The organism is Amycolatopsis sp. N2S4-7 (genome assembly GCF_058119595.1).
The window spans coordinates 1,757,764-1,869,977 of record NZ_CP172299.1 but is presented as its reverse complement, the minus strand read 5'-3'; the positions used below and the strand labels follow the sequence as shown (position 1 = coordinate 1,869,977).

Here is a 112,214-nt window from a genome sequence, read left to right as displayed (position 1 = left end):
CGCTCGGCGACCTGGGCCGCGGTGACTTCGGGTGTGGCCGGCTCGAACAACGACAGGATCTGGCTGACCCGGCTCACCGCCTGGATGTCCGCCTGGTCGCCGCGGGCGTCCGGGGACCGCGTCGGTTTGGTCACGGGAGCCTCCGCCGGGACGTCTGGTACCGCTGTTCACTTCGTGAACACGTCCGTCAGGCTACCGGACCGTCAATCCATCGGATCAATGTCGGCGGCCTCCGAAAGGGAATGCGCCGTGAGGACCGAGCAAAGTCGCTGTCCAACAGTCAGCCGTGACATCTCCACGACATTCCTTGTCAACTGGTCAGGTCTAGACATCCGATGGATCGCCGACCTAGTCTGGCCAGCGTCCACCCCGCCTCGCCGCCGCCGGGTTCGTGGCCGCGGTCCGTCACGAGGAGCGTCATGCCGATCCGCGGTCTGGTCCTCGCCGTCACCCTCGTCGCCGGTGCCCTGACGGTGGTTTCCCCGGCTGCCGCGGACGACGGCTGCGGCGGGCCGATCCGCCCCGCGAGCATCATGACCGTCCAGGCGTGCGACAGCCCCGCCCGGATCGTGGCCAAGGCCGCGGCGGTCGTCCCGCGGGCGGGGCAGCTCGCCTGGCAGCAGCGGCCCGTCACCGCCTTCACCCACTTCGGGATGAACACCTTCACCGACCGCGAATGGGGTTCCGGTGCCGAGCGGGAGTCCGCCTTCGCGCCACCGGTTGTCGACACGGACCAGTGGATGCGGTCCCTGAAGGCCGCCGGGGTCACGCAGGTGATGCTGACGGCCAAGCACCACGACGGCTTCGTCCTCTACCCGACCCGCTACACCAACCACTCGGTGGTCGCGAGCCCGTGGTGGGTGACCCCGGGCTGCACCGACGCTGCCCGCGACGCGGCGGAGGCGGCGCGCGCGACGGACCCGGCCGCGTACTGGCGGACGCGGAACACCCCGTGCGCCAACCCGCGTGGCGACGTCCTGCGCGACTACGTCGACTCCGCGCGGGCGGCCGGGCTCAAGGTCGGTGTCTACCTCTCACCCGCCGACGGGGCCGAGCTGCCGAAGCAGTTCTTCGCCGACGAGGTGCGGCGGATCGAGGCCGAGGTCGCCGCCGGGCAGCCGCTGAGCATCGAAGAACAGGCCACCTACGAAGACCGGGCGAGCGCGCCCCAGGGGCAGGGCCGCTACGGCACGAACAGCCCGGTCACCCGCCGCACGATCCCGACGCTGGTGCCCGGCGACGACCGCGCGGGCGCCCTCGCGGCCGGGAAGCTGCCGCGCTTCACTGTCGACGAAGACGACTACAACACCTACTACCTCAACCAGCTCTACGAGCTGTTCACCCAGTACGGCCCGATCGACGAGCTGTGGCTGGACGGCGCGAACCCCTGGCGCGACCGCGGGATCGGCGAGACCTACGACTTCACCACGTGGTTCCGGCTGATCCACGCGCTGTCCCCGGACACCGTCACCTTCGCCGGGCCCGCGGGCGTGCGCTGGGTCGGCACCGAGGCCGGGCAGGCGCGGGAGACGGAGTGGAGCCCGCTGCCGACGACCGGCGACCCGAACACCGCGCACAACGAAGAGCTGTTCCTCGGCGGTGCGACCGCGACCGACCTCGGCTCGCGCCAGGTGCTCGCCGACCCGTCGGTGCGGTACCTGCAGTGGGCGCCCGCCGAGTCCGACGTCTCGATCCGGCCCGGCTGGTTCTACCACCCCGACGAGCAGCCGAAGTCCCCGGCGCAGCTGGTCGAGATCCACCGCCGCACGGTCGGGCGGAACTCGTCGCTGCTGCTCAACGTCCCGCCCGGCCCGGACGGCCGGATCGCCGTCGCCGACACGGCGGCGCTGGCCGGCTTCGGCGAGGCGATCGCCCGGACGCAGGCGCGCAACCTCGCGGCCGGAGCCCTCGGCGCCGTCACCGATTCCTCGCTCACGACCGCGTGGTCGCCCCCGCACCGGGCGCTCACCGGCACCCTCGACCTCCGGCTGCCGCGGCCCGCGACGTTCGACCAGGTCCGCCTCGGCGAGGACATCACGCGCGGCCAGCACGTCGAAGGCGCGCTGGTGCAGGCGGAGGTCGGCGGGGCCTGGCAGACCCTGGCCTCCGTGACGACCATCGGCTACACCCGGCTGGTCACCCTGCCCGCGCCGGTCACCGCCGCCCACCTGCGTGTCGTCGTCACGCAGTCCCGCGCGACCCCGCACCTCGCCACCTTCGCGCTCTACCGCACCGTGCCCGCCGCCTGAGAGGGAGCCATGACCGCCCGCCGCAGAGCCCTGTTCGCCGCCGTCGTGGTGGCCGCCACCCTCACCGCCGCCGGACCCGCCACCGCGAGCGGCCCGTTGCCGCCGGTTTCGCCGACCCCGCAGCAGATCACCCGGTCCGCCCCGGACCTGGCCGTGCCGTCGTCGGTCGTGCTCGTCACCGACGGCAGCACCGACGCCGCGGCGAAAGACCTGCTCACGTCGTTGTTGCGCGAGCACGGCGTCCGGCGGATCACCGGCAGCGGCCACGGGCTCGCCGTCCGCCTCGGCGGCGCCGGCCAGGACGTCCCGGAGCAGGCCGAGGGCTACGCGCTCGACGTGTCCCGCTCCGGGATCACGATCGCCGGGCGCGACGGCGCCGGGCAGTACTACGGCGTGCAGACGCTGCGGCAGCTGTTCGTCCGGTCGGGACCCGGCTGGGCGGTGCGCGGCGCGGCCGTGCGCGACTGGCCGAACATGGCGCTGCGCGGGTCGATCGAAGGCTTCTACGGTCCACCGTGGACGACCGCGGACCGGCTGCGGCAGCTCGCGTTCCTCGGCGAGGTGAAGGCGAACACCTACATCTACAGCGCGAAGGACGACACCTACCTGCGTGCGCGGTGGCGTGATCCGTACCCGCGGGAGGAACTCGGCACGCTCGGCGAGCTCGTGCGGTCGGCGGACGCCCACCACGTCGACTTCACCTACGCGCTCTCGCCCGGCGTGTCGATCTGCTTCTCCTCGCCGGCCGACCTGGCCGCGGTCGAGGCGAAGTTCCAGGCGGTGTACGACCTCGGCGTCCGGTCGTTCTCGATGCCGTTCGACGACATCTCCTACACGAAGTGGAACTGCGACGCCGACCAGGCGGCCTTCGGCGCGCCGGGGCAGGGCGCGGCGGGCCGGGCCCAGGTCTCGCTGCTGAACACGATCACCGGGGAGTTCGTCAAGACCCACGACGGCGTCCGGCCGCTGCAGACCGTGCCGACCGAGTACAGCGACCTGAAGGACTCGCCGTACAAGACCGAGCTGCGGGAGCACCTCGACCCGTCGGTGGTCGTGCAGTGGACCGGGACCGACGTCGTCCCGCCCAGCGTGACCACGGACGAGGCCGCCCAGGTGTCCGCCGTGTACGGCCGCAAGGTGTTCCTCTGGGACAACTACCCGGTCAACGACTACGAGCAGTCGGCGGGCCGGCTGCTCCTCGCGCCCTACGCCCAGCGGGAGGCCGGGCTTTCCCGCTACCTCAACGGGATCGTCGCCAATCCGATGAACCAGGAGGCGGCCAGCGAGGTCGCCGAGTTCGGGGCCGCGGACTTCGCCTGGAACGACGCGGGGTACGCGCCGGAGAGGTCCTGGCCGCGGGCCCTCGCCCGGCTCGCGGGCGGTGACCCGCGCGCGACGGCGGCGTTGACGGTGTTCGCCGACCTCGAACACCTGGCGCCGACGTTCGGCCCGGTGCCGTGGCAGCCCCAGGCGCCGGTCCTCGCCGCGAAGACCGCCGCGTTCTGGGCCCGCTGGAACGCGGGGGACCACCGGGCGCTGACCGACCTGCGCGCGTACGCGGTCCGGATCCGCGACGCGGCCGGCGTGATCCGCGGCGGTGCGGTGCAGAGCGCGTTCGTCGCCGATGCCGGCCCGTGGCTCGACGCCACGGCGTTGTGGGGCGAGGCGATGGTGACCCGGCTCGACGCGCTGTCCGCCGCGGCGAGGGGCGACCGCGCCCGCGCCGAGCGGCTGACCGCGGCCGCCGACACCCTCGTGACGCGGGCGGAGGCGGTCAAGACCGGCGACACCAACCGGTGGGGCGTCCGGCAGGCCCTCGTCGGCGACGGCGTCCTCGACACCTTCCTCGACCGGCTGCGGGAGCGGTCATGACCTCGGTGAGCAGGCGGAGTTTCCTCGGGGGAGCGGCGGCGATCACGGCGAGCGCGGTGCTCGCCGCCCCGGCCGGTGCCGCGGGCCGGCGCGGGCTGAGCGTGTCCGGCGACCGGTTCCTCCTCGACGGCAAGCCGTTCCGGATCGTCTCCGGTGCGATCCACTACTTCCGGATCCACCCCGATCAGTGGCGTGACCGCCTGGAACGGCTGAAGGCGCTGGGGCTCAACACGATCGAGACGTACGTGGCGTGGAACTTCCACCAGCCGAAGCCCGGGCGCGCCGACTTCGGCGGGTGGCGCGACCTGCCCGCGTTCGTCCGCCTGGCCGGCGACCTCGGGTTCCAGGTCATCGTGCGGCCGAGCCCGTACATCTGCGCCGAATGGGAGTTCGGCGGGCTGCCGTCGTGGCTGCTGGCCGACCGCGACCTGGAACTGCGCTGCGCCGATCCGGCGTACCTGAAGGCCGTGGACGCCTGGTACGACCAGCTGATCCCGCGGCTGGTGCCGCTGGAAGCCGCGCACGGCGGGCCGATCGTCGCCGTGCAGATCGAGAACGAGTACGGCAGCTACGGCAACGACACGAGCTACCTCGCGCACCTGCGGGACGGCCTGCGCGCCCGCGGCCTGACCAGCCTGCTGTTCGCGGCCGACGGCGCATCCGAGTTCTTCATGCGCTTCGGCTCCCTGCCGGGCACCCTGGAGGCCGGGACCGGCGACGGCGATCCGCGCTCCGGCATCGAGGCGGTCCGGCGGTTCCAGCCGGGCCGGCCGGTGCTGATGGCCGAGTACTGGGACGGCTGGTTCGACCACTGGGGCGAGGAGCACCACACGCGCGACGCTGCGCAGATGGCGTCCTATGTGGACACGCTGCTCGCCACCGGCGCGTCGGTGAACCTCTACATGGCCTGTGGCGGCACGAACTTCGGGTTCACCAGCGGGGCCAACACCTCGGGCACGACGTACCAGCCGACGGTCACCAGCTACGACTACGACTCCCCGGTCGGCGAGGCCGGCGACACGAGCGCGAAGTTCACCGCCCTGCGTCCGGTCCTGGCGAAGTACACTCGGACGCCCGTGGGGCCGGTGCCCGGCCGCTCCGCGCGGCTGCCCGCGCAGACGGTGACCCCCACCGGTGCCGCGTCGCTGCTCGAAGCCCTTCCGGTGCTGTCGAAGCCGGTCCGATCCGCGCAACCGCTGCCGATGGAACGCGTCGGGCAGGCCACCGGCCTCATCCACTACCGCACCACGGTGCCGGGACCGCACTCGGGAACGCTCGGCATCCACGGGCTCGCCGACCGCGCCCTGGTCTTCGCCGACGGGCAGGAGATCGGCGTGCTGGACCGCAACCAGCCGGCCGCGACGCTGGACCTGAAGCTGGAGAAGGCCGCCACGCGGCTGGACATCCTGGTCGACGCGATGGGCCGGGTGAACTACGGCCCCTACCTGGCCGACCGCAAGGGCATCGACGGCTGGGTCGCGATGAACACCCAGCAGAAGCTCTTCGGCTGGGAGACCCGCCCGCTCCCGCTCGACGACCTGTCCCGGCTCCGGTTTTCGCCGGGGACGCCGGCGGGACCGGCGTTCCACCGCGCGACGGCCGTGATCGCCGACCCCGCCGACGGCTTCCTCGCCCTGCCCGGCTGGGAGAAGGGGGTCGTCTGGCTCAACGGCTTCAACCTGGGCCGCTACTGGAAGGTCGGCCCGCAACGGACGTTGTACGCGCCGAAGCCGTTGTGGCGCAGGGGAGAGAACGAGATCGTGGTGCTCGAGCTGCACCGGCCGGGCCCGGCGATCGAGATCCGCCCGGAAGCCGATCTGGGCTGACGCCGGGGGTTATCGTCTCGGCTCGTACCGCATCGCCACCGCGCCCGAGCCGAACTCCTGGCGGCTCACCAGCTTCAGGTCGACGTGCTTCGACAGGCCCGCGAACAACGTCGGCCCGTGGCCCGCCAGCCTGGGCTGCACGACGAACTCGTACTCGTCGATCAAGCCGAGCTCCGCCAACGCCAGCGGGAGCCGCAGCCCGCCCACGAACAGTCCCCGGCCCGGCTGCCGCTTGAGCTGCCGGACGGCCTCGCCCAGATCCCCGCGCACGAGCTCCGCGTTCCAGCCGACCTGCTCGAGGGTGCTCGACACGACGTACTTCTTCGCCGCGTCGATCATCCGGGCGAAGGGTTCCATCCAGCCGGGTCTCGTCCCGGCCGGCGCCGGCGGCCGCCACGCCGATTCCATCATTTCGTACGTCACCCGGCCGAAGAGGAGTGCATCGGCCCGGCCGAGGTTCTCGGTGTGGTGGCGGTGCAGCTCTTCGTCCGGGGTGATCGCGCGGTGGTCGCAGCACCCGTCCAGCGTGACGTTGATGGAGTATCGGAGGGGACGCACCGGGTTGTCGCGGGTGGTCATCGGCGTGCTCTCCTCCCGGCTCCGGGTGTTCCCCCGTCCGAAGCGGCCAGACTACCTCAACCGGCGTAGGTGGCCTGCCGCACCGCGAAGACGTTGCGGTTGCCCGCGCCTTCCTGCAGCGTCCACAGCAGATCGGCGGTGGTGTCGTCCTCCCAGTACGAGATGCTCTCTCCGCTGCCCACCCACGCGTACGTGGCCGGGCCGGTGGCGGGGGCCCAGTAGTAGAGCGTCTTCTGGCCGGAGGAGTTGAACCACCAGCGCCCGTTGTGCGAGGCCACGCCGTTGAGGTTGTACCAGGGCAGCTGCAGGGCCTGGCTCGCCGTCGTCGAGGCGGCGAACGTCGTCGCGCCGGGCGCGAACGGGTAGCGGATCGCCCGCGGCGCGCGATCGGGGTAGGCCGAGCAGCCGGACTGGCAGGTGTACTCCGCCATGACGATCGACTTGCTGACCCGGTCGAGGGAGATCGACGACCACGCCAGGTTCGTCCCCGAAGTCGTGTTCGACGTGATCGTGCCGACCTGCGGCAGGACGTAGGCGTAGTTGTGGGCGTAGTAGACACCGGAGGACTGGCGGCCGATCTGGTCTGCGGTGCCGCCGGTGTTCGTCTTGAGGATCTTGCGCATGTCGAAGACCCGCATGCCGTGCCCGGTGTCGGCGACGTAGAGGTAGTCGCCGTACCACGACACGCCGCCGGCGTGGATCGGGATGTCCTTGAAGTCCGGCGCCGCCGCCGTCCCGGTGGGCTCGACGAGCAGGACCTTGCGGTACTGGTTCGGGTAGGTGGCGTCCCAGTCGACGAGGGTGATGCGGCTGCGCTGCTGGGCGCCGTCACAGCCGTCCTTGGTGTACCAGCTGACCAGGACGAGCTGGTGGCCGTCGTAGGTGCCGCCGTTCGCCGTCCCGGCCGCGTCCCGGCTGGTCGTGATGCCCTGCGGGTAGTTCGCGCAGTCGGCGTTGTCGCCGCTGTCGAACCGGAACCCGCCGGAGAGCCCGGGGACCGAGAACGACGACGGCAGTGCCGTGCGGTCGTGGTTCGCGTTGTCCATCACGGTGTGGACGGCCGCTGTACCCAGCGTCGAGACGAGAGCGGTGTCGACCGTGTCGAACCGGTGGTAGTCGGCGCTCAAGGTGTACTGCCCGGCGGGCAGGGTGACCGGCCCGGCGGCGGCGACGGCCGCGCCCGGCGCGACGAGCGACCCCGCGAGCAGCCCGGCGGCGAGCGCGGTGCCGGTGAGACGGCGGCGCAGTGACATGAGACCCCCAGTAGTCCGATCAATGCCCGGACCCACGCTAGGCTCGGCCCCGGTGAATCCGCAACACCTTCGCCGTGCGGGCCGGTGAACTTCCGGCGTCTCACATTGAGACGTGCGCGAAACGGACGGCGTGCTGTGATCCAGACGTCGAAAGGGGACTGGTCCGATGGCCGAGCACACCGAGCACGAAGCCGGGCCCGAGCCCGAGCCGACGGGCGACGAGCACCAGGCGTGCCTCGAGCGCGCCCGCCGCACCCTGGTCCTCGCCGGCTGGCAGGTCGAGACCGAGCGCGTCGGCGGCCTGCCGCCGGGGTGATCCGGCGGTCAGGTCTTCGTCCAGGCCGATCGACGGTGGAGGGGGAATCCCGCCCGGTGGAGGTTGGCCGCGCTGACCGAGCCGGGACGGGCCGTCGCGACGGCCAGGACGCAGCCCGCGGCACCGGCCACCCGGAGGCGGTGCCGCAGCAACCGCGACTGCGCGCCCCGGCCTCGGTGCGCGGGGAGCGTCGAGGCGCCCCCGAGCACGGCGACGTCACCGTGGATCGTCATGGCCGCGGCGGCGATGGGCACCCCTCGCTCGACGACCAGGAACCCCCGCACCGCCGGCTGCCGGTGTTCCGCGGCGAGGAAGGCGGCGACCGCCCCCTCCGCCTCGTATCCGGCCAGCAGGACCGGCAGGAAGGTGTCACCGGCGTCGATCACGGACGGCTCGGTCTCGGCGGGCGGCGGGTCCGCGTCGAGTCGTTTGACCGCCAGGACGCGCTCCCCGGTCCGCGTCCACCCCGCCGGTGCCAGCGTTTCCCCGAGGTCCGCCCCGATCACGGCGGGCTTCGCCCCGTTCCAGACCGGCGCGGTCACGAGGTCGATCACCGAGCCCACGGTCTCCCGGCTCACCCCGGTCACCGTCGACAGGAAGCCCAGCGCCGGGTCGGTGGCCAGCACGGCCAGCAGCCCGGCGTGGACCCACGCCTCGAAGCGACCCGGCAGTCCCGCTTCCGTGGCCGCCTGGCAGGCCGACGCCGTTCTGCGGTGCACGGCCTGCTCCGCCCGGTACCCGTACGACACGACCCCCAGCATGCTCGGGCCCTGGGCGAGCGGCTCGCCCAGGGCCCGGCACACTCAGGTCACCGGGTTCTCCACCAGGTACACCTCCGGTGACGGCGCACCGCAGGTGATCGGCAGCTCGCCGGCGTCGCCGTTGAACCTGATCGTCGCCGCGGCCGAACCCAGCGACACCGCCACGCTGGTCGCGCCGGGGTCGGGGCGGAAGGGGCCGGCGGCGAGGGTGCCCGTCGCGGGGAGCGGCAGCACGATGTCGTGGTCGCGGACGAGCGGCGTCGGCGGGATGTCCAGGCCGCCGGCGACGTTCTGGACCGCCGGGGAGCCGCCGCGCACCACCAGGTCGAGTTCCGTGACCCGGCCCGAGAAGCTGCCCGAGAAACCCTTGTCCAGCAGCTTGTTCACCGTCTCCTTGGGAATGGTCAGCGCGCCGGAGGCGTTCGTGAACGACATCGATCCGGTGCGGGACACCGTGAGCGGGATCGTGCCGCCGACCGCGATTCCCGCGTCGAGGTTCTCGCCGCCGAACGAACACCGGTAGGGCGCGTTGATGATGCCGTCGAGGTAGCCGGGGGCGACCGCCGGGAAGTTCAGCGGGGCGCCGTGGATGCGGGACACCGGTTGCCCCGCCGGGCCGCCGACCGCGATGGTGAGCAGCGCGTTGCCCGCGGTGGGCACGCAGGTGGCGTCCACCTTGAGCTGCAGGCCCCACGACGCCCGGAGCGTGACGTGCGCGACCGCCTGCTCGAACTTCAGCGTCACGGTCCCGCTCTGCGGTGCGGTGAACGGGCCGACGTCGAAGGTGCCCTGCAGCGGCAGGCCCACGGTGAGCGGCTCACCGGGCTTGATGACGATGTCCTTGATGGTCTGCGGGGGTTCGGTGACGTTGATGCTCGGCGGGTTCGCATGCGTGGCGCCGATGCTCAGCTGCGACACCGTGGCGTCGGCGCGGTCGATGCCGACCGTCCCGGCGAGCCCGGTCAGCCAGGTCGGGAACGTGATCGCGCCCGATCCCTGGGAAAGGGAGAACTGCTGGCCCGGTCCGAGGCTGGTGGCGACCACGCCCTGGACGTCGACGTTGGTCGCGAGGTCGAAAACCTTGGTGCCGCCCAGGTCCGGCAGCGTGATCGCGCAGCTGATCGGCAGGTTGAAGCGGCCGGTGTCGACGCCGACGGCGGGGACGTCCGCCGGGGCCAGCGCCTCGGCCGGGGGCGCCGCGACCACGGAGAGCAGGACCGCCGAAGCCGCGGCCAGTACGCCGATCCGCCGGGGGAGCGGATTTCCGAACATGGCTTTGCCTCCCTGGAAAAGGGGAACAGGACGACCCATGGGAGACCCGAAGGTGCTGGCGGTTCCCGTCGATTTCCAGGGTTCGGCAGGACATTTCCTTGCGTCACAACGCTTTTCATCACGGCCGGACGAGCGTTGAACGCCGTTCTGCTCACGGCGGAGAGCTCACCGCGGCGGCCACCCGGGCCGCCGCGGTGACCGGGTTCACCAGCCGGACGGGACGTATGCCCAGCCGAGGTAGTCGGAGCGCTGCGCGTAGGTGCTGGTCTGGTAGACCGACGGGCCGGTGCTGATCGCGACCCCGCCGCCGAGCGCGAGCATGATGTGCCCGTTGCTGGTGGTGCTGGTGAAGAACACCGCGGTGCCGGCCGGCGCGACCGACCCGGTGTGGATGCGGCCGTTGTTCTTCTGCCACTGGTAGTGCGTGGTGGCGCTGGCGAACCGGCCGCTGGTGCCGAAGGCGCGTTCGACGAACAGCTCGCACTGGTTGTTCCAGTCCGTGTGGCCCAGCCGCGCCTTGGCGAACGCGATCGCGCTGTCGGCGCGCGGGTCCGCGGGGTAGGCCGTGCCGCCCGCCTTGAGGCCGTCGGTGTCGCAGTGCGGGATGCCGCCGACGAAGCCCTCGGTCCCGGTCTTGACGAACTCGTCGGGCACCCACAGGTTGTCGGCGGTGAAGTCCCAGATCTCGTCCGACGCGGTGGCCTGGCAGACCACCGGCACCGAGGCGCCGGTCAGGTACTTGTTCGCCACGCTGCCGGCCGCGTCCGCCGCGTCACCCTTGTGCGCGCGGCCGTTGAGGTCCGCCTTCGCCGGGTACGCGTGCGGCGTCGTGCACTGCGGCGCGACCATCGAGGTCGAGCCCGTCTTGACGTAGGCGTCCGGGATCCAGACGCCGTCGGTGGTCAGGTCCCAGATGCTGCTGCCGCCGTAGGCCGGGCCGCTGTCCTGGCAAGCCAGCGCGACCGACGTGCCCGCGGGGTACATGTTCGCGAGGCGCTGCTTGCCCACCGCGACGTCCGGGTCCTTGACGGTGCGACCGTCCACTGTGGTCGTGACCGGATAGGTCGACGCGGCCTGGGCCGCGGGAGCGGCGGCCAGCCCGGTGACCGCGACGGCCAGCCCGATCGTGGCGGCCGCCGTCTTGAGTGTGGTTTTCACGTGTCCTCCAGAAACGATGCGTGCCGCCGATGGTCGGCCGGGGCCGTACAAGAGGCGTACAAGCCGGGCGCGAGCCAACCGCGCGACAGTGATGTCGCTCGCATTGTTGACAATCCATCCGACACGAGGGTTAACCTCGACGTCAGCGCCGATCGAAGGGGTCTCATGAACAGCGAAGAGGTCGAGCTCCACCTGCGGGAGCGGCTGTTGCGCGGGGACTTCACGCCCGGGTCCCGGCTGCCCGAGGTCAAGCTGGCCACCGAACTGGGCGTCACCCGCAACGCCGTCCGGTCCGCCCTGCTCGCGCTGGAGGCGCGGAAGCTCGTGGAGCGCATCCCGAACGTCGGGACCGTCGTGGCGCGGGTGGACCCCGACCGGCTGGAAGAGATCTACGACGTCCTCGAGGTCCTCGAAGGACTCGCCGCCCGGCTGGCCGCGCAGAACGCGGCCGACGGCGACTGGGCCGGGCTGGGGGAGCTGTTCGCCCCCGGGCCGCTCGACGAAGCCGCCGCGAACGGCGATCTCGAGACCTTCCTCCGGGCCATCGACACCTATCGCGACACCGTGATCCGCTTGGCCGGGCAGGATTTCCTCGCCGAAACCCTCGCCGGCATCCAGGACCAGGCGCACCTGCTCAGGCGCCGCATCCTCATGACGCCGGGCCGGATGGAAGAGAGCCTGGCCGAGCACCGGGCGGTGATCGACGCGCTGGTCGAGGGCGACGCCGAGCGGGCGGAACACCTCAAGCGCCTCAACATGCAGACCGCTCGCAAACGGCTTCGCCGCTACCGCGACTTCCTCGTCTGAACCGAACCACCGCAAAGGAAATTCATGTCCCACCACGAACGCAGAAGGGCGTTGAAGTCCCTTCTCGCCGGTTCCCGGTCCCTGGTCCTGCCCGGCGCCTACGACGCCTTCAGTGCCAAGCTGGTCGAACAGGCCGGCTATCCCGCCACCTACCTCGGCAGCTTCGCCGCGGCCGCGTCCGCCTTCGGCCTGCCCGACGTCGGGCTGGTCACCCTCACCGAGCTGGCCGAGCAGGCCCGCCGGGTCGTCGACGCCGTCTCGATCCCGGTACTGGCGGACGCGGAGAACGGCTTCTACGACGCACCCAACCTCTGGCGCGCGGTGAAGGCGTTCGAAGACGCCGGGGTCGCCGGGGTGCACCTCGAGGACAACCTCGGCGGCAAGCACACCGCCGTCCCGGCCGGGCTGCTGCCGGTCGAGGAGATGGCGGCCAAGGTCCGCGCGGCGGTCGACGCCCGGACCGATCCCGACTTCCTGGTCATCGCCCGCTCCGACGCGGCGTGGGTCGAGCACGACGTCGAAGCCTGCGTCCGCCGGCTGGAGGCGTACGCGGCGGCGGGGGCCGACATGGTCTTCGCGCCCGCCGTCCCGGCGGCCGAACTGGCCCGCGTGCGTCACCGGCTCACCGTGCCGGTGATGGTGCCCGGCGATCTGCTGGACGGGCCGGGCTCGGACGAGCCGTCGAGCACGCTCGCCGAGTACGAAGCGGCCGGCGCCGACGTGATCCTCCTGTGGTACACGGTGATCGGCGCCGCCTCGAAGAACGTCACCGCGGTGCTGGAGGCGCTGCGCGGCGGGAGCGACGTCTCCGGGGTGAAGGAGCTCGTCACCGATCAGCACGTCTTCGAAGCCTCGATGGGCTACGACGCCTACGAAGAGCGCAGCGCGCGGTACGCCGGTTCGGCGGCGGGGCGGGAGGTCCGGTCATGAGCGTCGTCTACGAAGGGGCGCGCGTGATCACCGGCTCGTCGGTGCTCGACGACGCGGCCATCGAGGTCCGGGACGGCGTGGTGACCCGGATCGGCGCGGGCCTCGCTCCGGCCCCCGGCTCGACCACGGTTCCGCTGCGCGGAAAGACCGTCATCCCCGCGCTGGTGAACCCGCACGGCCACATCGGTTACATGCGCGGGACGACGGCCCACGCGGAGCACTATTCGCGCGAAAACGTCGTGGACCACCTGCGCCGGCTGGCCTACTACGGCGTCAGCGTGTTCCAGTCGCTGGGGACCGACCGCGACGACACCGAAATCCGCGTGCGTGACGACCAGCGCGCGGGCCGGCTCGGGGAGCTCGACGTCGCGACCCTGTTCACCGCCGGGGCGGGGATCGTCGCGCCGACGCCGGGCGGGACGAACGGCGGGCCGTTCTTCGCCGCCGACGTCGTCCACGAGGCGACGAGCCCGGCGGGCGTCCGGGCTCACGTCCGCGAGCTGGCCGCGAAGAAGGCCGACGCGGTGAAGTTCTGGCTCGACGACCGGCACGGCACCAAGGCGAAGCTGGCTCCGGAGATCTACGAAGCCGTCATCGACGAGGCCCACGCCCACGGCCTGAAGGTGGCGGCCCACATCTACACGCTCGACGAGGCGAAGGCGGTCGTGCGGGCGGGGGCGGACATCATCGCGCACCTGCCGCGGACCCCGGGCGCCGACGGCGAACTGATCGAACTGCTGCTGGAGCGGAACGTCGCGGTGTTCACGTCGCTCGCCATCCAGCGCCCGCCCGGTGAGGCGTGGCTCGACGACCCGGCGCTGGCCGAGACCGTCCCGCCGGAGGCGATCGAGAGCCTGCGCGCGACGATCCGGGAGCACGCGCCGGAACCGCTGTTCGACACGGCGGAGTCCTACGGGCGCATGGAGAAGACGCTCGGCGTGCTCGCCGCCGCCGGCGTGCGGCTGGTGTTCTCCGCCGACACGGGGCTGCTCGCCCAGGTGCCGGGGTTCGCGGAGCACCGCGAGCTGGAAGCGCTCGTGGCGGCGGGGCTGTCCCCGCTGGCGGCGTTGCGGCTCGCGACGGAGGTGTCGGCCGAGCTGCTGGACCTGGCCGACCGGGGCAGCCTCGCGGTGGGGAAGCGGGCCGATTTCGTGGTTCTCGACGGTGATCCCCTGGACGACATCACGAACACCCGCCGGATCGACTCGGTGTACCTCGCCGGGCGGCGGGTGGACCGCGAAAGGCTGCGGGAAGGCTGGCGGAAGAACGCCGGCTGAGTCCGGCCGGGGCGGGCACCTCCGAGGTGCCCGCCCCGGCCGGAGGCGGAAGCCGGGCCGGTGCGCGAAGGCACCGGCCCGGCTTCCGTCGTCCCTTGTGGACGGTGTCAGCCGCCGACCTTCCGGTCGCGGCCCGTCCAGTACCGCTCCCGGAGCCGCCGCCGCACGATCTTGCCCGACCCCGTCTTCGGCAGCTCCGCCACGAACTCGACCGAGCGGGGCTTCTTGTAGCCGGCCAGGTGCCGCGCGCAGACGCCGATGATCTCCTCCGCCGTCACCGCATGACCTTCGCGCACCACGACGACCGCTTTCAGCGCTTCGCCCCACGTCTCGTCGGGGACGCCCACCACCGCGACCTCCGACACCGCGGGCAGCGTCGAGACCACGTTCTCGATCTCCGTCGGGTACACGTTGAACCCGCCCGTGACCACCATGTCCTTCTTGCGGTCCACGATGTACAGGTAGCCGTCTTCGTCGAAGCGCCCGAGATCGCCCGTGCCCGTCCAGCCGTCCGGGTCGATCATCGCCGCCGTCGCCTCGGGGAGGTTCCAGTAACCCATCATCGTCTGGTCACCGCGCACGGTGATCTCGCCGATCTCGCCCGGCGGCACCTCCGTGCCTCGCTCGTCGACGAGTTTCACCTCGACGAACGGGCTGACCCGCCCCGCGGACGCCAGCCGGCGGGGTACGCCGTCCGCCGGGTCGAACGCGTGGTCGCGGGCGGAGAGGCACGCGATCGGGATCGGCAGCTCGCTGAGCCCGTAGAACTGGATGAACACGTCGCCGAACACGGCGCGCGCCCGGGCGAGCCGGTCGGGGGCGATCGGCGAACCCGCGTACACGACGGTGTGCAGGGACCCGTAGCCGCCCGGGCGCTGTTCGGCCGCCAGCACCAGCAGGTTCAGCATCGTCGGAACCATCGGCAGGACGGACACCCGCTGCCGCTCGATCAGCTCGAGGGTCTCGGCGGCGTCGAACCGGGCGCGGGTGAGGTGGGTCGCGCCGCGGACGAAGTACGACGGCGCGACGTAGCCGCTCAGGTGGCTCAGCGGGGCGACGTGGAGGACGAGGTCGCCGTCCGCGGCCGGCGGGAGCTCCAGGAGTTCGTTGCGCACCATCGCCGCCCAGTTCGCGTGGCTCAGTGTCGCGCCCTTGGGCAGGCCGGTGGTGCCGCTGGTGTAGAGGATCGCGGCCGGGTCGTCCGCGCCGGGGCGGGCCGGTGGCGCGGGATCGGCGGCGCGCAGCTCGGCCAGGGTGGTGTCCCCGGGGCCGCCGGCGACGGTGACGACGGACCGCAGCGCCGGCAGCTGGTCACGCACCCCGGCCAGCCGCTCGGCCCAGTCCGGACCGGCGAACACCACCGAGGCGGCGCAGTCGGCGAGGATGTGGACGACCTCGCGCAGGTGCAGCCGGACGCTGAGGGCGGTCCGCACGAACCCGCCGGTGAACAGCGCGTGCTCGGCCTCGAAGAACTCGGGGCAGTTGGCCAGCAGGAGGACCCCCCGGTCGCCGCGCCGCAGGCCCAGCCGGGTGAGCCCGCCGGCGATGCGGTGCACCCGGTCGCCGAGCTCCCGGTAGGTGAGGGCGTGCTCGCCGTCCCGGACGGCGACCCGGGAGCCGAACTCCCGGTAGGCCCGCTCGTAGAGGTCCGCGATGGTGACCTCGGCGCCGCGGCGCCGGTGGTCCAGCCCGTCGGGCCCGATCGTCCCGCCGGCGGTTTCCCGGTCTGGCGCAGCCGTCTCGCTGAGCATCGTCGTCCCACCTCCCCGATCCCGGCGCGTCTTTGTACCGGTCGGTCTAGATACGTCTGTTATCAGCTGATTATGCGTGGACCGATCGGTATAAACAAGGGTCGCGTTCCCGAGTAGGCTGACACCATGGCCGATGCTGATCTGCACTTCTACTTCGATCCCGTCTGCCCCTTCGCCTGGATGGCGAGCAAGTGGGTCCGCACCGTCGCGCGCCAGAAGCGGTACGACGTCGAATGGCGCTTCATCTCGTTGCGGCTCCTCAACGCCCACCTCGACTACGCGGCGCACTTCCCGCCGGAATACGAGGCTTCGCACACGGCGGGTTTGAAGCTGCTTCGCGTGGCCGCGAGCGTCCGCCGGGAGCACGGCCCGGCGCCGATCGGGGCGTTCTACGAGGTGCTGGGGGAGGAGACGTTCGAGCGCGAGACCGTGCCGGGTGGCACGGCGGCCGCCGTCCACCGGGGCACCCGCGCGCTGGCGACCGAGGCGCTGGCACGCAGCGGCCTGCCGGCCGAGCACGCCGACGCGCTGGAGGATGCGAAGTGGGACGCGGTGATCCAGGCGGAGACGGACGTCGCGCTGACCCTGACCGGCAAGGACGTCGGCACGCCGATCCTGCACTTCGAGCCGCCGACGGGAACGGCCCTGTTCGGCCCGGTGATCAGCCGTCTCCCGGACGACGACCAGGCGGTCGAGCTGTGGGAGCACGTGGTGGCGTTGTCCCGGTTCCCCGGATTCGCCGAGCTGAAGCGCAGCCTGCGGGAACAACCGCAGCTGCCGTCGTTCGGCGTCGGCGCGGGCGAAGCGGGGAAGCAGGAGGACTGGCACGGCGGAAGCCGCCGCCAGAAGAAATGACGGCGGCGCCGGTCGATGACCCCCGCTCCCGCCGGCGCACCGTCCTGCCGGTCGGCAGGGTCCCGCTCTCCGCCGCCCGAAGCCACAGCCGGACGGGAGGGGCCGGTGTGTTGCCCGTCAGCCCTGCCAAGGTTGACCGGCTCATACGCCGACTGATCGGTACAACCTATCGCGCGCCCGAGTGACGCCACCGGGCTCCCCGGCCGATACCCTGTGGATCGTTCGGTCCACGAGGAAGGGGGCTCCGGCAGATGACGGCAACGGGTTTCGAGGCCAACCGGGCGCGCGTGATCGGCATCGCGGCCGAGCTGTTCGCGCGGAACGGCTACCACGGCACCGGGATCGCCGAGCTCGGCGCCGCCGCCGGCCTCGGCCGCGGGGCGCTCTACCACTACATCGGCAGCAAGGAGGCCGTGCTCTACGCGATCAGCAAGGAGCAGGTCGACAAGATGAACGGCTACGCCGAGGACCTGCTGGACCAGGGGCTCCCGGCCGAGGAGCTGCTCCGCCGGATGGCGCGGGGGCTGCTGCGCAACATCGCGGAGCACCGCGCGGAGTGGGCGGTGTTCTTCCGCGAGTACACGGCGCTCACCGGCGAGTGGCGCGACCACGTGATCACGGCTCGCGAGCGGTACGAGGGGTACTGGCGGCAGGCGCTGGACCACGGCGTCCGCAGCAAGGTGCTGAAGCAGACCCCGCGACTGCTGGTGAAGGGCATCCTGGGGATGCTCAACTACACGTACCTGTGGTTCGAGCCCGGCGGTGAGCTGACGCCCGACCAGGTGGCGGACCTGTTCCTCGACGCCCTGATCGAGGGTATCCGCGCCTGACCCGGCCGGCCCGACTCTTCCCGCTCCTTCCGCGAAACGGCGTGAAGCACTGCACATACTCTTGTACCGATCGGTCCGTACACATATTGTCGAGGGGTATTCGCCGGTCGCTGTGACCCCTCGGAGGAGCCATGACCCCACCGCGTGACGCGGTCATCGTCGACGTGCTGCGCACGCCGGCCGGCAAAGGCAAGCCGGGCGGCGCCCTCTCCCACGTCCACCCGGTGCACCTGCTCGCCGACGTCCTCGCCGCGCTCGTCCGCCGCACCGGGATCGACCCCGCGCTCGTCGACGACGTCATCGGCGGCTGCGTCACCAAGGCCGGCGAACAGGCGGTCAACCCGACGCGCAGCGCGGTGCTGGCCGCCGGGTTCCCGCTCACGGTCCCGGCCACCACCGTCGACCGCCAGTGCGGCTCGAGCCAGCAGGCGGTGCACTTCGCCGCGCACGCGATCCAAGCCGGCGCGGCCGACGTCGTCATCGCCTGCGGCGTGGAGTCGATGTCGCGCGTGCCGATGCACTCCGACACCCAGGGTGCCGACCACCTGGGCACCCGGATCTCCGGCCGCTTCCCCGGCGGCCTGATCGGCCAGGGCCTGTCCGCCGAGCTGATCTGCGCCCGGTGGGGGCTCGGCCGCGAGGAGCTGGACGAGTTCTCCGCGGCGTCCCACGCGCGGGCCGCCGCCGCGCGACCGGCCTTCACGCCGGACCTGGTCACCGTGACCGACGCGCCCGGCGTGCTCGCCGACGAAACGATCCGGCCGTCGACCACGCCCGACGGGCTCGCCGCGCTCCGGCCGTCCTTTGTGGATGAAGAAGCCGCGCGGCGGTTCCCGGAGATCGACTGGAAGATCACGCCGGGCAACTCGTCGCCGCTGTCCGACGGCGCGGCCGGCGTCCTGCTGATGAGCGCGGAGAAGGCCGGACGGCTCGGGCTGACGCCGCGCGCCCGCGTCCACGCGACCGCCGTCGTCGGGGACGACCCGGTGGTCATGCTGATGGGCGTCGTCCCGGCCACCCGCGCGGTGCTGGACCGCGCCGGGCTCACGCTCGACGACATCGACCTGTTCGAGGTCAACGAGGCGTTCGCCCCGGTGCCGCTGGCCTGGCAGCGCGACCTGAAGGTCGAGCACGAGCGGCTCAACGTGCACGGCGGCGCGATCGCGCTCGGTCACCCGCTGGGCGCCAGCGGCGCCCGGATCATGACGACGCTCGTGGGCGCGCTGGAGCACCGGGGCGCGCGTTTCGGGCTGCAGACCATGTGCGAATGGGGCGGGATGGCCAACGCCACGATCGTCGAGCGGGTCTGAGTATGTCGCACATTTCCGTACAGAACGATCGGTACAGGTATGCCATGGATGCAGACCACGCCACGGACCGGGTCGCGCTCGTTACGGGCGCGTCCCGGGGTATCGGCGCGGGCATCGCGCAGCAACTGCTCAGCCGGGGCGTTCGCGTCGCCGGCACCTACCGGTCCGGCGGCGAGCTCGTCGGGAAGCTCGCGGCGGACCACCCCGGCCGCGTCCTGCCGGTGGCGTTCGACCTCGCCGCGCCGGAAACGGCCGAAGCGGTGGTCGAACGGGTCACCGGGCAGTGGGGACGGCTCGACACGCTCGTGCTCAACGCCGCCGTGTGGCAGGGCGGCAAGCTCGCCCGGATCGACCTCGGCGACTGGTGGCGCGTGATCGAAGAGAACCTGCGCAGCACGGCGGCGCTGGTCCGGGCCGCGATCCCGTGGCTGGCCCGGGGCGAGGACGCGGGCGTCGTGATCATCGGCTCCGCGGTCGGCTCGGTGGGCTTCCCGGGTGACACCGCGTACGCGAGCGTCAAGGCGGCGGCGGTGGGATTCGCGCGGTCGCTGGCGAAGGAACTGGCCCCGCACGGCGTCCGCGTCAACGTGCTCGCGCCCGGGTTCGTCGACACCGACATGACCTCGGCCATCCCGGAGGCGGCCCGCCGGAAGATCGCCGACGCCACCCTGCTCGGCCGGTTCGGCACGGTCGAGGAGATCGCCAAGGCGGCCGTCTTCCTCGCCGAGGACGCCACGTTCTGCACCGGCGCCGTACTCGCCGCCGACGGCGGCTGGACGCTGTGAACCCAAGGAGGAAACCATGACCGCAGGCCTGCCCGCCGACGAGTACCGGAAGGTGCGCGACAGCGTCTTCGCGACCATCTGGGACGAGCTCGATCCGCTCGAGCACCGGATCGAAGACACCGAGAAAATCCCCTACGACGTCGTCCTGCCCGCGCTGCGCGCGTGCGGCGCGTTCGGGCTGATCGTGCCGCGGGAGTACGGCGGCGCCGGGTTGTCGATCGCGCAGTACCTGCCGATCCTCGCGGAGTTCGCCAAGATCCAGGGCGGCATCCGGGCGCTCGTGCACGTCCACAACTCGTTCGCGCACGCGCTGTCGGAGATCGGGAACGCCGAGCAGAAGCGGGAGATCCTGCCCGGTGCCGCGGCCGGCGAGAAGTCGCTCGCCTTCGCGCTCACCGAGCCCGGCAACGGGACCGGCGCGGACTTGTCGACCACGGCGCGCCGCGACGGAGACGGCTACGTCATCGACGGCCACAAGTGGCTGATCACCAACTCGGACATCGCCTCGCACTTCCTCGTGTTCGCCAAGACGTCGGCGACGGAGGTCTCGGCGCTCATCGTCCCGCGCGACACGCCGGGCTTCACCATCGCGCCGCTGCCCGAGACGATGGGCTGCAAGGGCGCCGAACACGGCGAGCTGAGGTTCACCGGCGTCCGCGTGCCCGCGTCGGCGCTGGTCGGTGCCGAAGGTGAGGGCGGCGCGCACCTGGAGCGGGCGCTGGAGATCAGCCGGGTGTTCATCGCCGCGTCGTCGCTCGGCACGGCGTCGCGCGCGCTCGAGCTTTCCCTGAAGTACTCCCAGGAACGCGTCACCTTCGGCAAGCCGATCGGGCAGCGGCAGGCGATCCAGCGGTACCTGGCCGAGATGGCGGCGGATGTGTACGCGTTGCGCGGCATGCTCGCCGACACCGCGGCCAAGTGGGACGGCGGAAAGCGCATTCCGGCGGAGTCGTCGATGCTCAAGCAGTTCGGGCTGGAAGCCGTCGGCCGCGTCACCGACCGGGCCCTGCTGGTGCACGGCGGGATCGGCTACACGCGGAAGTATCCGATCGAGCGGCTCTACCGCGACGCGCGGCTCAACTGGCTGGAAGAGGGCACGCCGACCATCCAGTACATGGTGGCGGCGCGGGAACTGCTGGACGGTTACGAGTTCGACGACGCGTTCAGCGTCGCGTAGCCCGCTTCGCACCCCACGGCCGGGTGCCCGGCCGCCTGTGGCGCTGCTCGCAATCCTTGGGTGCCGCGGCGGTCCGGGCTTATGTTTGACATAAGTGTCAAACATGGATCGGTGGAGGTAGCGATGCCGTCGGCAAGCTCGGCTGAGATCGTCGAAGCGTTCTGGGACGCGGTGTGGAACGGGCACAACCCGGACGCGGTCGACGATTACGTCGTCGAAGACTTCGTCATCACCAACGCGGGGGAGCGGATCGAGGGGCGGGAGAGTTTCAAGGCCTGGATCCGCGCGTTCCTCCGGCAGGTCCACGACCTCGAGCTGGAGGTTGTCGAGACGTTCCAGAACCACGACGGCAGCCGGGTCGCCTCGCGGTGGAAGGTGCACGGGCGCAACAACGGCGTGCTCGGCACCGAGCCGGACGGGCAGCCGATCTCCTTCAGCGGCACGGCCGTGTGGGAGGTGCGCGACGACGGCAAGCTGCTGCACAACCACGTCGAGCGCGCGTCCTGGGAGCTGTACCGGCGCTTGAACGCGGCCTGAGCCGTGCGGGCGCGGACCCCGGAGTCGGTGGCGCTCGCGGCCGTGGCGCCGGTTCGCCGCCCGGCTGTGGCGCGCCTGGGCTCGGTCTGCCTGGCCGCCGCCCGGCGGGTGCCGGCCACCTCGGTCGCGCTCGCCGTGGGGGTGAGCGGGGCGGTCTGCCTGGCCGCCGCTGGGCGGGTGCCGGCCACCTCGGTCGCGCTCGCCGTGAGGTGAGCGGGCAGGGCTGCTGCCGTCGATCCAGCCCGCGGTTCGCCGGGGACTCCGTCTTCGGTGCGCGGGCCAGGTCGGCTCGCGGGTGAAGGGAGCTCCATGGCGGGCGTACGGCAGTTCGACGAGCGGGTCGCCCTCGGCCGCGCGCTGGACGTCTTCGAGGCGCGCGGCTGCCGGGCGACGTCGATGCTCGGCCTCGCCGCCGGCACCGGCGTCCAGCGCGGCTCCCTCCACCACGCCTACGGCGGCAAGGAGGAGATCTTCCTGCGCGCGTTCCGCGAGTACACGGGCCGGTTCCTGGCCGGCGCGGCCGAGGCGCCCGCCGTCCCGGGAAGCGCGCGGCGCTGGTGGCGTTCTTCGGCTTCTGCATCGAGACCTTCGCGGCCGGCTCACCGGCACGCGGCTGCCTGTCGACGCGCACGGCCGTCGAGGCGGCGACCGGGTCCCCCCCCCGCGGAAGCGGGCGATGCTCGAGGAGCTGGAGACCGTCGTCCACGACGGACTCGCCGCGATCGGCGACGGCGTGGAGCCGGTGATCGGGCTGCGCAGGGCGGCCCGCCTGGTCGTCACGACCACGCGGGGCCTCGCGGTGCTGGAGCGCGTCGGGCACGGGCCCGCACAGCTGCGGGAGATCGCGGAAGACCTGGTGACGTCGCTGCTCGGTGCCGAGGATCGCCCGGGCGGGTGAAGGAAGGCCCGGGCGACCCGCCGGTCAGCGCCGGCGCGGAGCCAGCAGCAAGGCCGTGAACGTGATCGCGCACGCGAGGACGATGTACAGCGAGATCACCCACGACCCGCCGAAGCCCGCGAACAGCGCCGCCGCCAGGAAGGGCGCCGGGCCGCTCGTGATCAGGCTGCCCACCTGGTACGCGACCGACACGCCCGTGTAGCGGTGGTCGGCGTCGAACAGGTCCGCGAGGAAGCCGGCGATCGCGCCGTAGGTTGTCGCGTGGCCGAACGTCGCCAGGAGGACCATCGCGATCAGCACCGCCCCGGTGGATCCGGTGTCGATGAGCCAGAAGAAGGGGAACGCGACGAGGGCGGAGTAGACCGCTCCGCCGAGCAGGACCTTCCGCCTGCCGATGCGGTCGGCGAGCATCGCCACCAGCGGCACCGCGGCGATGTCCACCAGGGACGCGATGATCAGGCACAGCAGCACCGTGCCGCGAGAGACGCCGGCCGCCCCGGGCCCGTACGACAGCACGAAGACGCTCGCGACGTAGAACGGGATGTTCGTCCCGGCCTGCGCGAAGATCCCGACCAGGACGGCGCGCAGCGAGCGTCGCAATGTCTCCTTCAGCGGGAACGGGGAAACCCCCTCCACCCGTGCCACCCGCTCGAACTCCGGGGACTCCTCGAGCCGGCTCCGGACGTACAGGCCGACGACGATCAGCACCGCGCTCGCCAGGAACGGCAGCCGCCAGCCCCAGCCGAGCAGCTGGTCCTGGGGGAGCTGCTGGACCGCGAGGAAGGCCGACGCCGACAGCACCAGCCCCGCCGGGACGCCGGCCTGCGGCCAGCTGCCGTAGAAGGCACGGCGGTGCGGAGGCGCGTGCTCGACGGCCATCAGCACGGCGCCACCCCATTCGCCGCCGACCGCGAAGCCCTGCAGCAGCCGCACGACCACCAGCAGGACCGGGGCGGCGACGCCGATGGCGGCGTAGGTCGGCAGCAGGCCGATGGCGACCGTCCCGCCGCCCATCAGGAGCAGGGACAGCATCAGCATCCGCTTGCGGCCCAGCCGGTCACCGAAGTGCCCGAACACGATGCCGCCCAGCGGCCGCGCGACGAACGCGACGCCGAAGGTCGCGAACGCCGCGAGCGTCCCGGCGAGGGGGCTGAGGGTGGGGAAGAACCGGGAATTGAACACCAGGGTCGCGGCCGACCCGAAGAGGAAGAAGTCGTACCACTCGATCGCCGTGCCGACGAAGCTCGCGAACGCCACGCGGGCGGGCTTGACCCGCACGCTTTGTTGTTGCTCGACAACCACAACTACCTCCAACGGCATCGGGGGAGACGGCCCGGGCGGGTCTCGAAGGGGCACCGCCGGGGTGGACGCCGCCGGGCCCGGACGGGGGAACCGGGCCCGGCGGCGGACGGCCAGGCCGCCGGTGCGCCGACCGTGACCTGGGACGTTGCGAGGACTATAACCGGCCGGACCGATCGGTACAAGACTGCGATGGGCTGCTGGCGAAAAGGTGAAGTGCGCGAGGAAAGGGGACAGTCAACCTGATCTATGGCTGAGTGTCGGGGGTGGGAGGCATCCGAATCCGGCCTGCTATGACTTGCGCGACGCCGTTGGACTGATCGTTCCAAAGGTGCTCCGTGCCGACCCGCCCCACGTCCGGGGTCCTTAGTACTTTCCGCCTATCCCGGAGTCTCCGAAGATCGGATGTGCGCGCACACCCCCGGCGGCGATGCTCGACTCACCGCCCGCGGCACGCGGGCCCGAAGTCCGAAGAGGAGATGTCATGCGTTCGGTCGATGTCGTGCAGGGACACGAGACGGCGTGGTCGTGGCTGGCGCTCGGTCTGGCCGGCGCGGCCGTGCTGGCCTTCGTCGTGCTGTTCCTGTCCGCTCTGGTCAGCATCCTCGGCTCCCGGCTGACCGGGGGGATGAAGCTGGTGTGGGTCGTGTTCGCCTTCTGCGCGCCGTTCCTGGGCAGCCTGCTGTGGTTCGCGTTCGGCCGCCGCGACGCCTACCTCCCCGCGCGGCGATGATCGTCGCGGAGGGGCTGGCGAAGACCTACCGCGGCGGCGCCGGCGTCGAGGACCTGTCCTTCACGGTCCGGCCCGGCGTCGTGACCGGCTTCCTCGGCCCGAACGGGGCCGGCAAGTCGACGACCATCCGGCTCATGCTCGGCCTGACCCGCGGCCGTGGCCGCACCACCTTCGGCGGCCGGACCTACGCCCACGTGCCGGGTCCACTGCGGACGGTGGGCGTGCTCACCGACGCCGCGGCGGTGCACCCGGGCCGGACGGCCGCCGCGCACCTGCGGATGGTCGCCGCAGGCGGTGGTCTGCCCGCGCGGCGCGTCCGGGAGGTTCTCGCGACCGTCGGCCTGGAGTCCGTGGCGGGCCGGCCCGCCGGCCGGTTCAGCCTCGGCATGAAGCAGCGGCTCGGCCTGGCCACGGCGTTGCTCGGCGACCCGGAGTACCTGATCCTCGACGAACCGGCCACCGGCCTCGACCCCGAAGGGGTGCGGTGGATCCGCGCCCTGCTGCGCCGGCTGGCCGGCGAGGGCCGCACGGTCCTCGCCTCCTCGCACCTGCTGGCCGAGATGTCGCTGCTCGCCGAGGACCTCATCGTCATCGGCGCCGGCCGGCTCGTCTCGGCCGGGCCGCTGGCGGAGTTCGTCCGGCGGCACGCGCGCGCCGACGTCGTGGTCCGCGTCGAGAGCCCCGGCGCGCTGATGGTCGCGCTGGCGCGCGACGGCCTGCACGTGCGCCAGGAGGCGGCGGGGGAGCTGGTCGTCGACACCGCCGACACCGGCCGGGTCGCCGCGGTCGCCGCCCGGGCCGGGATCGCCGTGCGGGAGCTGTTCGTGCGGCAGAGCGGCCTGGAGGACGCCTTCCTCGCCGCCACCGCGGCCGCCGTCCGGCACCGGGGGGAGCTGCCGTGAGGAACGCGCTGGCCTACGAATGGGTCCGGGTCCGCTCGCTGCGCTCGACGTGGCTGCTCCTGGCGGGCGCCGGGGTGCTGCAGTTCGCCTCGGGCCTGTACTGGGGTCTCAAACGCGACCTCGGGACGCTCGACGCGTTCGGCTCGGCGTTCGGTCTCACCGACCGGCTCGGCGCGCTGCTCGTCGCCGCCGCCGGCGTCGCCGCGTTCGGGCTCGACCACCAGCACGGCACCCTCGCGACCACGCGGCTCGTGCTGCGCTCGCCGGCCCGGATCGTCGCCGCGCGAGCCCTGGTCACCGCCGCGCTCGGGCTGCTCGCCGGGGTCCTGATGGTGGTGCTGACCGCCGCCGGCGTGCTGGCCGGCGGGGGCGCCCTGCCCGCCGGCGCGGGGGCGGCGGGCAGGGCGGCGGGCGCGGTGCTCCTGCTGACCGTCCTTTCCGGACTCGCCGGGGTGGCGCTCGGCGGGCTGCTGCGGCACCCCGGGCTCGCCGTCGGCGTGTTCGCGGTGTGGACGTTCGTCGCGGAGACGACGCTGGCCGCGCTCGCCGCCGTGCCGGTGACCGCGCTGCCGTTCAGCGGCACGGCGCTCTTCGCGCTGCCGGGGACGGCGGAGTTCGCCGTCCTGGTCGTCCTCGCGCTGGGCGCGACGGCGTTCACCCTGGTTCGCCGTGACGGCTGATCCGGCGCACCCTAACCTGTACGCGATGAAGCGATGGCTGAGCTGGTGGGACGGGCGCGTCGTCCTGCTCGCGCTCGACGTCGCGGTGGCCGCGGCCGTGGTCGTGGTGACCCTGACCGGCGGCGACCCGCGTGACCCGCACCCGGCGCTCTACGTGCCCGCGGTGGTCGTCTCGGCGCTGGCTCTGCTGGCCCGCCGCCGGTGGCCGTTCCTGGTGCTGCTGGTCGCGGTGGCGTGCATGCCGGCCGGGGTGACGCTGCTGCCGCTGATGGTGGCGCAGTACTCGGTCGCGGCCCGGCACGGCGTGAGCGTCGTGACCGGGGCCGCCGTGGTCGTCGCCGGGATCGCCGGGAACGTGCTGCAGGTGCTGCGGGACCCGGGGAGCTTCACCCTCGTCGTGGTCGTGCTGGGCTCCTTCGTGCTCGGCCCGGCGCTGGCCGGGTTGTGGATGCACCAGCGGGCCGCGCTGCTGGCCGTGCTGCGGGACCGGGCGGACGAAGCCGAGCGCACCCGCACGCTGCTGGCCGACCAGGCGGTGTTCGCCGAGCGGCGGCGGATCGCGCGCGAGATGCACGACGTCGTCGCCCACCGCGTGACGGCGGTCGCGCTGCAGGCCGGCGCGTTGTCGCTGCGGGCCCCGGACGAGCGGACCGAGCAGGCCGCCGAGACGATCCGGGCCACCAGCGCGACCGCGCTGGACGAGCTGCGGGACATCCTGCGGGTGCTGCGCGACGACGCCCCGGACGCCGCGAACCCGGGCGCCGGTGTCCTCGCGTCGCTGGAGGACCTGGTGGAGGAGGTCGCCGCGACCGGGGCGCGGGTCGAGCTGCGGCTGCCGGACCCGCTGCCCGCGGTGCCGGACCAGGTCGGCCGGGCCGTCTACCGGGTCGTGCAGGAGTCCCTCACCAACGCGGGCAAGCACGCCCCGCACGCGGCCGTCGACGTCCGGCTGGCCGTCTCCGGCGACCGGCTGGCGGTCGAGGTGACCAACCGGCTGACCCCGCACGGCAGCGCCGTCCCGGGGTCCGGTTACGGCCTGGTGGGGATGCGGGAACGGGTCGAGCTGGCGGGCGGCGACCTGCGGACCGGCCCGACCGGTGACGGCCGGTTCCGGGTGCTGGCCCGGTTCCCGGTGGGCGAGGAGGCGAAGTGACGGTCAAGGTCGTGCTGCTGGAGGACGAGGAGCTGGTCCGCAGCGGCATCCGGATGATCCTCGAGTCGGCGGACGACGTCGAGGTGGTCGCCGAGGACGGGACCGGCGAGCGGGCGGTGGAGCTCACCGACCGCTACCGGCCCGACGTCGTGCTGACCGACGTCCAGATGCCGAAGGTCGACGGGCTCGAGGTGGTCCGGCGGCTGGCCGGCCACCCGGCGGCCCCGGCGGTCGTGGTCCTGACGACGTTCGACGTCGACGAGTACGTCTACACCGCGCTCCGCCACGGCGCGGCCGGGTTCCTGCTGAAGGACACCCCGCCCCGCGAGCTGGTCACGGCGGTCCGGGTGGCGGCCCGCGGCGAGGCGATGCTGTCGCCGAAGATCACGAAGCGCCTGCTGGCGGAATTCGCGGCCGGTGGCGGAACTTCGCGGGCGCGCGAGCGGCTTTCGGTGCTGACGCCGCGCGAGCACGACGTGGCGGTCCACATCGGACAGGGGCTGAGCAACGCGGAGATCGCCAGGGCCCTGGTCGTCAGCGAGTCGACCGTGAAGGTCCACATCGGACACATCATGGCGAAGCTGGCGGCCGCGAACCGGACCCAGGTGGCGATCCTCGTCCACGACGCCGGCCTGAGCTGACGGGGTCAGCGCCCCGCCCGCCGGGCGAGGACCTTCAGCGACCGCTCGCACCAGCGCAGGTTCTCCCGCTCGAACGACAGGCCCCGCATCAGCGTCAGGTACGGCCCGACCCGCTCGGCCTCCGCGAGGTAGTCGTCCTCGAACCGGCCGTCCAGCAGGCGGGCCCGCAGCTTTTCGTACCGGGCGATCTTCGCCTCCGCCCGGGTCATCCGCTCCTCGAGCGCGCGCCGCACCGCCGCCTCGTCGCCCGCGTCCACCGCCTGGACCTGCACCAGCAGCTCGTCGCGGATCACCCCCGGCCGGGGCGGGCGCGCGGTGAACCCGTGCAGGGACCGGCGGCCGGCTTCGGACAGCGAGAACAGCCGCTTGTCCGGCCGCCGCTCCTGGTGGACGACGCGGGCGTGCACCAGGCCCTCCGCCGCCATGCGGTCGAGCTCCCGGTAGAGCTGCTGCGGGGTCGCCGCCCAGAAGTTCGCCACCGAGGCGTCGAACCCCTTCGCCAGGTCGTAGCCGGACGCCTCGCCCTCGAGCAGCGCCGCCATCAGCGCGTGGCGCAGTGCCATGCTCAACTAGTTGACTGCTTCGCGCTGGATCTGCTCGAACTGCGCGGCCATCGCCCCGGACAGCGCCTGCGCGGCCGACAGCGGGCGGACCATCACCGTGAACTCGTCGATCAGGCCGTCGTCGTCCAGGTGCAGGAAGTCGCAGCCCTCGACGCGCACGTCCCCGATCCGGGCCTCGAAGACGAGGGCGTGGTCCCGGCCTTCGCCGCCGGTCAGCTCCCGCACGTAACGGAAGTCTTCGAAGACCCGCAGCACGCCGCGCAGGATCGCGGCCGTGATCGCCTTCCCCGGGTACGGCCGGAACGCGACCGGGCTCCGGAACACCACGTTCTCCGCCAGCGCCGCGGCCATGGCGTCGGGATCGCGCGCCTCGACCGCCTTGCGGAAACCGCTCATCGCCCACCTCGCACCTAGTCAATTAGTTGAGTACCCGGGCAGCCTACGTCCCACCGCCTCGGCTTGGCTAGTCCGGCAAAGGGCGCTTTGCCGGAATGAGGTCCGACGAGTGAGCTGTCTAGGGCTGGCACCAGTGGAAATCCGGTAAAAGCCCGATAGCCGGTTTACCACCTCCGCGCCCGGGTAGCCGGACGACATGAGTGCGACGACACCGCTCGAGCACGAGACCCGGACGACCGGGGCGTGGCGGATCGGCCTCCCCGGCCTGGCCACCCTCGCCGTCTGCTTCGGCTTCGCCCGCTACGGCTACGGCCTGTTCCTGCCGCGGTTCCAGGCCGAGTTCGGCGGCTCCGCCGGGGTGCTCGGCGCCGTCACCAGCGCCGGCTACCTCGGCGGCCTGGCCGCCCTCGGCGTGGTCGCCTGGACGTCCGGCCGGCTCGGCGCCCGCTGGCCGGTCGCGGCCGGGGTCGGCGCGGCGGCGGCCGGGATGCTGATGATCGCGCTGGCCCGCGGCCCGGCCCTGTTCGCCGCCGGGGTCGTCGTCGCCGGGATGTCGCCGTGCTGGGTGTGGGCGCCGTACTCCGACGTCGTCGAGGACGAAGTCCGCCCGGCGGGCCGGCGGCACGCGCTGGCGATGATCAGCACCGGGACGACGTTCGGCGCCGCCGTCGCCGGGGTGGCGGCGCTGCTGGTGCCCGGGCCGGGCTGGCGGGCCGTCTGGATCGCCTTCGCGGCCGTGGCGGTGGCCGTGACGGCGTGGAACCTGCGGGTGCTCCCCGCCGCGGCCCGGGCGGTCGCCGGCGGGCCCGCGAAGCTGTTCTCCCGGCCCGGCGTCGGACGGCTGCTCGTCGCGTCCGTCTCCTCCGGCCTGGTCGGGGCGGCCTGCTGGTCGTTCGCCGGGCTGGCCGCCGGCGGCCGGGGGAGCGCCCCGCTGCTGTGGACGCTCATCGGCGTCGCCGGGGCCGCCGGGCTGGCCACGGGCGCGTTAGTCCGGCGGGCGGGGCTGCGCCGCGTGTACGTGGCCGCCCAGCTGGTGCTCGCCGGCGCGAGTGCGCTGTTCGGCGTGTCCGGCTGGGGCTTCGCCGTCGTCGCCGGTGTGCTCTACGGTGCCGGGTTCATGGTCGGGGGCGCGCTGCTGCCGCTGTGGAGTTCCGCCCTCTTCGCCGACCACCCGACGCGGGGCTTCAGCGTGGTGATCGTGTTCAACACCCTCGGCGCGGCGCTCGGGCCGGCGGCGTTCGGCTTCGTCGCCGACCGGGCCGGCCTGCCGGTGGCGTTCGCGCTCACCGCGGTGCTCGCGCTCGTGAGCATCGCGGCACGACCGCGAGAGGAGTGACCGTGGACCTCATCGGCGGGCTGGTCTGCCTCGACTTCGCCAACACCGTCGGGCCCCGCCGGTCGCGGCCGGGCAAGGCGGCCCACGACCACCTCGGCGAGCCCGCGGACCTCGTCGATTGGTGCGAACGGGCGGGGACGATCGGCGGCAACCGCGCCCGGCTGCTCCGGCGGCGCGTCGAACGGCACCCGGCCGCGGCCGCCGAAACGCTCGCCCGCGCCGTCGCCCTGCGCGAAGCGATCCACGCGGTGTTCGCCGCGATCGCCGACGGCGAGGACCCGCCCGCGGCGGCGCTCGCCGACGTCCAGCACGCGTACGCCGAAGCGATGGCCCACGCCGAGCTCGTCCCGACCCCCGGCGGCCTCGACTGGAGCTGGGCCGCGAGCACCGGCCTCGACGCCCTGCTCTGGCCGATCGCCCGCTCCGCGGCGGAAGCGGCGCTCACGGCGGACTTCGGCCGCATCCGGAAGTGCCCGGGCCACGAAGGCAGCTGTGGCTGGCTCTTCTACGACACCAGCAAGAACGGGCTGCGCCGCTGGTGCAGCATGCGGGCCTGCGGCAGCTGGGAGAAGGCCCGCCGCCACGGCGACCGCCCGTGACCGCTCGACGACGCACAGCTCTGCCACAGGCCTGGCACAGCCGCGGTCGCCACGCTGGCCCACGGCCGGGTCAAGCGGAAGTCAACCGGCCCTTACCGAACTGCGGAAGGACTGGCATGGGACACGATCACGAGGGGCAGCGCGTCAGCAGGCGCAGGGTGCTCGCCGGGGTGAGCTCGGTCGGCTTGGGCGCGCTCGTCACCGCGTGCGCGGGCCGAAGGGCGGTGACGACGTCCACCGGGGAAACCGTGGCGCTGCAAGCGGTCACCGACGCCGATCTCACGGCCCTGTTCGCCGGCGCGCGCACCTGCACCCTCACCGCCACCACCACGCAGGGGCCGTACTACTTCGACGCCGACAAGATCCGGAGCGACATCCGCGAGGACAAGCCGGGGACGAAGCTGCGGCTCGCGCTGCAGGTGCAGGACAGCGAGACGTGCAAGCCGATCCCGCACGCGGTCGTCGAGATCTGGCACTGCGACGCGGGCGGCCTGTACTCGGGCGCGGAAGCGGCGTCCGGCGGCGGCGGCGGGACGCCACCCACGGGCGAACCGCCGACGGGGACCCCGCCCACCGGCGGCCCGCCGCCCGGCGGCGACAGCGACCTGATCCCCACCGACGACCAGCGGTACCTGCGCGGCGCCCAGGTCACCAACCAGCGCGGGATCGTCGAGTTCACCACGATCTGGCCGGGCTGGTACCGCGGCCGCACCATCCACGTCCACGTGATGGTGCACGTGGGCAACGAAAAAACGCTGACCACGCAGCTGATGTTCGACGAGCAGCTCAACGCGGCGGTGCTGGCCACCGAGCCGTACGCGCAGCGCACCGGCCGCGACACCTTCAACGACGACGACTCGATCTACGAGCCGGGCATGCTGCTGAAGGTCACCAGGTCCCGCGACGGGTACGTCGGCTGCATCGTGCTGAACGCCGACCCCGACCACGACGGGGTCTGAGGGTGAAGGCCTCCGGTTGTGAGGTGTCCGGGAACCACGTCACCGACCGGGGGCCTTCGCGTCCCGCCCTGACCCCGCGGGCCCGGATCACCCTCCGCCGACCAGTTTCGTGTACGGGCACAGGGTTTTCGCCTTCTCGGTCAGCCGTGGCGCCTCGTCGACACCCGGCCACGTCACGGTGACGCCGGCGCGCAGCAGGTGGCCGGGACCGGCCGGGTCGCGGCCGACCGCCACCGTCGCCGAGACCGTCAACCCGGCCGGGTCGAGGCCGGCGTCGCGGGCGAGCACGCTCAGCGTCGCGTGGAAGGACGCGGCGTACCCGGCCGCGAACAGCTGCTCGGGGTTGGTGCCGGCCCCGGTTCCGCCGAGGTCGCCGGGGAGCCGGAGGTCCAGCCGCAGGTCGCCGTCGGCGGCTCGCGCACGGCCGGACACCCGGCCGTGCGCGAGCGGACCGCCGGCCACTGTCACCGTGGTGGTGTAGAGGGCGGTGAACTCCCGCACGGAGCCGCCTTTCCCCGCGCGCACGGGTGGCGCCGGGCGCCGGTCACGACCGGGTGTCGCGGGCCAGCCAGGCGGACAGGGTGGTCTCCGCCAGGTGCGCGCCCGGCCCGGGCAGGAGGTCCTCCGGCCCGGGCACCGCGCCGAAGTACGGCGCCTCGGGGTCGGTGACGACCTGGCGCGGGTCGGAGCGCGCGGTCAGCACGGTGCGCACCCACTCGTCGAGGCCGAACACCTCCGGGCCGGCGACTTCGGTGATGCCGCCGACCGGCCGGCCGGCCGCGGTCCGGCCGACGGCCGCGGACACCTCGGCGGCCGCCATCGGCTGCACGCCGGCGCCCGGCAGCCGCACGACGCCGTCGGTGGTCGAGGTGTCCGCGATCCCGCCGGCGAATTCGAAGAACTGGGTGGCGCGCACGATCGAGAACGGCAGGCCCGACTCGGTGATCAGCCGCTCCTGCGCCACCTTGGCGCGGAAGTAGCCGACGTCCGGCTGCCGGTCCGTGCCCACCACCGACAGCGCGACGTAGTGCCCGACGCCCGCTTCCTTCGCGGCGTCGACGAGGTTGCCGGTCGAGGTGCGGAAGAAGGCCATCACGTCGTCGTCGGCGAACGACGGCGAGTTCGACACGTCGACCACGACGTCCGCACCCCGCAGCACTTCCTTGAGCCCTTCGCCGGTCAGGGTGTTCACCCCGGTGCTGGGGGCGGCGGGCACCGCCTCGTGACCGTGCTCGGTCAGCCGGGCGACGAGGTTCGTGCCGATCAGACCGGTTCCGCCGATGACGACGACCAACATGTCCGTTCCTTCCGCTTGGCGCCCCCGGCCGGCCCGGGATGGCTGCGCACCCACTAGGACAAGGCAGCGGGTCCGTTCGTGACAAGGCTCCGCAGCTTGGCGGGATTGAGCACCAGCCAGAGGTCGGTGATCACCCGATCGCGGGTCCGCCAGAGGACGACCGCGCCCACCTGGCCGTCCACCTCCGCCACGAGACCGGGGCCGCCGTTGATGGACCGTTCGTGCAGGTGCGTGCCGCCCAGGAGCGTCAGGACGGCCGCGGTGACGGCGGCGCGCCCGTGCACCGGCCGCTCGGCGGTGCGCAGCCTTCCGCCGCCGTCGAACCAGGCGGTGACGCCGGGCGCGAGGAGCGCACCCAGCTCGGTGGCGGAGCCGTCCGCGCAGGCGGCGCGGAACCGGTGCGCGACCTCGTCGGACGGCGCGGCCCGCGGTGGCGGGGGATCGGCGAGCCACCGGACGCAGCGGCGTCCCGTCGCCCGGGTCAGCCAGCCGGTCGGCGACGCGACGGCGGCGCGTTCGGCGGTGCCGAGGGCGTACCAGCTCCGGTACGCCTCGTCGACGGCCCGGCCGGCCCCGGACCCGGCGAGCCAGGTGGCGACGTCCTGGAGGTGTCGGCGTTCGGCCAGCAGCTCGGCCAGCGTGGCATCGACCATGGCGGGCTCCTCTCGCCCTTCAGGACAAGGCAGCCCGCTCCGCTGTGACGCGGCCCGCACGGCGCCGGTGTCACATCCGCGGGTCCTGCCTTGTCCTGACTCGGGACAGACCGATCGAGGAGGACACCGTGACCATTGACGACCGCTACGCCTCGGGACCGCCGCCGCGGCTGGACGTCGTCGCGACCGTGCCGGGCGCGCCGCAGATCCACGAAAACGCCGAAGCCATGACGATCCTCGTGACGCTGCCGCCGGGCAGCCCGGGCGCGCCGCCGCACCGGCACTCGGGCCCGGCCTACGGCTACGTCCTCCGTGGCGAGATCGTCTTCGAGCTGGAAGGCGAGCCCGAGCGGGTCGTCAAGGCGGGGGAGGCGTTTTGGGAACCGGGCGGGGACGTGATCCACTACCAGGACGGCAACCACCTCGCCGACGCCGAATCCGCGTTCGTGGTGACGATGTTCTGCGTGCCCGGGCAGCCGATGCTCGTGCCGGTCGGCGCGGAAGAGCTGGAGCGGCGCCGCGACCGGCGAGCGCCGCGACCGTGAAACCCGGAGCCGGGAGGGAACCGCACCCATGGAGGATCTCGACGACGCGGCCGCGGTCTTCGACGCGGTGCGGCCCCGGCTCTTCGGCATCGCCTACCGGATGCTGGGCAGCGCCGCCGACGCCGAGGACCTCCTGCAGGAGGTGTGGCTGCGCTGGCAGACGTGCGACCGGTCGGTCGTGACCACCCCGGCCGCCTACCTCGCCACGACAACCACGCGGCTGGCGATCAACGCGACCCGCACGGCCCGCGCGCGCCACGAGACCTACGTCGGCCCGTGGCTGCCCGAACCGGTGGACACCTCGGCCGATCCCCAGCTGGGCGCCGAACGGGGGGCCGCGCTGGAGCTCGCCGTGCTGCTCCTGCTGGAGAAGCTCACCCCGACCGAGCGCGCGGCCTACGTGCTGCGCGAGGCGTTCGACTACCCGTACCGCCAGATCGCCGAAATCGTGCAGACGACCGAGGTCGCGGCCCGCCAGCTGGTCAGCCGGGCGCGCAAGCACCTGGCGGCCGGGCGGCGCGCCCCCGTCGCGCCGCCCGAACAGCGCAAGCTGCTGACCGCGTTCGTCGCCGCGGCCCAGGCGGGCGACTTGTCGACTTTGGAGCAGCTCTTCGCGGCCGACGTGATCAGCTACTCCGACGGCGGTGGCGTGGCGCGGGCCTCGCGCATCCCGGTGCGCGGCGCGACAACCGTGGCGAAGTACGTCCGGGCCTTCGCGAACCGGTTCTGGGACGGCGTGGTGGTGACGCCGGCGCAGGTGAACGGCGCGCACGCCGTGCTGCTTTCGCGGGACGAGGAGGTGTTCGCGGTGCTGACGGTCACCGCGTCGGCCGAAGGCATCGACCAGGTGCTCTGGCAGATGAACCCCGGCAAGCTCGGGGCCGCCGTCGCCGCCTGAACCCCGCCGGGCCGCCCGGCGAAGACGCTCGCCCGATTGCCGCGGTCGGCGTCCCACGAGGTCGCCTGGCCGAGGTCCGCGGGAACCGGCAGCTCGCCACCGGGCCGAGCGCCGTGCGCACCAGTGCGGCGGCCGCTGCGGAGGGCGCGGTGGTGGAGGCCCTCACGAGGGGCGCGGCACGAGCGACGGGCCGGCGTACCGGGCGCGCAACGCCTTCTTGTCCGGCTTGCCCAGCCCGGTCATCGGCAGCGACGCGGCCACGAGCACCTGCTTGGGCACGTGCACCGGGCCCTTGCGCTCCCGCACGGCCGCCTGGATCTCCGCGGTCAGGCGCTCGATCGCGCCGTCGTCGCGGGCGTTGTCGTCGCGCAGCACGACAACCGCCGTCACGGCCTCGCCCCACTTGTCGTCGGGGGTGCCGATCACGCCGACCTGCGCGACCGCCGGGTGCTCGGCCACGACGTCCTCGACCTCGCGGGGGAACACGTTGAACCCGCCGGTGACGATCATGTCCTTGACGCGGTCGACGATGAACCAGAAGCCGTCCTCGTCCTCGCGGGCGACGTCGCCGGTGTGCAGCCAGCCGTCGCGGAACGTCTCCGCCGTCACCTCCGGCAGGTTCCAGTACCCGCCGGCGAGCAGCGGGCCGGCCACGCAGATCTCCCCGGGCTCGCCCGGCGGCACCGGCGCGCCCTCGGCGTCGAGCAACGCCGTGCGCAGGAACGCCGACGGCCGCCCGCAGGAGGAGAGCCGTGCGTCGTCGTGGTCGCCCTTGGCGAGGTAGCTGATCGCCATCGGTGCCTCGGACTGGCCGTAGTACTGCGCGAAGATCGGCCCGAACCGGTCGATCGCCTCGCGCAGCCGGACCGGGTTGATCGACGCGGCGCCGTAGTAGACCGTCTGCAGCGACGACAGGTCGCGGGTGCGCGAGTCGGGGTGGTCCATCAGGGCGTAGAGCATGGTCGGCACCAGCATGGTCGCGGTGATCCGCTGTTCTTCGATCACCCGCAGGACCTCGGCGGGGTCGAACTTCGGCAGCACGACCAGCGACCCGCCCTTGAGCAGCGTCGGCGCGAAGAACGCCGCGCCGGCGTGCGAAAGCGGCGTGCAGATGAGGAACTTCGGCGCCTCGGGCCACTCCCACTCGGCGAGCTGGATCTGGGTCATCGCCGCCATCGCCTGCGCGGTGCCCATGACGCCCTTGGGCTTGCCGGTCGTCCCGCCGGTGTAGGTGATCGAGACGACGTGGTCCGGCGGGAGGTCGACGGGCACCAGCGGCCGCGGCTCGAAGGCCGCGGCGGCCGCGGTCAGGTCCTTGCCGACGTGGGCCAGCGGCTCCGGCACCGGCCCGATGGTGAGCACCTGGGTCAGGCCCGGGACCTTGTCGAGCAGGCCGAGCGCGCGCTCGACGAAGGCGGGCACCGGGTCGACGACCAGCGTCGTGATGCCGGCGTCGCCGAGGATGTAGGCGTGGTCGTCGAGCGAGCCGAGCGGGTGCAGGGCCGTCCGCCGCGAGCCCTGCAGCTGCCCGGCGGCGATGACGAGCAGGACTTCGGGCCGGTTCAGCGACAGCAGCGCCACGGACGCGCCCGTGCCCGCCCCGAGGGCCTCGAAGGACTGGGCGTACTGGCTGACCTGCTCGGCGGTCCCGCCCCCGGTCATCGTGGTCTCGCCCAGCACCATGACCGGCTTGTCCCGGTGCCGCTTCAGCGCGGAGACGACCAGGTGGCCGAGGTGGTTCGGATACCGCATCGCCTGCTCGTCCATCCCGGTCCCTTCCACGGCGCCAGACTAGAACGCGTTACTGTTTTCGGCAATATACCCGCTCTTGGCAAGAGTTGTCCGCATGGATGTGGAGTGGAACAGGTTTCATTCGACGGGGACGACCTCGAGGCTCGCCAGGCATCGCCGACCTGAGCGGCGCCCCTTGCCGGCCGACGGCGGCGTCGGTGACGGCGTTCGCGACACTGGTGCCCTGGGGCGGCGCGGCGCCGTCGGTGGGCCGTCGCCGCTGAACTTCACGATCCCGCCGTCGCGCTCGACACGACCGCACCCCCGACGACGAGCCCGCCCCCGGGAACCCCGGGAGCGGGCTCTCCGTCTCAAATGGACGGAACCGGTGCCGCCGCTGCTCGAGCCACCGCTTCGTCGCGGTCCGGCCGCAGCAGGTAGCCCGCCTGCACGGCACGGTCCGCCGCCGCCGTGAACTTGGCGACGTACGTTGCGTGGTCCGGGTACAGCTGCCGGATCCGGGCGGACGACAACGGCGTCGTCGTGCCCAGGAGCAGGCACGCTCCCGGCACGTTGCCGCCGCTGTTGTTCGGCGCGTAGGCCGCCACCGGGGCCTCCAGATCGGGCAGCCGGATGCCGCCGAGGGCGTTCTGGTCGCTGTCCCGGCGGATGATCAGGCCGAGGAGCATCGAGATCGGCGGGGCCGTCGGCGGGGCCGCGCCGCCCCGGGCCCAGCGGTCCAGGTGCTGGAACGCCGCGTTCTCCGCGTAGCGGAACGTCATGCTGTTGACCGGCTTGTCGCACGTCGTCGGGGCGCCGTTGTTGATCGACTTGTCGCGGGCGTTGGCCGCGTTGTACAGGTTCAGCCCGTACTGGTCGGCGTGCGCGGTGCCGGCGACCTCCCACGTGCGCACCCGCGCCGTGTCCTGCCGCACCGAGTTGGAGGCGATGACGTCGGTCTCCGACTGCAGGACGAACACCGGGACGCCGAGATCGGTGCGGATCCGGGCCGACAGCGGCCCGACGACGCCGTCGCCGATCGGGGCCGCCAGCGCCGCCCGGCCGTGGATCATCAAGCCGTCGTAGACGTCGCGCACCGGCTGGATCGCGTTGGCGTACGTGGTCAGCCGCAGCGCGGACTGCGAGTGCCCGGTGGCCAGCACGACGGCGGGCGCCCGGCCGCCCAGCAGCTGCGGGTTCGCCCGGACCGCCTGCGCGGCCTGCGAAAACACGTCGTACGAGAGCGCGTCGCCGCTGAGGTTCACCGCGCCGTACCGCGCCGGGTCGAGGCTCTTCAGCTTGTCGGCCCCGGCCTTCTGCGTCGTCACGCCGACGTAGGCGTAGCCCTCCCGGACGAAGTGTTCGTACGACTGCGAGAAGTCCACCGGGATGTCGACGCCGAAGCTGACGTTGAGCCACTCGACGACGACCGTGCCGTTGAACCGGGCCGCGTCGCGCGGCCGCACGACGACCAGCCGGGTGGTGTAGGGGTTGCCGGTGGTGTCGACGCGCGTGGCCCAGCGGCCGTCGTCGGTCCACAGGCCCACCTGGGCGTACGTGTCGGCCTGGCCGGACAGCAGGTACTCCTCCTCGACGTACCCGCGGGAGGCCAGGTCGAGGACGCCTTGGGCGCCGCTGACCGGCCAGCCCTTCCCGGCGTTCGCGGGGATCGGCGTCACGGTGGGGGCCGGCGCGGCCTGGGCCGTTCCGGTGAACACGACGGCCGGCAGGAGCACGGCCAGCAAGAGACACAGGGCTCTGCGCATGGGGGGACACCCTCCTGATGGTGGACGGCGGCGCGAGCGGCCGGTACCGTCCACATCGGACACGGATGAACGGACGCGGTGGCCGTTCCCGGGACGGCCACCGCCCTTCGTCTCTACTCGCCACGCAGGGCCCAGGCAACGGCGTGCCGGTGGACCCGGCCGAAAGCACGCCGGGGTGCTCAGGGACCTGACAAAACCCGGGTCCCGGTCACTCACACGGAAGAAAACCGCCTTTATGGCCCGCAACCTTGCGCCGCGTCACTCGTTGCGCGACTATCGCGGGACGTTCTGCACGTGCAAGCGCACGGGCGAGGGGGTGTGGTGACCGAGGTGGCGCCGGCGGTGGCCGGGACGACGGACGTCCCGAGCGACGCGGTCTTGATCGAAGCGGTGCGCGGCGGCGACATCGCGGCGTACGGCGAGCTCTACGACCGGCACTTCGTCGCCGCCAAGCGGGTGGCCGCGGCGATCGCGGCCGACGCGGCGGAGCGCGACGACCTGGTCGCCGAGGGGTTCACCCGGGTACTGCGGATCCTGCGCTCCGGCGAGGGCCCGGACGAGGATTTCCGGCCGTACCTGCTGACGACCATCCGGAACACGATGATCAGCTGGCGACGGCGCGATTCCGCCGTCTCCCTGGTCGCCGAGGTCCCGGACGTCCTGCCGGGCACGGCGAGTGACGACAGCGTTGGCAACCGGATGCACGCCACCGTCGCCGCGGACGCGTTCGCTAGCCTCCCCGAACGGTGGCGGACCGTGCTGTGGCGCACCGAGATCGAGGGCGAGGCGCCCGCACGGATCGCCGAGGACCTCGGGATGACGCCGAACGGCGTCGCCGCGCTGGCCTACCGCGCCCGCGAGGGGCTGCGCCAGGCCTACCTGGACCAGCACGTCCCCGCCGCCGGGCGGCGCAACTGCCGGATCGTCTCCGCCCAGCTGGCCCGCTGGGTGCGCGACGGGATCTCCGACCACAAGGCGCACCGGATCACCACCCACCTGGACCGCTGCGCGGACTGCCGTGAGCTGGCCTCCGGCCTCCGGCAGCTCAACGAGGAACTGCCCGCCGGCATCGCCCCGCTCATCCTCGGGGTCCCGATCGTCTCGCAGTGGCTGTCGACGACGGGGTCGCTCGCCTCTTCGGGCGCCGCCGCCGCGGGGGCCACCGGCACGAGCGCGTCCGCCCTGTCGTGGGCCACGGCGGTGAAGGTCGCCGCCGCGGGCGCGGCCCTGGTCACGACGGTGACCATCGGCGCGAGCACCTCCGCCGACGCGCCGTCGCCGCCCGGTGCGGAAGGCTCGACGACACAACCGGTCCAGACCGGTCCCGGCACGCGGGACCCGGCGGCTCCGGTGGGGCCCGCCGGGTCGTCCGGCGCGGAGCAACCGACCGCGTCGGGCCCGCAGCTCACGTCGGTCCCGGGTGCTCCGCCCGAGGGGACGGCCGCCGCCGGGGAGTCCGGGGCGTCCGGGGCCGCGCAGGGCCCCGGGACAGCCACGAAGGACAAGCAAGCGGCGAAGGAGTCGAAGCAAGCCGCGAAAGAGTCGAAGCAAGCGGCGAAGGAGTCGACGAAAGCCGCGAAAGAGTCGGAGAAGGCCGAGAAGACGAAGCAACCTGAGGGGTGACCCGGCCCCGGCGCGGGGCCGGGTCACCCGCTCAGCAGGGCTGCAGCAGCCAGCAGAGCCGGTAGTTCGCCTGGTACGTCGCCGAAGTCGGCGGCGCGACGATGTTCTGCGTCCGCGCCCCGCCGTGCGCCCAGCTGGTGAAGGCGTACTTCAGGTTGAGCGGCGGCAGGTTCTGCGGGCTGTTCGCGCTGATCGAGTTGGCGGACCCGACGATCACCGTCCGGGAGAACGGCGTGCGCTGCTGGGTCCCGCCTACGGTGAGCATCGCCTGGCTGGGGTTGGACGCGAAGTTCAGCGTCACCGTCTTCGGCTGCAGGTCGACCGTCTTCGTGCCGGTGCGGCCCGTCGAGTCCGTCGCGGTCAGCGTCAGCTGCAGGTACGACGGGTACTCGTGGTCCGGTGCGACGAACGACCCCGAAGCGACCCCCGTGAAGTCCTGGACGTTGTGGGTGTGGCAGGTGCCGTTGGCCGCGCAGTGCCGGATCGCGAGCCGCCAGGACAGCGCCGAGGGCGGCAGCTGGCCGTCCTGGGCGTCGATCGCCCGGCCGGCGAAGGACACGGTCTGCCCGACCGACCAGGTCAGCGCGGCGTCGGGCGCGTCGATGACCGGGACCGGGTCCAGCCCGGCCGGGGTCCCGATGGTCACCCGGACTGTCGTGGTCGCCGTCGCGCCGTGGGAGTCCGTGACCCGCAGGCCGGCGTCGACGGCCGCCGCGGTGGCGTAGGTCCAGGTGGGCCGCGGTGCCGCCGAATCGTCGTACGCGCCGTCGGCGTCGAGGTCCCAGGCGTAGGACAGCACGTCGCCGGCGTCCGGATCGGTGGAGCCGGTGCCGTCGAACTGGACGGTCAGCGGCGCCGGTCCGCCGGCGGGCGTCGCCGTGGCCACCGCGACCGGCGGCCGGTTGGTGCCGCCGGGGTAGCTCACGCGGCGGAGCTCGCCGCTGCCCAGCGCGACGTAGAACAGGTCGCCGCCCGGCCCGGTGAGGACCTGCACGGGTACGTTGACACCCGTCACGAACGGCACCAGGCTGCTCGGGCTGGGCTGACCGCCGACGGTCCGCATCGCCCAGATGCAGCCGCGCGAGGAGTCGGCGAAGAACAGCGCCCCGGCGTACTCGGCCGGGTAGTTGCTGCCCGATTCGAACGCGATCCCGCTGATCGAGGAACCGCCGGTGGGACACGGGTCGCTCGCCACGACCTTGGCGCTGTGGTTGTAGGCGTAGTACGGCGCGGTCTGGCCGCCGGCGGAGTACAGGGATTCGCAGCGGTCGAGGTTGGCGCCGTCGTAGCCGGCCTGCCGGGCGCTGCCTTCGAAGCAGGGCCAGCCGAAGTTCTCCGCCACGCCGCCGACGTCGGTGACGCGGTTGATCTCTTCCCAGGTGTTCCAGCCGACGTCCCCGGCCCACAGCTCGCCGGTCCCCGGCCGGAACCCGAACCGGAACTGGTTGCGCGAACCGTAGGCGATCACGCGCCGGGCGTTGGCGTCGGCGCTGCTCGCGAACGGGTTGCCGGGCAGGCCGGCGCCGGTGTCCGGGTCGATGCGCAGCAGGGCGCCGTTGAGCAGCACGGGCTGCCCGGCCGCGCGGCGCGGCGACTGCGAACGCAGCGCGCCCCCTTCGGCCGTGGGCGGGGCGAGGTTGGTCCCGGCGGGCGAAGGCGGGTCGGCGCACGGGTTCCCGACCTGGCCGTAGTCGGCGAAGTTGAAGCTGGCGCCGTCACCGCCGCCCGCGTACAGGGCGCCGTCCGGGCCGAAGGCCAGGGCGCCGACCGAATGGCTGGGGAACTGCTGGCACCAGCCGGTGACCAGCGGTTTCTCGCTGACCGCGGTGCCGGCCGAACCCATGGTCAGCTGGGAGACGCGGCCCGTCACGACGCAGCCCTGGTCGGTCGCGCCCGGCGGGGTCGGGCAGGTGTCGCCCCACTGCGGCGCGGTCCCGCCCGGCAGCGCGTCGAGCGTGTAGGAGACGTAGACGTAGGGCCGGGCCGGGAAGCCGGGGTCGACGGCCAGCCCGAGCAGGCCGCGGTCCCAGAAGTCCTGGGTCGGGGTGCGCAGGTCGGCGAACACGGTCGCCGTCGGGTCGGCGAGGGAGTCGAAGACCTTGACCAGGCCGCTCTTCTCGGCGACGAACACCCGCCCGTCGGGGGCGAACGCCGCGGCCGTCGGCGAGCTCAGGCCGCCGATCGCGACCGTGTCGGCGAACCCGGTGGGCACGGCGGCGGCGGGTGCGGCGGCGGCGACGGCCACGGCGAGGGCGCCGACGAGCGGCGCGACCACCCCCGCGGCCAGTGCGCGTCTTGATCTTCGCGGAACCATGAAGCGACGAGAACCCATCACGAACTCCTGGTGCGCCGGGGACCGGACAAGCGCGAACGCTGTCCCCTATGGCGCGAGAAGTCCGAAAGTTGTTACACCGCACCCAAAGATGCGCACGAACGGCCGATTCCCGTTGGGGGGAAATAACTTACGGGCGCTGGTTGATCCGGTCCCGCCGGGCGGCCATCCTGGACCGGATGTCCGTGAGCGAGGAGGCCGCCCGTGACCATGAACGCCTGGCGCGTCGTCCGCCCGGGGCCGATGGCTTCGGGCCCGCTCGAGTGGGCGCGGGTCCCGGTGCCGCGGCCCGGGGCGGGGGAGCTGCTGGTGCGGGTGCTGGTGTGCGGGGTGTGCCGGACGGACCTGCACGTCGCCGAGGGTGACCTGCCGGTCCACCGGCCGGGCGTGACGCCGGGGCACGAGGTGGTCGGCGAGGTCGTCGCGGCCGGCGGGGACGTCCCCGGGTTCGCGCCCGGGGACCGGGTGGGGATCGCCTGGCTGCGGGAGACGTGCGGGCGGTGCCGGTACTGCGTGCGCGGGCGGGAGAACCTGTGCCCGGAGTCGCGCTACACGGGCTGGGACGCCGACGGCGGGTACGCGGAGTTCGCGGTGGTCCCGGCCGCGTACGCACTGGCGTTGCCCGAGGGGTATTCCGACGACGAGCTGGCGCCGCTGTTGTGCGCCGGGCTGATCGGCTACCACGCCCTGGTGCGGGCGGAGCTGCCCGGCGGAGGACGGCTGGGGATCTACGGGTTCGGCGGGAGCGCGCACCTGACGGCCCAGGTGGCGATCGCCCGCGGCGCCACGGTGCACGTCATGACCCGCAGCGCCGAAGCCCGCGAGCTGGCACTGGCCCTGGGCGCGGCCTCGGCCGGGGAGGCCACCGAGCCGCCACCCGAACCCCTGGACTCGGCGATCCTCTTCGCGCCCGTGGGCGAGCTGGTGCCGCCGGCGCTGGAGGCGCTCGACCGCGGCGGGACGCTGGCCATCGCGGGCATCCACCTGTCCGACGTGCCGCAGCTGAACTACCAGCGGCACCTGTTCCAGGAGCGCCAGGTGCGCAGTGTCACGGCGAACACGCGGGCCGGGGCACGCGAGTTCCTCTCGTTCGCCGGCGGGCACCGGTTGAGCGTGAGCACGATGCCCTACGCGTTGGACGCGGCTGACCGGGCGTTGGCGGATCTGGCTGGGGACCGCGTGAACGGCGCGGCGGTGCTGCGGGCGGGCTGAGGGGCTACCGCCGGGCGGCGCTGTGCGGCCACTCCGTGCGTGAGCCTGCGCCTTGGCGCGGCTGACCGGGCGTTGGCGGATCGCCGCGGATGGCGTGAACGGCGCGGCGGTGCTGCGGGCGGGCTGACGAGCTACCGCCCGGCGGGGCGGTCCCGCCACTCGGCCAGCAGCGCGCGCTCGGCGCCGGTCAGTTTCGGGGCCAAGCCGGCGAAGTCCGTCGTGCCGTCCGCGGGAACCGCTTCCGCGTCCGTGAGGATCTCGCGCAGCACCGCTTCCCGCAGCGCGTCGGCGAGGCCGGGGTCGCGGTCCTCCGGCGGGCTCGCCAGCAGCGTGAGCACCGCGCCGGTGCCGGCGGCGTGCACCAGTTCGACGGCCCGCCGTTCGGGGACGCGGAGCTGGCCGGTCTCGGCGATGCGGTGCACCCGGGCGCGCAGGACCGCCAACCCGGCTTCCGCCGCCGGTGAGCTCCGGCCGGGCGTGACCAGGAGGCCGAACAGCGCCGGGTTGGCGAGGCCGAAGGCGAGGTGCGCGTCCCAGCCCATCCGGAGATCCGCGACCGGGTCGCCGGTGCCCCGGTCGAGGGCCTTCCCGGTGACGTAGCCGGTGAAGACGTGCTCGGCGACGGCGTCGAGCAGCGCGTCCTTGTCCTCGAAGAACCGGTAGATCGCCGGCGCCTGCACGTCGGCCGCCTGGGCGACCGCGCGGATCGTGACCGCGGCCGCACCCTGCTCGGCGAGGAGCCGCGCCGCCGTCTCGACGATGTTCGCCCGCGTCTCGGTCCGGCTCTTCATGGTTTCGATGATAACGCACACTTGCTATCGATGGTGTTAACGTGGTTATTATCGACGTTAGACAACCGAAAGGGTGCACCATGATCGTCATCACGGGGGGAACCGGCCGGCTCGGCTCCCAGATCGTCGACCAGCTGCTGCGGCGGGTTCCGGCCGGCGAGGTCGGGGTCAGCGTCCGGGATCCCGGCCGCGCGGCCGCGCTCGCCGCCCGCGGGGTGCGCGTGCGGCGGGGCGACTTCGCCGACCCGCGCTCCCTCGCTGAGGCGTTCGAAGGGGCGACGCAGGTGCTCGTCGTCTCGACGGACGAGACGGGGGAGGTGGCGATTTCCCGCCACGCCGCCGCGATCGAAGCCGCGCGGGAGGCGGGCGCGAAGCGCGTTCTCTACACCAGTCACCAGGCCGCCGCCGAGGACTCCCTCTTCGCGCCCATGCCCGACCACGCCGCGACCGAGCGCCGGCTGGCGGCGACGGGGTCGCCGTTCACCGCGCTGCGCAACGGTTTCTACGCCAGTACGGTCCCGCTCCTGCTGGGGCAGGCCCTGCGGACCGGGGAGCTGGTGGCGCCGGCCGACGGGCCCGTGTCGTGGACGGCGCACGCCGACCTCGCCGAAGCGGCGGCGGTGATCCTCGCCGACGAGGGCCGGTTCGACGGGCCGACCCCGCCGCTGACCGCGCCCGTCGCACTCGACCTCGACGACGTCGCCCGGCTGCTCACCGACCTCGCCGGACGCCCCGTCCGGCGCGTCGTCGCCGACGACGACGAGTGGGTGGCCACCCTGACCGGGCACGGCGTGCCCGCCGACCGGGCCGGCCTGCTGCTCGGCATGTTCCACGCCGCCCGGCGCGGCGAGTTCGCCGCCGCCGGGCCGGAGCTCGAACTCCTCCTGGGACGTCCGGCCACGCCGCTCCGGACGGTCCTCGCGGAAGCGGTCGATGATCACTATGAACGCGGTGTATAAACCCCGTGTACAGTCACCCGCATGTCGATCGGACTCACCCTGCTCGGGCTGCTGGAGAACGGACCCCGGCACGGATACGACCTGAAACGCGCCTATGACGACCGGTTCGGGCACGACCGCCGCGTCCACTACGGCCAGGTCTATTCGACCCTGGCCCGGCTCCTGAAGCAGGGCCTCGTCGAGGCCGACGGCGTCGAGGTGGACGGCGGCCCCGAGCGGAAGCGCTACGCGATCACCGACGCCGGGGTCGCCGACGTCGGCAGCTGGCTGGCGACCCCGGAGAAGCCCGACGCCTACCTGCACAACACGCTCTACACGAAGGTGGTGCTCGCCCTGCTGTCCGGCCGGGCCGCTGCCGAGGTCCTCGACGTCCAGCGGGCGGCCCACCTGGACGCCATGCGCGAGCTGACCCGCCGCAAGACCGCGGGCGACCTCGTCGACCAGCTGATCTGCGACCACGCGCTGTTCCACCTGGATGCCGATCTCCGGTGGCTCGAGCTGACCGCGGCCCGGCTGGACCAGCTGGCGAAGGAGATCTCGTGACCGCCCCGGAGGTACTTCTGGAGGCGGCGCAGGTCCGGAAGGCGTACGGGCCGACGGAGGCGCTGGAGTGCGCGAGCCTCGGGGTGCGCGCGGGCGAGATCGTGGCGCTGATGGGGCCGTCCGGGGCGGGCAAGTCGACCCTGCTGCACTGCCTGGCCGGGATCGTCCGGCCCGACGCCGGCACGGTCCGCTACGGGTCCGCGGACCTCGCCGCCCTGTCCGACCGCGCGCGGTCGGCCCTGCGCCGCACCGACTTCGGGTTCGTCTTCCAGTTCGGCCGGCTGGTCCCGGAGCTGACCTGCCTGGAGAACGTGGCGTTGCCGCTGCGGCTGAACGGGGAGCGCGGGCGGGCGGCGGCGCAGCGGGCCCGGCGGATGCTGGCGGAGCTCGACCTCGACGACGTGGCGGGCAAGCGGCCGGGGGAGGTGTCCGGCGGGCAGGGGCAGCGGGTGGCGGTGGCCCGCGCGCTGGTGACCCGCCCGCGCGTCGTCTTCGCCGACGAGCCGACGGGTGCCCTGGACTCGCTCAACGGCGAGCAGGTGATGCGGCTGCTGACCACCGCGGCCCGCGAGCGGGACACGGCGGTGGTGCTGGTGACGCACGAAGCGCGGGTGGCGGCGTACTCCGACCGCGAAGTCGTCGTGCGTGACGGCCGGACGCGCGAGGTGGCCCGGTGATCCGGCGGTGGACGGCCGACTTCGCGTTGGGCGTGCGCCTCGCGCTCGGCGGGGGCGGGGCGCGGACGGCGCTGGTCCGGCTCGGCCTCACCGCGGCCGGAGTCGGGCTCGGCGTCGTCGTCCTGCTCACCGCCACGTCGCTGCCGCACATCCTCGACGCCCGCGACAACCGGGCCGCCGCGCGCACGCCCGTCGCCGGGGCCGTAGCGGGGGTGGACCCGGTGTCCGTCGTCCGGCGGGAAGGCGAGTTCCGCGGCCGCGGGCTGCAGGGCTACCTGGTGCAGCCCACCGGCCCGCGGCTGCCGGCCGCGCCGGGCGTCGACCGGCTGCCGGGACCGGGCGAAGGGGTGCTGTCCCCGGCCCTCGCCGCGCTCCTGCGGTCGCCGGAGGGGGAGCAGCTGCGCCCGCGGTTCCCGCAGCGGGTGATCGGCACCATCGGCGAGGCCGGGCTGACCGGACCGAACGAGCTCTTCTTCTACCTCGGCTCCGGTTCCGTCGCCGGGCAGCCGGAAGCGGCCGCGGTGAGCGGGTTCGGCGGCGCGCCCGCCCGGCGCGCCCTCGACCCGCTCGAGCTGCTGCTGGTCGTGGTCGGGGCGACGACCTGCCTCGTCCCCGTGTTCGTCTTCATCGTCACCAGCACCCGGCTCGCCGCGGCGTCCCGTGACCGGCGGCTCGCCGCGTTGCGGCTGGTCGGCGCGGACCGCGGCCAGGTGCGCCGGATCGCCGCCGGTGAGGCCGTGCTCGGCTCCTCCGCCGGGGTCGTGCTGGGCGTGGCGCTGTTCCTGCTCGTGCGCGTGCTCGTCCCGCGGATCACCGTGTCGGCCGTCCGCGGCGGCATCTTCGGCACCGACGTCGTGCCCGACTGGCGCCTCGGCGTCCCGGCGTTGCTGGCGCTGCCGCTGCTGGCGTGCGCGGCGGCCTTCTTCGCGCTGCGGCGGGTCGTCATCGAGCCGCTCGGGGTCGTGCGGCGCGGGACGCCGGCGCGGCGGAAGCTGTGGTGGCGCCTGCTGCCCGCGGTCGCCGGCGGGGCGTTGCTGATCAGCCGGCCGGGCGCCGAAGACGGCCAGGAGCCCGCCGTGGTCGCCGGCGTGGTGCTCGTGCTCGCGGCCGTTCCGGTGGTGCTGCCGTGGCTGGTCGAGCGCGTCGCGGGTGTCCTCCGTGGCGGCTCGCCCGCGTGGCTGCTCGCCGTCCGCCGGCTCCAGCTGGACAGCGCGACGGCGGCGCGCCTGGTCAGCGGGATCGCCGTGGTGCTGGCCGGATCCATTGCGCTGCAGGGCGTTTACGCCCGCGCCGAGAGCGAACAGCCGCCGGCGCGGGATGCGCGGGTGCTGGCGACCTTCGTCGCCACGAGCCTCGCGGACACCCAGGCGTTCACCGCCGCCCTCCGCGCGCTGCCCGGGGTGGGCGACGTGCCGGTGCGCACCCTCGGCCGCCTGGAGAACGCGGCGGGGGAGCAGACCCAGGTCGTCTTCGGGAGCTGCGGCGAGCTGCGCTCACGCGCCGCGCTGGCGGACTGCCGCGACGGCGACGTGTACGCGGCGGGTACCCCGGAGCCCGGCACCTACCGGCCCGCGCCGGGTGACCGGGTCTGGTTCGGCGGCGCGCGGCGCGCCGACCCGGCGCTCCCTCCACAGTGGACGATCCCGGCGACCGGCTTCCACCGGGTGCCCCGGGCGCAGGACGCGCCGTCGTCGCTGCTCGTCACCCCGGCGGCACTGGCCACGGCCACGAGCGTCGGGCTGGCTTCGGCCACGACGATCCCCGCCGCCACGCCGGACCTGGTGGAGCGGGTCCGGAACCTGGTGGGCTGGAACGGCACCGTCTACTCGCTGGGGACGGAACGCGACGGCACCTACTCGCTGATCACCCGGGTGCTGTCGGTGGGCTCGATCCTGGTCCTGCTCTTCGCCGCGGGCAGCCTGCTGATCGCGGCGTGGGAGCAGCTGCGCGAACGGCGGCGCAGCCTGGCCACGCTCGTGGCGAACGGCGTCGGCCGCGGCGTGCTCGCCCGGTCCCTGCTGTGGCAGCTGGCGATCCCGGTGGCGGTGGCGGTGGTCGTCGCCGTGCTCGCCGGCCTCGGCCTCGACTGGCTGCTGCTCACCCTGGTGGTGCACCGCCCGATGGTGGTCGACGTCCCGGCGATCGCGCTCCTGGCGGCGACCGCGGCGGCCGCGGTGCTGGTCGTCACGGCGGCGACGCTGCCGGCGCTCTGGCGGACGGCGAGCCTGGAGCACCTGCGGGAGGAGTGACCCGCGGCGGCTTCAGGACAGCCGGTCGAGCAGGGCGGGCAGCGCGCGGACGTCGTCGACGACGTGGTCCGGCTCCGGGGCGCCGTGGGCCAGGTCCTCCTCGCGGAACTTGCCCGTGCGCACCAGCACCCCGGTGATCCCGAGCGCCTGGGCGCCGCGCACGTCGGCGTCGATGTCGTCGCCGACCAGCACAGCGTCCTCGCGGGCCACGCCGAGGTCGCCCAGCGCGGCGTCGAACAGCGGGGCCGACGGTTTCCCGATCACCGTCGCCTCGGTGCCGGTCGCCGCTTCCAGGCCGGTCAGGAACGCGCCCATGTCCAGGGCCGGGCCCTCGGCCGTCTGGTAGCGCGTGTTGCGGTGCAGGGCCAGCAGCGGCGCGCCGGCCAGCACCAGCCGGAACGCGTGGTCGAACTGCTCGTAGCCGGTGGCGGGCCCGGCCCCGCCGAGCAGGACGACGTCGGCGTCGCCGGTGACGACGGCCACGCCCTCCAGGTCCGCGCGGAGGTCGCCGTCGTTGACCACGAGCACCCGCGCCCCCGCGTGGTGCTCCGCGAGGTGGCGGGCGGCGGCGGAGACCGCGGTGTGGACCGCGCCGGCGCCGACGTCCATCCCGGCGTCCGCGAGCAGCCGCGCGATCTCGCGGCGCGTCCGCGACGACGTGTTCGTGACGAGCCGGAACGGAACCTCCCGGCGGCGCAGCTCGGCGACGACGTCCGCGGCGCCGGGCAGCGGCTCCCAGGAAACGGTGAGGACGCCGTCGATGTCGAGCAGTACCGCGCGCACGGCCATGGTGCCGACGGTACCGCGTGACCGCCCCGGTGCTCTCCGTGCTGTGTTGACACGGCCGCTCGGCGGGTGTCAGTATCGGGATTAATCCGATTGGAAACGTTTCCAATTACTCCTCCCGGACCTGGAAACGTTTCCAACCCCATACCCGAGGTAGAAGCGACGATGACGTCAACACGCGCCACGCTGCTCCAGGTGGCCGAGCGCGCCGGGGTCTCCCTGGCCTCGACCTCCCGCGCGCTGCACGGGACCGGGGCGAGCAAGGCGATGGTCGAGCGGGTCCGCGCCGCGGCCGCCGAGCTCGGCTACAGCGCGGACGCGATCGGGCGGTCGCTGCGGCTGAAGAAGACCTTCCAGGTCGCCTTCGCGGTCGCGGACATCGGCAACCCCGTCTACGTCGAGATGATGCGGGCCATCCACGAAGTCCTGGAGCCGCACGGCTACCGGGTCGTCGTGATGACCACCGGCGACACGGCCACGTCGACGACCGAGCTGGTGCGCAGCCTCAACAGCGGGTTCGTCGACGGCATGATCGTCAGCCCGCTGCGCACCGACGACCGGCTGATCCGGGAGATCCAGCAAGCGCCCGTCCCGGTTGTCGTGATCGGGCGGGCGATGGACGACCGGGGCATCAGCTCGGTCTCCACCGACTCGGCCGGCGGGATCGGCGAGGCGGTCCGCCACCTGCACGCGATCGGCCGCCGCCGCGTCGGCTTCCTCAACGGCCCGCTCGACACCACGCCGGGTGCCTCGCGCCAGCGCGGGTTCGACGCCGCCGCCGGAGCGGTCGCCTTCGACCGCGTCGACCAGGAGGTCGCCGCCGACTTCACGGTGACCGCCGGGCTCGACGCCGCCCGGACCCTGCTGGCCCGGGAAAGCCTGGACGCGCTCGTCGCGGCGAACGACCTGCTCGCGATCGGGGCCATCCGCGCGGTCCGCGAACTCGGGCTGTCCGTGCCGGAGGACGTCGCCGTCACCGGCATGGACGACACGGAGCTCGGCCGCGTCTTCCAGCCCAGCCTCACCAGCGTGTCCCTCGGTTCGACCGAACGCGGCCGCGCGGCCGCGCGGATCATGCTCCGGCTCACCGACGACCCGGACCACGAAGCCCAGCAGGTCGCCGTCGGCCCGGAGCTGCGGGTGCGCGAGTCGACCGGGGGTGCGCGATGACCGCGACCTTGACCCGCCCGCCGTCGGCGAAGCCGCGCCGGACGCCCGCGCTGGCCCGCACCCGGCGGCGCGAGGCGATCGCGCTGGTGCTGCCGTCGCTGATCCCGATCCTCGTGCTCAGCGTCGCGCCGCTCGTCGTCGGGATCTTCCTGGCGTTCACCGACGCCCGCCTGGTGCGCCATCCGGACTACGCCTTCGCCGGGGTCGACAACTTCACGAAGCTCGTCGGCAACGACCTGTTCTGGGACTCGCTGCGGATCGGGATGATCTGGACCGTCGGCGTCACGCTGCTGCAACTGGCCGCCGCGATGGGCCTGGCGCTGCTGCTGAACTCCGGGCTGCGGCTGCAGGGCCTGACGCGGGTGCTCGCGCTCGTGCCGTGGGCGATGCCGCCGGTCGTCGTCGCGATCATGTGGCAGATGATCTACTCGGCCAACGGCGGCCCGCTCAACGCCTTCCTCGGCAGCGTCGGGCTGCCCGACGACGTCAACTGGCTCGGCGACTTCTCGACCGCGCTGCCCGCCGTGATCGTCGTCGGCGTCTGGGTCGGCATGCCGCAGACGACCGTGACGCTCCTGGCCGGCCTGCAGCAGATCCCGGCCGAGCTGCACGAGGCCGCGTCGGTGGACGGCGCGGGCGCGTGGCGGCGGTTCACCGCCGTGACGTGGCCGAGCCTGCGGCCGATCGTCACGTCGATCACGTCGCTCAACTTCATCTGGAACTTCAACTCGTTCTCGCTGGTCTACGTGCTCACCGCGGGGGGACCGGGCGGCAAGACGATGGTCCCGGTGCTGTTCATCTACCTCGAAGCCTTCAAGAACCGCGAGATCGGCTACGCCGCCGCGATGGGGCTCGTGCTCGTCGTCGTGGTCGTGCTCATCCTCGCCGTGTACCTGCGGTCGCAGTTCCGCGACGACCGCGCCGTGAAGGGGCGCTGATGCGAACTCTGGTACGCCCGGCCCAGTACGTGGCCCTCGCGCTGTACATCCTGTTCCTCGGTTTCCCGTTGCTGTGGCTGATCTCCGCGTCGGTGAAGTCGTCGGGCGAGCTCAACTCGCTGACGGTGAGCCTGCTGCCGAGCGAATGGCACTGGGACAACTACACGGAAGCGCTGCGGAAGCAGGGCCTGCTCCGGTCCGCCGGCAACAGCCTCGTGGTGGCGCTGGCCTCCACCGCGCTGTCGGTCGTCATCGCCGTGCCCGCGTCCTACGTGCTGGCCCGGCTGAAGGGCAAGGTGCGGGCGGCCGGCGTCGGCTGGATCCTGGTCAGCCAGGTGTTCCCGGTGGTGCTGATCATCCTGCCGCTGTTCCTCATCCTGCGGACCCTCGGCCTGGCCGACAACCTCGCCGGCCTGACGCTGGTGCACACGACGTACATGCTGCCGTTCGCGCTGTGGATGCTGCAGGGCTACGTCGCCGCGATCCCGGTGGAGCTCGAGGAGGCCGGGGCGATGGACGGCGCGAGCCGGCTGACCGTGCTGCGCACGATCGTGTTCCCGCTGCTCGCCCCCGGCGTCGTCGCGACCGCGATGTTCAGCTTCGTCTCGTCGTGGAACGAATTCTTCTTCGCGCTGGTGCTGCTGCAGTCGCCGGAGAACTACACCCTGCCCATCACGCTCAACATGTTCGTCGGCGGGGAGGGCAAGGTCGCCCTCGGCCCGCTCGCCGCGGGCGCCGTGCTCGCCGCCATCCCCAGCATCGTCTTCTTCAGCATCCTGCGGAGAAAGCTCACCAGCGGCCTGATGGCCGGGGCGGTGAAGGGATGACTTTCCTTACCCCACCAGAGAATGTTCGAAAGGTCGGTCGATGAAGACACGACGCATGATTGCCGCCTCCTTCCTGACGGCCGCCGGCCTCCTGCTCACCGCGTGCGGTGGCGGCAGCGGGGACAGCGGCGACGGGCCGGTCACCCTCTCCTTCCAGTCCCTGTCCGACCAGCCCGCCGCGATCGCGGCGACGCAGAAGATCGTCGGCGACTGGAACAAGGCGCACCCGGACGTGCAGGTCAAGATCGTGCAGGCGGGCTGGGACGGCGTCTACGACAAGCTGATCACCCAGTTCAACGCCGGTTCCGCGCCGGACGTCGTGCACTACGAGGCGGCCGGCATCGCGCCGTTCGCCGCCGACGGCTACCTCGCGGACCTGACGCAGTACCTGCCGGAGCAGAAGCGCGCCGACATCCCGAAGGGCGTGCTGGACTCGGTGACCGTCGACGGCAAGGTGATCGCCGTCCCGACCGAGCTGCAGTCCTATGTGGTCTTCGCGAACAAGACCCAGCTGCAGCAGGCCGGCGTCACGATCCCGACCGGCGCCACGATGAGCTGGGACCAGCTGCGCGAGATCGCCAAGGCGACCACGAAGGACGGCAGGTTCGGCCTCGGCTGGGGCCTGTCGAGCCCGACGGCGGCGTTCGTCGCCCTCGCACCCGGGTTCGGCGGGAAGTACTTCCAGGGCAGCGGGAACAACGCGACGCTGTCGGTCGGCCAGGGCGAGCAGGCGCTGCCGCAGCTGGTGGACGCGATGGCCCACCAGGACCACTCGATCCTGCCGGTCACACTGACGCAGTCCGGGACGAAGGCGCTCGCGCCGTTCTACGCCGGCCAGATCGCGATGACCGTCCAGGGTTCCTACCAGGCGGCCAACATCGCGAAGGACGCGCCGAAGGGCTTCGACTGGGTCGTGCTGCCGCCGCTGGCCGGCTCGGCCGGGCCCGCGCAGGCCGCCAACCCGCAGACCCTCTCGGTGAACAAGGACTCGAAGCACGTCAAGGAAGCCGCGGAGTTCGTCGACTTCTTCACCGGCACGGAGAACCTCGCCGCGATCAACGAGGCGGACGCGCTGATCCCGCCGACGACGTCGGCGCGGCAGGCGCTCACGACCAAGCTCGGCACGAAGAACGGCTGGAACGCGATCCTCGCCTCCGGTGAGTACCTGACGTCGGCGCCCTACCTGTTCGCCGGCAAGTACGCGCAGTGGAAGGACACCGTCGCGACCCCGGCGTACCAGCAGTTCCTCGCGCAGAAGATCGACGCGGCGGGGCTTGCGAAGCAGCTCGAAGACGGCTGGAAGAGCGTCAGCAAGTGAACGGAGCAGATTCTTGACCTGGCTGGAAGACCGGGCCGTCGCGGTGATCACCGGTGCGGCCGTCGGGGACGCCCTCGGCGGCGCCACCGAAGGGTGGACGCCCGAGCAGATCGAACAGCGGCACGGCGGCCGGGTGACCGGCGTCGTCGGGCCGTGGTACCCCGACTGGCGGACCGCCCGCCCGATCGCCCCGTACCACAAGGGCGACGGGCACGTCACCGACGACACCCTCATGACGCGGGCGCTCGTCGAGGTGTACGCGAAACGCCGCGCGCACCTCGACGCGTACGCGATGGCCGAGGACCTGGTGCCGCTCATGATCGGTGAGCCGCGCTGGGTGCCGGAGCTGGAGTCGACCGCGTTGCTGCTGCAGCGGGTCTTCCTCGCCGAGAAGTGGATCGTCGCGAGACTCCACTACGGACACGTCGACCCGCGCGAAGCGGGCGTGGGCAACGTGGTCAACTGCGGCGCGGCGATGTACGTCGCCCCGGTCGGGGTGGTGAACGCGGGTGACCCGCGGGCGGCCTACGCCGAGGCGATCGACCTCACCGGCGCGCACCAGTCGAGCTACGGCCGCGAGGCGGCGGGCGTGCTGGCCGCGATGGTGGCGGCCGCCGTCGCGCCGGGCGCCTCGCTCGACGACGTCGTGGCGGCTGCTCTCGCGGTGGCCCACGACGGGACCGTGGCGGCGCTGCGGGCCGTCGTGGACGAGTTCGGTGGCCGGTCCGTCCCCCGGCCACCGACGACGAAGAGCGGGCGCTCGCCGCGCTCGTCCGGGAGACCGTCGCGCCGTTCGACTCGGTCGGGCCGCACTACCGGGAGATGTCGATGGACGCGCGGCGCCCGTCGCGGACGAAGTCCATCGAGGAGCTGCCCGCCGCGCTGGCGTTCGTCCTCGCGCACCGGGGCGACTTCCGGGGCGCCGTGCTGGCGGCCGTCAACTACGGCCGGGACGCCGACTCGATCGCCGTCATGGCGGCGGCGATCTGCGCCGGGCTCGGCGGAACCGCCGTCGTGCCGAAGGACTGGGTCGACGAGATCGGCGAGGCCAGCCGGATGGACCTGCGGGAGACCGGGCAGCTGCTGGCTTCGGCGGCCGCCGACATCCTCCGCGCGGACCGGGAGCGGGCGCTGGCCCGGGTCGCCTTCCTCGAGGAGACGGCGTGAGGCTGACCTGGGCCCAGCCCGAGGACCTGCTCCCGCACGAGCTGGTGCAGTCCGCGGCGGAGGGCAAGGACGTCACCGCGGTGCGGGCGCGGTGGATCGAGGCGGGCGGCGACCCCGTCCCCGCCGTGAGCGGCGCCGGCCCCGGGGCACCGTCGCTGCGCGCGCTGGCCCGGGAGCTGCTGGACGAGCTCGAGGCGCCGGTCGCCGAGCCTTCCTGGGACGAGCTGGCCTTGCCTCCGGCGCCTGCGCTGCCTCGGGGCTCCCGCGGCCGTGAGCCGGCCGCGTGGACCGGCCGCGCGGCCGGGTGCCTGCTCGGCAAGCCCGTGGAGAAGATCCCGCGGGAGGGCATCGAGGAGATCCTGCGGGCGACCGGCCGCTGGCCGCTCGCCGGGTGGTTCACCGCGGCAGGGCTGCCGGACGACGTCGCCGGGCGGTGGCCGTGGAACCGTCGTTCGGCGCCGACCTCGCTGGAGGAGAACATCGACGGGATGCCCGAGGACGACGACCTCAACTACCCGATGCTGGCCCTCGAGCTGCTGGAGGCGCACGGCCGGGAGTTCACCACCGAGGACGTCGCGCAGCTGTGGCTGGACAACCTCCCGGCGGGCCGCGTGTTCACCGCGGAGCGCGCGGCCTACCGCAACCTCCTCGACGCGCGGCCCGTGCCCGAGACGGCGACGTACCGGAACCCGTTCCGCGAGTGGATCGGCGCGCTCATCCGCACCGACGTGTTCGGCTGGGTGTCGCCGGGTGACGTCCGCGGTGCCGCGCGGCTGGCGTGGACGGACGCCCGGCTCAGCCACACGCGCAACGGTGTGTACGGCGCGATGTGGGCGGCCGCGCTCGCTTCGGCGGCGATGGTGTGCGACACGGTGGAGGACGTTCTCGACGCCGCGGAGACGGTGGTCCCGCCTGGTTGTGCCCTGCAGTCGGCGATCCGGCTCGGCCGGGACGCGGCTTCGGCGGGAGATGTCCGAAGCGGACTCGACCGGCTGCACGCGGCGTACGGGCACCTGCATTGGGTGCACGTGCTCAACAACGCGGCGGTGATCGCGTACGCCCTCGCCGCGGGCGGCGGGGAGTTCGGGCCGAGCATCTCGATCGCCGTCACCGCGGGCTGGGACACCGACTCCGCGGCCGCGACGGTCGGGGGCGTGGTGGGCGCGGTGAGCGGGGTCGGCGAGTACTGGAGCAAACCCTTGGACGGCCGGATCGCGACCTCGCTGCCGGGCGGCGAGCGGCGGATGACCGACCTCGCGGCGCGCACGGCGGCACTGGCGGAGGCCGGGCGATGACCGGCCCCTCGGCGTCCGGCGTCCGCGCCACCGGGCGGGTGGTCGTCGTCGGTTCGGCGAACGTCGACCTGGCCGTGGACGTGCCCCGGCCGCCGAAGGCGGGCGAAACCGTCCTCGGTGGACGGTTGCGCCGCAGTCCCGGCGGCAAGGGCGCCAACCAGGCCGTCGCGGCCGCGTGGGCCGGGGAAGCGGAAACGACGTTCGTCGGCGCCCTCGGCGAGGACGAGGCCGCCGACCTGCTCCTCGTCTCGCTCGGCGGCGCCGGCGTCCGCACCGACCTCGTCGAGCGGGCCGACGCGCCCACCGGCACCGCGTTCGTCACCGTCTCCCCGGACGGCGAGAACGCGATCGTCGTCGCGCCCGGCGCCAACGAGCACGTCCGGATCGGTGCCGCGCAGGCCGGGCGCATCGCCGAAGCCGACGTCGTGCTGGCCCAGCTGGAAATCCCGCTCGACGTCGTGGCGGCCGCCGCCGCGGCCCGCCGGCCGGGTGCGCTGGTGATCCTCAACGCGGCGCCGTCGCGGGAGCTGCCGGACTCGCTGTGGGACGTCGTGGACGTGCTCGTCGTGAACGAGCACGAGGCCGCCGACCTCGCGGGCGAGCCCGAAAAACTGCTCAAGCGGGTGCCCGCGGTCGTCGTCACCCTCGGCGGCGAAGGCTGCGTGGTGCTCCGCCGGGACCACGAACCGGTGCGCGTCACCGGGTTCAGCGTGGACGTGGTGGACACGACCGGGGCCGGCGACACGTTCTGCGGGGTGCTCGCGGCCGCGCTGGCCCGGGGCCTCGATCTCGCCGGAGCCGCCCGGCTCGCGGCCGCCGCCGGCGCGCTGGCGGTGACGCGCCCCGGCGCGCAGGCCGCCGTCCCCGCCGCCGACGAGGTCGCCGCGCTCGGAGGGAAGACCCGATGACCTACGCGTTCGACCCGCTCGTCCCGCGGCCGATCGACCGGCCCACCGAGGTGCGCGGCCCCCTGACCGGCCTGGACGAGGCGAAGATCTTCGCCGCGCCCGCCGACCCGGCCGACCGGCCCGCGTGGCGCGCGAGACTCCGCGAATGGCGTGAAGACGCCCGAAGCCGGCACGGCTACACGGGTGCCGCCTACGAACGCCCGGGCGCGGCCTGGGCGGCGACCTGCCACACGGTCGCCCAGGTGTGGCTGTGGGACGAGCTGCTCTACTCCTTCGACGAGCACCGCTTCACGCCCGAGCGGTTCCTCGCCGACGCGCGCCACCGCTTCGGCGGCCTCGACGCCGTCGTGCTGTGGCACGCCTACCCGGTGATCGGCCTGGACGACCGCAACCAGTGGGACTTCTACCGCGACGTCCCCGGGCTGACCGGCCTCGTCGAGCACCTGCACGAAGCCGGGCTGCACGTCTTCGTCGACTACAACCCCTGGGACGTCGGCACCCGCCGCGGCGGCGACGACCTCACCGAGCTGGCGGCACTGGTCGCCGACCTGAAGGCGGACGGCGTCTTCCTGGACACCCTCAAGAAGGCCGAGCCGGACTTCGTCGACCGCCTCGAAGCCGCCCGGCCCGGCATCGTGCTCGAAGGCGAGTCGAAGCTGCCGGTCGAGCGGATCGAGGACCACGCGGCGTCGTGGGCCCAGTTCTTCGCCGACTCGCCCGTCCCGGGTGTCCTGCGCGCCCACTGGTACGAGCGGCGGCACATGCAGCACCACGTCCGCCGCTGGCACCGCGACCACAGCGAGGAGCTGCAGTCGGCCTGGCTCAACGGCGTCGGCGTCATGGTGTGGGAAGTCGTCTTCGGCGTCTGGGTCGGCTGGTCGCGCCGCGACGCCGCCACCGTCCGCCGGATGGTCACGGTCCAGCGCGCGGCGGCGGACCTGCTGCTCGACGGCGCCTGGACCCCGCTCGCCGAGCTGCCACCCGAAGCGGAAGCCGCGGGCGTGTACGCGTCGAGCTGGGAACTCGACGGCCGGACCCTGTGGACCCTGGTCAACCGCGGGGACACCGACTACCACGGCCCGCTGCCCGGAACCGACCTCCTCGGCGGGGTACCGGCCCGGGGGATCGGCGCCGCGGTGCGGGGGTGGCTGCCGGACCTGCCCGCGCTGCCCCACGATCCGGACGCCCGGTTCCCGCACCGCCTCGCCACCCGGGTCGCTCCACAACGGACTTCCGGCGAACCCGAGGCGGACGCCGTCGTCGTCCCGGCCGGGCCGTACGTGCTCACGGTGCGGTACCGCGCCCGCGAGACCGGCATGTACCAGGGAGCGCCCTACGTGGACGAATGGAAGCCGCTGCCGCCGCGCCTGCACGACGCCCGCACGCTGCAGCGCGAGTGCGAGCTGGCCACGCCGGTCGCCGTCGCGGCCACCGAGGTGACGAACGCGCAGTTCGCCGAGTTCGTCGCCGCCACCGGTTACCGGCCCGCCTGCCCGCACCGGTTCCTCGCGCACCCGGGAGCGCCGGACGAGCCGGTGACCTACGTCGACCTCGACGACGCCCGCGCGTACTGCGCGTGGCGGGGCGGGCGCCTGCCCACCGAGGACGAATGGCAGCTGGCGGGGGAGAAGCTGCGCCGCGGCACCCCCGCCGTGTGGAACTGGACCGAAAGCGAACACTCCGACGGCCGGACCCGGTTCGTCATGCTCAAGGGCGGCAGCGATCACCGCGCCGAAGGCTCCGAGTGGTACGTCGAAGGCGGGGTCAAGGAGCCCGGATACACCGTGAAGCTCCTCCTGCCGGGGCTGGGACTCGCCCGCAGCGCGACGGTCGGTTTCCGGTGCGCCTGGGAGGTGACGGCGTGAGCGTCTCCCGCGATCCCGCCGCCGGCGCCCTCGCCGGGCTGCGCGTCGTCGACGCGTCCACGCTCTTCGCCGGCCCGATGGCCGCGATGCACCTGGGCGACATGGGCGCCGAGGTGATCAAGGTCGAGCACCCGCGCAAACCCGACCCCTCGCGCACCCACGGCGCCGCGAAGGACGGCGTCAACCTCTGGTGGAAGACGCTGGGGCGGAACAAGCGCACGGTCACGGCCGACCTCGGCAGCGAAGGCGGCCGCGAGGTGTTCCTCGCGCTGGCCACCACGGCGGACGTCGTGATCGAGAACTTCCGCCCCGGCACCCTCGAACGCTGGCGGCTCGGCTACGACGAACTGGCCGACTGGAACCCGCGGCTCGTGCTCGCCCGCGTCACCGGCTTCGGGCAGTTCGGGCCGTACCGGACCCGGCCGGGCTTCGGCACGCTCGCCGAGGCGATGAGCGGGTTCGCGGCCACGACGGGGGAGCCGGACGGCCCGCCGACGCTCCCGCCGTTCGGGCTCGCCGACGGCGTCGCGTCCCTGGCCACGGCGTACGCGATCATGGTCGCGCTCGCCGCGCGCGAGCGCACCGGGCGCGGGCAGGTCGTGGACACCGCGATCATCGAGCCGATGCTGGCCATGCTCGGCCCGCAGATCACGCGCTGGGACCAGCTGCGCACCGTGCAGCCGCGCACCGGAAACCGGTCGACCAACAACGCTCCGCGCAACACCTACCGGACCGCCGACGGCCAGTGGGTGGCCGTGTCCACTTCGGCCCAGTCCGTCGCGGAACGGGTGGTGCGGCTGGTCGGGCGGCCGGACCTGGCCGACGAGCCGTGGTTCGCCAGCGGCGCCGACCGGGCCCGCCACGCCGACGAGCTCGACGAAGCCGTCGGCAAGTGGATCGGGCAGCGCACCCGCGACGAGGTTGTCGCCGCGTTCGAAACGGCGCAGGCGGCCGTCGCGCCCGTCTACGACGCCGCCGACATCGTCGAGGACCCGCAGTTCCGCGCGCTCGGCACGATCCACGAGATCGAGGACGCCGAACTCGGGCCGATGCTCATGCAGGGCCCGCTGTTCCGGCTGTCGGGCCACGACGGCGTCATCGGCTTCACCGGACGGCCGCACGGCGCCGACACCGACGCCGTGCTGGAGGAGCTCGGGTTCTCGCCGGAGCGCGTGGCCGAACTGCGCGAGCGGGGTGCGGTGTGAGCCCGCCGCTGACGTTCCTCTACGCGCCCGCCGACCGGCCGGACCGGGTGCGCAAGGCCCTGGCGTCCGCGGCCGACGTCGTGCTCGTCGACCTCGAGGACGCGGTCGCCCCGGCGCGCAAGGACGAAGCCCGGGAGAACGTCCTGGAGCTGCTCGCGTCGCCGGCGCGTCCGGTGCAGGTGCGCGTCAACCACCCGAGCACCCCGTGGCACGACGCCGACGTCGCGGCGGTCGCGGGGCTGCCGCCGGCGGTGGGCGTGCGGCTGCCGAAGGCCGAGACGCCGGACGAGGTCCTGGCCGTGGCCCGGGTGCTGCCGGGCCGGGCGCTGCACCCGCTGATCGAGTCGGCGCTGGGGGTGGAGCGGGCGCTGGAGATCGCGACGGCGTCGACGGCGGTCGCGTCGATCGGGCTCGGCGAGGCCGACCTGCGCTCGGACCTCGGGGTGGCCGACGACGCCGGGCTGAGCTGGGCCCGCAGCCGTGTGGTCGTCGCGGCGCGGGCGGCGCGCCTCGCCCCGCCCGCGATGTCCGCGTACGCGAACGTCCGTGACCTCGACGGGCTGGCGGCGTCCTGCCGCGCGGGCCGCGCGCTCGGGTTCCGCGGCCGGACCGCGATCCACCCGGTCCAGCTCGAAACGATCAGGGCCGCGTTCCTGCCGACCCCGCAGGAGGTCTCGCGGGCGCGCGAAGTCCTCGCGCGGGTCGCCGGCGCGACCGCCGCCGGAGTCGGCGCGATCGCCCTGCCGGACGGGACCTTCCTCGACGTCGCCATGGTGGAACAGGCGCGGACCGTGCTTTCCCTCGCCGACTGATACAAGAGCCGTACAACCGCCGGTGTACGGAATTTGGACCGGGGTGTGGGGCAATGCCGTCATGCGAATTCCGAAGGTGCTCCTTCTCGCGCTGGCCGTGGTGGCCGGCGCGCTGACCCTGACCGGCACGGCGAGTGCCGCCTACAGCGATCCGCTGACGACGACGGCCAAGCAGGGCCTGGTGTGGCACGCCACGCCGGCCGCGGCGCTGACCGCGCTGGACAGCGCGTTGCCGAACGTCAGCCTCAACACCGTCGTCAACGACACCAGCTACGCGATGACCGGCTGCACGACCGCGGAGAAGGCCGCGCTGCCGAAGGCGCCGGTGGCCACGAAGTCGATGTGCTGGGACGCCGACCGCGCCGGGACGACGACGTGGAGCCCGCAGGGCATCACGACCTCCGGCGACGCCGACGACGACGGGATGTGGGGCGCGGACCGGATCATCCTGTCCGGCTGGCACGGCACCGACGCGCTCGGCCGCTACAACGACGCGCGGATCCAGGCGATCAACTACGACGACCCGGCGTCGCCGTCGTACCGGATGTTCTACCTGGCCGTGCCGAACAGCACCGGCAGCAGCTTCTCCGCGGCGCAGGCGCACATGGGCGGGATGGCCTGGTACGGCGACAAGATCTACGTGACGGCCGAAGGCAGCACGTCGACCGCGATCCGCGTGTTCAGCACCAAGCACATCCTGCAGCTGACCGACACGACGTCGAACGCGATCGGCAAGACCTCCGGCGGGTATGCCGCGTACACGTACAAGTACGCGATGATGCAGGTCGGCTACTACACCTACGCGGGCGGCACGTGCAGCATGGCGTCCGACACCGGCGTGCCGTGCTTCTCGTCGATGTCGCTGGACCGCAGCACCACCCCGGCGTCGATCGTGACGACGGAGTACTTCTCCGACCAGAGCCTCCACGGCCGCCTCTACCGCTACCCGATGGGCACGGACTACCTGCTGACCGGGACGGCGTCCGAGGCGTACCGCAGTTCCGTGGGCAACATGCAGGGCGTGCTGTCCCACAACGGCAAGTGGTACGTGGCCCACAGCTCGGCAACGATCAACGGCCAGCTCTGGGGCCAGACGACCACGGCAAGCACCTCGGCCACCTGCGGCACGACTACGGCCTGCTGGGCGGTCCACCCGGAGGCCCTGACGTACGACTGGTCGACGGGCCTGGTGTGGTCCCAGTCCGAGTGGTCGACGGCGGACTGCAAGGCGCAGGGCCAGACCTGCGGCCGCTCCGTGTTCGCGGTGCCGCTGACCTCGCTGAGCTGAGCTACCGGTCGAGCAGGGAGGCTCCGAGCGCCGTGATCAGGTACACGACCTGGCGCCCGGAGCGTTCCCGCTCGACCAGCCCGTTTTCCCGCAGGACGCCCAGGTGCTGGGACACGGCGCTGGGCGTGACGCCGAGCGCCCGGGCCAGGTCGGTCGTGGTCGCGGGGGAGCGGAGCGCTTCGAGGAGCCCCGCCCGGGCCCGGCCGAGGAGCCGGGTCGTGGCGGCCGGGGGTGGCCGGGTGCCCGCCGTCCACAGGGCGCCGCGGCCGCGGGCCGGGTAGCGGACCGTGGTCTGCGTGGAGGTGCTCTTCTTGATCAGCACGTACGGCGAGCCGAGCACGACGGGGATGAGGACCAGCCCGCCGGGGCCGCGGTGCACCACCTGGTCCGCCCGCCAGCGGTCGCCGGTCAGCAGGACCCGGCCGTCGCGCCAGCGCAGGTCCGGGTGCAGGCCGGTGAAGAGCCGGGCGCTGCCGCCCGCGGCGAGCAGGCGGGCGCGGTGCGCCACGTCGGCGTCGAGCACCGCCCGGATCCGCGGCCAGTGCGGCGCCACCAGCCGGTCGTGCGCCGCGCGCAGTTCGGCGGCGATCGCCTTCAGCCCGGCCGCCGGGCGGGCGGCGAGTTCGGCGGCGGTCCCGGTGAGCTCGCCGCCGAACACGCGGCCGAGGCTGGTCCGCACCTGGCGGGCGGTCGTGCGGCGCAGCGCGGCCAGGTCGTCCTCTATGGACGGACCCGGGTTCTTCGGTGCGGGGACGAGGAACTCCGGCCAGTTGGGCCGGTCGCTCACGAGCAGCGGCCACGTCCACGGCAGCTCCAGCGGTGCGCGGGCGAGCTCGTCCTCTGCCCAGCGCAGCCACGGCAGGTGCACCGCCTGCCGGTCGCGCCCGGCCAGCTGCTGGAGGCACGCGACGGTTTCCGACAGCGGCGAGATCGCGAACCGGGTCGCCGCCAGCTCGGCCACGCCGAGCTCGATCGTCAGTGCCATGCCCTCGAGTATGTAGCCGGGCGCTAAACGCTGTCCCGTTCCCGCGCCCGGACCGAAGGATTCCGGGAATGACGCGCAGCGACGCCCGGCCCTTCCGGCGGCTCTGGTGGGCGACCGGCATCGACAACCTCGGCACCGGCGCGTTCACGGCGGCGGTGCCCCTCCTGACCGTCACGGTCACGCACGACCCGCGGCTCGTGTCCCTCGTCGCGACGGCGGCGTACCTGCCGTGGCTGCTGCTGTCGCTGCCCGCCGGGGCGCTCGCCGACCGCCACGACCGGGCCACCCTGATGTGGCGCGCGCAGGCCTTCCAAGCCGTGCTGGCCGGGGCGACGGCCGTCCTGGCCGCCCGCGGCGCGGCCGGCGTCCCGGTCCTGGTCGTGACGGCGTTCGGGCTCGGCGCGGGCGACGTCGTCTTCGGCACCGCGGCGCAGGCGATCCTGCCCGACCTCGTCGCGCAGCCGTCGCTCCCGCGGGCGAACGGCCACCAGCAGGCGATCACGACGATCACGCGGCAGTTCGCCGGGCCGCCGCTCGGCAGCCTGCTGTTCGGCGTGGCGGCGGCCCTGCCGTTCGGGCTCGACGCGGTCTCGTTCGCGCTGTCCGCCGCCTTGGTGGCGACGCTGTCCCGGCGCGCCCGGGGCGTGCCGGCCCGCTCCGCCGTCCGGGACGGCCTGGCCTGGCTCCTGCGGCACCGGCTGTTGCGCACGCTCGCGCTCCTGCTCGGCGTCAACACGTTCTGCGGGCAGCTCGCCACCGCGACGCTGGTCCTGTTCGCGACCCAGGTCGTCCACCTCGGCGCGGGCGGCTACGGCGTGCTGCTCGCCGGCGCGGCGCTGGGCAGCGTCCTCGGTGGCCTGGTGAACGCCCGGATCGTGGCGAGGATCGGGGCACTGCCGGCGCTCGTGACCGCGCTGACCGTCAACGTCGGCGCGTTCGCGGGCATCGGCCTGAGCCCGAACGCGGTGCTGCTGGGCGTGTTCCTCGCGGTGAACGGCTTCGTCACGACGCTCTGGAACCTCGTGACGGTGGGCGTCCGGCAGGAACTGGTGCCGTCGGCGCTGCTCGGCCGGGTCACCGGCGTGTACCGGCTGCTGGGATGGGGCCTGATCCCGCTGGGCACCCTGACGGGCGGGCTGGTGGCCCACGGGCTGGGGTTGCGGGCGCCCTCCCTGCTGGCGGCCGGGGTGCGCGGGGCCGCGCTGGTGGTGGCGCTTCCCGTGCTGGTCCGCGCGCTGTCCCCGGCCGGACGCAGGCCTTAGTCCTCTGTGGACGGCAGCTGCCGCTCGATCTGCCGGGCCTCTTCGTCACGGCCCTGCCGCCGGTACAGCTCCAGCGCCTCTTCCCACACCTCGCGAGCCCGCTGGTGCTGCCCGAGCGCGGCGTAGGCGTGCCCGATCCGGTCCAGGGTCCCGGCCTCCTCGTACCGCGAACCGATGCCCCGCAGCAGGGCCAGCGCCGCGCGGTAGTGGCCGACCGCCTCGGCGTGGCGGCCCGTCCGGTGGGCGATGTAGCCCAGGCTGTCGAGCGTCGTCGCCTGGCCCTCGGCCGCGTCGTGGCGGCGGAACAGCTCCAGCGCCGCTTCGCACTTTTCGCGGGCCTCGTCGTACTCGCCCAGCTGCGCGGCGTACCAGCCCACCGCGTTGAGCGCGCCGGCCTCCCACACCGGGTCGTCCAGGGCGCGGCAGATCCGCAGCGCCTGCACCGCGTGGTCGTACGCCTTCCGCGGTTCGCCGCCGGTGTCCCACGCGGCCGCCAGGGTCCGGTGGGTGTGGGCTTCGTTGACGGCGTCGGCGTGCTGCTGGGCCAGGGCGAGCGCCTGGTGCAGGTGACCGATCGCCTCGTCGTGCCGCCCCAGATCGGCGTGCGCGCGGCCGAGGAGCCGGTGGGTCAGGATGTGGTCGGCCGGGCCGAGCCCGTGCTCGGCCGCGGCCAGGCCGGTCCGCCAGGCCTCGAGCCGGTCGCGCAGGTGCCCGCGCCGCCGGTGGAAGGTCTCCAGCGCCCAGGCCAGGTCCCACGCCGCCGCGCCGGCGACGTCGAGCGCGGCCAGCAGGCAGCGGTGCTCCGCGTCGAACCACGCCATGGCGGCCCGGTCGTCCGGCAGGACCTCCGGCGTGACGCCCGAGACGGGCGGTGCGGGCGTGATCGGCGCGCGGTGCGGGTTGACCAGCCGGTCCGCGCCGAACGCCGTGTGCCGGTAGAAGTCGGCCACCCGGCGGACCGCGGCGGCGACCGCGCCCGCGGGCAGCCGGCCCGCCGTGTCCGCGGCGTACCGCCGGATCAGGTCGTGCATCCGGTACCGGCCGCGGGCGTCCTGCCCGAGCAGCGACGCCTGTTCGAGCCCGAGCAGCAGCCGCCGGGTCTCCGGCACGGGCGCGCCGACGAGGGCGGCGGCGGCCGCGAGGCCGATGTCGGGCCCGGGCGCCACGCCGAGCAGCGCGAACGCGGTCGCCTGCGCGGGGGTCAGCGCGTCGTGGGACCACGAGAGCACGGCCGGCAGGCTCGCGGTCGGGTCGTCGTCGGCCAGCGCGCCGAGGCCGTGGTCGCGCAGCTCGTCGGCGAGCGCGGCCAGTGACCGGTGCGGCCGGGTGTGGGCGTGCGCGGCCACGATGCTCAGCGCGAGCGGGAACCCGCCGCACAGCGCGATCAGCCGCTCCACCGCCGCGTCCTCGGCGCGGGTGCGGGCCGCGCCGAGCCGGTCGGTGAGCAGGGCCCGCGCCTCGCCGCCGGTCAGCACGTCGAGCGACAGGTGCCGGGCCGCGTGCCCGGTGATCAGGCCGGTGAGCCGGAAGCGGCTGGTCACCAGCACCGTGCAGGTGTCGCTGCCCGGCAGCAACGGCGTCACCTGCTGCGTGTCGGCGGCGTTGTCGAGCACCAGCAGGAGCCGCTTCCCGGCGACCAGGCCCCGGAACAGGGCCGCCCGCGCGTGCGGGTCGAGCGGGATGCGGTGCGGTTCGACGCCCAGCGCGTCGAGCAGGCCGCGCATGGCCGCCGCCGGGTCCATCGGCGCGCTGTCCGGGCCGAACCCGCGCAGGTCGACGAACAGCTGCCCGTCGGGGAACCGGTCTGCGTGCCGGTGGGCCCAGTGCAGGGCGAGCCAGGTCTTGCCGATCCCGCCCGCCCCGGCGATGGCCGAGACGACCACGGTGCCGCCCGCGTCGAGGGCCGCGTCCAGCTGCGCCAGGTCGGCGGAACGGCCGACGAACGGCCGGGGCGCGGCGGGCAGCTGGCGGGGCGGCAGGCCGTCCCGCAGCCCGGCCGCGGGCGCGGTCAGGAGCTGGCTGTGCACCTGCTGCAGGGCCGCGCCCGGATCGGTGCCGAGTTCCCCGGCCAGCCGCGCGCGCACCAGCCGGTAGTGCGCGAGGGCGTCCGCGGTGCGGCCGGCCTGGTGCAGGGCCGTCATGTACTGGCCGGCGACGCGTTCGTCCAGCGGGTGGGCGCCGGCCTGCGCGGCCAGCTCGGCGACCAGCCGGTCACCGTGGCCGAGCGCGAGCCGGGCGTCGGCCAGGTCCCGCTGCGCGGCCAGCCGCTCCTGGCCGAGGCGCTCCCGTTCGGCGTCGGCCCACTCGCCGTCGAGTCCGGTCAGCGCCTCGCCCCGCCACAGGGCCAGCGCTTCGGTGAGTGCGCGGGTGGCCTCCGCGGGGTCGGCGGCGGCCCGCGCGGCCGCGCACAGTTCACGGAACCGGTGCAGGTCGACGGCCGGCCGCGCGCCGGTCGCCGTCGTCAGGAGGTAACCGCCCGACCGCCGTTCGATCGCGATGCCGTCCGCGCCGGCCAGCGCCTGGCGCAGGCGCGAAAGGTAGCTGTACAGCGTCGCCCGGCCCCGCCGCGGCGCCTGGGCGCCCCAGACCCGGTCCACCAGCCGGTCCGCCGCGACGACCCGGCCGGCTTCGACCGCCAGCGCGGCGAGCGCGCACCGCTGCCGGGCCGGTCCCAGGTCGACCGGCTCGCCGCCGTCCCGCACGGTGACCTCTCCGAGCAGGCACAACACCGCCGACCACCTCCCCTGCGGCCCGCCGCACCAGCGCGATGCAGAAACCTCGCAAGGATTACACACGATCCGCCCGCGAGGGTGTCGGCGACGGCACCGAGCCGCAGCCGGGAGGAAACATGCGCAGGAGGATCCGGGCCTGGGTCCCGCTCGTCACACTGGCCGTATCGGCGGTGGTTCCCGTCGCGACGCGCCCCGCACCGGCCGAGGTCTCGCCGGACCCCACCCGGCGGCCCGGATCGCCCCAGCCGGGGTGAACCGGGCCGGCGTGCCGGAGTTCCGGGCCGTCCCGGTATCGGTCGCGGTGGTGCGAGCCGCGACGACGGTGACGCCCGGCGGCCGGCAACGCACGATCCAGGTGTCGCGCCGGGAGTTCCTGATCATGGTCCCGGCGCGTCGATGGGAGGCGGCGGGGTAGTTCAGCGGCGGGTGTAGACGACCCCGAGCCGGTCGACCTCGTCGCCGGCGCGGCCGTGGAAGCCGGCGATCTGCCAGCCGTCCGGGGCGGTGGCCGTGGCGCAGTCGGCCGTCGCCGTGCCGCCGGCCAGCGTGCCGCCGAGGTTGGTCGTGAAGGCGGCCGAGAAGATCCGCGTGTGGCCGCCGTGACTGCCGCGGCACAACCGGACGGAGACCGCGTATTCGCCGTCCGCGAGCGGGTACGTCCGCGCGGTGCCCCCGGTTCCGCCGTGCGCGAGCGCCGTGCCGTCGGCCAGCGTGAGCCCGACGCGGTCGACGCGTGATCCCGCGCTCAGCGTGAGCGCCGTCGCGCGGCCGCCCGCCGGGACGCGGTCGAGGTCGGTGAACGACGTGCCGTGCGGGCCGCCGAACGGGTCGCTCAGCCGGAACGCGGGGTCGGCCGACCAGCCGAACCGCACGGTGACCGGATCGTGGTCCGACAGCATCTTGCCGGAGGCGTCGAGGAACGCGTTGTGCTCGTTGTTGTAGTACGTCGCGTCGAGGGAGATCAGCTTGTTCCCGCGGTAGAGCACCTTGTCGACGACTTCGCAGGCGTTGGTGACCGCGCTTTCGTCGCAGACGAGGGCATCGCTGCCCGCGGCGGGCGGGACACCGCCGCGTTCGAGCCGGACCCACGCGTCGGTGAGGCCGTTGTCGGCGGCGAACGCCCGGATGGTGTCGGCGGCCCGCGTGTAGCGCGTGTTGGTGTCGCCCATGACCAGCACGGCGTTGCCCGCCGAGTGGCCGGCGATGAACGCGGTGAGCTGCTTGAGGTTCGCGGCCCGCGAAGCCAGGTCGCCGTCGGACGTGCCCGCGTTGGTGTGGATGTTGTACGCGTCGACGTAGACGCCTTCGGCGAGCCGGAGCCGCGTGAAGGTGAAGCCCTTCGGGGTCAGGCAGTCGCCCGAGTCGAACTGGCAGGACGTCCAGCGGACGCGCTCGAGGTTGTCGTAGGCGAGGGCGGAGAGGGTGTTGAGGCCGCTGCCGATCCCGGCGCCGCCGCTCGTCGGCGTCCGGTACGGGTGGGTGTCGGCGGCGTAGAGGTTCGCGTGGTAGTTGAAGTCCTCCTGGACGTGCACCACGTCGTAGGGCCCCAGCCGCTGCCCGATCGCGGTCGTGCTCGGCGCGCGGGGGGTGGGCGCGCTCGAGATCCCTTCGGGCAGGCCGGCGACGTTGTACGACAACACGGCGAAGGTGCCGCCTGCCGCCTGGGCGGCGGGAGCGGTGGCGGCGAGGAGGGACGCGGCCAGCGCGGCCGTCGCGAGGACGCTGCACACTCGGCGCAAGGCGGTGTTCCTTCCGGGCGGGGAGCGGGAACAGCCAGAATCATGAAGGATTCTCACGTTAGCCCGTTGTTCGCGCTCACACAACCGCCCTACGCACCAGGGTGGCCACACGCGTAGACGGAGGCCGAAGCCAGGGCTACGCAGGCGGGGCACGTGTTCACCGGCCGCTCGCGGCGGCCCCAGTACGGGTGGCGGGCCCCGCACAACGCGACGAGCACGTCGCCCGGCCGTGGATCGGGGTGGCAGCGGGGGCAGTAGGCGTGCGCGGCGCGTTCGACGGCGGTGCTGTCGGCGCTCATGGCGGCTCCTCGGGTCGGCGGTCACCGGGGTACCCGTGGCTCCGGTGCGCCAACCCGGCGGAGCCGTCCGACGACGGACCGGCCGCCGGTGAAGCACCAGATCGCGATGACCGGGTCGCAGAGCGCGCAGCCGAACGACGAATCGTGGGCGAACGGCAGGATCGGCTGGCCCTTCAGGTGGTGGACGACGTCCCAGCCGGTGTGCAGGAGCCAGCCGATGCCGATGAACGTCCACGAATCGAGCCCGCGGAACGCGACGTAGGTCATCACCGCGCAGAACGCCAGTTCCCCCGGCCCGAACGCGCCGCCGGACAAGTAGGCCGCGCCGGCGCCGCCGATCATCACGGCGTTGAACTTCCGCCGGTGCGGCTCGGGGATCAGGGAGTTGAGCACGACGTAGAGCAGGCCGACCAGGATCGGCGCCAGAACTTCGATCATGGTCGACGACGCTAGGAACCGGCCCGCCGCGCGGCCAGTGGCTGTTCTGCCACACTCCACCGGATTCTCGCCACGCGGTTTAAAGCACTGGACTCAAGCAAGTGATTTAATCCGGGGTACGCTGGCGGGATGACCACCACGGACCCGCTCACGGCGGACACCCCGATCGGCGAGTGGGTCACGCACCCCGAGGGCGGCCCGCTCATCCGCGCCCTGCTCGCCGAGGCGGGGGTCGACGAGACCGTCCTCGCGCCGATCCGCCTGCTGCCGCTGCAGCAAATGGTCGCGCTGAGCCAGGGGCGGCTGGCCCAGGACGTCGTCGACGACCTCGTGGCGCGCGCGAACCACGGCGTCGTCCCGGCACCCGGCGCCGAGCGGGCCGGCCGGCGCGAGCGGATCGTGCCCGGCCGTTCGAGGGCCGGACGGTCGTCGTCACCGGCGCCGCCTCCGGCATCGGCCGGGCGACGGCGTCCCGCATCGCCCGCGAAGGCGGCCGGGTCGTCGCCGTCGACGTCTCGGCGGACCGGCTGGACGAGTTCGCCGCCAGCCTCGGCGCCCCGGACCTGGTCGCGGTGCCGGCCGACATCACCGACGCGGCCGGGGTGGCGCGGGTACTGGCCGCCGCGGGCCCGCGCGTCGACGGGCTGGCCAACGTCGCCGGCGTCGTCGACGACTTCTCGCCGGCGCACGAGGTGAGCGACGAGCTGTGGCGGCGCGTCTTCGCCGTCAACGTCGACGGGACGTTCCGGCTCATCCGCGCCGTCGTCCCGGCGATGCTCGAAGCCGGCGCGGGCGCGATCGTGAACGTCGCCTCCGAAGCGGCGCTGCGCGGGTCGGCCGCCGGAATCGCTTACACCGCTTCGAAACACGCCGTCGTCGGGATCACCCGCAGCTGCGCCTTCATGTACGGCCCGCAGGGCATCCGCGTCAACGCCGTCGCGCCCGGCGGGGTCGCGACCGGGATGGGGCCGCACGCGGAGCCGTCGGAATTCGGGCAGCGGCGGGTGGGGGAGTTCCTCGGGCTCGTCCCGCCGATCGCCACGGCAGAGCAGCTGGCGGCCTCGATCACCTTCCTGCTCAGCGACGACAGCGTGAACGTCAACGGCGCCGTGCTCCCCTCCGACGGCGGCTGGTCGGTGCAGTGAACCCGGCCGAGGTGACGCCCGAGCTGCGCGGCAGGGTCCGGCGGCTGCCGCCGGAGCGGGCCTGGGTGCGGCGCCTGGTGCGGGCGGCGACCGCGCGGATGCGGCCCGCGGCGGTCCCGGACGTCGACCTCGAGCTGCGCCCGGGACTGCGCCTCCACCGGCCGCGGGTGGCGCGGTCCGACCTGACCCTCCTGTGGATCCACGGCGGCGGCCTGGTCATCGGCGGCGCGGTCCAGGACGACCGGTTCTGCGCCGAGACGGCCCGCGGACTCGGCATCACGGTGGTGTCCGCCGAGTACCGCCTCGCCCCGGAAGACCCGTACCCGGCGGCGCTCGACGACTGCCACGCCGCCTGGACGTCCCTGCGCACCGGCGTCCCGGCCGACCGGCTCGTGGTCGGCGGGCAGAGCGCGGGCGGCGGCTCGCGGCGGCGCTCGTCCAGCGCCTGCACGACGAGGGGGAGCGGCCGCGCGCGCAGTGGCTGTTCTGCCCGGTGCTCGACGACCGCACGGCCGCCCGGCGCGAGCTCGACCGCGCCGGCCACCGGGTCTGGGACAACCGCCTCAACCGCTTCGGCCGGCGCGCTTACCTCGGGACCGAACCGGGGGCGCCGGTCGTGCCGCTGTACGCCGTGCCCGCGCGGCGGGAGAACCTGGCCGGGCTGCCGGCCACGTGGATCGGCGTCGGCGACGTCGACCTGTTCCACGACGAAGCCGCCGGATACGCCCGGCGGCTGCGCGCGGCGGGCGTCGAGACGGCGTTCCACGTCGCGCCCGGCGGGCCGCACGGGTTCGAGGCCTGGGCGCCGGACACCGGGTTCAGCCGGCACTACGTCGCCGCCGCCCGGGAGTGGCTGGGACGGTTCCGGTGGGCGGCTCCGTAAGGTGGGGGCCGGCAGGTGATCAGGGTGACCGGGTGGGTTGGATGAACGTGAAGACGGACCGCGCGAGTGCCACGCGGGAGAGCATCCTCGTCACGGCGGAGCGGCTGTTCGCCGAGCACGGGGTGCACGCGGTGTCCAACCGGCACATCAGCGAGGCCGCCGGGCAGGGCAACAACGCCGCGGTCAACTACCACTTCGGCACCAAGACCGACCTGGTCCGCGCGGTCGCCCGCAAGCACTTCTCCCGGATCGAACGGCTGCGCGAGGAGTTCGTCGAGGGCGTCGAAGCGACCGCCGAGCTGCGCGACTGGGTGGCCTGCCTGGTCCGGCCGACGACGAGCTACCTGCAGGAGCTGGGCGCCCCGACGTGGTTCGCCCGGTTCAGCGCCCAGGTGATGACCGACCCGGCCCTCCGGGCGATCGTCGTGGAGGAGTCGCTGTCGTCCCCGGCGCTCGCCCGCGCGGTCGACGGGTTGTACCGCTGCCTGGACGGCCTCCCGGCCGAGGTCCGCGCCGAGCGCGGCGACATGGCCCGCCAGCTGATGATCCACATGACGGCGGAGCGCGAGCGCGCCTTGGCGGAGGGGACGGAGACGCCAAGAGCCACTTGGGACGACGCGGGAACGGGCCTGATCGACGCGATCACGGGCCTCCTCCTGGCCCCGGTGACCCCCGCCTCCTGACCGGGCCGGGCCCGCGCCTTCTCGGGTCGCACCGGTGGGTGGCCGCGCGGCGAGCACTCCCAGCGCGCCGGGCCTCCCCGATCGCCCGGTGGGGGCGGCGCGCCGATCGTGGTCCATCACCGCACCGCCGGGCGCGGGTGACCGTCGTCGGAATCGCCGCCTCCACGCGAACGCCGCTCGCGCCGGGTTCGTCCGGGCGGATGGATGCACCCGCCGGGATTCGTCGTCCCGCACCAACGCGGCCGCGCCAAACCCTCCTAACGTCACCTCGATCGGCGACGACGAGGAGGCGGGGAGTTGCGGACACTCTTGCGGGGCGGCCGGGTCATCGATCCCGGGACCGGGTTCGACGGCGTCGCCGACGTGCTCCTGGCCGGCGGCGGCGTCGAAGCCGTCGGGGCCGGGCTCGAAGCGCCGCCGGGGACGACGGTCGTCGAGGTCACCGGGCTCGTCGTCGGGCCCGGGTTCGTCGACCTGCACAGCCACGTGCACTCCGTCGCCGGGCAGCGGCTGCAGGCGATGGACGGCGTCACCACCGCCCTCGACCTCGAAGCCGGGCTGATGCCCGTCGACCGCGCCTACGCCGAGGCCGCCGCGGCCGGGCGGCCGCTGCACTACGGCTTCTCGGCCTCCTGGGGTGCCGCCCGGGCGCAGGTGCTCGCCGGCATCGAACCCGACGCCAGCATCGACAGCGGGCTCGCCGTGCTCGGAAACCCGCGGTGGCAACGGAGTTCCTCGCCGACGGAACTGGCCGCCTGGTTGTCCCTTTTGGACGCCGAACTCGCCCGGGGCGCCCTGGGCATCGGCATCCTGATGGGCTACGCGCCGACAACCGAGCCGGGCGAGTTCCTGGCCGTGGCCCACCTCGCCGCGAAGGCGGGCGTGCCGACCTACACCCACGTCCGCGAGCTGGTCGAGGTCGACCCCGCCATCCCGGTCGACGGCTCGGTGGAGATCGTCGCCGCCGCGGGGGAGACCGGCGCCGCGATGCACCACTGCCACGTCAACAGCACCTCCGGCCACCACATCGACCGCGTCCTCGCCACGCTCGAAACGGCCCGCGGCGAGGGGTCCCGCGTCACCGTGGAGGCCTACCCGTACGGCGCGGGCAGCACCGCGGTCGGCGCGGCCTTCATCGAGCCGGAACGCCTGCGGATGAAGGGACTTCGCCCGTCGAGCGTGGTGATCCTCGAAACCGGCGAACGCGTCCGCGACGAAGCCCGCCTGCGTCAGCTGCGGCGAGAAGACCCGGCCGCGCCCTGCCTCCTCGAGTTCCTCGACGAAACCGATCCCCGCGAACGCGGGCTGCTGCACCAGGCGCTCGCCTTCCCCGACGCCGTCGTCGCCAGCGACGCGATGCCCGTCTACTGGCCGGACGGCCGCACCGAGAGCACCGGGTGGCCGCTGCCGCCGGGCGGCTCGACGCACCCGCGGACCTCCGGCACCTTCGCGAAGACCCTGCGCCTGATGGTCCGCGAAACCGGGGCGTGGAGCTGGCTCGAGGCGTTCCGCCGCTGCTCCTACCTGCCTTCGCGGCTCCTCGACGAGGTCGCGCCCGCCGCCCGCCGCAAGGGCCACCTCGGCGCCGGAGCGGACGCGGACGTCGTCGTCCTCGACCCGGGCCGGATCACCGACGCCGCCACCTACGCCGACCCGACCCGGCCCTCGACCGGCGTCCGCCACCTGTACGTCGCCGGAGTTCCCGTGGTGCGCGACGGAAACCTCGACCCCGACGCCCTGCCCGGGCAGCCGCTGCGGGGTGAGCCCCGGTGATCGACGACATCGAGGCGCTCGTCCGCTGCGAATCGCCGTCCGAGGACCTCGACGCCGTCGCCCGCAGCGCCGAAGCCGTCGCGGCGATCGGCCGCCGCCTCCTCGGCACCGAGCCCGAACGCCTCGTCACCGACGGCTGCACGCACCTGCGCTGGCGGTTCGGCGAGCCACGCGTCCTGCTGCTCGGCCACCACGACACCGTGTGGCCGCTGGGATCCCTGCGGACGCACCCGTTCTCCGTCGAAGACGGCGTCCTGCGCGGACCCGGCTGCTTCGACATGAAGGCCGGCGTGGTGATGGCCCTGCACGCCGCCGCGGCGCTGCCGGACCGCACCGGCCTCTCGATCCTGATCACCGGCGACGAGGAGATCGGCTCACCGCTGTCCCGCCCGCTCATCGAGGAGGAAGCCCAGGGCTGCGAAGCGGTCTTCGTGCTCGAAGCCTCGGCCGACGGCGGGGCGCTGAAGACCCGCCGCAAGGGCGTTTCCCGGTACTGGATCGAGGTCGAGGGCCGCGCGGCGCACGCCGGGCTCGAGCCGGAGAAGGGCGTCAACGCCGGTGTGGAGGTCGCCCACCAGATCCTCGCGGTGGCCGCGCTCGCCGATCCGGCCCGGGGCACCACCGTCGTCCCGACCGCGCTGAGCGCCGGGACCACCACCAACACCGTGCCGGCCGCCGCGAGCGTCGCGGTCGACGCGCGGGTCTGGGACACCGCCGAGCAGGACCGCGTCGACCGGGCCGTGCGCGGCCTGCGGCCGGTGCTGGACGGCGCGCGGATCCGCATCGCCGGCGGCATCAACCGGCCACCGCTGGACGCGCCCGCGTCGGCGGCGCTGTTCGAGCTCGCGAACGACCTCGCCGCCGGCCTCGGCTTCGGGCCGCTCGCCCAGGCCGCGGTCGGGGGCGCGTCGGACGGCAACTTCACCGCGGGACTGGGCGTTCCGACGCTCGACGGCCTCGGCGCGGTCGGCGGCGGCGCCCACGCCGACGACGAACACGTCGTCGTCGCCGAGCTGGCCCGGCGGACGGCGTTGCTCATCGCGCTCGCCGAAGCCGTCCTGGACAGGGGAAGTTCGTCCGCCGCGACGAACGCGCCCGGCCGATCCGGTGCGGGACAACGGTGACGCGCCCCGGGAGTCCGGAAAGGATGGTCGGCGTGACAGAAGTCGTGACGAACACTGCCCCGCCGCTGCGGGACGAGGCGGCCGCCGCGGCGGCCACCGCCGCCACGGCCTCGGGGGTCGAGGTCCGGACCCTGGCCGAGGTCGCCGACCTGACCGCCGTGACCCGGCTCTTCGAGTCGATCTGGCGCCCCGCCCCCGGCAACCAGCCCGTGACGGCCGAGCTGCTGCGGGCCATGGTCTCGGCCGGCAACTACGTGGCGGGCGCGTTCGACGGTCCCGAGCTGCTCGGCGCCTGCTTCGGGTTCTTCGGCGGACCCCCGAAAGGGGGACTGCACAGCCACATCGCCGGGGTCGCGACGACCGGCCACGGCCGGGGGATCGGCTTCGCGCTCAAGCTGCACCAGCGCGCGTGGGCGCTGCGCCAGGACGTCGGGGAGATCTCCTGGACGTTCGACCCGCTCGTGCGGCGCAACGCCCACTTCAACCTGACGAAGCTCGCCGCCCGCCCGCGGCACTACCTGCCCGACTTCTACGGCCCGATGCACGACGGCATCAACGGCGCGGGCGACACCGACCGGCTCATGGTCGCCTGGGACCTGACGAGCCCGCCCGTGCGGGCGGCCGCCGCCGGCGCCCCGGCCCGCGTGGACGCGGCGGCGCTGAGGAACCGGGGGGCCGCGGTCGCCCTGGCGGCGGGCCCCGGCGGGGCGCCGGTCACCGGTCCCGCCGACGGGCCGGTCGTGCTCGTCGCCGTGCCGCCGGACATCGAGGCGCTCCGGCGCGCCGACCCGGAGCGGGGCCGCGCGTGGCGGGTCGCGCTGCGGGACGTGCTCGGCGGCCTGATGGCCGACGGCGCCTCGGTCACCGGATTCGATCGTGCCGGCTGGTACGTGGTCGCGAGGGAGCGGTCGTGAAACTCAGTGGTGTGGAACTCCTGCGCGTCCGGATGCCGCTGGTGGCGCCGTTCCGGACGTCGTTCGGCACGCAGGCCGAGCGCGAGCTGCTGCTCCTGCGCGCGGTGACGTCCGAGGGCGAGGGCTGGGGCGAGTGCGGGGCGATGGTCGACCCGCTCTACTCCTCGGAGTACGTCGACGGCGTCGAGCACGTGCTGCGCACCTTCCTCGTGCCGGCGCTCCTCGCGGCCGGGGACCTGACGGCGAACAAGGTCGCGCCGCTGCTGGCGAAGTTCAAGGGCCACCGGATGGCCAAGGCCGCGCTGGAGATGGCGGTGCTCGACGCCGAGCTGCGCGCGCACGGCGTGTCCTTCGGCACCGCACTGGGGTCCACAACGGACTCGGTGCCGTGCGGGGTCTCCGTCGGCATCATGGACACGATCCCGAAGCTCCTGGACGTCGTCGGCGGCTACCTCGACGCCGGGTACCTCCGGATCAAGCTGAAGATCGAGCCGGGCTGGGACGTCGAGCCGGTGCGCGCGGTCCGGGAGCGCTTCGGGGACGACATCCTGCTGCAGGTCGACGCGAACACCGCGTACACGCTGTCGGACGTCCCGCAGCTGCAGCGGCTCGACCCGTTCGGGCTGCTCCTGATCGAGCAGCCGCTCGAAGAGGAGGACGTGCTCGGCCACGCGGAGCTGGCGCGGCACCTGCGGACGCCGATCTGCCTGGACGAGTCCGTGGTGTCCGCGCGGTCGGCCGCCGACGCGATCAAGCTCGGCGCCTGCCGGATCGTCAACATCAAGCCGAGCCGGGTCGGCGGCTACCTGGAGGCGCGGCGGGTGCACGACGTCTGCGTCGCGCACGGGATCCCGGTGTGGTGCGGCGGGATGATCGAGACCGGGCTGGGCCGGGCGGCCAACGTCGCCCTCGCCTCGCTGCCCGGGTTCACCCTGCCCGGCGACACGTCGGCGTCGGACCGGTTCTACCGCACCGACATCACCGAGCCGTTCGTCCTCGAAGCCGGCCGGCTGCCCGTGCCGTCCGGGCCGGGGCTCGGCGTCACCCCGATCCCGGAGCGGCTGGCCGAGGTCACCACCGCGAAGTCCTGGCTCGCCGCCTAGCGCATCCGAACGAGAGGCAACCATGTCGAAACTCACCGAGATCGCCGCCTGGCTCGAACGCCGCCTCCCCGCCCTGCTGGCCGAACACCGGGTGCCGGGCGCTTCCGTGGCGGTCTACGCCGGCGGCGAAATCGCCGACCACGCGGCCGGCGTGCTCAACAAGGGCACCGGCGTCGAGGCGGACGTGGACTCGCTGTTCCAGATCGGTTCGATCACCAAGGTCTGGACGACCACGCTGGCGATGCAGCTCGTCGACGAAGGCGTGCTGGACCTCGACCGGCCGGTGCGGACGTACCTGCCGGAGTTCGTGCTGGCCGACGAGGACGCGGCCGCGGCGATCACCGTCCGCCGGCTGATGTGCCACACCGCCGGCTTCGAGGGCGACATCTTCACCGACACCGGCCGCGGCGCCGACTGCGTCGAGAAGCTGGTCGCCACCTTGGGCGACGTGCCCCAGCTGTTCGCCCCCGGCGAGATGTTCTCCTACAACAACGCCGCGTTCTGCGTGCTCGGCCGCATCGTCGAGGTCCTGCGGGGCAAGAGTTTCGGCGACTGCCTCGCCGACCACCTGTTCACGCCGCTGGGACTGACGCACGTCGCGGCGAGCCCGTACGAGGCGATCCGGTTCCGCGCCGCGCTCGGGCACCTCACGCCGTCACCCGGCGCCGACCCCGAACCGGCCGGCACCTGGGCGCTGACGCCGTCCAACGCCCCGGCCGGCTCGATGCTCGCGATGCGGCCGCGCGACCTCGTGCGGTTCGCCGCGATGCACCTGAAGGACGGCGAAGGCCCGGACGGCACCCGCGTGCTCGGCGCGGAAAGCGCCCGCGCGATGCGCGAGCGCGTGGTGGAGCTGCCCGATCTCGGCCTGATGGGCACGGCGTGGGGGCTCGGCTGGTCGCTCTACGACTGGCCGGGTGGCGCGGTCGTCGGCCACGACGGCGGCACGATCGGCCAGTCGGCGTTCCTGCGGGTCGCCCCGGACCACGACGTCGCGGTGGCGCTGCTGACCAACGGCGGCAACCCGATCGCCGTCTACACCGAGGTCGTCGGGCACGTCCTGAAGGAGCTCACCGGCATCGAGCTCGCCGCGCCGCCGGTGCCCGACCCGGCCGCGCCGCGCGTCGACGCCTCGCGCTACGTGGGTGAGTACTCCTCGTCCGTGGCGGACATCGTGGTCAGCCAGGACGACGACGGCCGGGTCTGGGTGGAGCGCGTCCCCAAGGGGATCTTCGCCGAGCTGTCCAAGCCGGACCGGGCGGAACTGGTCGCGCTCAACGGCGACACGCTGATCCTGGCCGAGCCGATGCAGGGCCGGTACCTGCCGCACGCCTTCGTCGGGGACGACGGCACGGGCCGCGCGCTGTACCTGCACACCGGCCGGGCCGATCGGCGGGTGAGCGCGTGACCGCTGTCGAAGAGGAGATCGCCGGGGTGTTCGCCGCGGCGGGCGCGCGGGGATTCCTGCACGCGCGCGAGATCGGCGGCGGGCCGGAGGTGGCCGTCGGCGCGGACGACCCGGTGGTGCTGGCGTCGGTGTTCAAGATCCCGGTCGCCGTCGCCTACGCGCGGGAAGTCGTGGCGGGACGGCTGGACGAAACCGCGCGGACCCGCGTGGGAAAGCGCTACCGCATCGGCGGGATCGGCACCGCCGGCTGCGCCGACGACGTCGAGCTGAGCTGGCGCGACCTCGCGCTGTTCATGCTGACCATGAGCGACAACGCCGCCACCGACGTCGTCTACCACCGGGTGGGGCAGGACGCCGTCGACCGCGTCCTCGCCGACCTCGGCCTGCACCGCACCCGGCTGATCGGCTGCTGCGAAGACCTGTTCGCCTCGGTCCTCGCCGACTTAGGGGCCGGCGAGGACGACGACCTCGACACCGTGTTCGCCGGCGCGACGCCGGAGCAGATCCGGAAGCTCGCCGTGCTCGACCCGGAGCGCACGACGTCGTCCACGCCCCGGGAGACGACCACGCTGCTCGACGCCGTGTGGACCGACCGCGCCGGCGATCCGGCGGCGTGCGAACGGGTCCGCTCGATGATGGCCCGGCAGATCTGGCCGCACCGGCTCTCGGCCGGCTTCCCCTCCGACGTCGCGATCGCGGCCAAGACGGGCACCCTGCCCGCGGTCCGCAACGAAGCCGGCGTCGTGTCCTGCCCGGACGGCCGCCGGTTCGCCGTCGCCGTCTTCACCCGCGCGGACTCCCTGGCCGAGCGGCAGCCCGCCGTCGACGCGGCGATCGGCGAGGCCGCCCGCCTCGCCGTGCACCACCTGCGGAAGGAAACCCCATGACCAAGACACGGACGGCGGCGGTCCTGCTCGGGGTGCTCGCCCTCACCGCGACCGCCTGCGGAGGATCGGGCGGCGCCGCGGCCGGGGACGGCACCCCGGTGGACGGCAAGACGTTCAGCTTCGCCATCGGCTCCGACCCGGGCACCATCGACCCGCACATGACGGTGTTCTCGGTGGCGATCCAGCTCGACCTGTTCCTCTACGACTCCCTGCTCGGGCTGTCCGGCGACGGCAAGCCGGTCGCCGGCCTGGCGGGCAAGTGGGACGCCACGACGACGACCGCGACGTTCACCCTCCGCCCGGGCGTCACGTGTTCGGACGGCGGCCCGCTGACCGCCGCCGACGTCGCCGCGAACGTGAACTTCGTCGGCGACCCCGCCAACAAGTCGCCGATCGCGGGGCTGACGATCGCGCCCGGCACCAAGGCGACGGCCGACGAGGCGGCCCGCACGGTCACCGTCACCAGCGGGAAGCCGGACGCGTTCCTGCTGCGCAACGTCGGCTCGCTGCCGATCGCCTGCGCCAAGGGCATGGGCGACCGCAAGCTCCTGGCCAAGGGCGAGAGCGGCACGGGCATGTTCGCGATCTCCGAGGTCGTGCCGAACGACCACTACACGCTCACCCGCCGCAAGGACTACACGTGGGGCCCCGGCGACTGGAAGGCGGAGCCGGGCCTGCCCGACAAGGTCGTCGTCCGGGTCATCCCGAACACCACGACCGCGTCCAACCTGCTGCTGTCGGGCGAGCTGAACGGGGCCGCGATCAACGGGCCCGACCGGCAGCGCCTCGAGGCGCGCAAGCTGTTCCACGCGGACTTCCTGGCGCCGCTGGGCGAGATCTTCTACAACCAGGCCGGCGGACGGCCCGGCCAGGACGAAGCCGTCCGCCGCGCGCTCACCCAGGCCCTCGATCTCGCGCAGCTGGGGAAGGTCCTGACCAGCGGCGCGGGCCGGGCGTCGCAGGGCATGATCACCGCCGAGCCGAAGGTGTGCTCGGGCGACACCGTCACGGGCAACCTGCCCGCGCACGACCCGGCCGCGGCGGCGTCCGCGCTGGACGCCGCGGGCTGGAAGGCCGGCCCGGACGGCGTGCGCGCCAAGGACGGCAAGCGGCTCGCCCTCACCGTCCTCTACGGCACGCAGCTCGGCCCGACGATGGCCCCGACCGCGGAACTGGTGCAGCAGACGTGGAAGGCGCTCGGCGCCGACGTCACGCTCAAGGCCGTCGACAGCCCGGGCCTGAACCAGGCCCTCTTCGGCACCGGCGAGTGGGAGGTGTCGCTCGGCCCGGTCGGGTTCGCGCTGCCGAGCCAGCTGGTGCCGTTCGTCTCCGGGCCGGCGGCACCGGACGGGACGAACTTCGCGCACATCGCGAACCCGGGCTACGAGCAGGCCGCCCAGCGGGCGGCGTCGCTGTCCGGCGACGCGAGCTGCCCCGACTGGAACGCGGCGGAGACGGCGCTGGTCAAGCGGGTCGACGCGGTGCCCTACTTCGACTCGGTCGTGCCGATCTACGGCAGCGGCGCGAAGTTCGCGCTGAGCCAGGGCAGCCTGGTGCCGTCCTCGGTCCGGATGTACGCGAAGTGACCACCGCGACGGCGGCCGTCCGGACCAGCCGCGGCGGCCCGTGGCCGGCGTTCGCCGCGCGGCGGCTGGTCCGGTTCGCCGTCTCGCTGTGGGCGCTGCTCACCGCGGCGTTCCTGATGATCCACCTGGTCCCCGGCGACCCGGTGCGGGCCGCGCTCGGCATGACCGCGCCCGCCGAGCTGGTCGCCGCCCGGCGGCACGCGCTGGGCCTGGACGACCCGCTGTGGGTCCAGTACGGGCACTACCTGCGCGGCCTGGTCACCGGCGACCTCGGGACGTCGATGATGAGCGGGCAGCCGGTGACGCAGGTGATCGGCGACCGGCTGCCGTCGACGCTGCAGCTGGCGGTGCTGGCGTTCGCCGTCGTGGTTCTCGTCGCGGTCCCGGTCGGCGTCTGCTTCGCGGTGCTGACCCGCGGCGGCCGCCGCCGGGGCGGGGAGCTGGCGTTCACGTCGGCGAGCGTGCTCCTCGCCGCCGTCCCCGAGTTCCTGGTGGGGGTCGGGCTGGTCGCGCTGCTCGCCGTCGGCCTCGGCTGGTTCCCGGTGGCGGGCGCCGACGGCGCGAGCGCGTACGTGCTGCCGGTGGCGGCACTGGCGATCGGGCCGTCGGCGGTGCTGGCCCGCATCATCCGGGTCGAGCTCCTGGCTGTGCTGGGCGCCGACTTCGTCCGCACCGCGCGGGCGAAACGGCTGCCCGCGCGGCTGGTGTACGTCCGGCACGCGCTGCCGAACGCGCTGACCGCGTCGCTCACCCTGGGCGGGCTGATGCTGACCGCGATGGTGGCGGGCACGGTCCTGGTGGAGAACGTGTTCGCCTGGCCCGGCCTCGGCTCGACGATCGTGCAGTCGATCGTCGGCAAGGACTACCCGCTGGTGCAGGGGATCGTGCTGGTCTACGGCGTCGGCGTGCTGCTGGTGAACCTGCTGGTCGACGTCGTGCTCGGGGTGCTCGACCCCCGCTCGGCGATTCGGGAGAGCTGACATGGCGCGACGACGTGGTTCGGTCTGGGTGGCGGCCGTGCGCACCCCCGTGGGGGCGTGCTCGGCGGGGCTGCTGGCGCTGGTCGTCGTGCTGGCGGTGGTGGCGCCGCTGCTGTGGGGCGACGGCGCCGCCGCGATCGACACCGACGCCATCGGCCAGGGTCCGTCCGGGGCGCACCCGTTCGGCACCGACTCCCTCGGCCGCGACCTCGTGCTCCGCACGCTGGTCGCCACCCGGCTGTCGATCGGGCTCGCGGTGCTCGCCACCGCGATCGGCGTCGGCACCGGGGTCGTCCTAGGGACGCTGCCGTCGGTCCTGCACCGGTGGGCGGGCCGGCTGCTGGTCGCGGTGGTCGACATCGCCGTCGCGTTCCCCGGCCTGCTGCTGGCGTTGTTCTTCGCGGTGATCTTCGGCGTCGGCACGCACGGCGCGGTGCTGGCGATCGCGTTCGCGATGGCGCCGGCGTTCGCCCGGCTGGTGCAGACCCTGTCGGCGTCGGTGAGCGGGCGCGATTTCGTCGACGCGGCGCGGATTTCCGGCGTCGGCCGGCTCCGGCTGCTGACCCGGCACGTCCTGCCGAACATCGGCGAGCCGCTCGTCGTGAACGCGACCATCGGGGCCGGCTCGGCGTTGCTCGCCTTCGCCGGCCTGTCGTTCCTCGGGATCGGCGTGCAGGCGCCGGACTACGACTGGGGCCGGCTGCTGCGGGAAGGACTGGACGGCGTCTACGTCAACCCCGCGGCCGCGCTCGCGCCCGCGGCGGCGGTGGTGCTCGCCGGGCTCGCGTTCAACCTGGTGGGGGAGACGGTCGCGGCCGTCGTCGGGGTCCGGACGCGCGCGACGCGGCGCGCGGCGGGGCCGCTCCCGGCTGCCCGGCCCGCGGTCGCCGCCGAGCCCGCCGCCGATGCCGTGCTCGTCGTCGAGAACCTCCGGGTGGCGTTTCCCGGTCCGGCCGGGTGGACCGTCCCGGTCCGCGGGGTCAGCTTCAGCGTCCGCGCGGGGGAGGCGATCGGCGTCGTCGGCGAGTCCGGTTCCGGCAAGAGCCTGACCGCCCTGGCGGTCTCCCGCCTGATCGAGGCGCCCGGCGTGGTCACCGCCGACCGGCTGGAGTTCGCCGGGAAGTCCCTGGCGGCCGCGTCCGACCGGGAGCTCGGCACGTCGCTGGCGATGGTGTTCCAGGACCCGATGACGTCGTTCAACCCGGCCCGCCGGGTGGGCGGGCAGCTGGCCGAGGTGTCCGAGCAGCACCACGGCCTGTCGCGGCGCGAGGCGTTCGCCCGCGCGGTCGACCGGCTGGCCGCGGTGCGCGTCCCGGCCGCCCGGCGGCGCGCCCGGCAGTACCCGCACGAGTTCTCCGGCGGCATGCGGCAGCGGGCGATGATCGGCATGGGGCTGATGGGGGAGCCGAAGCTCATCGTGGCCGACGAGCCGACGACGGCGCTGGACGTCACCGTGCAGCGGCAGGTGCTGCGGCTGCTGGCCCGCACCCGCGAAACCGAGGGGGCGGCGATCCTGCTCATCAGCCACGACATCGCCGTCGTCTCCCAGACCTGCGAGCGGATGCTCGTGATGTACGCCGGGCGCGTGGTGGAGGACCTGCCGACCGCGGCGCTGCCGGGCGCGGCGCGGCACCCGTACACCCGGGCCCTGCTGGCCACCACGGTGGACCTCGAGACCGACCGCGACGAGCCGCTGGCCGTGATCCCCGGCCGCCCGCCGGAACCGGACCAGGTGCCGACGGGCTGCGCGTTCGCCGCGCGGTGCCCGCGGGCGAGCGACCGGTGCCGGGCCGAGGACCCGCTCCTCGAGCGGGCGGCGGACGGCCACCGGGTCGCGTGCTGGCACCCGCACGACGCCACCGTCAGGGTCCTTTCCGGACAGTCCCATGAGGAAGGTGCCGCATGAGTGAGCCTGCGAACGAATCATTCGACACTGCGCCGGCCGCTCAGGCCGCGCCGAGCGTCAGCGAGGCGTGCGCATGAGCGAGCTGCGGTTCGACGCGGTCAGCGTCCGCTACGGCAAGAGCCTGACCGCCGTCGACGGGGTGAGCCTGACCGTCCCTTCCGGACAGGTCGTCGGCCTGGTCGGCGAGTCGGGGTCCGGCAAGTCGACCCTCGCCAGGGCGGCGGCCGGGCTCGCGCCGATCAGCGCCGGCCGGGTGCTGCTCGACGGCGTCGACGTGCGGCGGCTGCCCCGGCGCCGCCCGCTGCAGATGGTGTTCCAGGACCCGTATTCGTCGCTCGACCCGCGGATGGCCGTCGGCGAGTCGATCACCGAGGCGATGCCGAGGGGCACGTCCCGCCGGGCCCGGCGCGAAGAGGTCGCACGGCTGCTCGAACTGGTGAACCTCGACCCCGGACGCGCCGCCGTGCTGCCCGGGCAGCTCTCGGGCGGGCAACGCCAGCGCGTCGCGCTCGCCCGCGCGCTCGCCGGGCAGCCGAAGGTGCTGATCGCCGACGAGATCACCTCGGCCCTCGACGTCTCGGTGCAGGGCGCCGTGCTCAACCTCGTCCGGGACGTGCAGCGGCGGCTCGCGCTGTCGATGCTGTTCATCTCGCACAACCTCGCGGTGGTGCGGTACGTCAGCGACGTCGTCGCGGTGATGTACCTCGGCCGGATCGTCGAAGCCGGGCCCGCCGAGCAGGTGCTGACCGACCCGCGGCACCCGTACACGCGGGACCTGCTGGCCGCGGCGCCCTCCGCGCACCGCGGCCTGCTCGACGACCCGGGCGACGACGCCCTCGCCGACACCGAACCCGCCGACCCGCACCACCCGCCCGCCGGCTGCCGCTACCACCCGCGGTGCCCGATCGGACCGCTCGTGCACCCCGACCGCACCGTCTGCGCCGACGCCGACCCGGCCGACGACGCCCCGCGCCGTCCCCACCGGGCGGCGTGCCACTTCGCCGCGTGAGACCGCTATCCCACAAGGAGATCCGCATGACCCGACGTCCGGGCACCGACAACCTGTACGCCTTCGAGTTCCCCGAGCAGCCGGCGATCTCGCCCGACGGCGCCCGGATCGTCTACGTGCTGCGCACCGCCGACCGCGACGCCGACGAAGACACCCGGTCGCTCTGGCGGATCGCCACCGGCGGCGGCGAGGCGCGGCGGCTCACCCGCGGGACCACCGACGTGGCGCCCGCGTGGTCGCCGGACGGCACGCGGATCGCGTTCCTGCGCGCCCAGGACGGCCCGGCCCAGCTGTGGCTGCTGCCCGCGGACGGCGGCGAACCCGAGCGGCTCACCTCGCTCCCGCTCGGCGCGGGCACGCCGGTGTGGCGCCCGGACGGCGCCGAGATCGCCTTCTCCGCCCCGGTCGACCTCGCCGCGGACGAGGGGGACGACGACGCCGCCCGCGCGCGCCGCGCGGGCGCCCCGGTGGTCGCCGACCGGCTCGACTTCAAGGCCGACGGCGCCGGGCTGCTGCGGACGCTGCGCAAGCACGTCCACGTCCTCGACGTCGCCACCGGCGAGGTCCGGCAGGTGACGTCGGGGGACTGGCACGCGGGTGACCCGGCGTGGTCGCCGGACGGCGAGCGGCTGGCCTTCCCCGCGGGGCCCGACGCCGACTCCGACCTGACCTTCCGGTCCGGCGCCTACGTCGTCGAGCCCGGCGACCGCACCGCCGAGCCGCGGCCGGTCGGTGCCGGCGACGGCATGTGCGCCGCGGTCACCTGGGCCGCGGACGGCGCCGCGCTGCTGGCCGTCGGCCGCCGCGACACCGCCCCCGGCCACCTCGGGCTGCTGCGGATCCCCCTGGACGGCGGGGAAACCGTCGATCTGGCCGCCCTGGACCGGAACGTGATGCCGGGCGGGCCGGGCTACCCCGGCGCGCTCCCGCAGGTGATCGGCGACACCGTGCTGTTCTGCGTCCGGGACCGCGGTTACACCCACCTGTACGCGACCGGCGCCGGGGGCGACGCGCCGCGGCTCGTCTTCGGCGGGGCCGGGAACGCCGTGGCGGGCATGTCGGTCGCCGGGGACACGGCGGCGATCGTGCTGGCCACGCCGTCGTCGTACGGCGAGATCGCGACGGTCGGCGTCACCTCGGGCTCGGTGGCGGTGCGGACCGCGCACGGTGTCGCCGACCTCGAGCCGTTCACCCACGAGGAACGGGAGTTCACCGTCTCCGACGGCACGGTCGTGCCCGGCTGGCTGCTGCGCGACCCGGCCCGCACCGGCCCGTTGCCGCTGCTGCTGGACATCCACGGCGGCCCGCACAACGCGTGGAACGGCACCGCCGACGCCGTGCACCTCTACCACCAGCAGCTCGTCGCGCGGGGCTGGGCGGTGCTGCTGCTCAACCCGCGCGGCAGCGACGGCTACGGCGAAGCGTTCTACACCGCGGCGGTCGGCGCCTGGGGCGTGGCCGACGCCAAGGACTTCCTCGAGCCGCTGGACCAGCTCGTCGCCGAAGGGCTGGCGGACGCGCGGCGGCTCGCTGTGTCCGGTTACAGCTACGGCGGCTACATGACCTGCTACCTCACCAGCCGCGACAACCGGTTCGCCGCGGCGGTCGCGGGCGGGGTGGTCAGCGACGCGGTGAGCATGGCCGGCACGTCGGACAGCGGCCACTACCTCGGCGTCGCCGAGCTCGGCGCCCTGCCGGCCGAGAACCGGGCGCACTACGCGGCCCTTTCCCCGCTGGCGCAGGTGGAAAAGGTACGCACGCCGACGCTCGTGGTGCACGGCGCCGACGACGAGCGCTGCCCCGTCGGGCAGGCCGAGCAGTGGTTCGCTTCGCTGCGCGAGCAGGGCGTGCCGACCCGGATGGTGCTCTACCCCGGCGCGTCGCACCTGTTCATCCTGGACGGGAAGCCGTCGCACCGCGTGGACTTCAACCGCCGCATCGTGGACTGGGTCTCGCAGTACGCGGGGGAGCCGGGCCAGCCGGTGCGGGTGCCGGTCGACGCCGCGCACTGGCGGCGGCGGCTCACCGAGCTCGCGCGCAAGCACCGCGTGCCCGGGGCGGCCCTGGGCATCCTGCGCGGCGACAACCAGGTGCTCGCCAGCTGCGGCGTGCTGAACACCGCCACCGGCGTCGAGGTCACCGACGACTCGGTGTTCCAGATCGGCTCGATCACCAAGGTGTGGACGGCCACCGTGGCGATGCAGCTCGTCGACGAGGGGCTCGTGGAGCTGGACGCGCCGATCGCCGACGTGCTGCCCGAGCTGCGGCTGGCCGACCCCGACGTCACCAAGCAGGTGACGCTGCGGCACCTGCTGACCCACACGAGCGGCATCGACGGCGACGTCTTCACCGACACCGGCCGCGGCGACGACTGCGTCGAGAAGTTCACCGCGCTGCTCGACCAGGTCGCGCTGACCCACCCGCTCGGGGCGACACTGTCCTACTGCAACTCGGGGTTCGTGCTGGCCGGCCGGGTGATCGAGAAGCTGACCGGCAAGACCTGGGACGCGGCCCTGCGCGAGCGGCTGTTCACCCCGCTCGGCCTGACGCGCACGGGCACGCTGCCCGAGGAGGCGCTGCTGCACCGCGCGGCGATGGGCCACGTCGCGGCCGGGGACGGCGAGCCCCAGCCCGCGCCGGCGTGGGGCCTGCCGCGCTCGGCGGGCCCGGCCGGGCTGATCACGGCACCGGTGGCGGACGTCCTGACGTTCGCCCGGATGCACCTGGACGGTGGCGGCGGGGTGCTGTCCGAGGCCTCGGCGGCGGCGATGACCGAGTGGCAGGCGGACATGCCGGACAAGCACACGCTCGGCGACTCGTGGGGCCTCGGCTGGATCCGCTTCGACTCGGACGGCCACCGCGTGATCGGCCACGACGGCAACACGATCGGGCAGTCGGCGTTCCTGCGGGTCCTGCCGGAGCAGGGACTGGCGGTCACGCTGCTCACCAACGGCGGCAACACGCGTGACCTGTACGAAGAGCTGTACCGCGAGATCTTCGCCGAGCTGGCGGGCGTGGCGATGCCCCGCCCGGTTTCCCCGGCTCCGGAGCCCCCGGCTGTCGACGTCGAGGAGTTCGCGGGGGTCTACGAGCGGGCGTCGATGCGGATCGAGGTCTTCCCGGGCGAGCCGGGTCTGCGGATGCGCGAGACGATCACGGGCCCGATCGCCGAGCTGGTCCCGGAACCGACGATGGAGCACGACCTGATCCCGCTGGGTGGCTCGCAGTTCGTCCACCGGCAGCCGGGGGCGAAGTCGTGGATCTCGGTGACGTTCTACACGCTGCCGACGGGGGAGCGGTACCTGCACACGGGAGTCCGCGCGACCCCGAAGGTCGAGGAGTGAGGGACGAGGGCCACCGTCACGCCGTGACGGTGGCCCTCGGCCCGCGAGTTCGCGGCCCGCGAGTTCGCGGCCCTCGGGTTCGCGGCCCTCGGCCCTCGGCCCTCGGCCCTCGGCCCGCGGGTTCGCCTCGCATGAGCCGGGTCACGTCGGGGAACACCGGCGGGCGCGGGGCGTTGTAGCGGGTGTCGGTACGGAGGAGTCCCCGGGCCTCACCCCAAGCCTTCACGGAACACCAGTCCGGCTGGAGCCGTGTCGAGCACCCCGCCGCGAGGCGACCCCCGTACCGGCCCCGAACTCCCGCTTCCGCTCGCAGGTCTCCCCCCGGCCTTCGCCGAGCGGAAGCGGGACTTTCTTCAGTCCGAAGTGGACGTTCCTCAGTGCTCGGCAGGCGCCGTGGTCTTGGTACCGCGGATCAGCCACGTCCCGGCGAAGGCGACCAGCCCGACCACTCCGGCCACCACGAACGCCGCCCGCAGGCCCGACGCGTCCGGGCTGCCCGCGGTGGCGTCCGCGCTCCCCACCGTCGCCACGCTGACGAACACCGCCGTGCCCAGCGCGCCCGCCACCTGCTGCAGCGTCGACAGGATCGCGCTTCCGTGCGAATACAGGTGTTCGGGCAGCGAGCCCAGCGACTCGGTGAACAGCGGCGTCATCATCAGCCCGAGCCCGGCCATCAGCAGCACGTGGATCCCGATCACCGCGACCAGCGGCGAGCCCGGCCCCAGCGTTGTGAACAGCCACAGCGACAACGCCATGGCCGCCGCGCCCGGGATGACCAGGGGGCGGGCGCCGACCCGGTCGAACAGCGCACCCACCGGACGGCCCAGCAGACCCAGCACCAGCCCGCCCGGCAGCACCGCCAGGCCACTGACGAACGTGCTCGTGTGCAGCACCGTCTGCAGGTAGAGCGGCAGCAGGATCGCCGCCGCGCCGATCAGGCACACGAACAGCAGCGCCGTCAGCACCAGCGCGACCACGAAACTGCGGTGCGTGAACGGCCGCAGGTCGAGCAGGGCCCGGTCACGGCGCTGCAGCCGCAGCTGGCGCCACGTGAACACCGCCAGCGCGACGACACCGACCACGATCGGCACCCACGCCGGCACCGGCGGCTCCACACCGGCCTGCTCGCCGCTCGCCGACAGCCCGTACAGCACCCCGCCGAACCCGATCGCCGACAACAGCACCGACGGCACGTCCAGCGGCACCCGCCGCCGCACGCTCTCCAGACGCAGCTGCAACGCGCCGGCCACCAGCGCGGCGACCGACAGCGGCAGCACGATCCAGAACATCCACCGCCAGCCCAGCGACGACAGCACCGCACCGCCGATGGTCGGCCCGATCGCGGGCGCCACCGCGATGACGATCGTGATCGTCCCCATCGTCGCGCCGCGCCGCTCCGGCGGCACCAGCCGCATCACCGTCGTCATCAGCAACGGCAGCATCACCGCCGTGCCGCACGCCTGCACCACCCGCCCCGCCATCAGCATCCCGAAACCGGGAGCGAGCGCGCACAGCAGCGTCCCGAGGCTGAACGCCGAAAGCGAGAAGAGGAAGACCTGCCGCGGCGAGAACCGCTCCAGCAGGAACCCGGTCGTCGGGATGACCACGGCCATGGTCAGCAGGAACCCGCTGGTCAGCCACTGCACGGTCGTGGTCGGCACACGGAGGTCGACCGTCAGGTCACGCAACGCGACACTCAGGATCGTCTCGTTGAGGATCATCACGAACGCGGAAAGCACGAGGACCCCGATGAGGAGCCCCGGGCGCGCCGGAGCGCGGGTCAGGTCGGCGGGCGGGGTGGACACGGTGTCGGTCATCGAGGCGGAAGCTCTCCTGGTCGGCCGCGCCGGCGGAATGGCCGCCTTCGGGGCCGGCGACGGTCGGGGTGAAGGCGGGGTGACCCCGCCAGTCTGCCCGTTTCCGCACCTTCGTGTCACGGCGGTTTTCGCAGGACAACCCCCACACCGGGCCCCCTGCAACGGGCCGCGACCGGTCCGATATGCTGGTCCCAGCACAGAGTTCCGCAGCGCGCGATTAGCTCAGCGGGAGAGCGCTTCCCTGACACGGAAGAGGTCACTGGTTCAATCCCAGTATCGCGCACCACGAAATCCACCCCCCGGATCTCGTGGAAGCTAGGGACAACGGGCGATTAGCTCAGGGGGAGAGCGCTTCGTTCACACCGAAGAGGTCACTGGTTCGATCCCAGTATCGCCCACGAGATCGCTGAGAGAGCCCTGTTCGCGCAAGCGCGAACAGGGCTCTCTCGTTGTGTCCTGTGGCGGCCGAGCCCCCACACCCCCCGCGTGTGGTCGCCTCGGTCTGTGAGTCCGGATTGGACGGTTACAGCAGGCGGCGTTGCAGGACGTCGGCTATCACCGTGTTCACCAGTTTGGGTAACTCTGGTGGGTCCAGGGGGTTGTCCTTGCGGCGGCCCGCGAACAGCAGGTGGCCTGCGCCGATCAAGGACAGAGCCAGGGAGTCCACGTCCGCGTCGGCCGCTATGCGGCCCAGCTCGCGCTCGCCCGTCAGGTAACTCGCCAGCATGGCCCGGGCCTCCACCAGGATGGGGAGGCCGCCACCTGGGTGGCGCAGCCGGTTTCGGAGCTCGTCCCGGAAGAACACCAGGCTGACGAGCGCCAGCGTCACCGGATCGAACATCTCCGCCAGCGCGTCGACGAGGTTCTCGGCCACCGTGCGCGTTCCCGCCGCTGCGCGCAGGAGGATCGACTGGTCCGCCAGCCGCGCGATGCGGTCACCCACGAGCTCCGCCAGGAACGCGTCGAAGTCGGCGAAATGCCGGTGCAGCACACCCTTCGCGACGTCGGCCTCGGTCGTGACCGCCCGGCTCGTCAGCGCGTTCGGCCCGTCGCGCAGCAGCACCCGCTCGGCGGCGTGGAACAACTGCTGGCGCACGTCGCGCAGGTGGACCCCGGTCGGCATGCCCCCATTCTCCGTTACGCCCGCCGCGAACGCCGACGCGGTTGCCCGAGTGGGCGAGTGCCCACTAAAGTGGGCGCATGCCCACTCAACATCCGCACCAGGCCCGGCAGATGGCCGAGTCCTTCGGAACCGACGCCGAACGCTACGACCGCGCCCGGCCGGGCTATCCCCGCGAGCTCGTCGACCGGGTCGTCGCCGAAAGCCCGGGTCCCGACTTCCTCGACGTCGGCTGCGGCACCGGGATCGAGGCCCGGCAGTTCCGCGACGCCGGCCGCCGCGTGCTCGGCGTCGACCCCGACCCGCGGATGGCCGAGTTCGCCCGCCGCGGCGGAATCGAGGTCGAGGTCGCGACGTTCGAGGACTGGGACCCCGCCGGGCGGACCTTCGACGCGGTCGTCGCGGGCCAGGCCTGGCACTGGGTGGACCCCGTCGCGGGGCCGGCCAAGGCCGCCCGCGTGCTGCGCCCCGGCGGCCTGCTCGCCGTGTTCGCGCACGTGTTCCAGCCGCCGGCCGCGGTGGCGGACGCCCTCACCGCGGCGTACCGGCGGGTGCTGCCCGGCTCGCCGATCGCGGGGGAGTCGAGGAGCGCCGCGGACGTCTACGACGTCATGTTCACGACGTTCGCCGACGGCATCCGGGAGGCGGGCGGCTTCGGCGACCCGGAACGGTGGCGGTTCACCTGGGAGAAGTCCTACACCCGCGCCGAATGGCTCGACTTCCTGCCCACGACCGGCGGGCTGACCCGCCTTCCGGCGGACGCGCTGGCCGACGTGCTGGCCGGCGTCGGCGAAGCGATCGACGCCCTCGGCGGCGGCTTCGTCCTCGAGTACACCACCTTGGCAGTGGTCGCCGGAAAGCCTTGACAAAAAAAGTTGTCGGTGGAACGGTGATGGCAAGCGAGAACGGCCGGACAACCTTCGGTGCAACCGGCTGAACGTCACCAGACCATCGGAGCAGTCATGTCTTTCCAGGCTTACCTCGACAACGCGGAGAAGCAGACGGGCATCACCCCGCGCGGCTTCCTCGACCTGGCCGCCGGCAAGAACCTCACGAAGCAGGGCGAGATAGTCGCCTGGCTCAAGACCGACCACGGCCTGGGCCACGGCCACGCCACGGCGATCGCACGCTTGATCACCAAGGGGCCGGAGTTCGTGGCCGAGCACCACACGGACGGCGTGCTGCACCTCGACGGCGTGGCCGCCCGGGCCTGACCCGGGCGGCCGGGGGCGGTCACGCGTTCAGGTCGAGGCACGTGCGCGGGCGCGGCCGGGTGCGGTCACGCGATCGGCCGGGGCGGTGCGGTGGGCGCGGCCGGGTGCGGTCGTGCGGTCGGGTGCGGTCGTGCGGTCGGGTGCGGTCGTGCGGTCGGGTGCGGTCGTGCGGTCGGGTGCGGTAGTGCGGTCGGGCCGGGTTCGATGCCGTGCACCGTGCCGGTGGCGTGCAGCCACTCGGCGGCCCGGCCGCCCGGGCGGCCAAGCCGGTCACGCGATCGGCGGAGCACCACACCGGCGGCGGCGCGGCCTGGCGGCCGGGCTCGGTCACCGCGCGCGAACCGGCGGCCGGTGCGGTGGTGTGCGGCCGGTCAGCGGCCGGCCGCGGCGGCGGGCTCCGGGCTCGCCGGTGCCGGGACCGCCGGAGCGTGCCGCGGCAGGAACGCCGCGACGGCCAGCGCGACGAGTGCCGCGCCGGCCCCCATCGCCAGCACCAGCCGGAAGCCGTTCTCCGACGGCAGCGTCGCCGGTCCGAACTCGACGGTCAGCCGGGCGAGGACGAGGCCGGCGGTCGCGCTCGAGAGCGACGTCCCGATCGAGCGCATCAGCGTGTTGAGGCTGTTGGCGGCCGCGGTCTCCGACACCGGCACGGCGCCCATGACGAGCGCGGGCATGGCGCCGTAGGCGAGCCCGATGCCGGCGCCGATGACGCTCGAAATCAGCACCAGGTGCCAGATCTCGCTCATCAGCACGATGCCGAGGGCGTACCCGGCGGCGACAACCACCGCGCCGAGCATCAGCGTCGTCTTCGGGCCGCGGGTCCGCGAAACGCGCGCGGACACCGGCGCCAGCGCCATCATGACCAGCCCCGACGGGGCCATCACCAGGCCCACCGCCAGCATCGACCGGCCGAGGCCGTACCCGGTGGCGGCCGGCAGCTGCAGCAGCTGCGGCAGGACCAGCGACATCGCGAACATCGCGAAGCCGAACACCGCGGACGCGATGTTGGTCAGCAGCACCTGGCGCCGCGCGGTCGTCCGCAGGTCCACGAGCGGCCGCGCGGCCCGCAGCTCCCACCGGCCCCACAGCAGCAGGACCAGCACCGCCGCGGCGAACAGCCCGAGCGTCGGCGTGCTGCCCCAGCCCCAGTCCGCGCCCTTCGAAATCGCCAGCAGCAGGCACACGAGGGCGATCGACAGCCCGGCCGCGCCGGGCACGTCGAACCGGCCGCCGGTGCGCACGGGCGACTCCGGCACGAGCGCGACGACCAGCCCGGTGACGACCAGGCCGAGCGCGGCCGCGGTCCAGAAGAGCACGTGCCAGTCGGCGTTTTCGGCCAGCAGCGCCGCCGCGGGCAGGCCGAGCGCGCCGCCGACGCCGAGCGACGCGCTCATCATCGCCGTGGCCGAGCCGAGCCGTTCGGCGGGCAGTTCGTCGCGCATGATGCTGATCCCGAGCGGGATGACGCCGGCCGCCAGGCCCTGCAGCGTCCGGCCGGCGACCATCGGCACGAGGCTGTCGGAAAGCGCGCCGATCGCCGAGCCCACGACCAGGGCGCCGAGGCTGAGCAGCAGCATCCGCCGTTTCCCGTACATGTCGCCGAGCCTGCCGACCGTCGGGGTCGCCACCGCGCCCGCGAGCAGGGTGGCGGTGATGGCCCAGGTGGCGTCGCCGGGGGAGGCGTGCAGCAGCCGGGGCAGCGCCGGGATCAGCGGGATGACGAGGGTCTGCATCAGCGACACGACGATGCCCGCGAAGGCGAGGACCCCGACGACGAGGGTGGCGCGCGGCGACGCCTCCCCGGCGGGGGCGGATGGCTGGGGCACGGGTGGGTCCTCCGTCGGGATGTCCGAATTAAATCAGTTGCTTGACTCAGCGTATCAGCACCCGGTTGACTGATCACGAACCGACGGCGACCACCGGTGACGGCGAACGGCGAGCGCGCCGAGGCGATCTCCGCCAACGACGCCGAAGACGCCGGAACGCGTCGCCGCACCGTCCTTTGTGGAGGAAGCATGACGAGCACCGCCGAGGTCCCCGCGTTCCCGATGCCCCGTGCCGCGGGCTGCCCGTTCGACCCGCCGCCCGCGGCCCGGGCCCTGCAGGAGGAAGCTCCGCTCGCCCGCGTCCGGCTGTGGGACGGCAGCACGCCGTGGCTGGTGACCCGCTACGCCGAGCAGCGGGCGCTGCTGGCCGACCCCCGGGTCAGCGCGGACGTGACCCGGCCCGGCTACCCCAGCCCCGCGCCACTGCCCAAGGGTGGCACCGGGATCAGCTTCATCCTGATGGACAACCCCGAGCACGCGCGGCTGCGGAAGATGGTGACCGCGCCGTTCACGATCCGCCGCGTCGCCGCGATGCGCCCGGCCGTGCAGAAGATCGTCGACAACCTGATCGACGCGCTGCTGGCCGGCCCGAACCCGGCCGACCTCGTCGAGGCGTTCGCGCTGCCGGTGCCGTCCCTGGTGATCTGCGAGCTGCTCGGCGTGCCGTACGCCGACCACGACTTCTTCCAGGACAACAGCAAGGTCATCATCCGGCGGGACGCGAAGCCGGAGGAACGGGCCGCCGGGCACCAGGCGCTCGTCGGCTACCTCGACCGGTTGCTGGGGGAGAAGCTCGACCGGCCCGCCGACAACCTGCTTTCCGGCCTCGCCACCCGCGTCCGGGCGGGGGAGCTGACCCGGCTCGAGGCGGCGCAGATGGGCGTGCTGCTGCTCATCGCCGGGCACGAGACGACGGCCAACATGATCGCCCTCGGCACCCTGGCCCTGCTGGAACACCCCGAACAGCTGGCGAAGCTGCGCGAGAGCGACGATCCCGCGCTGGTCGCGTCGGCGGTCGAAGAACTGTTGCGGTACCTGAACATCACGCACAACGGCCGCCGCCGCGTCGCGCTGGAGGACATCGAGATCGCCGGCCGGGTGGTCCGCGCGGGCGAAGGCCTGATCATGGCCAACGACATCGCCAACCGCGACCCGGAGGTCTTCCCGGACGGCGACCGGCTCGACCTGGCCCGGGACGCGCACCGGCACGTCGCCTTCGGCTTCGGCGTCCACCAGTGCCTCGGCCAGCCGCTGGCCCGGCTCGAGCTGCTGGTCGTCTACAGCACGCTCTACCGGCGGATCCCGACGCTCGCGCTGGCCACCGGCGTCGAGCGGATCCCGTTCAAGCACGACGGATCCGTGTACGGCGTCTACGAGCTGCCGGTCACCTGGTGAAGTCGACGCGCATCACGACGCGCCGGGGGCTGGGGTGGGTGACCTCGGTGAAGCCGGCGTCCTCGAAGACCTGCCGGGCACCGACGTGCAGCTCGCCCCACGTGACGGTCTTGCCGGGCTCGGTCAGCATCGGATAGGCCTCGAGCGCGCGGGCCCCGCGATCGCGGGCGAAGGCGACCGCCGCGCGGGCGAGGGGGTAGGTGAGGCCCCGGCCGCGGAAACCCTTGCGCACGACCAAACAGGTGACCGCCCAGACGCCGGGGTCGTCCTTGTCCTCGGCGCGGCCCTGCCACGGGATGCGCGAGGTCCGCAGCTTCGGGAAGGCGGCCCGCGGTTCGACGGCGGCCCAGCCCGCCGGTTCGCCGCCGGCGTAGGCGACGAGCCCGCTGGTGGCCGGGGCGTCCGGCTGCCCGCAGGCGGTCTGGGCGCGCTGGGCGGCGACGCGCTCCTCCCGCGTGGAGTCGCGCCAGATCCACCCGGTGACCTTGAACCGCTGGCACCGGCACCGCCCGGCGTCGGCCGCCCCGAAGACGTCCTGCAGCTCGGCCCAGGAGGCCTCGTTGGCGGGCACGATCCGGACGTCGTCCATCAGCGTCGCAGCTCGACGATCGCTCGGGACCCCGCCGGCCGGACGTCGCCGAGCCGCAGGCCCGCCGCCCCGGCCAGCTCACCGAGCCGGTCGAGGCCGCGCTCCCGGCCGCCGACGTAGCAGAGCATGCGCAGATCTCCTTCGGTGTCCGACGCGGCTTCCTTGTCGACGTGGTCCACGACGAGCACCCGGCCCGTCTCCGGCATCGCCTCGGCGCACCGCGCCAGGATGCGCAGGGCGTGCTCGTCGTCCCAGTCGTGGAGGACGCCCGAGAGCACGTAGCCGCCGGCGCCTCCGGGCAGGGCGTCGAAGAAACTGCCGGCCACGGCGGTGGCCCGGCCGGCGAGCCCCGCGGCGGCGAAGGCCTGTTCGGCGCGGGCCGCCGGGCCGGCCAGGTCCAGCACGGTGCCGCGCAGGCCGTCGTGGGCGCGCAGGATCGCGATGAGCAGGCTGCCGTCGCCGCCGCCCACGTCGAGGACGTGCCCCAGCGCGCCCCAGGGGTAGGCCGCGGCCACCGCGGGCGCGTCGGCCAGCAGCCGGGCGCCCATCAGCGCGTCGAACGACGCCGACCGCGCGGGATCGGCCGCCAGATCGTCCCAGAACGGGCGGCCGAAGTGGCGCGGGAACGCGGGTTCGCCGGTGCGGACGGTGGGGAGCAGCTGGACGAAGCACAGATCGGCCCGGCCGATCGCGCCCTCCAGGTCGAGCCAGGCGCGCATTCCGGCGGGGTGGTCGTCGCGCAGCTGCGCACCCAGGGGCGTCAGGTCGAGGCGGTCCTCCGCCCGGGTCAGCACCCCGGCGGTCACGAGGTGGGCCAGCAGCCGGGCCAGCGCGTACGGGTCGGCGGACACCGCCGCGGCGAGCGCCTCGGGCGTCCGGTGTCCGGCGGCGACGTGGTCGGCCAGCCGCAGCGTCGCCGCCACCCGGACGGCCATCGGCGTCACCAGATCGGCGGCCGCCCACACACTGCCACCCGTCGCCTCGGTCATGACGCGCCTCCCTCGCCGGGCGCCTGAACCGGTCAGACGCTGCGCAGCACCGTGACGACGGTACCGAGGATCGCCGCGCGGTCGCCGTCGATGACGTCGTAGGCCGGGTTGCGGGGCTCGAGGTACACGTGGCCGTTGCGGCGGCGGTACACCTTCACCGTCGCCTCCTCGTCGATCATCGCGGCGACGATCTGCCCCGAGTGGGCCTCGGACTGCTGCTTCACCACGACGATGTCGCCGTCGCAGATGGCGGCGTCGATCATCGAGTCACCGCGGACGCGCAGCCCGAAGACCGTGCCCCGCCCGGTGAGGCCGCGCGGCAGCTTGAGGACGTCGTCGACGTGCTCCTGCGCCGAGATGGGTGTGCCGGCGGCGATGTCGCCGACGACGGGGACGGGGACCGAGTCGCCGTCTTCGCGCGGGGCGGTGTCGTGCAGGAACGCGCGCACGTCGATCGGCCGCGACACCGTGGCCCCGCGGCGCAGGAAACCCTTGTCCTCGAGGCTGGCGAGGTGCTTCGACACCGACGACGTCGACTGCAGGCCGACGGCCTCGCCGATCTCCCGCGTGCTCGGCGAATAGCCGTGCCGGACCACCCAGTCCCGGATCGCGAGGAGGATCCGCTGCTGCCGCGGCGGCAGGGCCGAGGGGTCGAGGTGGTCGAACGGATCGACGGCGTAGGTGGTCACCGGCGGAATCCTAGAGGGCGGCGTCCGAGCCGCCGCCGACCGGTCCGGCGCACCCACGATCGGGTGACCCGGGGTCTCGTCCCGCTGACCGGAACAGGACGTGACAGTTGGCGCCTTACCAACATCGACCGTGACTTTGCCATCTGTTGACCCGGGTAACGATTCGACGTATGGTCTAGACCACAATTTTCCTTCGCTCGAACCCCCTTCCCGTCGCGGCGGACCTCCCAGCGAGGCCGGGGCCGCGGCTTCGCCGTGCCCGGCGGCGGGAAGCGAGCCTGTCCCCGAAGGAGCTGGTATGAAAGCGAACCGGAAACTGGTCGCGGCCGCCGCGGGTGCTCTCCTGGCCCCGGTGCTGGTGGTGCTCAACCCCGCCGGGATCGCGAGCGCGCACGGCTACGTCAACTCACCGGCGAGCCGGCAGGCGCAGTGCGCCCAGCACGTGGTGTCGTGCGGGCAGATCCAGTACGAGCCCCAGAGCGTCGAAGGGCCGAAGGGCCTGCGTTCCTGCAACGGCGGCAACGCCCAGTTCGCCGAGCTCAACGACAACAACAAGGGCTGGCGCGCCGCTTCGGTCGGCCGCACGGTGACGTTCAACTGGACCTTCACGGCCCGCCACCGCACGTCGAACTACCAGTACTTCATCGGCAGCCAGAAGATCGCCGAGGTCAGCGGCAACGACCAGCAGCCGCCGGCCACCGTGTCGCACCAGGTGAACCTGGGCAGCCACACCGGCCGCCAGACGGTGCTGGCGGTGTGGAACATCGCCGACACCACGAACGCGTTCTACGCCTGCGTCGACCTCCAGGTGAGCTGAGCCCGGCCCCCGTCCGCCCCGGGAGCGCGCGGCTCCCGGGACGGACGGCCTTTCCCTTCTCCCGCCCCGGTTCGAGCGGCTCGGACCGGGGCCGGGCCGTGTCCGTGAGCAGTCCCGGCGAAGCCGCGTGGAAGCCGGACCGAAGCCCGGCGTCCTACCGTCCGGCGCATGCCGGAGCCCCCGCCGTCCCCGATGACCCGTGCCGGTGTCGCGCACGGGCTTCCTCCTCCGTCCACTGTGGCCTCTTCCGCTCGGCTCCCCAGCACTCCCGCGGCCACGAGGAGGACCCACCCGTGCCAGTCCGGTTCCGCTTGCTCGGCACCCTCGAAGCGGAGGTCGACGGCCGGCCCGTCGACCTGGGCCACGCGCGCCAGCGCTGCGTGCTCGCCGCCCTGCTCGCCGACGTCAACCACCCGGTGCCGGCCGGCAGGCTCGCCGACCGGGTGTGGGCGGACCGGCCGCCCGACCGCGCGCGCCGCTGCCTGGCCAGCTACCTGTCCCGCCTCCGCCGCGGCCTCGCCGGCGCCGACGACGTCGTCATCGCGCACGGCCCGGGCGGGTACGTCCTGCGCGTGGCACCGGAAGCGGTCGACCTGCACCGGTTCCGCGCGCTCGTCGCCGAAGCCCGGGCGGACCACTCGCTGGCGCGGTACGACGAAGCGCTGGCGCTGTGGCGCGGCGACGCGTTCGCCGGCCTCGACTCCCCGTGGAGCGAAGGGATGCGGCAGACGCTCTCCGCCGAGCGCGCCGCGGCCGAGCTCGACCGCACCGACGTCGCGCTGAGCCTCGGCCACCACGGCTCGGTGCTGGCGGAGACCGCCGCGCGGGCCGAAGCGAACCCGCTCGACGAGCGGGTCGCCGGCCAGCTGGTGCTGGCGCTGTACCGGGCGGGACGGCAGGCGGAGGCGCTGGACCACTACGAGCGGACCCGGCGGCGGCTCGCCGGGGAGTTCGGGGCCGACCCCGGCCCGGCCCTGCGGGAGCTGCACCGGAAGATCCTCACCGCGGACCCCGGGCTCGAGCCGGCGCCCGGGGACACCGTGCCCCGCCAGCTCCCGGCCGCCCCGCGCCGGCTCGTCGGCCGGGACCGCGAAGCGGCCGAGCTCACCCGGGCCGTCGCCGCCGGGGACGGCACCGTGCCCGTGTGCGCGATCGGCGGACCGGCCGGGGTCGGCAAGACGGCGCTCGCCCTGCGCTGGGCGCACGACCACCTCGAGTCCTTCCCGGACGGACAGGTGTTCGTCGACCTGCGCGGCTTCGGTCCGGCGGGCGCGCCGATGGCGCCGGCCGCGGCGGTGCGCCGGCTGCTCGCGGCGCTGGGCGCCGACCCGGCCGGGCTGCCCGCCGACGAGGACGCGCTGGTGGCGCTGTACCGCAGCCGGACGGCGGGACGGCGGCTGCTCGTCGTGCTGGACAACGCGCGGGACGCGGCTCAGGTGGAGCCGCTGCTGCCGGGGAGCGGGACGTGCGCCGTGCTCGTCACCGGCCGCCACCGGCTGGCGGGGCTCGGCCTGCGCGGCGCCGCGCTGGTCGACCTGGACGTGCTGCCCGAGGCGGCCGCGCGGGACCTGCTGACCCGGCACCTCGGCCCGGCCGCGGCCCTCGGCGAGCCCGGCGCCCTCGCCGACCTGGTGCGGTGGTGCGCCGGGCTGCCGCTGGCCGTCGGCATCGTCGCGGCGCGCGTCGCCGCCCGGCCCGGTTTCCCGCTCGGCGTGCTGGCCGAGGAGTTCCGGGACGCCTCGGCCCGGCTGGACGCGCTCGACGCCGGTGACCTGAAGGCGAACCTGCGCGCGGTGTTCTCCTGGTCCCGCGCGGCCCTCGACCCGGCGGCGGCCGAGGTGTTCCGGCTGCTGGGCGTGGCGCCCGGCCCGGACATCGGCCTGCCCGCCGCGGCCGCGCTCACCGGCCTCGTCGGCGCACGGGTCCGCCCGCTCCTGCGGTCCCTGGTGGACGCGCACCTGCTGCAGGAGCACGTGCCCGGCCGCTACCGGATGCACGACCTGCTCCGGCTGTACGCCGCCGAGCTGGCCGGCGGCGAGGCCGGGGACACGGCCCTGCGCCGGCTGACGGACTTCCAGCTGCGCGCCGCGCGTTCGGCGGCCCGCGTGCTGCGCCCGGAGCACCCGGTCCCGGACCTGCCGCCGGCGGCCGAGGGTGCCGAGCCCGGCTTCGAGGACCACGCGGCGGCCACGGCCTGGTTCGACGCCGAGCACGCCGGGCTGCTGGAGCTGCTCGACTCGGCCGTGGCGCGGGGCCGGCACCGGCAGGTGTGGCAGCTGGCCTGGTTCCTCAGCGCGTACCACTTCGTGCGCGGGCTGCCGTCCGAAGACCTGGCGGCCTGGCGGGCCGGCATCGCGGCGGCGCGGGAGCTGGCCGAGCCGGCGACCCTGGCCGTGGCCCACCTCCAGGCGGGGACGGCGGACGCGCGGCTCGGCCGGTACCAGGACGCGACCGGCCACCTGCACGAAGCCCTGGAGCTGGCCGGCGCGGACGAGGTCCGCGCGGACGTCCACCGCACCCTCGGCTGGGTCTGGGAGGGCCGCGGCGAGCTCGGGCGGGCGCTGCCGCACGCGAGCCGCTCGCTCGAGCTCTACCGCGCGGCCGCCAACGAGATGCGCGAAGCCGACGCCCTCAACTCGGTCGGCTGGCTGCACGCCCGGCTGGGGGACCTGCCCCGCGCCGCGGACCACTGCGAACGGGCCCTCGCCCTGTGCCGTCGGCTCGGCCACCGCCGGGCCGAAGCCGTGACCCTGCACAGCCTCGGGTACATCGCGCAGCGGCTGGGCCGGCCCGCCGAAGCGCTGAGCCGGTACGAGGACGCGCTCGGCGTCGTGCGGGAAACCGGCGACGGTTACGACGAAACCGACATCCAGCTGGGCCTGGGGGAGGTGCACCAGGAGCTCGGTCAGCACCGCGAAGCGTGCCGGGCGTGGGAGCAGGCCTTCGCCCTTTCGGTGGCGCAGCACCGTCCCCGGACGGCGGAAACGGCCCGCAGGCGGCTGGCGGGGGCGCGGCTGCCGGCGGGCCGCTGACCAGGCGATTGCACCGGAAGGCAACCGTTGCGCAGCTCCGGGCCCCTACGGTCCGACCACCCCGACCGATCAACGTGAGGAGAACTCGTGCGAAAGATCATCTCGGTGGCCCTGACGACCGCGGCGGTGGGGACGGCGCTGACGTTCGCGGCGTCGCCCGCGTTCGCCGTGGGGAGCTGCGCCAGCGGCAACTTCTGCCTGTTCGAGAACAACGACTTCAACCGGGGGAACACCAACCACTGGCTCGACCTGCGGTCGGACGACTTCGACCTGCGCAACAACTACTGGTACGACGGCAGCGGCAACCAGACCAACGACAGCATCGACAACGAGACCAGCTCGGTGAAGAACCGCAGGGGCTGCAACGTGATGCTGTGGCAGGACGTCGGCGGCACCGGCGCCCACACGAAGTCGATCAGCGGCACCGACGACGGGTTCCTCGAGAACAACGCCATCGGGGACAACCGCCTCAGCGCCGTGGACATCTGCGTTCAGGCCTGACGCGCTCCGCCGGTGGTGCCGCGCCCTCGGGCACCACCGGCGTTCTCTGGAGGTCGCATGCTCACGAAGGTCTTCGCCGCCGCGGCGGTGCTCCTGACGCTCACCGCGTGCGGGGCCGGGCCGGTGGCGCCGGCGCTGCCCGCCGAGCGGCTCGCCCTGCCGTTCGACCGCTACCGGCCGGCGTTCGCCGAGGAGACGGAGATCGCGCGCGCCCGCGCCGCCCTGGTGGGGGCGTGCCTGCACGGGCGCGGCGCCGAACTCGCCGTGCCATCGGACGACCGCACGCCCGGCGCGCTCGACCGGTCCCCGAACCTGCGCCGCTACGGCGTGATCGACGAAGCCTCGGCCGCGGAATTCGGCTACCACTTCCCGAGGACGCCGGAGGAGCGGGCGGACCAGGCCGAGCGGCGCCGCTGGCTGGCAAACCTCACGGAAGCCCAGCGCACCACCCTGTTCGGCGAGCAGGGCTGCACCGCCGAAGCCGACGCCCGCCTGCCGGAGGCCGACGACGGCTTCCTCGCCGACGCGGACTTCCGGTCGTTGCGGGCTTCGGAGACGGACCCGCGCGTCGGTGCGGCGGTCGCGGCCTGGCGGGCGTGCATGGGCGAGCGGGGGTACGGCTACGCCCGGCCGTCGGAGGCGATCTCGGACCCGCGCTGGAACCTCGACGCGGAGGTGATCCCGGACGCGGAGAAGGAAACGGCGCTGGCGGACGTCCGCTGCAAGGCAGCGGCGCACCTGGTGGAGGTGTGGCACGACGTCGAGGCGGCGGGCCAGGAGCAGCAGATCCACCGGGACGCGGCCCGGTTCGGCAAGCTGGCCGAGGCCAGGGCCGCGCGGCTGGCCGCCGCCCGCCGGGCGCTCGGACCGTCCTGACCGGACAGTCCTGATCGGACGGTCCGGCGGGAATCCTCCCCGGAGGCGCTCGGCTGATCAGGCGTGGACCATTCCGGTGTGCCACGGCGAGTACCGTGGTTTCCAGCCCAGTGCTTGCCGGGCTCGTTCGTTCGACGCGCCGCGCAGCGCGGTCAGCTGGTACGCCGGGAACCAGCCGAGCAGGCGCGGTGCCAGGTCGGCCGGGATCGTCCTCGGTGGCGGGCCACCGAGCAGCTCCGCCAGCCGCGGAACCCACTCCGCCCCCGCCACCGGCTCGTCGCCGGTGATGTTGAACCGGCCCGTCGCCTCCGACTCGGCCGCGAGCGCCGTCGCCCGGGCCGCGTCGTCCACGTGGACGAACGACGTCCGTCCCACCGCCCCTTCGGGCAGCCGGTACCGGCCCTTCGCCAGCGCGGCGCCGATCGAGCCGTCCGGGGCGTACTGCGTGCCCGGGCCGTAGAGCGTGCCGCAGCGCAGCGCGATCCCGCCCGCGCCGAGGGTCAGCTCCTCCATCGCCGCGACGGCCCGGACCGTGCGGGCCCAGCCGTCGTCCGGGGCGTCGGAGTACAGGCGCGCGTCCTCGTCCAGCACCGCCGGGCCCTCCGGCGCCGTCGCGAACGCGATGCTCTGCGCCACGAACCGGCGGACGCCGGCCGCCCGCGCCGCCGTCAGGAGGTTCTCCGTGCCCTCCGTCCGCAGCCGGGTCGTCTCTTCCCAAGAAGAGCGGAGCGCGGACAGCTGGTGCACCACGACCTCCGGCGCCGCGGCGCGGACGGCCTCCACCACCGCGTCGCGATCCAGCGCGTCCGCGACGACGAAGTCCCCGGGGCAGGGGGAGCGCACCAGTGAAACCACGTGGTGGCCGCGCCCGGCCAGCAGCGGCAGCAGGGCCCGGCCGAGCACGCCCGTCGCGCCGGCCACCAGGATCCGCACCTCAGTCCTCCTCTTCCGGAATTTCCGAAGCTTCCGGCAGCTCCCGGACGCGCATCAGCAGCCGGCACGCCGGATCGCCGTGGCGCAGGCAGCCGGTCGCGCGGTTCTCGGTCAGCTCGACCCCGAGCCCGGCCGACCAGCCCGCGTGGATGTCGGTGCACGGGCACTCGTAGCCCGCCAGCGACCCGGCCATCCGCACCATCGTCACCGCGAAGTTGCGCCGCATGGTCAGTTCCAGCAGGTCGTCCTCGACCACCTCGACGCCGCCGTCCCGCAGCTCCGACGGGAACATCGCCTCCGCGCAGGCCTCGTACCGCGCGCACAGCCCCTTGATGCCGGGCTCGGCGTCGCGGGTGCGCTTGGCGACCTTCCGGCCGATGTTCTCCGCGACGAACCGCAGCGCCTCGGCGTTGATCTCGTTCGCCGCCTCCTGGCCGAACCGGCGGGCGACGCCCTGGTACCAGCGGGCGTCGTGCAGCCACCACGCCCGGTAGGCGTCCATCGCCCGCAGGTTCGGCGGTTCCGGAGCGCTCGTCACGCGCGCTCCCCGGCGACGAGCTTCGCGCGGAACCGCTCGCGCAGCTCGCGCTTGAGCACCTTGCCGGTGGCGCCCTTGGTGACCTCGCTCGCGTCCATCACCAGCGCCCGGGTGAGCGGCGGGAACCCGGCGGCCGCGAGAACGTCGTTGACGGCCCCGGTCCACTCGTCCCCGGTCCGCGGCTCGGACGTCTGCAGCAGCACGTACGCCTCCGCGACGCCGTCGCCGTCCCAGTCGGCCCGCACCCCGTCGGGCGCGACGGCCACCACCGTGCAGTCGGCGAGCTCCGGCAGCTCCCGCAGCAGCAGCTCCTCGGTGCGGGTGCTGAGCACGAGCCCGGCGGGCGTGCGGATCGCGTCCGGGGCCCGGTCCAGGTGGTAGAAGTTGCCCGCCTCGTCCCGCGTGGCGAGGTCGCCGGTGAGCCAGTACCCGCCGAGCCGCAGGCGGTGGAACGTCAGCGAGTCGTTCCAGTACCCCGGGGTCAGCGTCGGCGACTTCACCCCGAGCCTGCCGATCTCCCCGGGCGGCAACGGCTTCCCGTCCTCGGACAGCACCGCGGCCTCGGCGAAGCTCATCGGCTTGCCGATGCACCGGCCGTAGGAGCTGCTGCCCGGCCGGTGGCCGTTGTGGAAGATCGAGTAACCGGTCTCGGACGAGCCGAGCCCGTCGGTGAACACCGAACCGGGCACGCGGACGCGCTTGAAGCCGGCGTCGATCCATTCGTGGCTGCCCTGGGCGATCAGGGCGCGCACGTGCGCTTCGTGGGCGGCGTCGCCGGTGTTGTACCACCCCTCCACCGAGGACAGATCGCGCTTCGACAGGTCGTGCGCGGCCATCTCGCCGTACGTGCCGGCGAACCCGAAGATGGTGGTGGGCCGGAACTTCTCGGCCGCGTCGAGGACGTCCGCGCCGCGCTGGCTGGACTGCAGGTAGACCGGCGACCGCAGCAGCAGGCCGAACAGCAGGACCGAGATCGCCGCGTTGTGCGAGCCGGGCAGCGCGACCAGCAGCCGGCCCATCGACGTCCCCGTCGACAGCTTCAGCCGGTGCAGCTGGGCGTAGAGCAGCGTCTCGTGCGTGTGCGGGACGGCCTTCGGCATGCCCGTGGTGCCGGAGGAGTGCGAGATGATGATCGGGTCGGTGCGGTCGTGGGCGTAGGGGAACACCGGCGGCAGCGCCCCGGTGCCGCGCACGTCCGCGGCGGTGACGCCGAAGCCCAGCGACAGCTCGCCGAGGTGCGCGGCGAACACCTCGCGGTGCGCCTCGTCCGTGAGGACGCCGACCGCGCCCTGGCGGCGCACGTATTCGCGGGCGATCTCCGGCCGCAGGTTCCCGTTGACGAACGACGGGATGGCCCCCAGCGAGGTCAGGGCCAGGAAGTTCACCGCGAACTCGGTGCTGGAGAACGTCTGGATCGCGACCGGGTCGCGCGGGCGGACGCCCTGCGCGTGGTACCAGGACGCGTACGCCACGGCCACGTCCTGCAGCTCGCCGAGGGAGAGAACCGCCGGGTGCGTGCCGTCCGGGGCGAGCCAGGTGCCGTCCGTCCACAGTGCCTCGTCGTCGCGCGGGTGGCCGTAGGCCAGCACGCGGTGCAGGACGTTCCCCGCGCCGAGCGTGGGGTCGGCGAAGATGCGGGCGCGTTCGGCTTTCGTGATCACCGTCGTTCTCCTTCGTCGCGCCCGGCGGGCGCGGTCGTGGTGGCGGAGCGGGCCAGCGCCAGCACCCCGGCGACGCCGGCGGGGTAGGGCCGGGGGAGCGCGGAGCCGGGGCCGACGAGCAGGCCGGCCGCGAGGTCGGCCGGCGGCGGTTCGGTTCCCCGCGCCCGGTGCACGGCATCGGTCCGCGGGGTCCCCGCGAGTTCGACGCCCAGGACGAGGACCCGGTCGAGGTCGTCGTCGAGCAGCAGGGCGGCCAGGTCGAGCGGGCCGCCGCCCGGGTGCGCGGCCGGCGAGATCGACAGCAGTGGCCCGGTGAGGCCGTGGTCGATGCTCAGCCGTCCGAGGATCGCGTTCGCCGTGGCCTGCATGAACAGCAGCGCGTTGGCCGGCTGCCCGGCGGTCAGCAGCCGGCTCGCGAGGTCCGTGGTGACGCTGTCGCCCAGTTCGCTGGCGAGCACCACGCCGGTGCGCGCACCGTCCACATCGGACTTCTCCAGCAAGGCCGTGGCGACCTGGTGCACCAGCGGGTTGAACGGGGACTCGATGAACCCGGCGACCGGGGGAGCGGTCGCGGGGTCGCCGATCGCCGCGGCGAGGACGTTCACGGGCGCTCCAGCACGAGTGCGGTGTTGGCCCCGCCGAAGGCGGCGTTCACGGTCAGGGCCCGGCGCACCTTCGCGGCCCGCGCCTCGTTCGGCACGTAGTCGAGGTCGCAGCCGGGGTCCCGGCCGGTGAAGCCGGCGGTCGGCGGCACCGCCTGGTCGAGCAGCGCCAGCAGCGTGACGACGAACTCCACGGCCCCGGCCCCTTCGAGCAGGTGCCCGGTCGTGCTCTTGGTGGAGCTGACCGGGACGGCGGGCGCGCCGGCACCGAACAGCTCGTGCAGGCCGGCGGTCTCCGCGTGGTCGTTGAACCGCGTGCCGGTGCCGTGCGCGTTGACGTAGTCCACCCGCCCGCCGCCGCGCAGGGCCGCCCGGGCGGCCAGCACCAGGCCACGGGCCCGCGGGTGCGGCCGGGCGACGTGGTGGGCGTCGGAGGCCGTGCCCCAGCCGGGGACGCGGGCCAGCACGTCCGCGCCGCGCCGGGCGGCGGACGCGCCGGATTCGAGCACCACCGCCGCGGCGCCGTCGCCGAGCAGCAGCCCGGACCGCCCCTCGCTGAACGGCCGGAGCGCGCCGTCACGGGCGAGCGCGCGACCGGAGTCGAACTTCGCCTGGTTCTCGGGCTCGACGAGGTAACCGCCGACGCAGACGGCGCTGTCGGCGATCCCGGCGGCGATCAGCCGGCAGCCGTGGACGATCGCGTGCGCCGAGGCCACGCAGGCGGTCGTGAACGTCGTCCGCGGCCCGCGCGCGCCCAGCCGGGCGGCCAGGGCGTCGGCGAACCCGCTCGCCACGGTGTCCTCGATCCGGCCGGTGTCGCCGTCGGCCCAGAACGCCGTCACGGCGGTGAAGTCCCCGGCCACGCCGGCCAGCACCGCCGTGTCGCGGCCCGGCGGCAGGCCGGCCATGGCCACCGCCGCGTCGGCCACCGTGGTCACCGCCTCCCGCAGCGGCGGGGTGTCCGGGCCGGGGCCGCACGCGGCCACGCCCGTGCGCAGGCCGGCGGTGTCGAACCGCTCGATCGGCCCGAACGCCGGACGTCCTTCGAACACGCCCGAGCGCAGCGCCTCGGCGCCGTCCCCGAACGCGGTCCGGACGCCGTACCCGGTGACCACCACGTCGTTCACCGCGCCGCCAGCTCGCCGAGGTGCGCCGCGATGCGGTGGGCGGAGGTGGGCCCGTCGAAGCACTCCTCGGTGGGCTCGGCGAGCACCCCGCAGCGGAGTTCGAGCAGGTGCAGGAACCAGACCAGGCCGAGGGAGTCGAACACGAACTCGGTGTCGTCGTCGGCCAGGTGCGGGAAGATCTTGGGGTCCGCCAGCAGCTCCCGCACCCGCGCGGCCGAGATCGGCGCACCGGAGACGGCACTCATGCCTTCGCACCCCGGGCCACCGTGTCGGCCACGAACTCGCCGAGGCTCATCGCGCCGACCGGCTCGATGCTGTCTTCGGGGTACTCCACGGAGAACCGGCGCTCGATGCGCATCGTCAGCTCGATCAGGCTGAGGGAGTCGAGGTCCAGCCCGGCCGCGCCGAGTGCCGCGCTGTCGGGGACGGCCTCGGTGTCCAGGGGCTGCCCGAGGTCCTCCACGATGGTCTTGAGGACGAACTCGCGGATCTCGGCTTCCAGCGTCGTCTGCATGGGTTTCGCCTTTCGTTCTCGGCCCGCGCGTCAGGCGGGCACGGCCGCCGCCGCGCGCAGCACGTCGTGCCGGCGGACGAGCTTTCCGTTGGGGGTGCGGGGGAGCCGCGGGAGCACGTGGATCGCCCGCGGGATCTTGTAGTCGGCGAGCCGCTCGCGGCACCACGCCAGCAGGTCCGGTGCCCCGGTGCCGCCGACTACGTAGGCCTCGATGGTCCCGCTGTGCACGGCGACCGCTTCGGTGACGCCGGGGTGGGCGCGCAGCGCGGCCTCGACCTCGCCGAGGTCCACCTTCAGCCCGCCGACCACGACGAGCGAGTCGCCGCGTCCGTGCAGGTGGAGCCGGCCGTCGGCGTCGAGCTCGGCGCGGTCGCGCACCCGCAGCCAGCCGTCGGTGTACCGGTCGCCGCCGCCGCTGAGGTACGGCGAGCCGTCGGCGAGGCGCACCTCCACCTCGCCGCCCTCGACCCGCAGCTCCACCCCGGGGGCGGCGCGGCCGACCGACGGCCGCAGGGTTCCGCCGGCGTCCATCGCGATCACGCCGGTCTCGGTGGTGCCGTAGGACTCGCCGACGCCGATGCCGAACCGGCGGGTGAACTCCGCCGCCACCGCCGGGTCCATGATCTCGCCGCCGCTGACCGCCACCCGCAGCGACGGCAGCGGCGGGATTTCCCGCGCGGTCGCCAGCAGCGCGTAGTGGAACGGCGTGCCGAAGATCGCGTGCACGTCGTACGACGCCGCGGTCGCGAGCAGGCCGGCGGCGGTCAGCTTGCCGGCGAACACGGCGGTCACGTTCCGCGCGAGACTGTGGAACAACCCGGCGATGAGGCCGAAGCTGTGCGCCGTCGAGCTGAGCAGCAGGACCCGGTCGCCGGGGCCGGGCATGCCGTCGATCCGGGCGAACCGGTCGATCTCGGCGGCGAGCGACGCCGGGGTCCGGCCGATCATCTTGGGCACGCCGGTGGACCCCGAGCTGAACTGCACCAGCCGGTGTTCCGTGGTGGCGCGGACGCCGTCGCCGGTCCGGGCGGTGACCAGCTCGTACTCGCGCGCGAAGGCGGGGGTGGCGCCGGACGGCCCGCCGCGCACGGTGAACTGCGGCCGTCCGACGGCCCGGACCGCCTCGACCTCGGCGGGCTTGAACCGGTGGTCGACCAGCATCACCTGGGCGCCGAGCGACCACAGGGCCAGCATCGCCTGCACCTGCGTGTAGCTCGGCGGCACCTGCAGCAGTACCGTGCTGCCCTCGGCGATCCCGGCGCCGTCGAACACCGCGGCTTCGGCCGCGACCTGCGCGCGGACGTCGCCGCGGGTCCGGACGTCGTCGCCGTGGGCGAGGTACGGACCCGTGCCGGGGTGGGCGTCGAAGAGCCGGGTGACGAGGTCGGCCATGGCTGCCGCCATCAGGACTCCCGGCAGAATTCGCCGATCGGGATGCCGACGTGCCGCTGGTCCGTCGCGAGGTAGCCGAGCAGCTCGTCGCCGTGCTGCAGCTCGGTGACGTTGCGGACCTTCGCGCCGGGGCCGAGCACCCGCACGTGCCAGTCGTCCTGGACGGTGAGGCTGACGACGACGCCGTCGGCCGAGTGCGCGGTGATGGTCAGCAGCGGGCGGGACTCCAGCTTCGCCCGGCCGACGACCACGCGTCGGGTCCGCCCGTCGGAGTCGACGGCGAGCACGGTGCTGCCGGAGCCGAGCTCGGACAGGTAGTTCGTGCGGTTGCCCGGGCCGAGGACGTAGGAGTGCAGCGCGCCCGCGTTGACCCGGAACGGCCGCGTCGGCATGTACGGCAGCGGGTGGGTTTCGCTGCAGCACAGGACGAACCCGGTCGAGTACGAGCCGACGAGGATGCCCTCGTCCTCGCGGAAGTGCGTGCAGGTGTCGACGCAGACGCGGTCGCCGAGGCCGTGGTGCTCGATCCGGTCCACGGTGAGCGTGGTCAGCTCCAGCTGCGGGGTCGACTCCGTCAGCAGGCGGGTCAGGGCGAACACGTCGTCGGCCGTGCGCGGGGTGAGCAGCACCCCCTCGGAGCCGCGTTCCAGGACGTCGACCACGATGGCCGCTTCCTCGAGGTCGGCGCAGACGGTGATCAGCTGCCCCGGCGCCTTGTCGGCGGCGGCCAGCACGATCTCCAGCGGGATCTTGGTGGGATCGGCGAACTCGACGATCGTGTACGGCAGTTCGACCGCGGCGGCGCAGGCGAGCTGCAGCGTGCGGTCGTCGCGCACGTGCACCCAGCCCGCCCGGTCACCGGTGGTCCGGACCACTGCGGCGAGGGCGTTCTCGTCGTCGACCGGCGTGACGCGCACCCGCGCGTCCCCGTCGCCGGCCAGGACCCCGATGACCGTCGGCGGCAGCTTGGCGAGCAGCTCGGCGTCCGCGGCGACGACGGCCTGCGCCTTGGCGTGGATGGCCGCGTCGACCACGGCCTCGAGCTGGTCGGCCGGAACGGCCCGGACGTCGATCCATGAATGTTTCATGCGGCACCTGTCGTGAGGGGGGAGAGGGACTCGGACAGCGAGGCGGGCGCGGCCGCGTGCACCACCGCGGCCAGCCGGGCGACGGTGACGGCCGGGTTCTCCGACGTGAAGATCCGGCGGCCGACGGCGAGCCCGGCGCACCCGGCGGCCATCAGCTCCGCCGCGGCCGGCACCGGGTCGCGGACGTCGGGCGGGCCCCCGGCGCCCAGCACCGGGATCGGGCAGCTCTCGACAACCTCGGCCATCCGCGCCGGGTCGGCGGGCACCGCCGTCTTCACCAGGTCGGCCCCGAGGTCGGCGGCGATGTTCACCGCGTGGGACAACAGCGTGACGTCCCGCGGGTCGGGAATGCGCGGCCCGCGCGGGTAGATCATCGCCAGCAGCGGGATGCCCCACCGCTGGCAGGCCCCGGCGACCAGGCCGAGGTCGGCCAGCTGCCGGCTTTCGGTGGCGGAACCGACGTTCACGTGCACGCTCACCGCGTCCGCACCGAGCCGCAGCGCGTCGTCGACGTCGCCGACGAGGACCTTCGCGTCGGTGTCCGCGGCGTGCGAGGTGCTCGCGGACAGGTGCACCACGAGCCCGCACTCGCCGAGCGCCGCGGGGGCCAGGGTGCGGGCGCGTCCCTTGTGCAGGACGAGCGCGTCCGCGCCGCAGCCGGCGATCGCGCGGACCAGGCCGTCCCAGCCGGCCCGGTCGCTGACCGGGCCGTCGGAGACGCTGTGGTCGAGCGGG

At 73.8% G+C, this 112,214-nt stretch carries 105 protein-coding genes, 2 tRNA genes and 3 pseudogenes (2 of these 110 only partly in view); 70 read left to right on the top strand and 40 right to left on the bottom strand.

The genetic code is table 11. The annotated features are described in order from the left end of the window. Positions 1-134, bottom strand: partial view of an IclR family transcriptional regulator gene (locus ACH54P_RS08555; protein ID WP_489911799.1) — the 5' end (the start) only. The gene continues 658 nt to the left of window position 1, outside the view; only the first 134 of its 792 coding nucleotides appear in the window; the start codon lies at positions 132-134; its stop codon lies off the left edge, out of view. A gap of 285 nt (positions 135-419) precedes the next feature. On the opposite strand from ACH54P_RS08555, the gene ACH54P_RS08550 reads away from it, so the two are divergent. Genes ACH54P_RS08550 through ACH54P_RS08540 form a run of 3 tightly spaced genes read left to right on the top strand, consistent with a single transcriptional unit; the run spans position 420 to position 5,947 of the window. Next, on the top strand, positions 420-2,249 hold the full coding sequence (locus ACH54P_RS08550; RefSeq protein WP_489911798.1) for an alpha-L-fucosidase: 1,830 nt from the start codon (positions 420-422) through the stop codon (positions 2,247-2,249). A 9-nt stretch (positions 2,250-2,258) separates the two neighbouring features. Then, positions 2,259-4,121, top strand: a complete 1,863-nt coding sequence (locus tag ACH54P_RS08545) for a glycoside hydrolase family 84 protein (RefSeq protein ID WP_489911797.1) — start codon at positions 2,259-2,261, stop codon at positions 4,119-4,121. Continuing rightward, positions 4,118-5,947, top strand: coding sequence for a glycoside hydrolase family 35 protein (locus ACH54P_RS08540; protein ID WP_489911796.1), 1,830 nt, complete (start codon positions 4,118-4,120; stop codon positions 5,945-5,947). Before ACH54P_RS08545 ends, ACH54P_RS08540 begins: the two co-directional genes overlap by 4 nt. Positions 5,948-5,956: 9 nt before the next feature. Here ACH54P_RS08540 and ACH54P_RS08535 read toward each other — a convergent pair whose 3' ends face one another. After that, entirely contained in the window at positions 5,957-6,526 is a 570-nt protein-coding gene (locus tag ACH54P_RS08535; protein ID WP_489911795.1) for a dihydrofolate reductase family protein, read from the bottom strand. 56 nt (positions 6,527-6,582) lie between these two features. Further along, positions 6,583-7,779 (bottom strand): hypothetical protein, encoded by a 1,197-nt coding sequence (locus tag ACH54P_RS08530; protein WP_489911794.1) that lies wholly within the window; start codon positions 7,777-7,779, stop codon positions 6,583-6,585. 166 nt (positions 7,780-7,945) lie between these two features. On the opposite strand from ACH54P_RS08530, the gene ACH54P_RS08525 reads away from it, so the two are divergent. Further along, complete coding sequence (locus ACH54P_RS08525) at positions 7,946-8,095, top strand: hypothetical protein (RefSeq protein WP_489911793.1); 150 nt, start codon at positions 7,946-7,948, stop codon at positions 8,093-8,095. A gap of 8 nt (positions 8,096-8,103) precedes the next feature. Here ACH54P_RS08525 and ACH54P_RS08520 read toward each other — a convergent pair whose 3' ends face one another. The 3 genes from ACH54P_RS08520 to ACH54P_RS08510 all read right to left on the bottom strand — a co-directional run bounded on the left by ACH54P_RS08520 (position 8,104) and on the right by ACH54P_RS08510 (position 11,286). Further along, positions 8,104-8,898: a GNAT family N-acetyltransferase gene (locus tag ACH54P_RS08520; protein WP_489911792.1), complete on the bottom strand. Its 795-nt coding sequence runs from the start codon at positions 8,896-8,898 to the stop codon at positions 8,104-8,106. Further along, a complete protein-coding gene (locus ACH54P_RS08515; protein WP_489911791.1) occupies positions 8,899-10,128 on the bottom strand; it encodes a hypothetical protein in 1,230 nt (409 codons plus the stop codon). A 204-nt stretch (positions 10,129-10,332) separates the two neighbouring features. After that, on the bottom strand, positions 10,333-11,286 hold the full coding sequence (locus ACH54P_RS08510) for a hypothetical protein (RefSeq protein WP_489911790.1): 954 nt from the start codon (positions 11,284-11,286) through the stop codon (positions 10,333-10,335). 165 nt (positions 11,287-11,451) lie between these two features. Between ACH54P_RS08510 and ACH54P_RS08505 the strand changes: the two genes are divergently transcribed. Genes ACH54P_RS08505 through ACH54P_RS08495 form a run of 3 tightly spaced genes read left to right on the top strand, consistent with a single transcriptional unit; the run spans position 11,452 to position 14,300 of the window. Further along, positions 11,452-12,093, top strand: coding sequence for a GntR family transcriptional regulator (locus tag ACH54P_RS08505; RefSeq protein WP_489911789.1), 642 nt, complete (start codon positions 11,452-11,454; stop codon positions 12,091-12,093). A gap of 24 nt (positions 12,094-12,117) precedes the next feature. Continuing rightward, positions 12,118-13,023 (top strand): isocitrate lyase/PEP mutase family protein, encoded by a 906-nt coding sequence (locus ACH54P_RS08500; protein WP_489911788.1) that lies wholly within the window; start codon positions 12,118-12,120, stop codon positions 13,021-13,023. After that, positions 13,020-14,300, top strand: coding sequence for an amidohydrolase family protein (locus ACH54P_RS08495; RefSeq protein WP_489911787.1), 1,281 nt, complete (start codon positions 13,020-13,022; stop codon positions 14,298-14,300). Before ACH54P_RS08500 ends, ACH54P_RS08495 begins: the two co-directional genes overlap by 4 nt. Positions 14,301-14,407: 107 nt before the next feature. On the opposite strand, the gene ACH54P_RS08490 is transcribed toward ACH54P_RS08495, so the two are convergent. Further along, positions 14,408-16,051 (bottom strand): class I adenylate-forming enzyme family protein, encoded by a 1,644-nt coding sequence (locus ACH54P_RS08490; RefSeq protein WP_489911786.1) that lies wholly within the window; start codon positions 16,049-16,051, stop codon positions 14,408-14,410. 126 nt (positions 16,052-16,177) lie between these two features. Between ACH54P_RS08490 and ACH54P_RS08485 the strand changes: the two genes are divergently transcribed. The 9 genes and pseudogenes from ACH54P_RS08485 (at position 16,178) to ACH54P_RS08445 (ending at position 22,443) form a co-directional block, all read left to right on the top strand. Further along, positions 16,178-16,906 (top strand): DsbA family protein, encoded by a 729-nt coding sequence (locus ACH54P_RS08485; RefSeq protein ID WP_489911785.1) that lies wholly within the window; start codon positions 16,178-16,180, stop codon positions 16,904-16,906. A gap of 251 nt (positions 16,907-17,157) precedes the next feature. Further along, positions 17,158-17,736, top strand: coding sequence for a TetR-type transcription factor C-terminal domain-containing protein (locus tag ACH54P_RS08480; protein ID WP_489911784.1), 579 nt, complete (start codon positions 17,158-17,160; stop codon positions 17,734-17,736). Positions 17,737-17,867: 131 nt separating this feature from the next. After that, the gene (locus ACH54P_RS08475; protein ID WP_489911783.1) at positions 17,868-19,046 is read left to right on the top strand and encodes a thiolase family protein; all 1,179 of its coding nucleotides are present in this window, start codon (positions 17,868-17,870) and stop codon (positions 19,044-19,046) included. 44 nt (positions 19,047-19,090) lie between these two features. Beyond that, on the top strand, positions 19,091-19,831 hold the full coding sequence (locus tag ACH54P_RS08470; RefSeq protein WP_489911782.1) for an SDR family NAD(P)-dependent oxidoreductase: 741 nt from the start codon (positions 19,091-19,093) through the stop codon (positions 19,829-19,831). Between the two features lie 16 nt (positions 19,832-19,847). Next, positions 19,848-21,008 carry an acyl-CoA dehydrogenase family protein gene (locus ACH54P_RS08465; protein WP_489911781.1) on the top strand — a complete coding sequence of 387 codons (1,161 nt, stop codon included), beginning with the start codon at positions 19,848-19,850 and terminating at the stop codon, positions 21,006-21,008. 123 nt (positions 21,009-21,131) lie between these two features. Beyond that, on the top strand, positions 21,132-21,545 hold the full coding sequence (locus ACH54P_RS08460) for an ester cyclase (RefSeq protein ID WP_489911780.1): 414 nt from the start codon (positions 21,132-21,134) through the stop codon (positions 21,543-21,545). Positions 21,546-21,548: 3 nt separating this feature from the next. Next, positions 21,549-21,758, top strand: a complete 210-nt coding sequence (locus ACH54P_RS08455) for a hypothetical protein (protein WP_489911779.1) — start codon at positions 21,549-21,551, stop codon at positions 21,756-21,758. Between the two features lie 96 nt (positions 21,759-21,854). After that, positions 21,855-22,013 (top strand): annotated as a pseudogene (locus ACH54P_RS08450) (TetR family transcriptional regulator); the annotation flags it as partial. Between the two features lie 208 nt (positions 22,014-22,221). Then, the gene (locus ACH54P_RS08445) at positions 22,222-22,443 is read left to right on the top strand and encodes a hypothetical protein (protein ID WP_489917153.1); all 222 of its coding nucleotides are present in this window, start codon (positions 22,222-22,224) and stop codon (positions 22,441-22,443) included. 24 nt (positions 22,444-22,467) lie between these two features. Here ACH54P_RS08445 and ACH54P_RS08440 read toward each other — a convergent pair whose 3' ends face one another. Beyond that, positions 22,468-23,721 (bottom strand): MFS transporter, encoded by a 1,254-nt coding sequence (locus tag ACH54P_RS08440; RefSeq protein ID WP_489911778.1) that lies wholly within the window; start codon positions 23,719-23,721, stop codon positions 22,468-22,470. 505 nt (positions 23,722-24,226) lie between these two features. Here ACH54P_RS08440 and ACH54P_RS08435 point away from each other — a divergent pair. The 5 genes from ACH54P_RS08435 to ACH54P_RS08415 are packed head-to-tail and all read left to right on the top strand — an operon-like array spanning position 24,227 to position 27,851. Then, a complete protein-coding gene (locus ACH54P_RS08435) occupies positions 24,227-24,475 on the top strand; it encodes a PLD nuclease N-terminal domain-containing protein (protein WP_489911777.1) in 249 nt (82 codons plus the stop codon). Next, positions 24,472-25,377, top strand: coding sequence for an ABC transporter ATP-binding protein (locus ACH54P_RS08430; protein WP_489911776.1), 906 nt, complete (start codon positions 24,472-24,474; stop codon positions 25,375-25,377). The genes ACH54P_RS08435 and ACH54P_RS08430 overlap by 4 nt, the downstream gene beginning before the upstream one ends. Then, on the top strand, positions 25,374-26,057 hold the full coding sequence (locus tag ACH54P_RS08425) for a hypothetical protein (RefSeq protein WP_489911775.1): 684 nt from the start codon (positions 25,374-25,376) through the stop codon (positions 26,055-26,057). Before ACH54P_RS08430 ends, ACH54P_RS08425 begins: the two co-directional genes overlap by 4 nt. A 25-nt stretch (positions 26,058-26,082) precedes the next feature. Then, positions 26,083-27,210, top strand: coding sequence for a sensor histidine kinase (locus tag ACH54P_RS08420; RefSeq protein WP_489911774.1), 1,128 nt, complete (start codon positions 26,083-26,085; stop codon positions 27,208-27,210). Then, the gene (locus ACH54P_RS08415) at positions 27,207-27,851 is read left to right on the top strand and encodes a response regulator (RefSeq protein WP_489911773.1); all 645 of its coding nucleotides are present in this window, start codon (positions 27,207-27,209) and stop codon (positions 27,849-27,851) included. Before ACH54P_RS08420 ends, ACH54P_RS08415 begins: the two co-directional genes overlap by 4 nt. Before the next feature lie 5 nt (positions 27,852-27,856). Here the strand turns inward: ACH54P_RS08415 and ACH54P_RS08410 are convergent, their stop codons facing one another. Both ACH54P_RS08410 and ACH54P_RS08405 read right to left on the bottom strand, forming a co-directional pair. Continuing rightward, positions 27,857-28,414: a PadR family transcriptional regulator gene (locus ACH54P_RS08410; RefSeq protein ID WP_489911772.1), complete on the bottom strand. Its 558-nt coding sequence runs from the start codon at positions 28,412-28,414 to the stop codon at positions 27,857-27,859. Positions 28,415-28,420: 6 nt separating this feature from the next. Further along, positions 28,421-28,810 (bottom strand): nuclear transport factor 2 family protein, encoded by a 390-nt coding sequence (locus tag ACH54P_RS08405; protein ID WP_489911771.1) that lies wholly within the window; start codon positions 28,808-28,810, stop codon positions 28,421-28,423. A 196-nt stretch (positions 28,811-29,006) separates the two neighbouring features. Here ACH54P_RS08405 and ACH54P_RS08400 point away from each other — a divergent pair, with 196 nt between their 5' ends. From ACH54P_RS08400 to ACH54P_RS08390, 3 genes are all read left to right on the top strand, one after another. Further along, complete coding sequence (locus ACH54P_RS08400; RefSeq protein ID WP_489911770.1) at positions 29,007-30,146, top strand: MFS transporter; 1,140 nt, start codon at positions 29,007-29,009, stop codon at positions 30,144-30,146. A gap of 2 nt (positions 30,147-30,148) precedes the next feature. Then, positions 30,149-30,745, top strand: coding sequence for a CGNR zinc finger domain-containing protein (locus ACH54P_RS08395; protein ID WP_489911769.1), 597 nt, complete (start codon positions 30,149-30,151; stop codon positions 30,743-30,745). 116 nt (positions 30,746-30,861) lie between these two features. Then, complete coding sequence (locus ACH54P_RS08390) at positions 30,862-31,704, top strand: peptidase associated/transthyretin-like domain-containing protein (protein ID WP_489911768.1); 843 nt, start codon at positions 30,862-30,864, stop codon at positions 31,702-31,704. Between the two features lie 87 nt (positions 31,705-31,791). Here the strand turns inward: ACH54P_RS08390 and ACH54P_RS08385 are convergent, their stop codons facing one another. From ACH54P_RS08385 to ACH54P_RS08375, 3 genes are read right to left on the bottom strand one after another with little or no spacing between them, the layout of a single operon-like run. Then, positions 31,792-32,205 (bottom strand): Ohr family peroxiredoxin, encoded by a 414-nt coding sequence (locus ACH54P_RS08385; RefSeq protein ID WP_489911767.1) that lies wholly within the window; start codon positions 32,203-32,205, stop codon positions 31,792-31,794. A 43-nt stretch (positions 32,206-32,248) separates the two neighbouring features. Continuing rightward, complete coding sequence (locus tag ACH54P_RS08380) at positions 32,249-33,001, bottom strand: SDR family oxidoreductase (protein WP_489911766.1); 753 nt, start codon at positions 32,999-33,001, stop codon at positions 32,249-32,251. A gap of 53 nt (positions 33,002-33,054) precedes the next feature. Further along, positions 33,055-33,654: a sigma-70 family RNA polymerase sigma factor family protein gene (locus tag ACH54P_RS08375; RefSeq protein WP_489911765.1), complete on the bottom strand. Its 600-nt coding sequence runs from the start codon at positions 33,652-33,654 to the stop codon at positions 33,055-33,057. 128 nt (positions 33,655-33,782) lie between these two features. Here ACH54P_RS08375 and ACH54P_RS08370 point away from each other — a divergent pair, with 128 nt between their 5' ends. Together ACH54P_RS08370 and ACH54P_RS08365 are read left to right on the top strand one after the other, a co-directional pair. Then, a complete protein-coding gene (locus ACH54P_RS08370) occupies positions 33,783-34,199 on the top strand; it encodes a cupin domain-containing protein (protein WP_489911764.1) in 417 nt (138 codons plus the stop codon). 28 nt (positions 34,200-34,227) lie between these two features. Then, positions 34,228-35,097, top strand: a complete 870-nt coding sequence (locus tag ACH54P_RS08365) for an RNA polymerase sigma-70 factor (protein ID WP_489911763.1) — start codon at positions 34,228-34,230, stop codon at positions 35,095-35,097. 162 nt (positions 35,098-35,259) lie between these two features. Here the strand turns inward: ACH54P_RS08365 and fadD8 are convergent, their stop codons facing one another. Both fadD8 and ACH54P_RS08355 read right to left on the bottom strand, forming a co-directional pair. Beyond that, positions 35,260-36,879, bottom strand: a complete 1,620-nt coding sequence (gene fadD8, locus ACH54P_RS08360; RefSeq protein WP_489911761.1) for a fatty-acid--CoA ligase FadD8 — start codon at positions 36,877-36,879, stop codon at positions 35,260-35,262. Between the two features lie 320 nt (positions 36,880-37,199). After that, on the bottom strand, positions 37,200-38,594 hold the full coding sequence (locus tag ACH54P_RS08355) for an alpha/beta hydrolase domain-containing protein (protein ID WP_489911759.1): 1,395 nt from the start codon (positions 38,592-38,594) through the stop codon (positions 37,200-37,202). 321 nt (positions 38,595-38,915) lie between these two features. Here ACH54P_RS08355 and ACH54P_RS08350 point away from each other — a divergent pair, with 321 nt between their 5' ends. Beyond that, entirely contained in the window at positions 38,916-40,217 is a 1,302-nt protein-coding gene (locus ACH54P_RS08350) for a sigma-70 family RNA polymerase sigma factor (protein WP_489911758.1), read from the top strand. A 31-nt stretch (positions 40,218-40,248) separates the two neighbouring features. Here ACH54P_RS08350 and ACH54P_RS08345 read toward each other — a convergent pair whose 3' ends face one another. Beyond that, entirely contained in the window at positions 40,249-42,549 is a 2,301-nt protein-coding gene (locus ACH54P_RS08345) for a PQQ-dependent sugar dehydrogenase (protein ID WP_489911757.1), read from the bottom strand. Positions 42,550-42,759: 210 nt separating this feature from the next. Here ACH54P_RS08345 and ACH54P_RS08340 point away from each other — a divergent pair, with 210 nt between their 5' ends. Continuing rightward, positions 42,760-43,761 carry a zinc-binding alcohol dehydrogenase family protein gene (locus tag ACH54P_RS08340; RefSeq protein WP_489916361.1) on the top strand — a complete coding sequence of 334 codons (1,002 nt, stop codon included), beginning with the start codon at positions 42,760-42,762 and terminating at the stop codon, positions 43,759-43,761. 131 nt (positions 43,762-43,892) lie between these two features. Here ACH54P_RS08340 and ACH54P_RS08335 read toward each other — a convergent pair whose 3' ends face one another. Continuing rightward, the gene (locus ACH54P_RS08335; RefSeq protein ID WP_489911756.1) at positions 43,893-44,552 is read right to left on the bottom strand and encodes a TetR/AcrR family transcriptional regulator; all 660 of its coding nucleotides are present in this window, start codon (positions 44,550-44,552) and stop codon (positions 43,893-43,895) included. 80 nt (positions 44,553-44,632) lie between these two features. On the opposite strand from ACH54P_RS08335, the gene ACH54P_RS08330 reads away from it, so the two are divergent. The 4 genes from ACH54P_RS08330 to ACH54P_RS08315 are packed head-to-tail and all read left to right on the top strand — an operon-like array spanning position 44,633 to position 48,980. Then, positions 44,633-45,511, top strand: a complete 879-nt coding sequence (locus tag ACH54P_RS08330; RefSeq protein WP_489911755.1) for an NmrA family NAD(P)-binding protein — start codon at positions 44,633-44,635, stop codon at positions 45,509-45,511. Positions 45,512-45,532: 21 nt separating this feature from the next. After that, on the top strand, positions 45,533-46,054 hold the full coding sequence (locus ACH54P_RS08325) for a PadR family transcriptional regulator (RefSeq protein ID WP_489911754.1): 522 nt from the start codon (positions 45,533-45,535) through the stop codon (positions 46,052-46,054). After that, complete coding sequence (locus tag ACH54P_RS08320; protein WP_489911753.1) at positions 46,051-46,731, top strand: ABC transporter ATP-binding protein; 681 nt, start codon at positions 46,051-46,053, stop codon at positions 46,729-46,731. Before ACH54P_RS08325 ends, ACH54P_RS08320 begins: the two co-directional genes overlap by 4 nt. Then, on the top strand, positions 46,728-48,980 hold the full coding sequence (locus ACH54P_RS08315) for an FtsX-like permease family protein (RefSeq protein ID WP_489911752.1): 2,253 nt from the start codon (positions 46,728-46,730) through the stop codon (positions 48,978-48,980). Before ACH54P_RS08320 ends, ACH54P_RS08315 begins: the two co-directional genes overlap by 4 nt. Before the next feature lie 12 nt (positions 48,981-48,992). On the opposite strand, the gene ACH54P_RS08310 is transcribed toward ACH54P_RS08315, so the two are convergent. Further along, positions 48,993-49,769, bottom strand: a complete 777-nt coding sequence (locus ACH54P_RS08310; RefSeq protein WP_489911751.1) for a TIGR01458 family HAD-type hydrolase — start codon at positions 49,767-49,769, stop codon at positions 48,993-48,995. 162 nt (positions 49,770-49,931) lie between these two features. On the opposite strand from ACH54P_RS08310, the gene ACH54P_RS08305 reads away from it, so the two are divergent. The 5 genes and pseudogenes from ACH54P_RS08305 to ACH54P_RS08285 form a co-directional block, all read left to right on the top strand. Then, positions 49,932-50,936, top strand: coding sequence for a LacI family DNA-binding transcriptional regulator (locus ACH54P_RS08305; protein WP_489911750.1), 1,005 nt, complete (start codon positions 49,932-49,934; stop codon positions 50,934-50,936). Further along, positions 50,933-51,874 (top strand): carbohydrate ABC transporter permease, encoded by a 942-nt coding sequence (locus tag ACH54P_RS08300; RefSeq protein ID WP_489911749.1) that lies wholly within the window; start codon positions 50,933-50,935, stop codon positions 51,872-51,874. Before ACH54P_RS08305 ends, ACH54P_RS08300 begins: the two co-directional genes overlap by 4 nt. Further along, positions 51,874-52,701, top strand: coding sequence for a carbohydrate ABC transporter permease (locus ACH54P_RS08295; RefSeq protein ID WP_489911748.1), 828 nt, complete (start codon positions 51,874-51,876; stop codon positions 52,699-52,701). The genes ACH54P_RS08300 and ACH54P_RS08295 overlap by 1 nt, the downstream gene beginning before the upstream one ends. Positions 52,702-52,741: 40 nt before the next feature. Next, positions 52,742-54,019, top strand: coding sequence for an ABC transporter substrate-binding protein (locus tag ACH54P_RS08290; protein ID WP_489911747.1), 1,278 nt, complete (start codon positions 52,742-52,744; stop codon positions 54,017-54,019). A 43-nt stretch (positions 54,020-54,062) separates the two neighbouring features. Further along, positions 54,063-54,665, top strand: a pseudogene (locus ACH54P_RS08285) (ADP-ribosylglycohydrolase family protein); the annotation flags it as partial. Here ACH54P_RS08285 and ACH54P_RS08280 read toward each other — a convergent pair. Further along, positions 54,587-54,832, bottom strand: a complete 246-nt coding sequence (locus ACH54P_RS08280; protein ID WP_489911746.1) for a hypothetical protein — start codon at positions 54,830-54,832, stop codon at positions 54,587-54,589. The pseudogene ACH54P_RS08285 and the gene ACH54P_RS08280 sit on opposite strands and share 79 nt — an antisense overlap. Before the next feature lie 15 nt (positions 54,833-54,847). Here ACH54P_RS08280 and ACH54P_RS08275 point away from each other — a divergent pair, with 15 nt between their 5' ends. The 7 genes from ACH54P_RS08275 (at position 54,848) to ACH54P_RS08245 (ending at position 62,559) form a co-directional block, all read left to right on the top strand. Next, positions 54,848-55,186 (top strand): ADP-ribosylglycohydrolase family protein, encoded by a 339-nt coding sequence (locus ACH54P_RS08275; RefSeq protein WP_489911745.1) that lies wholly within the window; start codon positions 54,848-54,850, stop codon positions 55,184-55,186. Next, positions 55,183-56,481, top strand: a complete 1,299-nt coding sequence (locus tag ACH54P_RS08270) for an ADP-ribosylglycohydrolase family protein (protein WP_489911744.1) — start codon at positions 55,183-55,185, stop codon at positions 56,479-56,481. Before ACH54P_RS08275 ends, ACH54P_RS08270 begins: the two co-directional genes overlap by 4 nt. After that, a complete protein-coding gene (locus ACH54P_RS08265) occupies positions 56,478-57,389 on the top strand; it encodes a ribokinase (RefSeq protein ID WP_489911743.1) in 912 nt (303 codons plus the stop codon). The genes ACH54P_RS08270 and ACH54P_RS08265 overlap by 4 nt, the downstream gene beginning before the upstream one ends. Further along, positions 57,386-59,254, top strand: a complete 1,869-nt coding sequence (locus ACH54P_RS08260; protein ID WP_489911742.1) for a formylglycine-generating enzyme family protein — start codon at positions 57,386-57,388, stop codon at positions 59,252-59,254. Before ACH54P_RS08265 ends, ACH54P_RS08260 begins: the two co-directional genes overlap by 4 nt. After that, positions 59,251-60,459, top strand: coding sequence for a CaiB/BaiF CoA transferase family protein (locus ACH54P_RS08255; protein ID WP_489911741.1), 1,209 nt, complete (start codon positions 59,251-59,253; stop codon positions 60,457-60,459). Before ACH54P_RS08260 ends, ACH54P_RS08255 begins: the two co-directional genes overlap by 4 nt. After that, the gene (locus tag ACH54P_RS08250; RefSeq protein WP_489911740.1) at positions 60,456-61,271 is read left to right on the top strand and encodes an HpcH/HpaI aldolase/citrate lyase family protein; all 816 of its coding nucleotides are present in this window, start codon (positions 60,456-60,458) and stop codon (positions 61,269-61,271) included. Before ACH54P_RS08255 ends, ACH54P_RS08250 begins: the two co-directional genes overlap by 4 nt. Positions 61,272-61,332: 61 nt before the next feature. Beyond that, complete coding sequence (locus ACH54P_RS08245; RefSeq protein WP_489911739.1) at positions 61,333-62,559, top strand: hypothetical protein; 1,227 nt, start codon at positions 61,333-61,335, stop codon at positions 62,557-62,559. 1 nt (position 62,560) lies between these two features. Here ACH54P_RS08245 and ACH54P_RS08240 read toward each other — a convergent pair whose 3' ends face one another. Beyond that, the gene (locus tag ACH54P_RS08240) at positions 62,561-63,544 is read right to left on the bottom strand and encodes an ArsR/SmtB family transcription factor (RefSeq protein WP_489911738.1); all 984 of its coding nucleotides are present in this window, start codon (positions 63,542-63,544) and stop codon (positions 62,561-62,563) included. A 68-nt stretch (positions 63,545-63,612) separates the two neighbouring features. Between ACH54P_RS08240 and ACH54P_RS08235 the strand changes: the two genes are divergently transcribed. Then, entirely contained in the window at positions 63,613-64,806 is a 1,194-nt protein-coding gene (locus ACH54P_RS08235) for an MFS transporter (RefSeq protein ID WP_489911737.1), read from the top strand. Here ACH54P_RS08235 and ACH54P_RS08230 read toward each other — a convergent pair. Further along, positions 64,803-67,535, bottom strand: coding sequence for an AfsR/SARP family transcriptional regulator (locus ACH54P_RS08230; protein WP_489911736.1), 2,733 nt, complete (start codon positions 67,533-67,535; stop codon positions 64,803-64,805). The genes ACH54P_RS08235 and ACH54P_RS08230 overlap by 4 nt on opposite strands. 268 nt (positions 67,536-67,803) lie before the next feature. Here ACH54P_RS08230 and ACH54P_RS08225 point away from each other — a divergent pair, with 268 nt between their 5' ends. Beyond that, positions 67,804-67,953, top strand: a complete 150-nt coding sequence (locus tag ACH54P_RS08225) for a hypothetical protein (RefSeq protein ID WP_489911735.1) — start codon at positions 67,804-67,806, stop codon at positions 67,951-67,953. A gap of 1 nt (position 67,954) precedes the next feature. Here the strand turns inward: ACH54P_RS08225 and ACH54P_RS08220 are convergent, their stop codons facing one another. The 3 genes from ACH54P_RS08220 to ACH54P_RS08210 all read right to left on the bottom strand — a co-directional run bounded on the left by ACH54P_RS08220 (position 67,955) and on the right by ACH54P_RS08210 (position 70,014). After that, on the bottom strand, positions 67,955-69,268 hold the full coding sequence (locus ACH54P_RS08220) for a jacalin-like lectin (RefSeq protein WP_489916359.1): 1,314 nt from the start codon (positions 69,266-69,268) through the stop codon (positions 67,955-67,957). Between the two features lie 98 nt (positions 69,269-69,366). Continuing rightward, the gene (locus tag ACH54P_RS08215) at positions 69,367-69,576 is read right to left on the bottom strand and encodes a hypothetical protein (protein WP_489911734.1); all 210 of its coding nucleotides are present in this window, start codon (positions 69,574-69,576) and stop codon (positions 69,367-69,369) included. Between the two features lie 21 nt (positions 69,577-69,597). Beyond that, positions 69,598-70,014: a DUF6010 family protein gene (locus ACH54P_RS08210; RefSeq protein WP_489911733.1), complete on the bottom strand. Its 417-nt coding sequence runs from the start codon at positions 70,012-70,014 to the stop codon at positions 69,598-69,600. Between the two features lie 173 nt (positions 70,015-70,187). Here ACH54P_RS08210 and ACH54P_RS08205 point away from each other — a divergent pair, with 173 nt between their 5' ends. From ACH54P_RS08205 to ACH54P_RS08135, 15 genes and pseudogenes are all read left to right on the top strand, one after another. Beyond that, entirely contained in the window at positions 70,188-71,159 is a 972-nt protein-coding gene (locus tag ACH54P_RS08205; RefSeq protein ID WP_489911732.1) for an SDR family NAD(P)-dependent oxidoreductase, read from the top strand. A gap of 98 nt (positions 71,160-71,257) precedes the next feature. Continuing rightward, a pseudogene (locus tag ACH54P_RS08200) lies at positions 71,258-71,521 on the top strand (alpha/beta hydrolase fold domain-containing protein); the annotation flags it as partial. Beyond that, a complete protein-coding gene (locus ACH54P_RS08195) occupies positions 71,407-72,042 on the top strand; it encodes an alpha/beta hydrolase fold domain-containing protein (RefSeq protein WP_489916357.1) in 636 nt (211 codons plus the stop codon). The pseudogene ACH54P_RS08200 and the gene ACH54P_RS08195, both read left to right, overlap by 115 nt. Positions 72,043-72,083: 41 nt before the next feature. Beyond that, positions 72,084-72,725, top strand: coding sequence for a TetR/AcrR family transcriptional regulator (locus tag ACH54P_RS08190; RefSeq protein WP_489911731.1), 642 nt, complete (start codon positions 72,084-72,086; stop codon positions 72,723-72,725). 297 nt (positions 72,726-73,022) lie between these two features. Continuing rightward, complete coding sequence (locus ACH54P_RS08185; RefSeq protein ID WP_489911730.1) at positions 73,023-74,498, top strand: amidohydrolase family protein; 1,476 nt, start codon at positions 73,023-73,025, stop codon at positions 74,496-74,498. Continuing rightward, positions 74,495-75,622 (top strand): M20 family metallopeptidase, encoded by a 1,128-nt coding sequence (locus tag ACH54P_RS08180; RefSeq protein WP_489911729.1) that lies wholly within the window; start codon positions 74,495-74,497, stop codon positions 75,620-75,622. The genes ACH54P_RS08185 and ACH54P_RS08180 overlap by 4 nt, the downstream gene beginning before the upstream one ends. Before the next feature lie 23 nt (positions 75,623-75,645). Then, the gene (locus ACH54P_RS08175) at positions 75,646-76,536 is read left to right on the top strand and encodes a GNAT family N-acetyltransferase (protein WP_489911728.1); all 891 of its coding nucleotides are present in this window, start codon (positions 75,646-75,648) and stop codon (positions 76,534-76,536) included. After that, the gene (gene menC / locus ACH54P_RS08170; RefSeq protein ID WP_489911727.1) at positions 76,533-77,639 is read left to right on the top strand and encodes an o-succinylbenzoate synthase; all 1,107 of its coding nucleotides are present in this window, start codon (positions 76,533-76,535) and stop codon (positions 77,637-77,639) included. Before ACH54P_RS08175 ends, menC begins: the two co-directional genes overlap by 4 nt. Positions 77,640-77,661: 22 nt before the next feature. Then, positions 77,662-79,047 carry a serine hydrolase domain-containing protein gene (locus tag ACH54P_RS08165; protein ID WP_489911726.1) on the top strand — a complete coding sequence of 462 codons (1,386 nt, stop codon included), beginning with the start codon at positions 77,662-77,664 and terminating at the stop codon, positions 79,045-79,047. Further along, positions 79,044-79,934 carry a serine hydrolase gene (locus ACH54P_RS08160; protein WP_489911725.1) on the top strand — a complete coding sequence of 297 codons (891 nt, stop codon included), beginning with the start codon at positions 79,044-79,046 and terminating at the stop codon, positions 79,932-79,934. The genes ACH54P_RS08165 and ACH54P_RS08160 overlap by 4 nt, the downstream gene beginning before the upstream one ends. After that, positions 79,931-81,520 (top strand): ABC transporter substrate-binding protein, encoded by a 1,590-nt coding sequence (locus ACH54P_RS08155; protein WP_489911724.1) that lies wholly within the window; start codon positions 79,931-79,933, stop codon positions 81,518-81,520. The genes ACH54P_RS08160 and ACH54P_RS08155 overlap by 4 nt, the downstream gene beginning before the upstream one ends. After that, positions 81,517-82,500 carry an ABC transporter permease gene (locus ACH54P_RS08150; protein WP_489911723.1) on the top strand — a complete coding sequence of 328 codons (984 nt, stop codon included), beginning with the start codon at positions 81,517-81,519 and terminating at the stop codon, positions 82,498-82,500. The genes ACH54P_RS08155 and ACH54P_RS08150 overlap by 4 nt, the downstream gene beginning before the upstream one ends. Position 82,501: 1 nt before the next feature. Further along, the gene (locus ACH54P_RS08145) at positions 82,502-84,406 is read left to right on the top strand and encodes a dipeptide/oligopeptide/nickel ABC transporter permease/ATP-binding protein (RefSeq protein WP_489911722.1); all 1,905 of its coding nucleotides are present in this window, start codon (positions 82,502-82,504) and stop codon (positions 84,404-84,406) included. 73 nt (positions 84,407-84,479) lie between these two features. Beyond that, positions 84,480-85,415, top strand: a complete 936-nt coding sequence (locus ACH54P_RS08140; RefSeq protein WP_489911721.1) for an ABC transporter ATP-binding protein — start codon at positions 84,480-84,482, stop codon at positions 85,413-85,415. A 26-nt stretch (positions 85,416-85,441) separates the two neighbouring features. Next, the gene (locus tag ACH54P_RS08135; RefSeq protein WP_489911720.1) at positions 85,442-88,759 is read left to right on the top strand and encodes a serine hydrolase; all 3,318 of its coding nucleotides are present in this window, start codon (positions 85,442-85,444) and stop codon (positions 88,757-88,759) included. A gap of 374 nt (positions 88,760-89,133) precedes the next feature. Here ACH54P_RS08135 and ACH54P_RS08130 read toward each other — a convergent pair whose 3' ends face one another. Then, entirely contained in the window at positions 89,134-90,576 is a 1,443-nt protein-coding gene (locus ACH54P_RS08130) for a DHA2 family efflux MFS transporter permease subunit (protein ID WP_489911719.1), read from the bottom strand. Between the two features lie 211 nt (positions 90,577-90,787). Between ACH54P_RS08130 and ACH54P_RS08125 the strand changes: the two genes are divergently transcribed. After that, positions 90,788-90,862, top strand: a tRNA-Val gene (locus ACH54P_RS08125). 40 nt (positions 90,863-90,902) lie between these two features. After that, positions 90,903-90,974 (top strand) — tRNA-Val (locus tag ACH54P_RS08120). 125 nt (positions 90,975-91,099) lie between these two features. Here the strand turns inward: ACH54P_RS08120 and ACH54P_RS08115 are convergent. Continuing rightward, on the bottom strand, positions 91,100-91,699 hold the full coding sequence (locus tag ACH54P_RS08115) for a TetR/AcrR family transcriptional regulator (RefSeq protein ID WP_489911718.1): 600 nt from the start codon (positions 91,697-91,699) through the stop codon (positions 91,100-91,102). Positions 91,700-91,809: 110 nt separating this feature from the next. On the opposite strand from ACH54P_RS08115, the gene ACH54P_RS08110 reads away from it, so the two are divergent. After that, positions 91,810-92,562, top strand: a complete 753-nt coding sequence (locus tag ACH54P_RS08110) for a class I SAM-dependent methyltransferase (protein WP_489916355.1) — start codon at positions 91,810-91,812, stop codon at positions 92,560-92,562. A gap of 96 nt (positions 92,563-92,658) precedes the next feature. Further along, positions 92,659-92,910, top strand: coding sequence for a DUF4287 domain-containing protein (locus ACH54P_RS08105; protein ID WP_489911717.1), 252 nt, complete (start codon positions 92,659-92,661; stop codon positions 92,908-92,910). Positions 92,911-93,281: 371 nt separating this feature from the next. On the opposite strand, the gene ACH54P_RS08100 is transcribed toward ACH54P_RS08105, so the two are convergent. Then, a complete protein-coding gene (locus tag ACH54P_RS08100) occupies positions 93,282-94,736 on the bottom strand; it encodes an MFS transporter (protein ID WP_489911716.1) in 1,455 nt (484 codons plus the stop codon). Positions 94,737-94,925: 189 nt separating this feature from the next. Here ACH54P_RS08100 and ACH54P_RS08095 point away from each other — a divergent pair, with 189 nt between their 5' ends. Further along, positions 94,926-96,131 (top strand): cytochrome P450, encoded by a 1,206-nt coding sequence (locus ACH54P_RS08095; protein WP_489911715.1) that lies wholly within the window; start codon positions 94,926-94,928, stop codon positions 96,129-96,131. Here the strand turns inward: ACH54P_RS08095 and ACH54P_RS08090 are convergent. From ACH54P_RS08090 to lexA, 3 genes are read right to left on the bottom strand one after another with little or no spacing between them, the layout of a single operon-like run. Further along, positions 96,121-96,720, bottom strand: coding sequence for a GNAT family N-acetyltransferase (locus ACH54P_RS08090; protein WP_489911714.1), 600 nt, complete (start codon positions 96,718-96,720; stop codon positions 96,121-96,123). The two genes, ACH54P_RS08095 and ACH54P_RS08090, sit on opposite strands and share 11 nt — an antisense overlap. Continuing rightward, positions 96,720-97,709, bottom strand: a complete 990-nt coding sequence (locus ACH54P_RS08085; protein WP_489911713.1) for a methyltransferase — start codon at positions 97,707-97,709, stop codon at positions 96,720-96,722. The genes ACH54P_RS08090 and ACH54P_RS08085 overlap by 1 nt, the downstream gene beginning before the upstream one ends. A 32-nt stretch (positions 97,710-97,741) precedes the next feature. After that, complete coding sequence (gene lexA, locus ACH54P_RS08080) at positions 97,742-98,398, bottom strand: transcriptional repressor LexA (protein WP_489911712.1); 657 nt, start codon at positions 98,396-98,398, stop codon at positions 97,742-97,744. Between the two features lie 298 nt (positions 98,399-98,696). Between lexA and ACH54P_RS08075 the strand changes: the two genes are divergently transcribed. The 4 genes from ACH54P_RS08075 to ACH54P_RS08060 all read left to right on the top strand — a co-directional run bounded on the left by ACH54P_RS08075 (position 98,697) and on the right by ACH54P_RS08060 (position 103,624). After that, entirely contained in the window at positions 98,697-99,215 is a 519-nt protein-coding gene (locus ACH54P_RS08075; protein ID WP_489911711.1) for a lytic polysaccharide monooxygenase auxiliary activity family 9 protein, read from the top strand. A gap of 293 nt (positions 99,216-99,508) precedes the next feature. Further along, positions 99,509-102,247: an AfsR/SARP family transcriptional regulator gene (locus ACH54P_RS08070; RefSeq protein ID WP_489911710.1), complete on the top strand. Its 2,739-nt coding sequence runs from the start codon at positions 99,509-99,511 to the stop codon at positions 102,245-102,247. Between the two features lie 87 nt (positions 102,248-102,334). Then, entirely contained in the window at positions 102,335-102,748 is a 414-nt protein-coding gene (locus ACH54P_RS08065; RefSeq protein WP_489911709.1) for a peptidase inhibitor family I36 protein, read from the top strand. Positions 102,749-102,805: 57 nt separating this feature from the next. After that, positions 102,806-103,624: a hypothetical protein gene (locus ACH54P_RS08060; protein WP_489911708.1), complete on the top strand. Its 819-nt coding sequence runs from the start codon at positions 102,806-102,808 to the stop codon at positions 103,622-103,624. Positions 103,625-103,681: 57 nt separating this feature from the next. Here ACH54P_RS08060 and ACH54P_RS08055 read toward each other — a convergent pair whose 3' ends face one another. The 10 genes in view from ACH54P_RS08055 to ACH54P_RS08010 are tightly spaced (at most 30 nt apart) and all read right to left on the bottom strand, a layout consistent with a single transcriptional unit that may run on beyond the window. After that, positions 103,682-104,557 carry an NAD-dependent epimerase/dehydratase family protein gene (locus ACH54P_RS08055; RefSeq protein WP_489911707.1) on the bottom strand — a complete coding sequence of 292 codons (876 nt, stop codon included), beginning with the start codon at positions 104,555-104,557 and terminating at the stop codon, positions 103,682-103,684. A gap of 1 nt (position 104,558) precedes the next feature. Next, a complete protein-coding gene (locus ACH54P_RS08050) occupies positions 104,559-105,095 on the bottom strand; it encodes a hypothetical protein (RefSeq protein WP_489911706.1) in 537 nt (178 codons plus the stop codon). Beyond that, positions 105,092-106,756: a class I adenylate-forming enzyme family protein gene (locus ACH54P_RS08045; RefSeq protein ID WP_489911705.1), complete on the bottom strand. Its 1,665-nt coding sequence runs from the start codon at positions 106,754-106,756 to the stop codon at positions 105,092-105,094. The genes ACH54P_RS08050 and ACH54P_RS08045 overlap by 4 nt, the downstream gene beginning before the upstream one ends. Further along, positions 106,753-107,361: a beta-ketoacyl synthase N-terminal-like domain-containing protein gene (locus ACH54P_RS08040; protein WP_489911704.1), complete on the bottom strand. Its 609-nt coding sequence runs from the start codon at positions 107,359-107,361 to the stop codon at positions 106,753-106,755. Before ACH54P_RS08040 ends, ACH54P_RS08045 begins: the two co-directional genes overlap by 4 nt. Beyond that, positions 107,358-108,485, bottom strand: a complete 1,128-nt coding sequence (locus tag ACH54P_RS08035) for a beta-ketoacyl-[acyl-carrier-protein] synthase family protein (protein ID WP_489911703.1) — start codon at positions 108,483-108,485, stop codon at positions 107,358-107,360. Before ACH54P_RS08035 ends, ACH54P_RS08040 begins: the two co-directional genes overlap by 4 nt. Next, positions 108,482-108,730: a hypothetical protein gene (locus ACH54P_RS08030; RefSeq protein ID WP_489911702.1), complete on the bottom strand. Its 249-nt coding sequence runs from the start codon at positions 108,728-108,730 to the stop codon at positions 108,482-108,484. Before ACH54P_RS08030 ends, ACH54P_RS08035 begins: the two co-directional genes overlap by 4 nt. Beyond that, on the bottom strand, positions 108,727-108,999 hold the full coding sequence (locus ACH54P_RS08025) for an acyl carrier protein (protein ID WP_489911701.1): 273 nt from the start codon (positions 108,997-108,999) through the stop codon (positions 108,727-108,729). The genes ACH54P_RS08030 and ACH54P_RS08025 overlap by 4 nt, the downstream gene beginning before the upstream one ends. Positions 109,000-109,029: 30 nt before the next feature. After that, positions 109,030-110,403 carry a class I adenylate-forming enzyme family protein gene (locus tag ACH54P_RS08020; RefSeq protein WP_489911700.1) on the bottom strand — a complete coding sequence of 458 codons (1,374 nt, stop codon included), beginning with the start codon at positions 110,401-110,403 and terminating at the stop codon, positions 109,030-109,032. After that, positions 110,403-111,479: a 3-dehydroquinate synthase II family protein gene (locus ACH54P_RS08015; protein ID WP_489911699.1), complete on the bottom strand. Its 1,077-nt coding sequence runs from the start codon at positions 111,477-111,479 to the stop codon at positions 110,403-110,405. The genes ACH54P_RS08020 and ACH54P_RS08015 overlap by 1 nt, the downstream gene beginning before the upstream one ends. Then, positions 111,476-112,214, bottom strand: the 3' portion of a protein-coding gene (locus ACH54P_RS08010; protein WP_489911698.1) for a 2-amino-3,7-dideoxy-D-threo-hept-6-ulosonate synthase. The gene runs 71 nt beyond the window's last position; the window shows 739 of its 810 coding nt (coding positions 72-810); its start codon lies off the right edge, out of view — the gene reads right to left on this strand; it ends in the stop codon at positions 111,476-111,478. Before ACH54P_RS08010 ends, ACH54P_RS08015 begins: the two co-directional genes overlap by 4 nt.

What these genes read in the sequence shown, in the direction of transcription:
- ACH54P_RS08550 (WP_489911798.1), top strand. Translation starts at nt 420, where the DNA reads ATGCCGATCCGCGGTCTGGTCCTCGCCGTCACCCTCGTCGCCGGTGCC.
- ACH54P_RS08545 (WP_489911797.1), top strand. Translation starts at nt 2,259, where the DNA reads ATGACCGCCCGCCGCAGAGCCCTGTTCGCCGCCGTCGTGGTGGCCGCC.
- ACH54P_RS08540 (WP_489911796.1), top strand. Translation starts at nt 4,118, where the DNA reads ATGACCTCGGTGAGCAGGCGGAGTTTCCTCGGGGGAGCGGCGGCGATC.
- ACH54P_RS08535 (WP_489911795.1), bottom strand. Translation starts at nt 6,526, where the DNA reads ATGACCACCCGCGACAACCCGGTGCGTCCCCTCCGATACTCCATCAAC.
- ACH54P_RS08530 (WP_489911794.1), bottom strand. Translation starts at nt 7,779, where the DNA reads ATGTCACTGCGCCGCCGTCTCACCGGCACCGCGCTCGCCGCCGGGCTG.
- ACH54P_RS08525 (WP_489911793.1), top strand. Translation starts at nt 7,946, where the DNA reads ATGGCCGAGCACACCGAGCACGAAGCCGGGCCCGAGCCCGAGCCGACG.
- ACH54P_RS08515 (WP_489911791.1), bottom strand. Translation starts at nt 10,128, where the DNA reads ATGTTCGGAAATCCGCTCCCCCGGCGGATCGGCGTACTGGCCGCGGCT.
- ACH54P_RS08505 (WP_489911789.1), top strand. Translation starts at nt 11,452, where the DNA reads ATGAACAGCGAAGAGGTCGAGCTCCACCTGCGGGAGCGGCTGTTGCGC.
- ACH54P_RS08500 (WP_489911788.1), top strand. Translation starts at nt 12,118, where the DNA reads ATGTCCCACCACGAACGCAGAAGGGCGTTGAAGTCCCTTCTCGCCGGT.
- ACH54P_RS08495 (WP_489911787.1), top strand. Translation starts at nt 13,020, where the DNA reads ATGAGCGTCGTCTACGAAGGGGCGCGCGTGATCACCGGCTCGTCGGTG.
- ACH54P_RS08490 (WP_489911786.1), bottom strand. Translation starts at nt 16,051, where the DNA reads ATGCTCAGCGAGACGGCTGCGCCAGACCGGGAAACCGCCGGCGGGACG.
- ACH54P_RS08485 (WP_489911785.1), top strand. Translation starts at nt 16,178, where the DNA reads ATGGCCGATGCTGATCTGCACTTCTACTTCGATCCCGTCTGCCCCTTC.
- ACH54P_RS08480 (WP_489911784.1), top strand. Translation starts at nt 17,158, where the DNA reads ATGACGGCAACGGGTTTCGAGGCCAACCGGGCGCGCGTGATCGGCATC.
- ACH54P_RS08475 (WP_489911783.1), top strand. Translation starts at nt 17,868, where the DNA reads ATGACCCCACCGCGTGACGCGGTCATCGTCGACGTGCTGCGCACGCCG.
- ACH54P_RS08470 (WP_489911782.1), top strand. Translation starts at nt 19,091, where the DNA reads ATGGATGCAGACCACGCCACGGACCGGGTCGCGCTCGTTACGGGCGCG.
- ACH54P_RS08465 (WP_489911781.1), top strand. Translation starts at nt 19,848, where the DNA reads ATGACCGCAGGCCTGCCCGCCGACGAGTACCGGAAGGTGCGCGACAGC.
- ACH54P_RS08460 (WP_489911780.1), top strand. Translation starts at nt 21,132, where the DNA reads ATGCCGTCGGCAAGCTCGGCTGAGATCGTCGAAGCGTTCTGGGACGCG.
- ACH54P_RS08445 (WP_489917153.1), top strand. Translation starts at nt 22,222, where the DNA reads ATGCTCGAGGAGCTGGAGACCGTCGTCCACGACGGACTCGCCGCGATC.
- ACH54P_RS08435 (WP_489911777.1), top strand. Translation starts at nt 24,227, where the DNA reads ATGCGTTCGGTCGATGTCGTGCAGGGACACGAGACGGCGTGGTCGTGG.
- ACH54P_RS08430 (WP_489911776.1), top strand. Translation starts at nt 24,472, where the DNA reads ATGATCGTCGCGGAGGGGCTGGCGAAGACCTACCGCGGCGGCGCCGGC.
- ACH54P_RS08420 (WP_489911774.1), top strand. Translation starts at nt 26,083, where the DNA reads ATGAAGCGATGGCTGAGCTGGTGGGACGGGCGCGTCGTCCTGCTCGCG.
- ACH54P_RS08410 (WP_489911772.1), bottom strand. Translation starts at nt 28,414, where the DNA reads ATGGCACTGCGCCACGCGCTGATGGCGGCGCTGCTCGAGGGCGAGGCG.
- ACH54P_RS08405 (WP_489911771.1), bottom strand. Translation starts at nt 28,810, where the DNA reads ATGAGCGGTTTCCGCAAGGCGGTCGAGGCGCGCGATCCCGACGCCATG.
- ACH54P_RS08400 (WP_489911770.1), top strand. Translation starts at nt 29,007, where the DNA reads ATGAGTGCGACGACACCGCTCGAGCACGAGACCCGGACGACCGGGGCG.
- ACH54P_RS08390 (WP_489911768.1), top strand. Translation starts at nt 30,862, where the DNA reads ATGGGACACGATCACGAGGGGCAGCGCGTCAGCAGGCGCAGGGTGCTC.
- ACH54P_RS08380 (WP_489911766.1), bottom strand. Translation starts at nt 33,001, where the DNA reads ATGTTGGTCGTCGTCATCGGCGGAACCGGTCTGATCGGCACGAACCTC.
- ACH54P_RS08375 (WP_489911765.1), bottom strand. Translation starts at nt 33,654, where the DNA reads ATGGTCGATGCCACGCTGGCCGAGCTGCTGGCCGAACGCCGACACCTC.
- ACH54P_RS08365 (WP_489911763.1), top strand. Translation starts at nt 34,228, where the DNA reads ATGGAGGATCTCGACGACGCGGCCGCGGTCTTCGACGCGGTGCGGCCC.
- ACH54P_RS08355 (WP_489911759.1), bottom strand. Translation starts at nt 38,594, where the DNA reads ATGCGCAGAGCCCTGTGTCTCTTGCTGGCCGTGCTCCTGCCGGCCGTC.
- ACH54P_RS08345 (WP_489911757.1), bottom strand. Translation starts at nt 42,549, where the DNA reads ATGGGTTCTCGTCGCTTCATGGTTCCGCGAAGATCAAGACGCGCACTG.
- ACH54P_RS08340 (WP_489916361.1), top strand. Translation starts at nt 42,760, where the DNA reads ATGAACGCCTGGCGCGTCGTCCGCCCGGGGCCGATGGCTTCGGGCCCG.
- ACH54P_RS08335 (WP_489911756.1), bottom strand. Translation starts at nt 44,552, where the DNA reads ATGAAGAGCCGGACCGAGACGCGGGCGAACATCGTCGAGACGGCGGCG.
- ACH54P_RS08330 (WP_489911755.1), top strand. Translation starts at nt 44,633, where the DNA reads ATGATCGTCATCACGGGGGGAACCGGCCGGCTCGGCTCCCAGATCGTC.
- ACH54P_RS08325 (WP_489911754.1), top strand. Translation starts at nt 45,533, where the DNA reads ATGTCGATCGGACTCACCCTGCTCGGGCTGCTGGAGAACGGACCCCGG.
- ACH54P_RS08310 (WP_489911751.1), bottom strand. Translation starts at nt 49,769, where the DNA reads ATGGCCGTGCGCGCGGTACTGCTCGACATCGACGGCGTCCTCACCGTT.
- ACH54P_RS08305 (WP_489911750.1), top strand. Translation starts at nt 49,932, where the DNA reads ATGACGTCAACACGCGCCACGCTGCTCCAGGTGGCCGAGCGCGCCGGG.
- ACH54P_RS08300 (WP_489911749.1), top strand. Translation starts at nt 50,933, where the DNA reads ATGACCGCGACCTTGACCCGCCCGCCGTCGGCGAAGCCGCGCCGGACG.
- ACH54P_RS08295 (WP_489911748.1), top strand. Translation starts at nt 51,874, where the DNA reads ATGCGAACTCTGGTACGCCCGGCCCAGTACGTGGCCCTCGCGCTGTAC.
- ACH54P_RS08290 (WP_489911747.1), top strand. Translation starts at nt 52,742, where the DNA reads ATGAAGACACGACGCATGATTGCCGCCTCCTTCCTGACGGCCGCCGGC.
- ACH54P_RS08275 (WP_489911745.1), top strand. Translation starts at nt 54,848, where the DNA reads ATGGACGCGCGGCGCCCGTCGCGGACGAAGTCCATCGAGGAGCTGCCC.
- ACH54P_RS08265 (WP_489911743.1), top strand. Translation starts at nt 56,478, where the DNA reads ATGACCGGCCCCTCGGCGTCCGGCGTCCGCGCCACCGGGCGGGTGGTC.
- ACH54P_RS08260 (WP_489911742.1), top strand. Translation starts at nt 57,386, where the DNA reads ATGACCTACGCGTTCGACCCGCTCGTCCCGCGGCCGATCGACCGGCCC.
- ACH54P_RS08245 (WP_489911739.1), top strand. Translation starts at nt 61,333, where the DNA reads ATGCGAATTCCGAAGGTGCTCCTTCTCGCGCTGGCCGTGGTGGCCGGC.
- ACH54P_RS08240 (WP_489911738.1), bottom strand. Translation starts at nt 63,544, where the DNA reads ATGGCACTGACGATCGAGCTCGGCGTGGCCGAGCTGGCGGCGACCCGG.
- ACH54P_RS08235 (WP_489911737.1), top strand. Translation starts at nt 63,613, where the DNA reads ATGACGCGCAGCGACGCCCGGCCCTTCCGGCGGCTCTGGTGGGCGACC.
- ACH54P_RS08215 (WP_489911734.1), bottom strand. Translation starts at nt 69,576, where the DNA reads ATGAGCGCCGACAGCACCGCCGTCGAACGCGCCGCGCACGCCTACTGC.
- ACH54P_RS08210 (WP_489911733.1), bottom strand. Translation starts at nt 70,014, where the DNA reads ATGATCGAAGTTCTGGCGCCGATCCTGGTCGGCCTGCTCTACGTCGTG.
- ACH54P_RS08190 (WP_489911731.1), top strand. Translation starts at nt 72,084, where the DNA reads ATGAACGTGAAGACGGACCGCGCGAGTGCCACGCGGGAGAGCATCCTC.
- ACH54P_RS08175 (WP_489911728.1), top strand. Translation starts at nt 75,646, where the DNA reads ATGGTCGGCGTGACAGAAGTCGTGACGAACACTGCCCCGCCGCTGCGG.
- ACH54P_RS08165 (WP_489911726.1), top strand. Translation starts at nt 77,662, where the DNA reads ATGTCGAAACTCACCGAGATCGCCGCCTGGCTCGAACGCCGCCTCCCC.
- ACH54P_RS08155 (WP_489911724.1), top strand. Translation starts at nt 79,931, where the DNA reads ATGACCAAGACACGGACGGCGGCGGTCCTGCTCGGGGTGCTCGCCCTC.
- ACH54P_RS08145 (WP_489911722.1), top strand. Translation starts at nt 82,502, where the DNA reads ATGGCGCGACGACGTGGTTCGGTCTGGGTGGCGGCCGTGCGCACCCCC.
- ACH54P_RS08140 (WP_489911721.1), top strand. Translation starts at nt 84,480, where the DNA reads ATGAGCGAGCTGCGGTTCGACGCGGTCAGCGTCCGCTACGGCAAGAGC.
- ACH54P_RS08135 (WP_489911720.1), top strand. Translation starts at nt 85,442, where the DNA reads ATGACCCGACGTCCGGGCACCGACAACCTGTACGCCTTCGAGTTCCCC.
- ACH54P_RS08130 (WP_489911719.1), bottom strand. Translation starts at nt 90,576, where the DNA reads ATGACCGACACCGTGTCCACCCCGCCCGCCGACCTGACCCGCGCTCCG.
- ACH54P_RS08115 (WP_489911718.1), bottom strand. Translation starts at nt 91,699, where the DNA reads ATGCCGACCGGGGTCCACCTGCGCGACGTGCGCCAGCAGTTGTTCCAC.
- ACH54P_RS08110 (WP_489916355.1), top strand. Translation starts at nt 91,810, where the DNA reads ATGGCCGAGTCCTTCGGAACCGACGCCGAACGCTACGACCGCGCCCGG.
- ACH54P_RS08105 (WP_489911717.1), top strand. Translation starts at nt 92,659, where the DNA reads ATGTCTTTCCAGGCTTACCTCGACAACGCGGAGAAGCAGACGGGCATC.
- ACH54P_RS08095 (WP_489911715.1), top strand. Translation starts at nt 94,926, where the DNA reads ATGACGAGCACCGCCGAGGTCCCCGCGTTCCCGATGCCCCGTGCCGCG.
- ACH54P_RS08090 (WP_489911714.1), bottom strand. Translation starts at nt 96,720, where the DNA reads ATGGACGACGTCCGGATCGTGCCCGCCAACGAGGCCTCCTGGGCCGAG.
- ACH54P_RS08085 (WP_489911713.1), bottom strand. Translation starts at nt 97,709, where the DNA reads ATGACCGAGGCGACGGGTGGCAGTGTGTGGGCGGCCGCCGATCTGGTG.
- ACH54P_RS08075 (WP_489911711.1), top strand. Translation starts at nt 98,697, where the DNA reads ATGAAAGCGAACCGGAAACTGGTCGCGGCCGCCGCGGGTGCTCTCCTG.
- ACH54P_RS08060 (WP_489911708.1), top strand. Translation starts at nt 102,806, where the DNA reads ATGCTCACGAAGGTCTTCGCCGCCGCGGCGGTGCTCCTGACGCTCACC.
- ACH54P_RS08030 (WP_489911702.1), bottom strand. Translation starts at nt 108,730, where the DNA reads ATGAGTGCCGTCTCCGGTGCGCCGATCTCGGCCGCGCGGGTGCGGGAG.
- ACH54P_RS08025 (WP_489911701.1), bottom strand. Translation starts at nt 108,999, where the DNA reads ATGCAGACGACGCTGGAAGCCGAGATCCGCGAGTTCGTCCTCAAGACC.
- ACH54P_RS08020 (WP_489911700.1), bottom strand. Translation starts at nt 110,403, where the DNA reads ATGGCGGCAGCCATGGCCGACCTCGTCACCCGGCTCTTCGACGCCCAC.
- ACH54P_RS08015 (WP_489911699.1), bottom strand. Translation starts at nt 111,479, where the DNA reads ATGAAACATTCATGGATCGACGTCCGGGCCGTTCCGGCCGACCAGCTC.